At 53.4% G+C, this 115343-nt stretch carries 106 protein-coding genes and 3 pseudogenes (2 of these 109 cut by a window edge); 43 read left to right on the top strand and 66 right to left on the bottom strand.

All coding sequences use genetic code 11. From position 1 onward, the window contains the following. The 25 genes from F6R98_RS19185 to F6R98_RS19305 all read right to left on the bottom strand — a co-directional run. Window positions 1-172, bottom strand: partial view of a GHMP family kinase ATP-binding protein gene (locus F6R98_RS19185; RefSeq protein ID WP_153250439.1) — the beginning only. 812 nt of this gene lie to the left of the window's left edge; the window shows 172 of its 984 coding nt (coding positions 1-172); its start codon is at window positions 170-172; the stop codon falls past the left edge of the window. Further along, complete coding sequence (locus F6R98_RS19190) at window positions 156-1157, bottom strand: Gfo/Idh/MocA family protein (protein ID WP_153251154.1); 1002 nt, start codon at window positions 1155-1157, stop codon at window positions 156-158. Before F6R98_RS19190 ends, F6R98_RS19185 begins: the two co-directional genes overlap by 17 nt. Before the next feature lie 5 nt (window positions 1158-1162). After that, on the bottom strand, window positions 1163-2020 hold the full coding sequence (locus F6R98_RS19195; protein WP_153250440.1) for an SDR family NAD(P)-dependent oxidoreductase: 858 nt from the start codon (window positions 2018-2020) through the stop codon (window positions 1163-1165). Next, window positions 2020-2976, bottom strand: coding sequence for an NAD-dependent epimerase/dehydratase family protein (locus F6R98_RS19200; RefSeq protein ID WP_153250441.1), 957 nt, complete (start codon window positions 2974-2976; stop codon window positions 2020-2022). The genes F6R98_RS19195 and F6R98_RS19200 overlap by 1 nt, the downstream gene beginning before the upstream one ends. Continuing rightward, the gene (locus F6R98_RS19205) at window positions 2973-3497 is read right to left on the bottom strand and encodes a GtrA family protein (protein WP_153250442.1); all 525 of its coding nucleotides are present in this window, start codon (window positions 3495-3497) and stop codon (window positions 2973-2975) included. Before F6R98_RS19205 ends, F6R98_RS19200 begins: the two co-directional genes overlap by 4 nt. Window positions 3498-3499: 2 nt before the next feature. Further along, entirely contained in the window at window positions 3500-4432 is a 933-nt protein-coding gene (locus F6R98_RS19210; protein WP_228124969.1) for a glycosyltransferase family 2 protein, read from the bottom strand. A gap of 600 nt (window positions 4433-5032) precedes the next feature. Continuing rightward, window positions 5033-7408 (bottom strand): hypothetical protein, encoded by a 2376-nt coding sequence (locus tag F6R98_RS19215; protein WP_153250444.1) that lies wholly within the window; start codon window positions 7406-7408, stop codon window positions 5033-5035. A gap of 6 nt (window positions 7409-7414) precedes the next feature. Beyond that, window positions 7415-9433, bottom strand: coding sequence for a hypothetical protein (locus F6R98_RS19220; RefSeq protein WP_153250445.1), 2019 nt, complete (start codon window positions 9431-9433; stop codon window positions 7415-7417). 152 nt (window positions 9434-9585) lie between these two features. Next, a complete protein-coding gene (locus tag F6R98_RS19225) occupies window positions 9586-10437 on the bottom strand; it encodes a glycosyltransferase family 2 protein (protein ID WP_153250446.1) in 852 nt (283 codons plus the stop codon). After that, window positions 10434-12092, bottom strand: coding sequence for a glycosyltransferase family 4 protein (locus tag F6R98_RS19230; RefSeq protein ID WP_153250447.1), 1659 nt, complete (start codon window positions 12090-12092; stop codon window positions 10434-10436). Before F6R98_RS19230 ends, F6R98_RS19225 begins: the two co-directional genes overlap by 4 nt. Beyond that, a complete protein-coding gene (locus tag F6R98_RS19235; RefSeq protein ID WP_228124970.1) occupies window positions 12085-13248 on the bottom strand; it encodes a class I SAM-dependent methyltransferase in 1164 nt (387 codons plus the stop codon). The genes F6R98_RS19230 and F6R98_RS19235 overlap by 8 nt, the downstream gene beginning before the upstream one ends. 227 nt (window positions 13249-13475) lie before the next feature. Then, window positions 13476-15425, bottom strand: a complete 1950-nt coding sequence (locus F6R98_RS19240; protein WP_153250449.1) for a glycosyltransferase — start codon at window positions 15423-15425, stop codon at window positions 13476-13478. A 9-nt stretch (window positions 15426-15434) separates the two neighbouring features. Then, the gene (locus tag F6R98_RS19245) at window positions 15435-16592 is read right to left on the bottom strand and encodes a class I SAM-dependent methyltransferase (RefSeq protein WP_153250450.1); all 1158 of its coding nucleotides are present in this window, start codon (window positions 16590-16592) and stop codon (window positions 15435-15437) included. Between the two features lie 118 nt (window positions 16593-16710). Further along, window positions 16711-17490 (bottom strand): PIG-L deacetylase family protein, encoded by a 780-nt coding sequence (locus F6R98_RS19250; protein WP_153250451.1) that lies wholly within the window; start codon window positions 17488-17490, stop codon window positions 16711-16713. A gap of 11 nt (window positions 17491-17501) precedes the next feature. Further along, window positions 17502-18569, bottom strand: a complete 1068-nt coding sequence (locus F6R98_RS19255) for a hypothetical protein (RefSeq protein ID WP_153250452.1) — start codon at window positions 18567-18569, stop codon at window positions 17502-17504. Between the two features lie 77 nt (window positions 18570-18646). Next, entirely contained in the window at window positions 18647-18892 is a 246-nt protein-coding gene (locus F6R98_RS19260; RefSeq protein ID WP_153250453.1) for a hypothetical protein, read from the bottom strand. Window positions 18893-19558: 666 nt separating this feature from the next. Then, window positions 19559-20275 (bottom strand): methyltransferase, encoded by a 717-nt coding sequence (locus F6R98_RS19265; RefSeq protein WP_153250454.1) that lies wholly within the window; start codon window positions 20273-20275, stop codon window positions 19559-19561. Between the two features lie 82 nt (window positions 20276-20357). Further along, window positions 20358-20798 (bottom strand): hypothetical protein, encoded by a 441-nt coding sequence (locus tag F6R98_RS19270; protein ID WP_153250455.1) that lies wholly within the window; start codon window positions 20796-20798, stop codon window positions 20358-20360. Window positions 20799-20911: 113 nt separating this feature from the next. Continuing rightward, complete coding sequence (locus F6R98_RS19275) at window positions 20912-21211, bottom strand: Rieske (2Fe-2S) protein (protein WP_153250456.1); 300 nt, start codon at window positions 21209-21211, stop codon at window positions 20912-20914. Between the two features lie 233 nt (window positions 21212-21444). After that, window positions 21445-22131, bottom strand: coding sequence for an SDR family NAD(P)-dependent oxidoreductase (locus F6R98_RS19280; RefSeq protein WP_194270029.1), 687 nt, complete (start codon window positions 22129-22131; stop codon window positions 21445-21447). Next, window positions 22128-23096 carry a ketoacyl-ACP synthase III gene (locus F6R98_RS19285; protein WP_153250458.1) on the bottom strand — a complete coding sequence of 323 codons (969 nt, stop codon included), beginning with the start codon at window positions 23094-23096 and terminating at the stop codon, window positions 22128-22130. Before F6R98_RS19285 ends, F6R98_RS19280 begins: the two co-directional genes overlap by 4 nt. A gap of 12 nt (window positions 23097-23108) precedes the next feature. Continuing rightward, the gene (locus tag F6R98_RS19290; protein WP_153250459.1) at window positions 23109-24707 is read right to left on the bottom strand and encodes an FAD-dependent monooxygenase; all 1599 of its coding nucleotides are present in this window, start codon (window positions 24705-24707) and stop codon (window positions 23109-23111) included. Further along, window positions 24704-25987 (bottom strand): NAD-dependent epimerase/dehydratase family protein, encoded by a 1284-nt coding sequence (locus F6R98_RS19295; RefSeq protein WP_153250460.1) that lies wholly within the window; start codon window positions 25985-25987, stop codon window positions 24704-24706. Before F6R98_RS19295 ends, F6R98_RS19290 begins: the two co-directional genes overlap by 4 nt. Further along, window positions 25984-26436: a GtrA family protein gene (locus F6R98_RS19300; protein WP_153250461.1), complete on the bottom strand. Its 453-nt coding sequence runs from the start codon at window positions 26434-26436 to the stop codon at window positions 25984-25986. The genes F6R98_RS19295 and F6R98_RS19300 overlap by 4 nt, the downstream gene beginning before the upstream one ends. A 148-nt stretch (window positions 26437-26584) precedes the next feature. Further along, window positions 26585-27127 (bottom strand): D-glycero-alpha-D-manno-heptose-1,7-bisphosphate 7-phosphatase, encoded by a 543-nt coding sequence (locus F6R98_RS19305; RefSeq protein WP_153250462.1) that lies wholly within the window; start codon window positions 27125-27127, stop codon window positions 26585-26587. 408 nt (window positions 27128-27535) lie between these two features. Here F6R98_RS19305 and F6R98_RS19310 point away from each other — a divergent pair, with 408 nt between their 5' ends. The 3 genes from F6R98_RS19310 to F6R98_RS19320 all read left to right on the top strand — a co-directional run bounded on the left by F6R98_RS19310 (window position 27536) and on the right by F6R98_RS19320 (window position 31528). Further along, window positions 27536-29824 carry a type VI secretion system Vgr family protein gene (locus F6R98_RS19310; protein WP_153250463.1) on the top strand — a complete coding sequence of 763 codons (2289 nt, stop codon included), beginning with the start codon at window positions 27536-27538 and terminating at the stop codon, window positions 29822-29824. A 71-nt stretch (window positions 29825-29895) separates the two neighbouring features. Beyond that, window positions 29896-31050, top strand: coding sequence for a type III PLP-dependent enzyme domain-containing protein (locus tag F6R98_RS19315; RefSeq protein WP_153250464.1), 1155 nt, complete (start codon window positions 29896-29898; stop codon window positions 31048-31050). Beyond that, window positions 31019-31528 (top strand): C40 family peptidase, encoded by a 510-nt coding sequence (locus tag F6R98_RS19320; RefSeq protein WP_153250465.1) that lies wholly within the window; start codon window positions 31019-31021, stop codon window positions 31526-31528. Before F6R98_RS19315 ends, F6R98_RS19320 begins: the two co-directional genes overlap by 32 nt. 84 nt (window positions 31529-31612) lie before the next feature. Here F6R98_RS19320 and F6R98_RS19325 read toward each other — a convergent pair whose 3' ends face one another. Further along, entirely contained in the window at window positions 31613-34069 is a 2457-nt protein-coding gene (locus F6R98_RS19325) for a type VI secretion system Vgr family protein (RefSeq protein ID WP_153250466.1), read from the bottom strand. Window positions 34070-34654: 585 nt separating this feature from the next. Here F6R98_RS19325 and F6R98_RS19330 point away from each other — a divergent pair. From F6R98_RS19330 to F6R98_RS19350, 5 genes are all read left to right on the top strand, one after another. Continuing rightward, a complete protein-coding gene (locus F6R98_RS19330) occupies window positions 34655-34879 on the top strand; it encodes an MbtH family protein (RefSeq protein ID WP_153250467.1) in 225 nt (74 codons plus the stop codon). A 54-nt stretch (window positions 34880-34933) separates the two neighbouring features. Continuing rightward, window positions 34934-35701, top strand: a complete 768-nt coding sequence (locus tag F6R98_RS19335) for a 4'-phosphopantetheinyl transferase family protein (protein ID WP_153250468.1) — start codon at window positions 34934-34936, stop codon at window positions 35699-35701. Further along, on the top strand, window positions 35689-36645 hold the full coding sequence (locus F6R98_RS19340) for a cupin-like domain-containing protein (RefSeq protein WP_228124971.1): 957 nt from the start codon (window positions 35689-35691) through the stop codon (window positions 36643-36645). The genes F6R98_RS19335 and F6R98_RS19340 overlap by 13 nt, the downstream gene beginning before the upstream one ends. Before the next feature lie 46 nt (window positions 36646-36691). Further along, window positions 36692-38695: a serine hydrolase domain-containing protein gene (locus tag F6R98_RS19345; protein WP_228124972.1), complete on the top strand. Its 2004-nt coding sequence runs from the start codon at window positions 36692-36694 to the stop codon at window positions 38693-38695. A 61-nt stretch (window positions 38696-38756) separates the two neighbouring features. Continuing rightward, entirely contained in the window at window positions 38757-47339 is an 8583-nt protein-coding gene (locus F6R98_RS19350; RefSeq protein WP_228124973.1) for a non-ribosomal peptide synthetase, read from the top strand. A 477-nt stretch (window positions 47340-47816) separates the two neighbouring features. Here F6R98_RS19350 and F6R98_RS19355 read toward each other — a convergent pair whose 3' ends face one another. The 6 genes and pseudogenes from F6R98_RS19355 to F6R98_RS19380 form a co-directional block, all read right to left on the bottom strand. Beyond that, on the bottom strand, window positions 47817-48233 hold the full coding sequence (locus tag F6R98_RS19355) for an NHLP leader peptide family RiPP precursor (protein WP_153250470.1): 417 nt from the start codon (window positions 48231-48233) through the stop codon (window positions 47817-47819). Window positions 48234-48362: 129 nt separating this feature from the next. After that, the gene (locus F6R98_RS19360; RefSeq protein WP_153250471.1) at window positions 48363-48569 is read right to left on the bottom strand and encodes a hypothetical protein; all 207 of its coding nucleotides are present in this window, start codon (window positions 48567-48569) and stop codon (window positions 48363-48365) included. 63 nt (window positions 48570-48632) lie between these two features. Continuing rightward, window positions 48633-48851, bottom strand: coding sequence for a hypothetical protein (locus tag F6R98_RS19365; RefSeq protein WP_153250472.1), 219 nt, complete (start codon window positions 48849-48851; stop codon window positions 48633-48635). A 237-nt stretch (window positions 48852-49088) separates the two neighbouring features. Continuing rightward, window positions 49089-49334, bottom strand: a pseudogene (locus F6R98_RS19370) (recombinase family protein). Between the two features lie 106 nt (window positions 49335-49440). Then, on the bottom strand, window positions 49441-49896 hold the full coding sequence (locus F6R98_RS19375) for a DUF2442 domain-containing protein (RefSeq protein WP_153250473.1): 456 nt from the start codon (window positions 49894-49896) through the stop codon (window positions 49441-49443). After that, complete coding sequence (locus F6R98_RS19380; protein ID WP_228124974.1) at window positions 49893-50348, bottom strand: hypothetical protein; 456 nt, start codon at window positions 50346-50348, stop codon at window positions 49893-49895. Before F6R98_RS19380 ends, F6R98_RS19375 begins: the two co-directional genes overlap by 4 nt. Before the next feature lie 668 nt (window positions 50349-51016). Between F6R98_RS19380 and F6R98_RS19385 the strand changes: the two genes are divergently transcribed. From F6R98_RS19385 to F6R98_RS19415, 7 genes are all read left to right on the top strand, one after another. After that, window positions 51017-51193 carry a CsbD family protein gene (locus F6R98_RS19385; protein WP_153250474.1) on the top strand — a complete coding sequence of 59 codons (177 nt, stop codon included), beginning with the start codon at window positions 51017-51019 and terminating at the stop codon, window positions 51191-51193. Window positions 51194-51309: 116 nt separating this feature from the next. Next, window positions 51310-51456: a hypothetical protein gene (locus F6R98_RS19390; RefSeq protein WP_153250475.1), complete on the top strand. Its 147-nt coding sequence runs from the start codon at window positions 51310-51312 to the stop codon at window positions 51454-51456. A gap of 127 nt (window positions 51457-51583) precedes the next feature. Further along, window positions 51584-52108 (top strand): peroxiredoxin, encoded by a 525-nt coding sequence (locus F6R98_RS19395; protein ID WP_153250476.1) that lies wholly within the window; start codon window positions 51584-51586, stop codon window positions 52106-52108. Between the two features lie 519 nt (window positions 52109-52627). After that, window positions 52628-52942 carry a BON domain-containing protein gene (locus F6R98_RS19400; protein ID WP_153250477.1) on the top strand — a complete coding sequence of 105 codons (315 nt, stop codon included), beginning with the start codon at window positions 52628-52630 and terminating at the stop codon, window positions 52940-52942. A gap of 14 nt (window positions 52943-52956) precedes the next feature. Further along, complete coding sequence (locus tag F6R98_RS19405; RefSeq protein ID WP_153250478.1) at window positions 52957-53187, top strand: DUF883 family protein; 231 nt, start codon at window positions 52957-52959, stop codon at window positions 53185-53187. Between the two features lie 13 nt (window positions 53188-53200). Next, a complete protein-coding gene (locus tag F6R98_RS19410) occupies window positions 53201-53641 on the top strand; it encodes a phage holin family protein (RefSeq protein WP_153250479.1) in 441 nt (146 codons plus the stop codon). Then, window positions 53638-54075, top strand: coding sequence for a hypothetical protein (locus F6R98_RS19415; protein ID WP_153250480.1), 438 nt, complete (start codon window positions 53638-53640; stop codon window positions 54073-54075). The genes F6R98_RS19410 and F6R98_RS19415 overlap by 4 nt, the downstream gene beginning before the upstream one ends. Window positions 54076-54528: 453 nt before the next feature. On the opposite strand, the gene F6R98_RS19420 is transcribed toward F6R98_RS19415, so the two are convergent. From F6R98_RS19420 to F6R98_RS19445, 6 genes and pseudogenes are all read right to left on the bottom strand, one after another. Next, window positions 54529-55056, bottom strand: coding sequence for a sterol desaturase family protein (locus tag F6R98_RS19420; RefSeq protein ID WP_228124975.1), 528 nt, complete (start codon window positions 55054-55056; stop codon window positions 54529-54531). Between the two features lie 352 nt (window positions 55057-55408). After that, window positions 55409-55588, bottom strand: a complete 180-nt coding sequence (locus tag F6R98_RS19425) for a hypothetical protein (protein WP_153250481.1) — start codon at window positions 55586-55588, stop codon at window positions 55409-55411. A 1078-nt stretch (window positions 55589-56666) separates the two neighbouring features. Then, entirely contained in the window at window positions 56667-57344 is a 678-nt protein-coding gene (locus tag F6R98_RS19430; RefSeq protein WP_153250482.1) for a hypothetical protein, read from the bottom strand. Window positions 57345-57499: 155 nt separating this feature from the next. Continuing rightward, entirely contained in the window at window positions 57500-57919 is a 420-nt protein-coding gene (locus F6R98_RS19435) for a BrnA antitoxin family protein (RefSeq protein ID WP_153250483.1), read from the bottom strand. Continuing rightward, a pseudogene (locus tag F6R98_RS19440) lies at window positions 57885-58151 on the bottom strand (BrnT family toxin); the annotation flags it as partial. The pseudogene F6R98_RS19440 and the gene F6R98_RS19435, both read right to left, overlap by 35 nt. 102 nt (window positions 58152-58253) lie before the next feature. Continuing rightward, window positions 58254-59015: a GntR family transcriptional regulator gene (locus F6R98_RS19445; protein ID WP_153250485.1), complete on the bottom strand. Its 762-nt coding sequence runs from the start codon at window positions 59013-59015 to the stop codon at window positions 58254-58256. Window positions 59016-59097: 82 nt separating this feature from the next. Between F6R98_RS19445 and F6R98_RS19450 the strand changes: the two genes are divergently transcribed. The 7 genes from F6R98_RS19450 (at window position 59098) to F6R98_RS19480 (ending at window position 66663) form a co-directional block, all read left to right on the top strand. Further along, entirely contained in the window at window positions 59098-59949 is an 852-nt protein-coding gene (locus F6R98_RS19450) for an ABC transporter ATP-binding protein (protein ID WP_153250486.1), read from the top strand. Between the two features lie 20 nt (window positions 59950-59969). Next, complete coding sequence (locus tag F6R98_RS19455) at window positions 59970-60998, top strand: ABC transporter substrate-binding protein (protein WP_153250487.1); 1029 nt, start codon at window positions 59970-59972, stop codon at window positions 60996-60998. A gap of 17 nt (window positions 60999-61015) precedes the next feature. Further along, window positions 61016-61771, top strand: coding sequence for an ABC transporter permease (locus tag F6R98_RS19460; protein ID WP_153251159.1), 756 nt, complete (start codon window positions 61016-61018; stop codon window positions 61769-61771). A gap of 15 nt (window positions 61772-61786) precedes the next feature. Beyond that, complete coding sequence (locus tag F6R98_RS19465; protein ID WP_153250488.1) at window positions 61787-64153, top strand: PHP domain-containing protein; 2367 nt, start codon at window positions 61787-61789, stop codon at window positions 64151-64153. Between the two features lie 573 nt (window positions 64154-64726). Next, window positions 64727-65371 (top strand): 5'-deoxynucleotidase, encoded by a 645-nt coding sequence (yfbR, locus tag F6R98_RS19470; RefSeq protein WP_153250489.1) that lies wholly within the window; start codon window positions 64727-64729, stop codon window positions 65369-65371. An 8-nt stretch (window positions 65372-65379) separates the two neighbouring features. Next, the gene (locus F6R98_RS19475; protein WP_153250490.1) at window positions 65380-65622 is read left to right on the top strand and encodes a hypothetical protein; all 243 of its coding nucleotides are present in this window, start codon (window positions 65380-65382) and stop codon (window positions 65620-65622) included. A 399-nt stretch (window positions 65623-66021) separates the two neighbouring features. Continuing rightward, window positions 66022-66663, top strand: coding sequence for a DUF4410 domain-containing protein (locus tag F6R98_RS19480; protein ID WP_194270031.1), 642 nt, complete (start codon window positions 66022-66024; stop codon window positions 66661-66663). Window positions 66664-66927: 264 nt separating this feature from the next. On the opposite strand, the gene F6R98_RS19485 is transcribed toward F6R98_RS19480, so the two are convergent. Next, the gene (locus tag F6R98_RS19485; protein WP_153250492.1) at window positions 66928-67650 is read right to left on the bottom strand and encodes an N-formylglutamate amidohydrolase; all 723 of its coding nucleotides are present in this window, start codon (window positions 67648-67650) and stop codon (window positions 66928-66930) included. 25 nt (window positions 67651-67675) lie between these two features. Then, window positions 67676-68410 carry a peptidase gene (locus F6R98_RS19490; protein ID WP_153250493.1) on the bottom strand — a complete coding sequence of 245 codons (735 nt, stop codon included), beginning with the start codon at window positions 68408-68410 and terminating at the stop codon, window positions 67676-67678. 248 nt (window positions 68411-68658) lie between these two features. Here F6R98_RS19490 and F6R98_RS19495 point away from each other — a divergent pair, with 248 nt between their 5' ends. The 7 genes from F6R98_RS19495 (at window position 68659) to F6R98_RS19525 (ending at window position 76981) form a co-directional block, all read left to right on the top strand. After that, entirely contained in the window at window positions 68659-69495 is an 837-nt protein-coding gene (locus F6R98_RS19495) for a transglutaminase-like domain-containing protein (protein WP_153250494.1), read from the top strand. A 174-nt stretch (window positions 69496-69669) separates the two neighbouring features. Beyond that, window positions 69670-69936 carry a hypothetical protein gene (locus F6R98_RS19500; RefSeq protein WP_153250495.1) on the top strand — a complete coding sequence of 89 codons (267 nt, stop codon included), beginning with the start codon at window positions 69670-69672 and terminating at the stop codon, window positions 69934-69936. Window positions 69937-70171: 235 nt separating this feature from the next. Further along, entirely contained in the window at window positions 70172-72562 is a 2391-nt protein-coding gene (locus F6R98_RS19505) for a DEAD/DEAH box helicase family protein (protein WP_153250496.1), read from the top strand. Between the two features lie 437 nt (window positions 72563-72999). Continuing rightward, a complete protein-coding gene (locus F6R98_RS22260; RefSeq protein WP_228124976.1) occupies window positions 73000-73704 on the top strand; it encodes a restriction endonuclease subunit S domain-containing protein in 705 nt (234 codons plus the stop codon). A gap of 35 nt (window positions 73705-73739) precedes the next feature. After that, complete coding sequence (locus F6R98_RS19515) at window positions 73740-73964, top strand: hypothetical protein (protein ID WP_153250498.1); 225 nt, start codon at window positions 73740-73742, stop codon at window positions 73962-73964. 11 nt (window positions 73965-73975) lie between these two features. Beyond that, window positions 73976-75937, top strand: coding sequence for a class I SAM-dependent DNA methyltransferase (locus F6R98_RS19520; protein ID WP_153250499.1), 1962 nt, complete (start codon window positions 73976-73978; stop codon window positions 75935-75937). Continuing rightward, window positions 75938-76981, top strand: coding sequence for a restriction endonuclease (locus F6R98_RS19525; RefSeq protein ID WP_153250500.1), 1044 nt, complete (start codon window positions 75938-75940; stop codon window positions 76979-76981). It abuts the gene before it with no gap. Between the two features lie 67 nt (window positions 76982-77048). Here the strand turns inward: F6R98_RS19525 and F6R98_RS19530 are convergent, their stop codons facing one another. Further along, window positions 77049-77588: a peroxiredoxin gene (locus F6R98_RS19530; RefSeq protein WP_153250501.1), complete on the bottom strand. Its 540-nt coding sequence runs from the start codon at window positions 77586-77588 to the stop codon at window positions 77049-77051. A gap of 217 nt (window positions 77589-77805) precedes the next feature. Here F6R98_RS19530 and F6R98_RS22265 point away from each other — a divergent pair, with 217 nt between their 5' ends. Both F6R98_RS22265 and F6R98_RS22270 read left to right on the top strand, forming a co-directional pair. After that, the gene (locus F6R98_RS22265) at window positions 77806-77973 is read left to right on the top strand and encodes a hypothetical protein (RefSeq protein WP_228124977.1); all 168 of its coding nucleotides are present in this window, start codon (window positions 77806-77808) and stop codon (window positions 77971-77973) included. A gap of 185 nt (window positions 77974-78158) precedes the next feature. Then, a complete protein-coding gene (locus F6R98_RS22270) occupies window positions 78159-78620 on the top strand; it encodes a hypothetical protein (RefSeq protein WP_228124978.1) in 462 nt (153 codons plus the stop codon). On the opposite strand, the gene F6R98_RS22930 is transcribed toward F6R98_RS22270, so the two are convergent. The 4 genes from F6R98_RS22930 to F6R98_RS19550 form a co-directional block, all read right to left on the bottom strand. Continuing rightward, window positions 78577-78879 carry a DUF488 family protein, N3 subclade gene (locus F6R98_RS22930; protein ID WP_407079261.1) on the bottom strand — a complete coding sequence of 101 codons (303 nt, stop codon included), beginning with the start codon at window positions 78877-78879 and terminating at the stop codon, window positions 78577-78579. The genes F6R98_RS22270 and F6R98_RS22930 overlap by 44 nt on opposite strands. Next, entirely contained in the window at window positions 78809-79063 is a 255-nt protein-coding gene (locus F6R98_RS22275; protein ID WP_228124979.1) for a DUF488 domain-containing protein, read from the bottom strand. Before F6R98_RS22275 ends, F6R98_RS22930 begins: the two co-directional genes overlap by 71 nt. Window positions 79064-79242: 179 nt before the next feature. After that, window positions 79243-79641, bottom strand: a complete 399-nt coding sequence (gene arfB, locus F6R98_RS19545) for an alternative ribosome rescue aminoacyl-tRNA hydrolase ArfB (RefSeq protein WP_153250502.1) — start codon at window positions 79639-79641, stop codon at window positions 79243-79245. A gap of 65 nt (window positions 79642-79706) precedes the next feature. After that, the gene (locus F6R98_RS19550; RefSeq protein ID WP_153250503.1) at window positions 79707-80504 is read right to left on the bottom strand and encodes a hypothetical protein; all 798 of its coding nucleotides are present in this window, start codon (window positions 80502-80504) and stop codon (window positions 79707-79709) included. Between the two features lie 158 nt (window positions 80505-80662). Here F6R98_RS19550 and F6R98_RS19555 point away from each other — a divergent pair, with 158 nt between their 5' ends. The 5 genes from F6R98_RS19555 to F6R98_RS19575 all read left to right on the top strand — a co-directional run bounded on the left by F6R98_RS19555 (window position 80663) and on the right by F6R98_RS19575 (window position 83367). Then, window positions 80663-80833, top strand: coding sequence for a hypothetical protein (locus F6R98_RS19555; RefSeq protein ID WP_153250504.1), 171 nt, complete (start codon window positions 80663-80665; stop codon window positions 80831-80833). Next, entirely contained in the window at window positions 80830-81570 is a 741-nt protein-coding gene (locus tag F6R98_RS19560; protein ID WP_228124980.1) for an MBL fold metallo-hydrolase, read from the top strand. Before F6R98_RS19555 ends, F6R98_RS19560 begins: the two co-directional genes overlap by 4 nt. Window positions 81571-81574: 4 nt before the next feature. Continuing rightward, window positions 81575-81985: a thiol-disulfide oxidoreductase DCC family protein gene (locus F6R98_RS19565; RefSeq protein WP_153250505.1), complete on the top strand. Its 411-nt coding sequence runs from the start codon at window positions 81575-81577 to the stop codon at window positions 81983-81985. 112 nt (window positions 81986-82097) lie between these two features. Further along, window positions 82098-82706, top strand: a complete 609-nt coding sequence (gene gstA, locus F6R98_RS19570) for a glutathione transferase GstA (RefSeq protein WP_153250506.1) — start codon at window positions 82098-82100, stop codon at window positions 82704-82706. Between the two features lie 193 nt (window positions 82707-82899). Beyond that, window positions 82900-83367 carry a CreA family protein gene (locus tag F6R98_RS19575; protein WP_153250507.1) on the top strand — a complete coding sequence of 156 codons (468 nt, stop codon included), beginning with the start codon at window positions 82900-82902 and terminating at the stop codon, window positions 83365-83367. 333 nt (window positions 83368-83700) lie between these two features. Here F6R98_RS19575 and F6R98_RS19580 read toward each other — a convergent pair whose 3' ends face one another. The 3 genes from F6R98_RS19580 to F6R98_RS19590 form a co-directional block, all read right to left on the bottom strand. After that, entirely contained in the window at window positions 83701-84207 is a 507-nt protein-coding gene (locus F6R98_RS19580; RefSeq protein WP_153250508.1) for a DUF1993 domain-containing protein, read from the bottom strand. Between the two features lie 124 nt (window positions 84208-84331). Next, window positions 84332-85216, bottom strand: coding sequence for an NmrA family NAD(P)-binding protein (locus tag F6R98_RS19585; RefSeq protein ID WP_153250509.1), 885 nt, complete (start codon window positions 85214-85216; stop codon window positions 84332-84334). A gap of 99 nt (window positions 85217-85315) precedes the next feature. Beyond that, a complete protein-coding gene (locus tag F6R98_RS19590; RefSeq protein ID WP_153250510.1) occupies window positions 85316-86065 on the bottom strand; it encodes a glucose 1-dehydrogenase in 750 nt (249 codons plus the stop codon). Between the two features lie 110 nt (window positions 86066-86175). Between F6R98_RS19590 and F6R98_RS19595 the strand changes: the two genes are divergently transcribed. After that, window positions 86176-86556 carry an ArsR/SmtB family transcription factor gene (locus F6R98_RS19595; RefSeq protein ID WP_153250511.1) on the top strand — a complete coding sequence of 127 codons (381 nt, stop codon included), beginning with the start codon at window positions 86176-86178 and terminating at the stop codon, window positions 86554-86556. 162 nt (window positions 86557-86718) lie between these two features. Here the strand turns inward: F6R98_RS19595 and F6R98_RS19600 are convergent. Then, window positions 86719-86991 (bottom strand): annotated as a pseudogene (locus F6R98_RS19600) (ATP-binding protein); the annotation flags it as partial. A 597-nt stretch (window positions 86992-87588) separates the two neighbouring features. Between F6R98_RS19600 and F6R98_RS19610 the strand changes: the two are divergent. The 4 genes from F6R98_RS19610 to F6R98_RS19625 all read left to right on the top strand — a co-directional run bounded on the left by F6R98_RS19610 (window position 87589) and on the right by F6R98_RS19625 (window position 90134). Next, on the top strand, window positions 87589-87879 hold the full coding sequence (locus F6R98_RS19610; protein ID WP_153250512.1) for a nucleotidyltransferase family protein: 291 nt from the start codon (window positions 87589-87591) through the stop codon (window positions 87877-87879). Further along, window positions 87876-88262 (top strand): HepT-like ribonuclease domain-containing protein, encoded by a 387-nt coding sequence (locus tag F6R98_RS19615; RefSeq protein ID WP_153250513.1) that lies wholly within the window; start codon window positions 87876-87878, stop codon window positions 88260-88262. Before F6R98_RS19610 ends, F6R98_RS19615 begins: the two co-directional genes overlap by 4 nt. Continuing rightward, on the top strand, window positions 88259-88567 hold the full coding sequence (locus F6R98_RS19620) for a hypothetical protein (RefSeq protein WP_153250514.1): 309 nt from the start codon (window positions 88259-88261) through the stop codon (window positions 88565-88567). Before F6R98_RS19615 ends, F6R98_RS19620 begins: the two co-directional genes overlap by 4 nt. Before the next feature lie 196 nt (window positions 88568-88763). Continuing rightward, entirely contained in the window at window positions 88764-90134 is a 1371-nt protein-coding gene (locus F6R98_RS19625) for an ISL3 family transposase (RefSeq protein ID WP_153251161.1), read from the top strand. A 177-nt stretch (window positions 90135-90311) separates the two neighbouring features. On the opposite strand, the gene F6R98_RS19630 is transcribed toward F6R98_RS19625, so the two are convergent. The 12 genes from F6R98_RS19630 to F6R98_RS19685 all read right to left on the bottom strand — a co-directional run bounded on the left by F6R98_RS19630 (window position 90312) and on the right by F6R98_RS19685 (window position 101849). Then, complete coding sequence (locus tag F6R98_RS19630; protein WP_153250515.1) at window positions 90312-92879, bottom strand: type VI secretion system Vgr family protein; 2568 nt, start codon at window positions 92877-92879, stop codon at window positions 90312-90314. A gap of 196 nt (window positions 92880-93075) precedes the next feature. Further along, entirely contained in the window at window positions 93076-94041 is a 966-nt protein-coding gene (lipA, locus tag F6R98_RS19635; protein ID WP_153250516.1) for a lipoyl synthase, read from the bottom strand. Between the two features lie 4 nt (window positions 94042-94045). Further along, window positions 94046-94669, bottom strand: coding sequence for a lipoyl(octanoyl) transferase LipB (lipB, locus tag F6R98_RS19640; protein WP_153250517.1), 624 nt, complete (start codon window positions 94667-94669; stop codon window positions 94046-94048). A gap of 2 nt (window positions 94670-94671) precedes the next feature. Then, window positions 94672-96117: a magnesium transporter gene (mgtE, locus tag F6R98_RS19645; protein WP_153250518.1), complete on the bottom strand. Its 1446-nt coding sequence runs from the start codon at window positions 96115-96117 to the stop codon at window positions 94672-94674. 230 nt (window positions 96118-96347) lie between these two features. Beyond that, window positions 96348-96617 (bottom strand): YbeD family protein, encoded by a 270-nt coding sequence (locus F6R98_RS19650; protein ID WP_153250519.1) that lies wholly within the window; start codon window positions 96615-96617, stop codon window positions 96348-96350. Next, window positions 96614-97471: a D-amino acid aminotransferase gene (locus F6R98_RS19655; protein ID WP_153250520.1), complete on the bottom strand. Its 858-nt coding sequence runs from the start codon at window positions 97469-97471 to the stop codon at window positions 96614-96616. Before F6R98_RS19655 ends, F6R98_RS19650 begins: the two co-directional genes overlap by 4 nt. A gap of 10 nt (window positions 97472-97481) precedes the next feature. Beyond that, window positions 97482-98624: a D-alanyl-D-alanine carboxypeptidase family protein gene (locus tag F6R98_RS19660; RefSeq protein WP_153250521.1), complete on the bottom strand. Its 1143-nt coding sequence runs from the start codon at window positions 98622-98624 to the stop codon at window positions 97482-97484. Between the two features lie 194 nt (window positions 98625-98818). After that, the gene (locus tag F6R98_RS19665; protein ID WP_315700118.1) at window positions 98819-99226 is read right to left on the bottom strand and encodes an ExbD/TolR family protein; all 408 of its coding nucleotides are present in this window, start codon (window positions 99224-99226) and stop codon (window positions 98819-98821) included. Then, window positions 99210-99896: a MotA/TolQ/ExbB proton channel family protein gene (locus F6R98_RS19670; RefSeq protein WP_228124981.1), complete on the bottom strand. Its 687-nt coding sequence runs from the start codon at window positions 99894-99896 to the stop codon at window positions 99210-99212. The genes F6R98_RS19665 and F6R98_RS19670 overlap by 17 nt, the downstream gene beginning before the upstream one ends. Before the next feature lie 33 nt (window positions 99897-99929). After that, entirely contained in the window at window positions 99930-100685 is a 756-nt protein-coding gene (locus F6R98_RS19675; protein WP_194270032.1) for an energy transducer TonB, read from the bottom strand. Window positions 100686-100775: 90 nt separating this feature from the next. Beyond that, window positions 100776-101123 carry a hypothetical protein gene (locus F6R98_RS19680; protein WP_153250524.1) on the bottom strand — a complete coding sequence of 116 codons (348 nt, stop codon included), beginning with the start codon at window positions 101121-101123 and terminating at the stop codon, window positions 100776-100778. 366 nt (window positions 101124-101489) lie between these two features. Beyond that, window positions 101490-101849: a hypothetical protein gene (locus tag F6R98_RS19685; RefSeq protein WP_153250525.1), complete on the bottom strand. Its 360-nt coding sequence runs from the start codon at window positions 101847-101849 to the stop codon at window positions 101490-101492. Between the two features lie 826 nt (window positions 101850-102675). Between F6R98_RS19685 and F6R98_RS19690 the strand changes: the two genes are divergently transcribed. Together F6R98_RS19690 and F6R98_RS19695 are read left to right on the top strand one after the other, a co-directional pair. After that, a complete protein-coding gene (locus tag F6R98_RS19690; RefSeq protein WP_153250526.1) occupies window positions 102676-105144 on the top strand; it encodes a TonB-dependent siderophore receptor in 2469 nt (822 codons plus the stop codon). A 550-nt stretch (window positions 105145-105694) separates the two neighbouring features. Then, window positions 105695-108106, top strand: coding sequence for a TonB-dependent siderophore receptor (locus tag F6R98_RS19695; protein ID WP_194270033.1), 2412 nt, complete (start codon window positions 105695-105697; stop codon window positions 108104-108106). Here F6R98_RS19695 and F6R98_RS19700 read toward each other — a convergent pair. The 5 genes in view from F6R98_RS19700 to F6R98_RS19720 are tightly spaced (at most 51 nt apart) and all read right to left on the bottom strand, a layout consistent with a single transcriptional unit that may run on beyond the window. Further along, entirely contained in the window at window positions 108103-109416 is a 1314-nt protein-coding gene (locus F6R98_RS19700) for a PepSY-associated TM helix domain-containing protein (protein ID WP_153250528.1), read from the bottom strand. The two genes, F6R98_RS19695 and F6R98_RS19700, sit on opposite strands and share 4 nt — an antisense overlap. A gap of 51 nt (window positions 109417-109467) precedes the next feature. Further along, window positions 109468-110898 carry a diaminobutyrate--2-oxoglutarate transaminase gene (locus F6R98_RS19705; RefSeq protein ID WP_265588115.1) on the bottom strand — a complete coding sequence of 477 codons (1431 nt, stop codon included), beginning with the start codon at window positions 110896-110898 and terminating at the stop codon, window positions 109468-109470. Then, window positions 110895-112628, bottom strand: coding sequence for a cyclic peptide export ABC transporter (locus F6R98_RS19710; protein ID WP_153250530.1), 1734 nt, complete (start codon window positions 112626-112628; stop codon window positions 110895-110897). The genes F6R98_RS19705 and F6R98_RS19710 overlap by 4 nt, the downstream gene beginning before the upstream one ends. Continuing rightward, window positions 112625-115009: a penicillin acylase family protein gene (locus F6R98_RS19715; protein ID WP_153250531.1), complete on the bottom strand. Its 2385-nt coding sequence runs from the start codon at window positions 115007-115009 to the stop codon at window positions 112625-112627. The genes F6R98_RS19710 and F6R98_RS19715 overlap by 4 nt, the downstream gene beginning before the upstream one ends. Window positions 115010-115011: 2 nt before the next feature. Further along, window positions 115012-115343, bottom strand: partial view of a non-ribosomal peptide synthetase gene (locus F6R98_RS19720; RefSeq protein WP_153250532.1) — the end only. Its footprint extends 3916 nt past the window's final position; only the last 332 of its 4248 coding nucleotides appear in the window; its start codon lies off the right edge, out of view — the gene reads right to left on this strand; the stop codon is at window positions 115012-115014.

A 115343-nucleotide genomic window follows, 5' to 3' on the forward strand; every position in this document is an offset into this window, starting at 1 on the left:
GCTGCGAATACTTCAGATAAACGCCTTCCGTGAACGGCCTCATTACATTGACATAGACATATTTGTCTATCGCGGCGGAAACCAGGAACCCTTCATGATCGCGATAATAAGAAGGCAGGTCGGTGCCGCCCCCGCCAAGAGTGATGCGTAACGGACTACGCGCTATGATCATAACCCGACTCCTTGTAAACTGCCTGGACCACTGTCAATGCTTCATACGCGTCGCGCAGCCCGGCTGCCGGATTGCGGTCCAGACGAATATCCTGATAAAACTCGGCTATCTCTACTGTCCAGGAGTCGTCTCCCATCGGATATTCCCACGAGCTTGTTTCCGGCGGCCCCATTTCCGGCAGCATTTTGTAATAAGTCAGGCGCTCCACACCGTAGCTGCCGCCCAGACCGGCTAAATCAAGCTTGCCGTTCCGTCCGTATATTTCCATCGAAAACAGGTTTTTCCATTCGGTACATGATGCGTGCAAGAAAGCAACCTGCTGCCTGGGCGTCTTGAGTATCATGAATCCATTGTCATCGACCGGCATATCCCAGTAATAGGTATGGGCGAAACCTTGTACTTCACTGAAATCGCCAAGGAACCAGCGCGAAAGATCGATCAAATGAGGTCCCTGATCGATCAATTCGCCGCCACCGGAAAGTGCCGGATCCGCACGCCACTCCTTGTCGTAACCGATTCTGGCTCCGTGTCCGTAGCGCGCCCGGATGAACATCAGATCGCCCAGTTCACCGGAATCGACGATCTCTTTAGCCTTGCGCAGGGCTCTATGATAGCGGTGATTAAAACCCACATGCACTTTGATATCATGCTCTTCAGCCGCTGCAATCACCGGCTCCAGTTCTGTCGGCGATCGCGCCGCCGGCTTTTCGACAAGGACATGCTTTCCGGCCTCTATAGCTGCCAGCGTAATAGAAGCGAGCGAATCATGCAGTGTGGCAATCATCACGATATCCACTTCCGGCAACGCAATCAGCGTGCGCCAATCGCTAAAGACCCTGGCTTCCGTTCCTTTTGCCAGGTTTTCGGCTCGCTTGACGTCTATATCAGCGCACGCAACCAATCGTCCGCCGTTACCAAGGGCTTTGGCTCGTTTTTGTCCGATCAAGCCGCACCCTACAATACCCACTCCAAACGGTTTATCCACGTTACTCACTTATCCCCCCAGGTAAATCCACGGTCCCGTCCGGCAATCCGGCGCAATGTATAAGCGTCGCTTGCAGACAGTTCATCCAGATGCTCAGGCCAATGCTGCCAGTCGTCCCATACGGCGCTGATCAGTTTACCGCTGATACCCCGACTGACATCCGACGCAAGAAACAACGCCAGATCGGCCACCCTGTCCATGGATGCCCCGCCCTCCGCAAACACCTTGCCGGCAATAGCAAATTCACGCTCACCCGCTGCTTCAACGCCTTTTTCCAGAACTTCGCCAAGCATGGCGGTCTGCATGGCGCCGGGCGCAATGCAGTTAACACGAACATCCAGACTACGGCTTTCTTCCGCCAGCGTTTCGCTGAAGCGAACCAAGCCTGCTTTAGCCGTAGCATAGGCGGTAAAGTTTGCTCGAGGACCGGTGGCGCCTCCCCCTGACAGATTAATGATGGAGCCGCCGCCGTTTTCATGCAGTACGGGTACGAACGCCTTGCACAAGGCAACAGGCGCAAGCAAGTCTACTTGCATCGTCCGCACCCATGAAGAAAAGTCGTTTTCCCATAGCGGACCGATCGGCCCTTGAAGGGCGGCATTATTGACCAAGACACTCAGTGGAGAAGAAAAGCTGTTGACTCGGGTTATTAACTCATCTACCGATGACGGATCGGCCAGATCACAGATCATAAGTAGAACCTGTTGCCCACTCCGCTCAGGAAGTGATTTTGCAAGGTTTTCCAAATCCGATTTGCTACGCGCTGCAAGATAAAGACTGAAACCCGCCTCCCAGAACCGGCGGGCCAAAAACTCGCCCAAACCCCGGGATGCGCCGGTTATTAGAGCAAACTTAATATTCATTAACGCGCTCCGAATACCCACTCATTGGCTTGCAAATACTCAACGGTTTTTATCACGCCATCTCGAATACCGAACTTCGGCTTCCAGCCCAGCGACTGAATTCTTTTCGTCTCCAGAAAAATGAAAGGATTATCGCCTATCCAGCCACGGTCTCCGCCGGAATAATCCAACTGAGGCTTTACTCCCATTTTATCGCAAATCCAGCCGATAGAATCGTTTACCTCGCAATACCCATCGACACCCAGATTAAAAATATTGACTTTATCCGTTGCCTTATCCATAGCCAGCAGGATTGCGTCTATGCAGTCCTGGACGTAAAGGTAGGATTTACGCTGTTTTCCGTTGCCCAGTACGGGCAGACGCGACGGATCGGCCTTTAATTTCTGGTAGAAGTCGAATACATGCCCGTGCGTATAACGTTCTCCTAGGATGGAGACGAAGCGGAAGATCCACGACTGGAAACCAAATCCTTCGCAGTAAGCGGCAATCAGCCCTTCTCCTGCCGCTTTGGAAGCTCCATACAGCGAGGTCTGCACGGGAAACGGTCCGTCTTCCGGCGTAGGTATGACGGTAGCTTCGCCATAAACTGAGCCGGTTGAAGAAAACGCTATTTTCTTGATGTCGTTGGCGCGCATGGCTTCCAGCACATTGTAAGTAGCAATTGTGTTTTGCTCCAGATCCTTGCGCGGATGATCTGTGCCAAAGCGAACATCGGCATTTGCGGCCAAATGAATAACCTTTTCCCCGCCGGCAAAAGCGGATTTCAATTTGTCGAAATCCAGCAGGTCTATTTCCTGCAGCCGAAAACCGGCATGGGACACCGCGCCATCAAGAAATCGGCGCTGACCGGTGGAGAAATTATCGACGCCTGTTACCTGATGACCGTCGGCCAACAGGCGATCTACCAGATTGCTACCGATAAAACCGGCGCATCCCGTAACTATAAAATGAGTCATAGCAGTCCTCGTTGCTTAAAAATCCAGAATTTTCCGGAAACAAAGGCTATGCCGATCGTAGCAACGATGGAAAAAAAAGTTCCCACGTAAGGAGCGACATTAACACCCTCAATTCTGGAAAATAATTCTCTTATAAAGGTCGTAAAATAGGAAACATCAAGTTCCGGGAAAAGCGCCTCAGTGTAGGACTGCAGCTCGAACGTTCTGCCTTTGGCGCTGATAACTTCCATATAAGGTGTAAAGTCAAGATACTCTACCGTTGACGCTGTCACCACCATTGTCACTATAAAATTAACAGCTACGATGGTCATATAGCGTCGTACCTCATCGAATCGAGGAACGCCTCGCAATTGAAATGTAAAATATCGATTCGCCAGAAAGTGGAACATCACGGAAGCGATATAAGCAACGGCAGTTGAAAACCGGTACTCGAAACCCAGCGACTGTAAAAATAGCGCCAGCACTACGAATTGAACAAGTGCCGAAATACCTCCTACCAAAAGGAAGCGCAAAAAGCTCATAATCAATCAAAGTTGGTTTTTTTATCAATTATATACATGGGCCGCCGTTTTACTTCATCGTAAATCCGACCGACGTACTCGCCTATCAGCCCAAGCCCCAGCAACTGCACGCCGGCAAAGAAACTTACCACCAATACCGTAGTGGGTAGTCCGGGAGTTAATTCGAATCCGATCAGCTTTTGAATTACATACCATGCACCCAGCAGGAAACTCAGGCCTGCCAGAATGAAACCGCCAATCGACATTATAAATAATGGCTGCGAACTAAAGCTGATCAGCCCATTCAACCCTATCTTGAGCGAACCGGTCAGACGATTATAGTTGCCCTTGCCGGCATAACGTTCGTCGCGATCATATTCAATAAAGGCTTGCTTGAAACCCACATAGGCAACGAGACCGCGCAGAAATCCATGCGTTTCATTCAACTGGCGCAACTCTTCGATAACCCTGCGCGTCATAATACGAAAATCGCCCGTATTGCGCGGAATCTGAACATCGCTGAACTTGTTAATCAGCGAATAACCTGCATGCGCGATTATCCGCTTAATTAATGTTTCGCCTTTACGCGAACGGCGTTTGGCGTAGACTACCTCATAGCCTTCCCCTAGCTTGGCATACATCTGTTCGATCAGCTCCGGCTGATCCTGAAGATCAACATCAATCACTACACAGGTGTCGCCGGAACAACCGAGAATACCGGCCATGGTTGCCGCCGGCTGGCCGAAACGTCTCGAAAATACCATCAGTTTTACATTGGGATTGCGGTTTATCTCTTCGAGAATAATTTCCTCCGTCCGGTCAGGAGAAGGATCAAGAGCAAAAATAACCTCGTAACTTTTACCCATCCGTCCAAAGACGGCTTCCACTCTTGCCAGAAACGGGCGTATATTGGCCTCTTCTTTGTAGACCGGGACAACTATAGAAATATCAGGCACAAACTCACCTACAAATTTGTTGATTCAACCATAGATTGAAAATTAACGCAATAAAGCTTCCTGGGTTAACAGCACACCCGCTCGCGGAAGCTTATAGCACGAGATGACGGGAATATTCAAATCTTTTATAACTACATCAGTCATGCCATTAAGCATTGGCTCAACCATTAAGACTCAACTACCCCAGGGGAACTCTGGAAGCTGGGGTATGCCAAGGGTAACTCAGCAATATGGCAGCTTGCTTCAACTGCACTTCTTAAGAAAAGACATTTGTTACCGGAACAATATCAAGAGCAATTTCTTGCATTATCGGCCCTTCCCCGCAGCCATCACCGGCATAAAGAGCCGATAAGCCGCGTTCACTATCGATATCAATTCCATTAGAACCTCCATTTTCTTTTGGCAGCTACATTACGCAACCAGCAACATTGATATGATCATACCCAGTAATATCAGACAACCAAACACAGCCAATCCATATATAATGAAGCGAAGCATTTGGCATACTAAAACAACCAAGAAGCATTTAATATCGACTCTGCGACCGCAGTTCCTGCGTCATTTGATTTGTTTTTCGCCCCGTTTTTAGCATTGCCTTTTTTAGTCGCGATCTGATGACGGGACTTCTGTTAATTCTCCAGGAAAGCGTGTCGCCAACGGATACTTACCTTCCAATGTATCAGTAATACTGTTTACGCCCAATGGATCGTCCATTCGAATGTCATTTAAAACCGTTTCAGCCTCAACAAGTGCGTCATTACATGTGATTGCCATTTTCCATGTAGACCCGATACGTACGCTCACGGACACTTCAAGTTTATTACCCGAACAAGCAGCCCCTGGCGTCATTATAACGGCGGGTACTCCCCATTTATCGTAACGAAAACGCACAACCGATTTATCGAATTTTACAGTGACCAGACTTGCATTTCCAGGAGCGCCTGAAATCCATATCGGATACCATGTTTGTGCATCCGTATTTTTATCGACCCGAAGTACCATTGATCGACTGGCTATTGTTCTTGATGCCAGATCAAGTCGACGGATGTCAGCTTCATTACTCAAGGAATAAAGCCAGAAGGTATCGGTGCCGGACAGGAATGAACCCAGCTTTTCCTTGATGCCCACGGCGGACACATTTTTCCACGATATCCCAATTACAGGCCATTTTATTTTCGTATCTCCAAGGGATCCCATCCCGGCATTTCCGGCTCCGGACTCCGAGCTTGGGTTCATGGACCAAACTATATTTTTTCTCGCATAATAGGCAAGCCACTTTCCACGCCAACTTCCAGCATACATCTCATTATCATACCACCAAATATAGATCCGCTTTTCCTTCAACTGAGACAATGCCGCTCGCATTTTTATAAAATTGTCATCGTTAAGCAGATAAGCGCCGCCTCTCGCGCTGCTCCTTACGGTTTCCGGCTTTATCGAGGCGTAAGCTATTCTATTGGTAATACCAAGACTCATACAGACAAAAGCGATTTGAAAATAGATAAAGGCCTTCCCATTCCGACGGATAGACAGCCACTCAGCTATTCCACAGACCGAAAAAAAGATGATCAAAGGCCATATGGTTAACAAGAGTTTAAAAAACGGGTAGTGATAGTTTTTTTCAATAGTCAGCTTTCCCAGCAGCTCCAGAAATAGAGGAGCCAAGGGCATGCACATGATCAATACAGTGAACAGCTTACCCGTGGTCATCGTTTTACGACATCGCGACAGGAGGAAAAATAGAGCCGCCAAGATAACAAGAACCGAAGCACCCGCAGCAATATATTTTAATAGAGCCGAATACAATGGACGTTGGTGACCTATCCAGAGACGGGCCAGACCTTCCAGACTGAACGCCCATGGATAAATAATACCCAAGGCGCTGGAATCACTCGCCGTTGCTCGTTTCATAACAAATATTGCGCCTTTAATATAGCCAATATTAGCGCAGACACCGACAGCAAACATGCATAAAAGTGATAATATCAAGAACAACGGGTTACGGCTGAAATAATTTTGCTTAAGGGCTTTCAGTTTCAAGGTTGGGCCATTTCCTTCCTGAAAACAATATGTCGCAAATGATACGATGCCGGTTATCATCACTAAGGCTGTAATGAGTTCGGTATAAATTGCTGCCGTGACGGTAAAAAGCAATCCCGCCAGCACACTCGCATGCAGCTTTCGCCTTGTCAGCATGTACGAAATTGCCAACGGCCAAAGAAAAAGATACGGCATCGATATCATCTGCGAAAAAAAACATTCGAGATGTACGCTGGCTATCGCCGGAAAAACAGAGGCAATGACCGCCGCAGGATAAGCAAAACGGCGCTCGATTCCCCAACCGGCGGACAATAAAAAAACCGAGTAGAAAACCAGCATCGGACCCAACAGTATCGTAGCGCCGAATGTCTGTTGCGCATCCGCACCTGCTGTTGCGGTTATAAACGCATGAAGAACCGTCTGTCCTATACGATCATGCTTGAAATATTGCGCCGTACGGAGATGTTCCTGTATATCAATCGTGGAACTATAAGGATAATCCAAAAAAAACTGCGCTTGGGAAACATAGTTGTACATGTCAACCCAGCCATAACCATAATAATTGCTTACTCCGGATACAAGCAGCCCGGACCCATGAACCGCATAAACCCCCATCCCTGTAAGTATCAGTTTCCAGGGGACTTCGGCATTCGCAAGGGAGTATCCGTTTTTCCCTATGGAAACCACAGCGACCAGCACGACGCAGACCCAAATCAAAATGGCCGCATATTGAATACGAACGTCGAGATAGAGTAAATTCTGACAAACAAGGATAATTGCGCCGGCCCCAGCCAAAGGAGCGCATGCCCAAAGCTGTTCTGAAGTGTGGTTAATTTTGAGATAACCGGCAAACGGAATCGCAACGCAAATCCCGATAATGAATACGCTCGTTACCGCGATAGTGAGTACGGTTACCGTTTGCAATACTTCTATCATTGATTGCTATTTAACCATATGTATTTTAATTCCGGCAAGAAGGGTTCTGGGGTCCCCGTTCTCATTCGTTACAACATCGCCCGCATACTCCAACCGGAATTTAAGCGTGGTTTTTCCTGGCGACAGACGCACATCGACCGTATACATTCTTGCAGATGGAGATGCATCAAATGTGAGCAGTCTACCCTCGGTACTTTCGACGATTATCTGTGGATAATTTTTTACCTGACCGCCCACGCTGGGTCCGGCGACTCCCTCAAACTCAATATGCGCCGTTTCAGTTAGAGACGTTGTCAGCACGACCGTTACCGGTTTGCGATCAAGCCAGAAAAACGGCAATCCTCCGTTTTTCTCCCGGCCATTGGGGGCATTGATTTCAATACCAGGCGGTTGTTGCTCAATTGCTCCTCTTATCAATTTTAATGAATCGCCTCGCCATACTTCTTCACCCTGAGTAAACCTTTCTGCGTCCGTCAGCAAACATTGGATTTCCCCTCCGGCAGGAGTATTACTTCGAGCCATTAATGCCCGGACATGCGGCTGATCCATATAGCCGTGAAACTCGGTATATATAGCCTTGACGTCACGCAATTGATAAACCAGCCAGGCATTAAGCGTTACGTCAAATACGGAAACCTGTACCGCGCACTGGTTTTTTAAAATTGAATTCCTGGCTTCGCGCGTTTCTATTGCCGTCTTATATTTGTATTCCCTAGTCCACATGAACTGCTGTTTCAACCATATTCCGATTGCCGTGACAAGTAATGCGGCGACTATGACCCTGCAAACAGAAAGTTTGATGGTATCGAAGCCGGAAACATAGTCCCAAATATTTTTTGCGCCCGCGGACAAAACTATCGCTATAGCCCACCAGCCAAGCAAAAGTATCTTGTAGGCGCCGTAATCATAATGTTTCGATACAATCATCACCGTGAACAGGGCGCCAATGACCAGCAAATAAGTGATTATGGAGTAATTTTTTTTTATAGCTGCTCCATACACACCGGTGAAGGTGATAGGCAGCAACAGGATACCAACGCCAATTTTAAAGCCATTGTCGCCTAATCCCCACATCGCACCCCAGATACGCGTGTAATTCACCAGACCTGGCATCATCCCTTCGCCCGGGCGGCCTGTTATCTGTCCGGCATCGGACAACTGTTGCCCGAAATAGCGCACCACATCCTTGAGATAGGGACTCACTATCAGCAATGCGAGTAAAGCTATCTTTGCGTGTGTATAAAACCGGGCGCGCTTATTGGTTGCTGTTTGTCCCACAAAATCGTCCATAGCCCCAGCAATGTAAGCCATAACGATGAGCGGGGATAGTTCAGGATAAATATAAATGCTTGCCGCAACCAATATCGCCGGCAGCACCACTTTTCCTGTCCCATGGAAATTTCGGTCGGAACCCAGCGCAAAAAGCGCGGGAGCCAGCGGCAACGCAAGCAGATTATCGTAATTATTGGCATGCAGCGCATGCGGTAACCAGCCTCCCGTCACCCCCAGTAACACAGCAAGCGCAACAGGGACATTCAGGTCGCGCTGATTGGCGGTATGCGCCGCATAAGCAAGAGCTAACGCAAAACTGAAAATTGAAATTACCAGCAGCGCTCCTACCGTCATTTGGGTATCGACGCCGACTGACCACGGTGGAATCAGTACCCCCAGCATAGCGCTCGCGACATAGCGGGTACCGGATAAATGCGAGGCGTACTGATACAATGGAGCCAGGCCTCCCTCGCTTCCTCTCGGGTAATGGCGCAGATATTCGCCAAAGCTCGCGTACGACCACCCGTCCAGCGCCGAACTGCCCAGATAATCAGAAAACCCGTACCAAAAGTATCCGGCCGACACCCATGCTGTCGCCGCTATGGCAGTCAGCAGGATATCGCCCCGTCCGTAGTCGATAAAAGCTGAGCGGACATGCATCGCCCCATATACGGCGGTCACCAACCACAACAACCACAATGTGGAAGTAGCGCCTTTGTCGAGAGGAGTTCCATGCTGCACATATAACGCCACAATAATTCCGGATATAGCGAGCGCAGTAGAGGGTGCAAGGAGGAGACGCTGCCGCAATTGCCTTGTTCCACACAAATGCAGCAAACCAAGCCCGCTAAGCGTGGCAAAGCTGATAAGCATGAAAAAAAGTACTACGCACGTCATAAAATGCGTCATGCATGCAGCCATTTTCTAATTTGACCCAGCATCCCGGGAGAAAGCGCGTGATTCCAGCGTAGTGCGGCGCCTACGCTGCGCGCGCTGAGACAAACGGTTCTGGATATTAAATATTTCCTTGGCGCATAATCATCCACTACCGCATGCGCATAATTGAACAGCCAGCGGTCCGGCACCTTGCCGAAAAGTTTTTTGAACATATCGTTGATTTCGCTATGCACCTTGACGCGAGCTCCCAGGGTTTTGTTGTCCGCATAGAGTCTTGACCCGGCAAGCTTCTCTTCGAGATAGCCAAAGCGTACCCCGGCCTTTCCCAGCCGCAGCCAATATTCGTAGTCCATGCAGTAATTCAAGGTTTCATCAAGCGGGCCATGCTGATCGACCACGCGCCGCCGGAAGAACAGCGCCGGCTGGCAAATGAAGCAGGTAGACTGCAGCCGTTCGAAATCCCAGGGCTCTGTCGGATAGCTTTCGAAAGCCTTATCATCAAGATCGATATGGTCCGCTCGGCCGTAAACCACATCGATCTCGGGGTGCTCCGCAAAGTAGGCCGCCACGCGGGCGACTGCGCCCGGATAGTAAATATCGTCGGAGTTAAGCCAGCCGATTATTTCGCCGTCGGTAGCCTGAATACCTTGATTCACTGCATCCGTTTGCCCGTTGTCTTTCTTCGACACCCACCGGAGCGAAGAGCCGTATCCTTGCAGTATATCTACCGTGTTATCCGTACTGGCGCCGTCGAAAACCACGTATTCAATTTCAGTGTCTTTCTGAGCAAGCACGCTTTGTATCGTGCGGTCGATGAATTGCCCTTGATTATAGGAAGGAGTAACAATGCTGAACTTCATACGTCGGTTTTCCCGGAAAACAACACCGTTCTTTCTCCGTCGGCAAGCGCAATACCACAGCGTTGCATTATGCACGATAGCACGCGTTGATCATCTCCATGCGCCTCGTAGGAAGGAATATATGGCGGAGAAATCGTAACCTTATACCACCCTCCGCCGGATTCTACGGGCAACGATAATTGTGCGCCTGCTCCGCGAGCGATTATGAGCGGACTGCCTAGCGGTGTATCATTCCGATAACCCTGAACGGTAAGACGCGTCTCAGGCAACCATTTGGGGGCCAGGAATTCAATCTCGAGTGTTCTCGCACCAGCTGCGGCGGCTATCTGTATATTCAGGGCGGGTGAACACCAGCCGTCTTCATAAACGCCAATCAACTGATTACCGTGTTTTGCATTGGTTAACGCGAACTGGAAGCATTCCCAGTATTGCCTGGTCATGAGCGCGGAGTCTGCAAATTCTGCCGCGCGTTGCAATCCAGCCCGGACCAATCGCTCACGCAGCACTTCATTTTCCGCCAGAGTAACCATGGCCTGCGCAATTTCATCCGGAATGCGCGGGTTAAAGAGTATAGCTGCTTCGGATGCGACCTCCGGAAGAGAAGTCGTATTACTGCACGCCACCGGAACGCCTGCGGCCATGGCCTCTATGACCGGCAAACCGAATCCTTCGTAAAGAGAAGGGAATACAACGCCCAGGCACGAGCTTATCAGGGCGCCCAGCTCCGCATTCGGTAGATACCCTGGAAAGATGACGCGATCATGTAAATGCATCGCGCGCACCGATCGTTTCAACCATTCCTGCCGCTCTCCCGGCGCACCGGTGCACACCAGCTTGATATCCGCCGCCAAACCTTGAGCGCATGCCATGCCGAAAGCAGTGATGAGCATTTCGTGATTTTTATGCTTCCAGAAGTTGGCAGGGTATAACAGATATTTCTTTGCGCCAAGGGCATGGCGTGACAGTATGTCGCCGTCATCTCCGCCTTGCTGCGCAATACGCTGCCCCATGCGCAGATAAACGGTGGAGATGCGGGATGGATCCAGGTTGCCGTGTTTCAGGGCGGATTCCCTGGCATAATCCGATATCGCAACCAGTACCGTCGCTCGACGACAGGCATCGTTAAAAGTACGGTCGCGCTGGGCGACATCGGCTTCGGCAAAAAAGTCGGGATAGGTTTTGTACTGGAGATCATAAATCGTGCTGACCACCGGTATCCCCGGCTCGAAATAGGTAGGAGCGGTAAAGGGACAAAAGAGCAGATCAACGTTCATTTCACGCAACATTGAATTGAAACCGGCAGGAGACGGAATCGTACTCAATTTGTAGCGTAGACGGTTAACCACCCGGCGCACTCTACCTGGAAAAATGGACAGAAGCCTGCGTGCGAACGACTTGAAACGTTTACCGAGCTGGTTGGGAGCCACGGGTTCTGCTGCGGGCCCCACAACCATCAAGCGCCGTACGTTGGACCGATCCAAAATTTCCAGCTCTTCGTGCGCTGCCGCTTGCGTAAGCAATATAAACCGGGTTTGCGGTGCCATTTCCGCCAGATGACGCAGCAATTCCAAAACAAAAATCTTGGCCCCTCCATTTTCCCCGCCGGGAAGAACGGGGGTTAAATCCACCGCGATGGTATTCAGCCGTTTATTCATCGGGAGTTACAACCCATTCTGCTAATTTATTGACTTCCGACCAGCCGGCTAATCCGGCCAACCGCCTAAAAATCGGGCGCGCGAACAAAGCGCGCAACCCGGCAACGAGCGATTCGATCTGCTCGCCGCGCGCTACGCGTTCAGCTTCAATCTTCCTCAGCATCGACGTGAGCGTTTCGATTTGCTCTCCTCGTGCAGCTCGATCCAGCTCAGCACGTTTCAGCATCGACGTTAGGGTTTCGATCTGCTCACCCCGCGCGGCGCGATCAAGCTCCACATCTTGCAACATCGACGTAAGCGCTTTCACTTGCAGGGCCCGCGCCATCCGGTCAGCTTCGGACTCGAACAGCTTTCGTTCGCTTTCCAATTCGCGTGCGCGCAGATCGAGCAATGCCTGAATGTGCCGTCCATCGGGCTTACCCAACAGCGCCGAATCAATCTGCTCGGGCGTATTCCCTTGAACAGGTATCCTGCTTACCACGAAAAACATATCGTACTGAGCAAACATTGCCGACTCAAACGCTATATAATCCGCGCCGAGCCGGTGGAAGAACTCCGTAATGGACGGTTTACTGAACAAATAAAGGTGCTCGTCCATCATCAACTGACTCAAAAACGGACTTCCGTTTTCGACGAGATCGTCATACTGCATATTCGTCCTGAACTGCGGCGTCTGAATAAGCAATAGACCGTCCGCTTTCAGCAGATGCAGACAATGAGCCATCGTTGCTGCCGGGTCGGACAGATGCTCCAGTACATCCATCAACACAATGACGTCAAGGCTGCCGCGCGAAATATCGAGATTCTCTATGGGTCCGACGAAAACCGGTATCCCAAAAGTTTTTTGGGCGTAATCAACAACCCAGGGACTCATTTCGACCCCAATCGCATCGTATCCGGATTTGTTCAACAAAGCGGTGAATCCGCCATGCGAACAGCCCAACTCCAGTACTTTTGCCGGAAACAAGCGATATTTGAACAGTGTATTGAGCCAATGTATGCAGCGCTCGCTGATATCATTGCGGGAGCGTTCATAAATATCCGGCAATTCAAGATCATTGCACTGGTGCTGCAGCCAGTATTTTTTCCCATAAAAATCGGTCTCGTCATCACGCACCAGCGCGTGATCGGACGAAAGTTTTTGGAGAGAAATCAAGGTACCGCAAACCCGGCATTCGCCATAGCCCGACCCAAAAGGAATAAGGTCCGAGCTTCCGCACCAACAAATTGTCATGTTGATTCTATCATGAATGGCGGACGGGAAACATTACAGCCCCTAAGCGTGATTGATTATGATACTGCGTTGCCATGTTCCTTGATTCAGTTACGATTTACTTCTCCCCGGATGAAACTTCGGCAAAATCAACGCTAAAATCGGGTCGATCAACTCAGTAACGTTTGCCAGCGGACGACAAAGGCTTCCCTGGAAAAATCCAATGCACGGATATGCGCATTTTTCCTCATTTCATCCATCAACCCGAGATAATCGAATATCTTACGAGTCAGATCAACCAATCCTGCCTCCGACTCATAGCAGAAGCCGCTCCAACCGTGCCGGACGATATGCGCGGGACCTCCGTTGCCCGCCACCAACGGTATTAACCCTGCTGACATGGCGTCGACCACGCTGACGCCAAAATATTCGCACTGTTCCGGCTGAGCGGCTGCATCTACACCAAATCCTGCTCCATGCCAGTAAACGGATGCGGTTTTGTAAACTTGCTCCAATAGATCATGCGTTGCATCGATATGAAAATAAACGGGCAAATCTTCCGCCAAACGCCGACATTCGACTAAGAACTCCCGATGCTGAGGCTTCGGCCCTACAGAGCAGAGCAGATGCAACTCCGCCTGAGCGTCTGACTCGTAAAGCCGGCGAAATGCTTTAATCAGTCTATTCTGCTGCTCGCAGCGCTCCCCGGAATAAAAACGCCCCACAGAAACAATGCTTCGGCTTCGAGACTCCCCCATGCCGAATGGGTACATCTGCGCCGGCGGGTTTATGACATGGACTGCCCTATTCGGCAAACTGTATTCCGAACATCGTTTTTCCACCACCTCCCTGATAAAATCAGAACCCACTATAATAGCTTGGTATTTCGACATCCATTCCAGCCGCAGATCATTTTCATCCGGCGCACAGAGAAAGGGAAACCGGCAATAATAAAAACTTTCCCGCCCCATTGCCTTGATGGACGGCGTTATCTCATTGCCCATCGCCACGAATACGTCAACGGATGGCTGCGCTTCGAACTCCTGGACAGTAGCGATACTCAATCCCTGCAGAGACAGCCCCAGTATCGCGGCGATTTTGGTGATGCGCAAATAAGAATACTTTTCCGGCAAGACCAAACAGACTTGGTAGCCCTTCAGTATCAATAATTCGGCTGTCGCCAGCAAAAACCGTTCGTCTTCTTCAAGGGCAATGCTGAAAGGCGTAAAAACCGCAGCTGTTGGCCGCCCATCACGCTCGGATCCTTCGATAACCGGCGGCATAATGGGCAGGGTCGTTCCGCCGTCATGCCGTCTTGTCTTAAGATAACCGCTCCATCGACCAACGAATTTATCTCGATTAATCGCCAGGATATTATTGAGTTGCAAACCATGCGTCGGATCCGACGTCGTTGCATTGGCGTAGTGAATGACACAGGACTCAGGAACGAAGTAGGTCTTAAAACCTAGCCGGTTGACCTTGAGGCATAAATCGGCATCCTCATAGTAAGCCGGCTCGTAAAGAAGATCGAAGCCGAGAGCATCTTCGAAGGTTGTTTTACGCATCAGCGCTGCGGCGGCCGAAACATAGTCGACCTCGCGACCAACATTGAAACGGGGAGAATCCGAATCCTGAAATTGGCCTATTTGAAGAGCACCGCCCTCATCGTCCAGCATGGCGCCGCATTCTTGGAGCCGATTGTCGGGATAAACGAATTTAGGGCCTGCAACACCACAATCGGCATGGTCGTTAAATGCATCCATTAGCGGCTGCAACCAGTTCGGCGTAACAATCACATCGTTGTTCATAAAAAGAACGAACTCACCCGCGGCCGTTTCAGCGCCTATGTTGTTTCCCTCGCCAAAGAATCGATTCAAGCCCAGGCGCACTAGTTTATAGCGACCGGTAAATGCGGAAAGAGCCTTAAAGTCTTCAAGCTGGCTCCCATTATCGACAACGATAATTTCATATCGATAACCCTGCGTAAACGCCCAAATGCTTTTCAGGCAGGCTATCGTCAAGTGCGCCTTATTGAAGTTCAATACGATTATAGAGACCTGCGGAGACTCTTCGCCATACCATGGCAGCGCCATATCAGGAGCACCGGTTCCAGCTTGCATTGGCAATCCTTATCTTCGTTTTATGCGGCGGACTATATTCAGCATACCGCGCAAAGGCTTGGTAATCCGCATGGAAAAAGAGGTCATGATAACTTCATTTTCTCGAAGGAGGCTTTCGGCGTATCGTTCTTTTTCCTGGATTACGCCGTTCAAAAGCTCGACCTGAACCCGGAACGCCTCAAGTTCCTGTGCCAGCACCTGGCAGCGCACTTCTGACTCATATCTGAGTGCTTCCGATTTTTTCCAATGTTCATCAATCACCTTCAGCTCGTGCTCTTTCGCCTCCAGTTCATGCTCTTTTTCTCGTAAACGGCAGGAAAGCTTAAATTCCGCCTTGTATCCATCCACTTCCAGCTTACGCCTCTCGATCTCGCCCTTGCTGAGCTGTTCCATGGCCAGACGGTTAAGGCTTACGATTTGTTCATCGCGCTGTGCTATAACCCGATTCAAATTGTCGAAATGGCGCCTGGTTTCGGTCAGCTCCAGGTAACGTTTATCCAATGTTGAAAAATAGTTGATTAATTGTTCCTTACAGGGCGAGTCGAAGCGTATCCATTCCAGTACGTTATCATGAGCTTCCTTTGATATCTGCGCTACGCCCAACCCATTTGAGTGAATAAATTCCATATTATGCGGATAGCGCGCCTTAAGTTCTTCCCAGAATTTCCAGGCGCTGCCTGACTTCTGCATGTTAATATTGCCTAGAGTCACAACGGCATCAGGAATCAACTTGGGCAGCCAGACGTCAAAAGCGCGACGAACCTCGTCATAGCTTTGCGCTCCGTCTATATGCAGCAAACCTACAGATTCATCGTCAAAACTATCGACCGCCTCATCGTACTTTACTCTCAACAGCAACGAGAAGCCGCCATAATATTGTTCGTTATGCGTTTTTACGGTGGAAAAAAAATCATTAGCGTAAAGAGCCGTCTGCTCGTCGCCGCTCCACGCATCTATCGCATAACATTTTGTCGACAGACCCGCTTCGGCAACTGCCTGACAGAAAGAAAAATACGCATTTCCTTTATCTACGCCCAGCTGAACAAATACCTGCGGTGAAATCTCTTGAATAAGCCATGATGAAAAAGCCAAATGCCCGCAGCCTCCGGGCAGATGCAAAAAGCGTGGAGAAAACGCAGCGCTGTCAAGCACGTTATTTTGATTCATTTGACTATCGTTTGAAATTATTTGTGGGTGCGTCAACCGGATTGCTGGCGTCACGAATAAAGTGATGATTCGTGACGGCCTGAAATAACATTGAAGCGCTTTAACGCGCGAGGCGTTATTATGCTGCGCCGTTACGCCAGGCTGATAGACAGGAATCCATTTCGGCCCAAGTAAAAAACCCCCTCATTTCGTAATAAAGCACGCCATCATGGGGCCTGATATTTAAACGGGCAGATAAAACAGGCTGCAGCGCCTGTTTCCCGCTGACCAGATAATGAAAAACGGCAAAAGGGAAAATGCCCATCCAGGTTACGGCCTGCGATGGGTATCCTAAACAATTACGCAGGAAACGAAAGCGATTTCCCCATGGGATTGCTGTTTCTTCGACCGGACCATTCAGAGGCAGGGGATGAAGTACCTTGAAGAACGGCCCGACGCAACCATGGGCATTATAGAGAGGGAACTGCCTGACGTAATCGGTCATGCTCCGCCTTTCGGCAATAACCACCGTGATGGCGTGGAGCACGTCATGATCGTGATGCCCCCCCTCCCAAGCCGGGACGCAGATCGAAACCACTTGAGTAAAACCAGCGAGCCAATTATCTATCCAGCCGTCGGCAGCCGCCAGATGTTCATGCAGTTTACCGTCGGGAATAGCCACCCTATCTCCGGCAAAAAACACATCCTGAGGCTGTACGCCCATGCGCTGCAAAACAGACAGCGATTCACGATTGCGCCGCTGCGGCGATACACCGTTAAAACCACCGTCGGTTAGATATGCACAACATACTCTATGGCCTTTTTCCCGTTCATCGACGATTGTTTGAAATACGCCAAACTCATCATCCTGATGCGCAAAAAGAAATAGCGCCGCCGGTTCCGTACATGTGATTTTCATTGCCCTGCACCCTAGAAATAGTCGAGATCGCCAAGGGTTAGATGCATAGCCCCATCAAGACCCAATGACTTATCCGCGCCCGCCCTGACAAAAATGGGAGTTCCGTGAGGCAGCAATTTTTCCGGTATGCCCATGAGCGGGAAACCGACGCACTTGCGCGAGTAGGCGCTGCATGGGTTTATCATCGTGAACAAGGTATCCGCTTTGGCAGCGCTAGCCTTTGCAATCAGCCAAAATCTCAATGCGACATAAACAAAAAGCGGCGCATCCGGATCAATCAGGAAATCCATCAGGACGAAATGGTTCAGACTACCGAGCTCCATTTTTCGCAATACTACATAGCCCAAAAATCGGCCTCGTCTGTCTATGCGATAAACTGTTGCCGGCCACAGCGGCGCATCATTGAACCGCCATTTCAAAAATTCATTTGTTCGGGCGAGAAGAGGTCCGGACAGACGCAGAGATTTCTCTGACAGAGTATCCAGCTCGCTATCACTAATCGGTTTTCCTGCAATTGACAAGCTCGCGGCGGAGCTGACCAAGTAAGCAGCGCCTTCGATCAGCCGACGAAATGGAGCAGTGAACCAATCCAATGCATCTATTCTTTTGCCGATAACCGAGCAAAGCAACCCGGCAAGCCGCACTGGAAAACCATAGGCCTGCAGTGAAAACGGATTTGGAAAAGCGAGCAACTTGCTGTAAAGCGGAAACGTGCGTTCGTTCGAAGTATGGAAAACCAGATCGTATTTCCCTATATTACCGCACGCCTTCGTCAGCTTGATGAAATTAACCGGCGTAGTACGATGCTCGCGGTTAATGAGCAAGTCCATTACTGAAGCGATATGGTATGATTTTACCGCTGTGCGCAAGGTACGCGGCTGAATCAGCGCGCGTCCGACTATCCGGTCATTTTCATTCAAACTGACATAACTGGAGACCCCAAAAGGCGACTCCAAATGCTTCCACCTGATATGACACGGATCGGTGGTTGTAATCGAGTCGCCATATTCCTGTTGCGACAGATCCAGATACCCTTCCATATCGGTTTCCGCGAAATTTTCGACTGATATCTGCGCCATGATTGTCATCGTGAGAACAAAAGGAAAGCCGGACTCTTATCAGTGCTGCGCTACGTTCTGCGGAACACTGTCACCAGCTAAATCAATGCGTGTTGTCTGAGGATAGCGAGTATTCTTGGCATGGAATCCGCTTCCGCCATATCGGTAATAGTCGCAATCTTCCCGTCGAAAAGCTTATCCAGAGCAACAAGAATACTCAGTTGCCCAAGCGAATCCCATTTTTCAATCTCCTCGGCTTTGGACTCAGCGCCGAGCTGCCCCGGTTTTAGCTCAAGAGCGCTTTCTACAACTGAAATAACTTCGGATTCGAGTTTCGTTGACATGAATATATATAACCTCTGCTTTCTGTTACACTGAATGGTTATTGGCGCCATTAGGTTTCGGTTCTGCATACGACCATGGTCGCATCTGCTGCGATTGCGGCAGTTTGTGCCTGCAACCGCTAAAAACCCAGCCATGTAACGCGCCAATCGAGACTGTGCGGAGACACAACGAAAGCCTACTCAGGCCCCCATCATCATTTCAGATTAGCATTTTGTACTTCGTCCTGCAACTTTCAAACGAACTGTTGCTGTACTCACCTGTTTCCGTTACGAGATTACGCCGTATTTAACTCAAGGCGCAACCCAGGCGACGCTCATCTACCGACAAGCCCAATTCTACTGTGGATACAGGATTCCTGAAGTTGAGATCAACCCAGAGCGGCTCGCCCTTTTTCAGCACTAAGGGTTACTATTCGTGTTTGGCGCTTTGGCCGGGACCAGGGGAAGTCGGAATGTCTTTATCATGAAGCCGCCCTGCAAAAATCCCTGTGTCCTTTTAAGAAAGGAGGTGTTTATTCGCAATCAGTTTGAGACCCCACAACCGGCATCACAGTAGGAAAACACTGATTTAATCGGTTTTTAGCACAAATTTGCATGGGAACCCATTGATGCTATGCGCTCGCTATCGGCCAAATTTGAATTTATCAGTGGTCACCGAAGCAAAAATTAATACGGATTCATAGCCAGATATGTCTCGGTGTAACACACTACCATCCCAAAGCGTTCCTCCAGACTGATTGCCCCCTCGGCACCCAGCTTTCGCAGCAGGGGCAAGTGCGCTTTTAGCTCCGCAGGCAAAGGCCATTCCCGGCGCCCTACTTTTTCAACGGTGAAGAAGGTTTCCCTGGCGACTTGTAAAATCCTGTCTACGCTGGACAGCGACAACACTGGAAAAAAGAAACGCCCTCCCTCTTTAAGGTATTGCGGCGCACTACGTATAATCTCGGCAACAAGATCAACACCATCCTCCCCGGTTTCGCAAGGAACGCCTTGGAACCAGGGAGAAACATCAGCGACGCTCTGTGAAATACCGGAAATATCATCGACAATAACCTCGAACTTCATTCCCACCCAGGGCTCGAACAACGTACCGCAACGCACCTCGGCCGGACAGGCATAACGTTCGAAATTATCGCGGCTGCATTTTACCGCCGCTTCACTCAAATCCGACGCGGAGACTTTCGTCTTTATCAAGCCCTGCTGGTACAGCGCAACTCCGACGACTCCGGTCCCGCACCCCAGATCCAGCAGGTCAACCGGCTCGCCCACAGTACTGCCGACCGCCTGTATCAACAGACTGGTAGTCATGTTCGGTGTAAATACGCCCGGAGCGGACGCCAACGTTATTTCCTTACCGGGACCAAGTGCAAATTTAATTTCCATTTTCCAGAGCTTAGCGGGTTTTCGCGGGTACTTTATTCACAGCGGATTGTTTTTACGCACAATCCACTCTTTTACGATCACGTTAATTATTCAAAATCGAATCTTTTGTTCTTGGAATTGGCAGCTTTAATTGCTTGTTCGCATCGCCAACCCTATCGGACTTGCCGTAAAAGTCGATAAAATTCGAGTCTATCGCAAGTTGCCTGCGAATCTTTAATGGCAAATCCTCATCCCAGTTTACATCATTCCACCTTGTGATCACCTTGCAAATGAGATTCTTGAACGGATAGAAAATTCCCGGCACATCGAGAGAATAGTTATTAACCAACTCGGTCGTTCTCGGGTCTATTTCGTTATATATCATTTCAAGCCTGGAAATAACGCCGAATGGTAAAGCGTCAATCACCAGCACATTATCGTTTTTAATCGACGTCATCGTATGCAGGCAATTAACGTATATAGGCAGAAAAGGCAGTTTTACCGTTGTTCTGATAAACGCAACCTTCGAGTCCTCATACATCATCTTCGCGTTACCGAATTGCCTATGAACGTAATATAGATGCTCGTGATCCCAGGTATTCCACAGACACACGACTTTGCTTACGTTAACAACCCTTGTAATCGTAAAGTTAATAATCATTCGGATATCTCCAGCGTATTATCTGAAATCAGCTTTACCTTGTATTTTTTAGCCTTGACATCAATCCTGCGGTTAATACAATGATGCTCCGTCAAGTGAAAATCCCAGTCATGCCAATAGCAATTTAATTTCCCATCAGCCAAAACCAGCGGCCCGCCGAAATGAGGACAGAATGTGCTTATGGCAAAATATTCATTTTCGTGTTTATAAACAAGTAATTCATCTACAAAAACATCAGAGAAAAATTTATGCTGATCCTGTTTCAGGACGCTCAAGTCCACGCGCTCAATTTTCAATTCTGATCTCCACTACTATTTCGCATAAACAAATAAAGCCAACCATTAGCCGCTTCACGATTAAGTACGCATCCACTGCCGATCGGGAATATTCTTCCAGGGTATAGAATCGAGGTGGCGGTGAGGTCGCCGGACCGCAGCGGCAAGCGCCTGCATAACGGCCACTATCAGGACTTCCTGTTCACGATTGATGTTAGTTTGCAAACAACGGGGAACGGCGCGAAGCGCCTTGATCACACTCCGCCGTCGATATTGATTGCACTACAATTTACGAATGGTGATTTTATCAGGAATTCTACAGCATTTGTAATGTTTATCGGATCGCCCAACTTACCGGATGGTATTGAATCTATAAGCTTTTTCTGAATTTTCTCGCTTAACGCCCGATACATTCCCGTATCAAAATAGCCGTTGACAAGGATATTGGAAGTGATGCCGAAGCGGGCATATTCGACGCCAAGCACTCTCGACATGCCCAGCAAGGCTGTTTTGGAAGTCGAGTAAGCGAGCGTTCCGGGGGCAACGTTCATGCCGGCTGCGGATGAAAAGTGTATTATCCTCCCCCACTTTTCCTTGATCATCGGCATCAGCAGCGCGCGGGTCAGAAGAAAGTTGCCGCGGAGATTTACCTCCATGACCTGATCCCAATCCCCGGTTTTGAATTGAACCGCAAGCTTTTCCTGGCGCGCCAGCGCAGCGCCATGAATAAGCGTGATATTCGTGAGCCGGGTTTCCATCGATTTGACGAATGCATTGACATCCTCCTCCGATGTCAAATCCAGCCGATAGGGAATGACGTTGGGTAACCCGTCGATCACGGGGGCGTTGTTATTGTAGATTGCAACGATGCTGTCCAGCGCTGCCAACGAAGGCAGAATGGCGCTGCCGACGCCTCCCGATGCTCCAGTTAAAACAATCATGCTGCGCACCATTTTATCAATGTCGCGCCCCAGGATAGACCCACGCCGAAGCCAACCAGCATAACGGTGTCTCCTTCCTTCAATCGTTTCTGCATTTCCGCGTCTTTGAGCGCAATCGGTATGGACGCCGATACGGTGTTGCCGATGCTCTCAAGGTTTGTATAGACCTTGCTCTCATCCAGGGACATCGTTCTGACAAGATTTTCTATTACCAGCCTGCTGGCCTGATGGAATACAAATAAATCGATGTCTTCGAAGGTGAGTCCCGCGCGGTCGAGAAGTTTGTTGATGCACGGAGGAACTACGCGCATCGTAAAAAGAAACACTTCGCTGCCACGCATTTCCAGCGCCCCGCGTGCAAGCCCCACATCCCTGGCGCCGCTGTTTTTTACGATAAGCCGGTCGTAGCCGGCGCCATCCGTTCCGAAATCAAAAGGGCCGACGCAATCTGCCGCCGCCGCTTCCACCAGTACGGCGGCGGCTCCGTCACTGAACAGCGGGCGGCAGGTACGATCGGTTTTTGCTATGTATTTCGAATACGTATCCGCACAAAGTATCAAGCTCTTATGGGCGGCGCCGGACTCAATCAATCCCCCGGCAATACTCAGCGCATAAACGAAGCCGGAGCAGCCCAGATTCACATCGAACGCCATGCAATTCTGCGACAGCCCGAGCCGATTCTGCAAGATGCAGGCGCTGGGAGGCAGGACGTAATCCGGCGACTGGGTAACCAGTATCAGCAGATCGATTTCTTCGCGCTGTGGATTAGTCGAAAACAACTTATTAGCGGCCTCGTACGCCAGATCGACGGCAGTTTCACCTTCGGATGCGATACGCCGCTTATGTATCCCCGTTTTTGCGATGATTTTCGGCATATCCCAATCGGGATTGTCGCTTTTAAGCTCTTCCTCGCCCTCTACCCGATCCGGAAGGTGATATGAAATACGGCTGATTTTTACTTTCATTGCTGACAAGGACTACGAGTTGGAGCTTTTGAATCGGTCCGCTATTTCCCGGGCAATCCGGTCAGCGTTGGCCATAATCATAAAGGTATGCGGCTTACCCGGCAGTGCCGGTATACAGGCTCCATCTATTACATGCACGTCATCAAGCGACTTGACCTCCCCTAGCGCGGTGGACTCGCCGCGTGAAGGAGCGGATTTCATCGGTACTGTTCCGGCGTAATGAATATCGCCGCCTACGCTTCCGATGGTGAAGCTTTTTGGTATAAGCAAGGCGCCCAGTTTCGAATAGGATTTGCGCAGCTTCGTTTCCGCTTCATTCATAACAGCGGTTGCGCCATCGCAATACTGACCGGATATATGAAGACTATCATCCTTCCGCAGACAAGCGCTGGCTCTGGTCAGGTTGCCAGGCAAAAACAGGCCGCCTATTATGCATGAGCTTAACAGGTTACGAAATAATTCAATGCCGTTTCGGCGCTTCAACGGCGCTCTCCGTAAAAACTCGGACATTCCGATGCCTGTCGTAGCCAGGTTGGCTCCGTAAGCGGTGATCCCGCCGGTCAGCGCCAACGTAAACGCCAATTGGCCGATACCTATGGCAGGCATACGCCGTATGCCCAGAAAACGGGGTACCCACAGCATGAACGCCGCCGTGGGGCAGGAAAGCAACGGCACATCTTCCTCGTATTTTCCGAGCGCCTGCAACGCTAATCGGGTCGTAGCCAGTGTGCCTGCGGCCAACAATATCTTTTTTGCGCTGATCGTTCTGTACGCCTGTTCGGAAGCCGACTTCCCTTGTATTACGCGCAAGCCATACTGATTTGAAACGCTATCCACCAGAAAGCCTGATTGCAGCGTGAAATTATCATATTTGAGTAGCGCGCTCAGTTCATCGGCCGCTGAATACAAGGCGCGCCGACGGCAACCCCACATACAGTTGCCTGAAAGGTTGCACGCCTGGCGGTCATCGCGATCGTTGCTTATCACTGCGATACGCGCGCGGCCGGTTTTAAAGCCCAGCGAGGCAAGTTTGCGTCTTGAAGCGGTGTATCGGTTCAGGAGATAGGAGTGGAGCCGGTCCATCTCTATCGGCGGCTGCGTCCACTCATCAAGACCGAAAAAGTCGGAAAGATCGTCGGCGACTCCGCCGCTGATGCCCATGCGCAGGGCTACGCCGGCGCAGGAGGCTTTCAGTTCCGACGCCGGAAACGGGAACGATTCGAGCTCTTCCCCTGAAAAGCGCGCTACGCCGCATCCCCACGCGTTCGAAAGCCCGCCGGATGCCAACGAGCCTATGGTAACAAAATCTTCGCCAACGATTTTGTTTTCGCGTTCGAATTGCTCGAATACATAAGCGAGCGACGGGACGCGAAGCTTGGGAGAAACGGTGTCATACATTTTCAGCGCATGAAAATCCTTGCCCAGCATCCATTGCCATTGATCGTCGTCATTGGCGCGTACAGAAAGAAAATCCCTTTCCGGGGGCAAAACATCGGGCTTCCTGCCGCCATCGACCATCAGCACACGAATACCGGCCTCGACCAACGGAAACGCCGCCGACACCCCGGCAGGGCCGCTGCCTACAATGATGATATCGAAATCGGGCGTCATGACCGCCCTTCCTGTGAGCGGAGCAATGCAATGCGGATAACTGGCGATAATAAAATGCCCACGATTCGCCAGCTTATTTCCGATGCCACAGCGCGTACCATTCCCAACAGGCTAAGCAGGAAACCATGGCGGTATCCCAACCCCAGAAAACGCTGCGCGCCCTGCGTAGTTGCTTCAGCCAGAATAGTGGCTGCGTCAAGCCGCCACCGGAACTCATTAGCACCAGCCGTTCCAAGGTCATTTCCATCGATAAGCGCCAGCAGCATCGGCCATTGCACGATGAAATCAGGCAAGGCAAGCGCTTTACCGTCGCGCAATTCATTTATGACGCGAACGTAGCGGCGCAGCAAAACGCTGCCGGACGGGGCCGCCAACACGTAGGCAAGCAGAGATCGCCCCTCCAGCAATAAACGTCTGCCCGCATCATGACCCGACCGGTGCATTCCTGAGCGTAATGGACGCAAGGTAAGGCCAAGCAGTTCGAGATCGGCAGCCGTCGACATGACGGGCAAGTCGAACAGCGAGCGCAAACGCTCCAACCCTAACCGGCTACGCAATGATTCCCCGGCAATGGCAGCAAACGCGTTGACAACGATGACCGGCACCGGTACAAACCATCGCCGGCAACGGAGCCGGGTTCGGGCAATCTCGCCAAGAAACCCTGAAAAGGAAACCGGCCGGGGGGCGGCGAGATGAAACACGCCGGACTGTAAATCGTTGCGCTCGGCAATACGTAACAGCCCGTCGCATAAATCATCTACATGTATCGGCTGCACCCTGGGAGCGGGCACGAACGCGGGAAGCACCGGCAATCGCCTGACGGATTCCACCAGCGTTCCGTACAGTCCGCGCTCGGACCCGCCATACACCTGTCCCGGACGCACCACCCTGCCTTCAGTAGACAACACCCGTTGCTCTATGCGCCATTTGCTGCGTCCGTAAGCGGTCGGGGCATCAGGCCTGGCAGTCTGACTGGAAACGAAAACAAGCCTTGCATTTACCTTACGAGCAGCAGTAATAAGCTGCTCCATGGCATTCAGGTCCTGCACGCTGTCATTCTCGCTTTCAGGCGCTTTGCCGGTCGCAAGATGCAATACGGCATCCGTATCCAGTGGGAGGTCCGGCGGCCGATCCGCAGCCAGCTCATAGGGAATCCAGTCGCAACGGGCCGACTCAGGTCTTTGTCTGCTGTAAGCAATAATCTCATATCCGGAGGCCAGCGCACGTTTGATAAAACGCTCGCCGATGTATCCATTGGCGCCCGTAACCGCTATTTTCATGTGTTGGAACCGGACACCGCGTCATCGGCCAAAGCGGTGGGCGCGCTAAAAATAAAGTATTTGCTTAATGCATATGACAGCGCGACGCACATGATGTCCGACAGAAACTTGGCGATTACGACCGGCTGCGGCAACCAGGCAAGATTCAGCTCCTGGATCGCCGACAGCGGCAACCACATCAGGTTCAACTCCAGTATCGCTGAAGAAACAGGCGCATAGATGGCAAGCAGGCCAAAATATTTTATCGCCTGCCTCTTGGGGCAACCCGAACCGGCAACGCTGAACGTAAAACTCCGGTGAGCCGCGAAAGCAAAACAACCGGCGGCCAGCTTGGAGAAAATATTTGCGACATTGGGTTCTATCGTTGCAAGGCTCAGGATAAGCAGAAATGACCCCATGTCTATGCCATAGCCCAGCACTTGTATCGTCAAATATCTCAGAAAGATCATTATGTCGCTCTTTTTGATTACATCTATGCAATAAAAAAGCACCCGGCGGTTGACCAGCCGCCCGCCGTCGCTTTCTCCATCACTTGAATTGGTTATGCCGCCGTGAATAAGCTCTGGTGAAGATGAACCGGTACATTACCCTGGGCGTTCAAGGCTGGATTTCTCCGACACCGCGACAAATGATTTGCGCCGCCTCGCTTAATGAGCCGACGCGAAAATCAACCTGCTCAGGCTGCTTTTCATCATAGCCGTAATCGATAAAAACGGTTTTGCAACCCGCCCGCTGCCCTGCCTCGATATCCCTCCAGCGATCGCCGACCATGTAACTCGACGCAAGGTCAATTTCATTCAGCCTTGCGGCATCCAGCAATGCGCCCGGCAACGGCTTGCGGCAGTTACAGCCATCCGGGCTATCATGGTAACAGGTACGGAATTCGTCGATTGGCAGGCTATCAGCCAAATAGCCGTTAATCTGCTCGACAACAGCGCGCGGCGTCCTGCCCCGCGCCACATCGGGCTGATTGGTAACCACGATCAGCAGAAAGCCTGCGGCTTTCAGGTCGCGCAAGGCCTCAGCGACTCCCGGCAATAACTCCATTTCCTCCAGATGCGCAGGTGGGTAGGGCTTGCCGTCTCGTACTACTGCACGATTGATCACGCCATCCCGATCAAGAAAAACAGCTCGTTGCATTATTAACTGCAGACTCCCATTTGGCGAAGCCTTTGTATAGTATCTTATTTTCCCCCCGGACGCAATTCACCGGCGTCAAACCTAAAGCACCCCGTTCATTATATAGACGCTCCGTCAAAGCATACGGCAATCTCTATGTTCCTGCCGGGTGCACCCGCGATTACGCAGTCAGAATCGGCTACGCGACAAGACTGCTTGATAGACCGCCACCCGTCAGCGTTTCCCGGCTGACTTACCCGCAAAGCCGCTACAACTAGCCGGATGGTTATTGCCCGTTTACGCCTGAAAGCAACGCTGATGACCCAAACGGTTGATTCGGTTTTCTATGCAGCCGTAGAATGACGAAAAGGATATGAGTTACGGCAGTATGGGGCATAATCTGTCAAATCTATAAACGAGGGGGTCGCTATGTCCGATATCAGTCACACGCACGGCTCCAACCGCCGATTTTCATTCCACTGCAGTGAGCTGGATCCCGCTACCTCGCTGGAAGTCGCTCGCTTTGAAGGCGAAGAGTCGCTGGCCGGACTCTACCGGTTCGAACTGTTGCTGGTTTCATCAAATACCGATATAGACGAACGCATGTTGATAGGCGCACAGGCGACCTTCCGTATGAACGACGGCGTGGCGGGCGGAAAGGATACCTGCTATACGGGCATTGTTGAAAATTTCGAGTATATGCAACAAATCGCCGGCCGGGCTTACTATAAAGCCGCACTGACGCCCAGGCTGTGGCGATTGGGGCAGTTTTATCTGACCGAAGTCTATCTGGATAAGACGCCGCTGGAAATTATTGACCTGGTCCTGCAGGGAGCCGGCTTAAACCATAACGAATATGACCTGCGGCTCGCGAATAAGGACAAGTTTCCGAAACGCAAATTTATTTTTCAATTCCAGGAAACCTATCTCGATTTTTTATCGCGGTACTGCGAGCGTCTCGGCATCTATTGGTGGTTCGAGTATCAGCAGAACAAAGAAACCCTGATTTTCGGCAACCATACTCGTTCGCATGACAGCCGCGCGCTGCAATTGATTTACCAGGCAGCCGGAGAACTGGATGCGGTAACAACCGATACCCGCCGGGTACAACGCCTTAACCTGAAACTGCAATCGCTGCCTCAACGCATTACGGTGATGGACCACTACTACAAAAGGGCTACGCAACAAATCAAGGGTACGGCGGTAGTCGATCCGTTCGGCACCGGCGAAGTCACCTACTATGGCCTGCACATCAATACCAATGAGGCGGCGCAGTCATTGGCAAAAATCAGGGCCGAAGGGTTGATCTGCCGCAGCCGCGTGTTTAGCGGGGAATCGACCGCGACCGGCCTGCGCTGCGGCGGTTTCATCGAGTTGTCAGGTCATTACCGCTCCAGCTTTAATCGGCAATACCTGCTTACCAAAGTCAGCCATAAGGGTGCGCAGTCGGGGCTGCTGCTCGACGGCCTGACTGTACCGGCCGAAACGGCGAGGCCGGAGCAGGACTTTTATAAGGCGTCCTTTTCCGCCATCCCCGCCGATGTACAGTTCCGCCCGGAAATCATCCATCCCTGGCCCAGTATCGAGGGCAGTCTCACCGCTTACATTGATGCGGAAGGTTCGGGCCAGTATGCCGAGTTGAACGAGCATGGCGAATACAAGGTACAACTGCCTTACGACATCACCGAAAAGAGCGATGCCAAAGCCTCGGCCTGGATACGCATGGCCACGCCTTATGCCGGCGATGGCTACGGCATGCATTTTCCATTGCATAAAGGCACCGAAGTTCTGCTTTCATTCCATAACGGCAATCCCGACGAACCGGTGATATTGGGAGCCGTTTATAACTCGATAACGGCGAACGTCGTAACCAATGAAAATCAGACCGAGTCGGTGATACATACGGCAGGGCACAACAGCATCGCGTTACGGGATCTGGAGGGAAAACAGGGCATCCACCTGTTTTCGCCTACGGCCAACACGAAAGTCAGCTTCGGCGCACCGCCGGCGGTCGCTCAAAGCGTGGGGGCAAATGCGTCCGGCTCCTGGACCGATGGGAATAACAGCGGTACTTATACTGATAATGACGGCAACCTCACCATCACAACCACCCCGCCGAAAACTCATACCGGGCCCTGCGGAGTCAGCTATGTGACCGAAGGGAGCTATAGCGTAGAGGCCGAAAATTATCTTTCGAATATACATGGTTCTTCCACTTCAAATATCGCCGGCGCGTACACGTTTACCGTTGAAGGATTATCTACATCTGCGTATGTGGGCGCATACAGCACCTGGTACGGCGGACTGTACAGCGAACTATACCTGGGAGCGAAGCTCAGCACCCAGATAGGGCTGGTCACCAACTTCGGTGTCAGTGCGGTTATGAATATCTGTTCGTCGTTTACCATCAATCAAACCAACGAGCTGAATCACAGCCTGATTTCGTTGAGCGACGAAGAAATGAAAGTGCTGAAAACCGGCGTCCAGGTAATGGAAAACCAGGTTGCCGAAGTAAAAACAGCGGAAATGGAACTGAAAGCCATCAATACGGATATAAAAACAATAAAGACCGCTTTAAAGGATACCGATTTGAGCCTGGAATCAGGCTACGTCCAACTCAAAACGCTGAAAATTCTGCAGGAGGAAGCCGAAGCAAAACTCGAATCGGCAAATGTAGCCGTATCCTCTGCAACGAAAATATTCATTCCGCCGGCATAAAAAATTAAAGAACGCCAGTTTCTTTTACATTCCGGATGTGCCCTGCCCACTGAATGTGTAACATATAAGGCATGCACATTTTCGATACCAGCGCTGTTACCACTCCCGCTTTTGTATTCAATCAAAGCCGCCTGCTGGCGATGGGGCGGCTGCTGGCGCAGTTGCGCGCGAGCAGCGGCTGCAAGGCGCTGTATTCGATCAAAGCTCTGCCGTTGCTGCCGGTGCTCGAATTGCTGGCACCGTATCTGGACGGTTTTTCGGTCAGCTCGCTGTTCGAGGCGCGTCTGGCGGCGCTGACCGGCGCTGCCTCGCTGCATATCACTACACCGGGTTTGCGCCGCGAGGAAATGGCCGAACTTGGCGGCCTGTGCGATCACATCAATTTCAATTCGCTGGAACAGTTCCAGCATCTGGCCGGCCTGGCCGGGCCTGATACGTCGCTGGGCCTGCGCATCAACCCCGGCCTGTCTTTTCTCGACGACGATCGCTATAACCCGTGCCGCAGCCATTCGCGCCTGGGCGTACCGATGGCGCAGTTTCCGGAGGCCTGGCGCCAGACAGATGTCAGGGCAAAACTCAGCGGCCTGCATTTCCATACGCTGTTTTCGTCTGCCAGTTTCGCGCCGCTGGCCGCTACCGTCGAACATATCGGACGGACGCTCGGAGATGCGGTATTGACGTCGCTGGACTGGATCAATCTGGGAGGCGGCTATCTGTTCGATAGCGTTGAGCAAATGGACGAGCTCGGCTGCATCGTGCGCAATATTCGAACGCGCTGGGGACTGGAGGTGTTCTTCGAGCCCGGAAAAGCAGTAGCCGGCGTAGCCGGCTACTGGGTCGGCAGTATCCTGGATATGTTCGTGCGCGACGGAAAAACCATCGCGGTGCTGGATACCACGGTGAACCACCACCCGGAGATATTCGAATATCAAAAGCGGCCGGAACCGGCCTGGCAGGAACCCGATAACGGCTTTCCGGTATTGCTGACCGGCTGTAGTTGTCTTGCCGGCGATATCCTCGGCGAATTTCGTTTCGCGTCCCGGCCATGCCTGGGGCAACGTGTTGTTTTTCGCAACGCAGGCGCGTACAGTTTAATCAAAGCCAACCGTTTCAACGGCTACAATCTGCCGTCTGTCTACCTATGGGACGGCGCGGAGGACATCAGGCAACTCAAATCCTATGCTTGGGAGGATTATGCGCGGCAATGGCAGGCTGATCCATGTTGACGGGTTATTTCGCAAGCTGGCCGTATTATCGACGCTGCTGATAATGGCCGGTTGCGCCTCAACGCCAAGGCAGCCGGCGCGCGTACCTGTTTTTCCCTCGTCTGCGCCGCCGGTTGTCCATTCCGCGTTGGCTCTCAAGGGCGTACCCTATCGTTCCGGCGGCGACAGCCCCGACGAGGGTTTCGATTGCAGCGGCTTTGTGCAATATGTTTTTTCGCGTCATGGTTTCAGATTGCCTCGCCGCAGCGAAGATATGGCGATGATGCTGCCCGCCGTCGCTGTGCAGGAACGCCGCCCCGGCGATTTGCTGTTTTTCAATACATCCAGCCGGCCTCACACCCACGTCGGCATTTATCTGGGCGGCGATGCCTTTATCCATTCGCCAAGCAGTCGCAGCGGCGCGGTGATGATCTCCAGCCTGTACCAGGATTATTGGTCGCAGCGCCTGGATGGGGTAAGGCGTCCTGGAAGACGATAAACCGAGGTAACAGTGCAATTATAAAAATATAAAGGAGCTGTCACGTCCGCTACCAGTCAAGCGGCGGATTGCGAACCGGCACACTTAGCCAATAGTTATAAGGCCGTTATTTTGATTAACAGAGAAATTGCTGGTTTTAGCAGTGCCTGTTTTAACTGATACGACTTGAGATTGCACTGAAGTAACAGAGTCTTCAATATTGGTTACTTTATTTGCCAGCGACACAAGCAATTGCTGCGTAAGCATCGCCTTGCTTGATATTTCATTCACCTTGCTTGACACTTCGTTTAGTGAATCTTTGATCAAATTACCGACAGTAATAATCTGGACAGCATTTAAATCTGTGGCTACAGCCGCGCTTTTGGTAGAAGATCCCGCCACTTCCACTTTAGCTCCAACACATTCTACCTCAGAGTCACTCGTTTTAAGCTCCACTCCTACTGCCGAGTAATTGAATCCGATAGCGGTAAAACTTCCCAAGGTGGCGGTGATATTATCGATAACTACTTGTGTATTTATATTAATAAATTCGGAGAACAAACCTGTAATCACTTCCGCATTAAAATCACCCAGTAAGTATTCGTATGAATTTCCTTGCACTTTTTCAGTATAGCTCCCGTTGACTTCTTCAATGTAATCCCCCCGCACGTATTCCCCACTGCTTCCAGCAATAGCCTCGTAGGAATCGCCACCGATTTCCACAGCGGCGTCATTGTCCGATTGAATGTGCCAGGTAATTTTTGGTGGCAGCGGTGGAAGCGACGCCATCCAAATCTGCCTGGGTGTCGGATGGTTTGTAGTTTGCTGCTGCGGTTGCCGCCCCGAAAAGCTCGTCGGAACTTCTCCGCCCTGCCACATCTGCGGCAGCCCCAGCCATGACGCTTTCGGGAACGATGACGCCTGCCATTGTTGTCGCATGCCGGACTCGGCTGTCGAGGCGGAGGAATTCGCCGTTGCCGGATCGAACTCACTCGCTCCCATGCGCAGCGTGGTATTGCCTCCCGGTGTTTTCAGCAGCATATGCTGTTTTCCGGCTTCGTCGTGCAGTGTTATCTCGTTACCGCCGGCGGTGCGGATACGCGACTGCTTCTGATTGGCGTTGGTCACCACGTTGGGATTGATCGAATTCGGCACTGCGCCCATGATCACCGGTTGATCCGGATCGCCGTTGACGAACGACAGCAACACTTCCGTGCCTTTGAGCAGCGGGAAATGCATGCCGTGATCGCTGCCGGCGTACGGTGTCGCCATACGGATCCACGCCGAGCCGCGGCAGATGGCTTTTTGGGTCATGAAAAACGGCACCTGCACCTTGTATTCGCCATACTGGTTCAATTCAGCGTACCGGCCGTCGCCTTCGGCATCAATGAAAGCATTGATCGTGCCTATGACTTTCGGCCAGGGATAGCGTTCTTCCGAACGAAACTGCTGTTCGCTTGAAATGGCGATAAAATCGGCCTGGTAAAAATCGCTGCCGTCCTGTTCCGATGCGATGCCCAATCCATCCAGCAGCATGCCGGCCTGCGAGCCGCGATGCTTCACTTCGGTCAGCAGATAACGACGGTTGAAGCTGTTGCGGGGGTGATCGGCCAACTGCACGAAATGTCCGCAGCGCAGGCCGGTCGCGGTGCTGCCGCCAAAATAGCGCAACGCGCGGCAGCGCAGCGCTTCGGCCTGGGTTTTGGCGCGTTGTTCGATCTCCATCACGGTTTTCAATTTTCTGCCGAAAAAATGCTGCTCACCGGTTCCAGTCTCAATGTTAACTGGCGCAGTGCCTTTGAGTTCCTGGCTGGCGCGGTTCGCGCTGAAATCGCGTATAACCAGCTGTTTAGGCAAGTTCTTTGCGACACGCCGCAGACTCTGGCAGCCGCGCGTTTGCGTAACTTGCGCATCCGGACCGCCCGGCGGCCGATAATGCAGCGTGACCGCTTCGTCTTTATGCGCGGTGCGGATATCGGTAAAAACAGCTCGTTCCTGACCGTCTATCTGCTCGTACCACCAGTAGACGCCAAGCCGCTCAGCCCAGCGGGAAATAAAGGCCAGATAACTTTCGCGATACTGGCAGATATAGTCCAGTTTGGGTGCATTGGCGCCGTCGCTGGATAAACGCATTTCGAAATCGTTACGGGTCATCCCGGCGTTTTCGAGGATGGTGTTGAAAATTTCGGGGCGGCTCTTGTCCAGATAAATTTCGGAAAGCACGAAGGTTTCCAGCTTCCACAGCCTGGGCGCCAAAATCGCGCGGTAAAAAGTCCAGCCGCAGTTCTCGCATTCGTAAGAAAACTCCTGAATCAGGCCCTGATAAACGGCAGCCTGCCCGCCTACGATGCCGTCGTTCAACGAAAATTGCGCAGCTGTGCCGATCAGCGCGCTCTCGTCGATATCTCCATCCTTCGATGCCAGCAGCAGTTCGAAACGATAGAGCGAAGACAAGGCTTCTTCGCCTTCGAAGCGCACCACTTCAAAGGTATTCTTTGCCAGTGGCGCGCAGGAAAAGGTAAAGCGGCGATCTATGCCGCTGAGCTGACTGAACGAGTGCATTATTTCTCCGCAATAGCTGAAGTTAGAGCATAAGCCGCATAAAAAAGATTGGGGTATTGTGCCATATCATTTCAACCGCATATACGGCCCCGCCTGATAGGCCTTCGCCCGAACCGACCAAGGATAGGGCGATTGATGCGGCATGCCGATTTACGCTGCAAAAACCTTTGACCGCTACAATTCGTATCCAAGCCCGGCCATTTTCAACCGCGAACCATTAGCGTGTCGCGAGTGGATATCTCAGGGTCAGAACCTTAAACTCCGGCAGCGCCCTGCTTATTCTGAATCGCCCTGAATTGGCGCCGGACAGCTGCCGATTTACCGGCATAATTCCTGGTAGGTCGGCAGGCTTGCCTTACTACCGACTGCCTCGGTTTTAATTCCAAAAGCTCAAGAGGCTTAGTTACAATTTTTTTCAGCAATTTCGGTCTCCGCATACGGGTCGTCCCTTTCTGATGCGTCTTAGCAGTATATAGCGTAATCCCATATACTTATATCCATGAGTAATATGCCCATATTGAGCGTTGACGCTCGATTATGAAAGCGCAGGTTTTGTATGTTTTACACTTTAATCCGGGGGATGCAATGGCGAGCGACGAAAGCGAAGACACAACGATCTATCACGTAGTGGTCAATCACGAGGAACAATACTCAATCTGGCCGGAATACAAGGAGATCCCCAACGGCTGGCGCACTGTCGGCAAAAGCGGTCTGAAGCAGGAATGTCTCAACTATATCAAAGAGATATGGACGGATATGCGTCCGTTGAGTTTGCGCAAATATATGGAGCAAATGGCGCTGTCCTCGTGAGAGGAGCGTTAATTCTTGCCCCTTTTTCAGCGCTTAATTCCGGGAAAGATACGGATGCACCCGAATGCCGTTCATGTCTGGCACCTGCCGTTTCCCGACTATGGCGCATACGCAGAGATCAACATGCGCCTGTTGTCGGAAGATGAGCGCGAAAAAGCGAACCGCTTCGTTTTCGAACGCGACAGAGCGCACTACGTTACCGCCCGGGCAGCGCTGCGCTGCCTGCTGGGGGGCTATCTGCTAACCGATCCGGCTGAAATTCATTTTTCTTATGGCGTATGCGGTAAACCGGAGCTGGGCGGTGAATTGGCCGGACGGCTGCAATTCAACCTTGCTCATGCCGGCAACTGGGCCATATATGCCGTTTCCGGAGGCAGTGAAATCGGCATCGACACCGAACCGCTCAATAATAATGATGCGTCCTGGCAACAATTGGCCCCGATGGTATTTTCCCGGCACGAGCAAGCCGAACTCGCATCGATACCGTTGCAGGAAAAGCATCTGGCGTTTCTGCGCGGCTGGACCAGGAAGGAAGCTTATGTGAAGGGCTGCGGAGACGGCTTGTCGCTAGCCCTCGACTCCTTCAGCGTACCGCTGGGTTCAATTGAAAGGCAGAAGGCGGTGAGTGCTGCGGATGGCCACTCTCCCCCTGACAATTGGTGGATCTACCCTCTTGACCCGATACCCGCTCATGTCACCGCGCTGGCCGTAAAAAGTCGCACGGCTGCAATCAGCATCCATCGCTGGAACGGACCCGCCGCCGCTTTTCAGAGATCGCTCGACCCTATCCAACTGTATTTGGAGCAAGCATGGAAAACGTAATGGTACTTGATCCGGCGCCTGACATGGAACTGGCCCCGGAAACGTCCTTAACACGAAAAACATATCCATCGATAGAGCGTAGAGCAACGCTTTCCTTCGGCGAATTCGCCGCCGGATACGTCGCCCAGCAACGCCCGGTGGTGGTTACCGGCGCTTTGGCTCGGTGCCCGGCCGTATCTCGCTGGAATTTCGATTATCTGCGCCGGGTTTCGGGCAAGCGCATCGTCACGCTCAAACAGGGCCTGACGGATTCCGGCGTTTCCGGGCTCGGTACCGTCAAATCCACGCTACATGATTATCTGGATCGGCTCGAAGCCTGCGCATCCGGCACAGGCAGCGAAAAACCGCCGTATCTGCATGACGTGCCGCTGCTCAGCGTAATAGCAGACGCCGCCGACGATCTCGACGGTTTTCCAGCAGGCTACTTTCCGGACTGGTATCGCCCCTGCTGGCTGCAATTCGCCCAGTTTTTTCTGGGACCGAGCCGCAGCCTGACGCCGCTGCATTTCGACTGCCTGCTGACTCACAACCTGTTTTTTCAAGTATCGGGACGCAAACGCTTCATCCTGCTGACGCATGACCAGCTGCCGCTGAGCTACCGCTATCGCTGGCGCTGGTGCGCGGTCGATGCCGAAAATCCGGACTTCAGCCGCCACCCGCTATACAGGGATGCGCTGGTGCAGGAATGCACCGTCGCTCCCGGCGACATGCTGTACATGCCGCCGGGCATGCTGCACCACGTCCGCAGCCTCGACAACGCGCTGTCGTTCAATGTCGACTGGCACACCCGCGACAGCGCACTGCGCGGCGTGCTGGCGCTCGCGCAAGGCATGCCGCTCAAAAACGTTTATTACAACGCCGTGATTGCGCTTGCGCTGCATGCCGGCATTTCCGCCGAACGCATACTGCCGTGGTATCGCTCATATCTGAATTATGTTTCCTGAGTAAACTTACGGTGTTGGAAAAACCTGGTCCTGCGTACGCATACATATGAACAAATTTATTATTTTTTTTCTGGCCGCGTCGCTCTGCGCAGCGAACGCGATGGCGGACGCATCCGCTCAAACCGGCGTTGCAAGCGCTTCCACAATACCGGCCCGCTCCGATGCAGATACACAGCGCTCTACGTCCGCCGGAACCACGTTTACGCTCCCGGCAGGCTGGCGCATCGACAGCGACGGCAACAAAATGATAATTGAACCGCCGGAAGACGATATGCATATAGCGTTGGTTGAAGTGCGGGCTAAAGACGCCAATAGCGCCGTAGCAGCCGGATGGAAGGTCTATCGCCAAGAATTTACGCGTCCGCTGTACACAGTAACTCAGCAAACGCTACGCGATGGATGGGACGAGCAATACCGTTATGACTACGAAACCTCGCCCAATGAAAAACTGGGCATTTGGGCTATAGCGTTACGGGCAGGTTCCGCATGGACGGTTGCGCTGATCGAAGGCAGCCAGGCGACGATTGAAAAACGCGCTGGGCCGTTGGGGCTTGCCATGGTCAGCCTGCGGCCGAAGGGTTACCACCGTGAGAGTTTCGCCGGTAAAACGCCGCACAATCTGGATGGGCGACGCGTACGGATTTTGAAGAATTTTGTCGCCGATGGCATGAAACGGCTGGGCGTGCCGGGCGTGGGATTAAGCCTGATAGCAAACGGCAAAATTGTCTATGCCGGCGGTATCGGAACGCGCGAACTGGGCAAACCAGCGCCCGTCAATGCCGACACGCTGTTCATGGCCGCCTCCAATACCAAGGCACTGACGACATTGTTGCTCGGCGAATTGGTCGATGATGGAAAACTGCGTTGGGATGAGCCTGTCATCGAAGCTTACCCATCGTTCAAGCTTGCCGATGAGCAGATTACCAGTCAGATACAGATCAAACATTTGGCTTGTGCATGTACCGGTTTGCCGCGACAGGATCTGGAATGGCTGTTCGATAACGGGCATACCGATCCCGGCGCGATGATGAAATCGCTCAGCACGCTACGCCCTACCAGTAAATTCGGCGAAGTATTTCAATATAGTAATCAGTTGCTTTCGGCAGCCGGCTATATCGGCGCATCGGTTGCATTGCCAGGCAGGGAACTTGGCGCCGCATACGATGAAATCATGCAAAAGCGCGTGTTCGCGCCATTGCAGATGGCGCGAACCACGTTCGATTTTGCGCAGGCTACCCAAGACAATTACGCCCTGCCTCATAGCTTCGATCTGAACGGGAAAGCAGTCGTTGCGCACATGGCAATGAAGGTCGACCGTACAGTTGAGCCTGATCGTCCAGCGGGAGGTATGTGGACCAGCGCCCGCGACTTGAGCCGGTACGTGATGCTGGAACTTGATCGCGGCAAACTGCCAAACGGCAAGCAACTGATTTCTGAAAAAAATCTTGTTATACGGCGCGCCCCCAATGTCACCGTCAGCGAGGGAGTTACTTACGGCATGGGACTGATGGTAAATTCGCGCTGGGGCATGCCGGTGGTCAGTCATGGCGGTTCGTTGATGGGCTATCAGAGCAACATGATCTGGCTGCCGGAACAGGGGATCGGAGCGGTAATTCTAACCAATTCCGATTATGGCAGCGCATTGCTCGATCCGTTCATGCGCCGATTGCTCGAAGTGCTGTTCGACGGCAAACCCTTGGCCGAACAACAATTGCGCATAGCCGCAGAACGACTGGAAACCCAGGTCAGGAAAGCGCGAGCACGGCTGGTCATTCCTCCGGACGCCGCCCAATCAAATCTGCTCGCCACCCGCTACCACAACGAAGCGCTCGGCGAACTCACGGTGACGCGCTCGAACAATAAACTGGTATTCGATGTCGGCGTATGGCATGCATCAATTGCCTCGCGAAAAAACGAAGATGGCAGCATAAGCTTCGTCATGATCGAACCGTCATTGCCAAAACTCGAATTCGTCGCGGACGAGCATAACGGCAAACGCAGTCTGACGTTACGCGATGCGCAGCATGAGTACGTATTTAACGCTCTCTGACACGGTTACGCTCCCCGTCCCGTTTCTACCCGAGTAATATTATCCCGCAAGGAGAACTATAGTGCGCTACCTCGAAGAGTCCAGACCGGCAACCGACGCTCACGCTTGCCAGAATTTTGTCGAGCTGCTGCACACGCGAGCCCACGAAAAGCCCGGCCAGACCGCCTATGTTTTCCTTGGCGACGGCGAAGCCGAAAGCGGACGCTTAAGCTTCGCCGAGCTGGACCGGCGCGCGCGCGCGATTGCCGCGCGGCTGCAGGCCATGCGCATGAACGGAGAACGCGCCTTGCTGCTGTACCCGCAAGGACTGGCCTATATCGAAGCTTTTTTCGGCTGTCTGTACGCGGGCGTCGTTGCGGTGCCGGCCTATCCGCCAACGCGCCAGCATCTGCAGCGTCTGCACGGTATCATGCGCGACGCCGCTCCGGCAGCCATTCTGACTACCGGGGAGCTGCTGCCCAAACTGCAGGACAGTCTGTCCATGCACGATGGATCGTGGCTGGCCAGCGACATCCTGAACGGCGGCGGCGCTGCGGCCTGGGAACATCTATCGCCCGAAACCGGCGACCTGGCGTTTCTGCAATACACCTCCGGCTCCACCGGCGACCCGAAGGGCGTCATGGTAAGCCATGGCAACCTGCTGGCGAATCAGGAAGCCATCAGGCAAAGCTTCGGGCATGACGAACATTCCACGGTAGTGGGCTGGCTGCCGCTCTATCACGACATGGGGCTGATCGGGAACATCCTGCAACCGCTGTATACAGGTTCCACCGCGATCCTGATGCCGCCGATGGCGTTTCTGGAAAAGCCGTTGCGCTGGCTGCAGGCGATTTCCACCTATCAGGCAACTACCTCGGGCGGTCCCAATTTCGCCTACGATCTTTGCGCGCGCAAAATCGGCGCAGCGCAAAAGCAGGGGCTGGATTTGAGTTCATGGCGACTGGCCTTTAACGGTTCGGAACCGGTACGCGCCGCAACCATGGGACGTTTTGCGGACGCCTTTGCCGAATGCGGATTCCAGCGCCAACGCTTTTTCCCCTGCTACGGCATGGCCGAAACCACGCTGTTCGTCAGCGGTGAAAATCTGACGTCGCCGCAAAGCGGAACGACGGCAAGCGTATCGTGCGGCGTCGTGGCCGCCCGGCACGAAGTCCGTATTGTCGATCCGGTCTCAAGGCTGGTTTGCGCGCCGGGGCAGGAAGGCGAAATATGGGTTTCCGGTCCCAGCGTCGCGCAAGGCTACTGGAAGCGAACGGAAGCCTCGGATGAAATTTTCCGCGCGCACATCGAACAGGACGCGTCCGGAACCCCCTATCTCAGAACCGGCGATCTCGGTCTGCTGCTCCAGGAACGCCTGCACATTACCGGGCGCATCAAGGACCTGATCATCATCCGCGGCCGCAATTATTACCCGCAGGATATCGAACTCGCGGCGACGGACGCGCTGGAAGCGCTGCGCAGCAATGCCTGCGCGGCATTTCCGGTCGCCGACCGGGACGAGGAAGGCATGGTGCTGGCCGCAGAAATCACCCGCGACGCGATGCGTCAGGCCGATTACGGCGCGATTTTCGCATCGCTGCGCAGCGTGCTGGCGGAACGCTGCGAGCTGACGCCGACCGCGCTGGTTTTACTGCCTCCCGGCGGCGTGCCGAAAACTTCGAGCGGAAAACTGCGCCGCCATGCCTGCAGGCAGGCGTATCTGAACGGAACGCTGCCGGAACTGGCGCGCTCCACGCATGCGGAAGGCAGCGCATGCAACGCAGCCGTTACGGAAAATCGCCGCATAGCGGCAGCAAGCGAGGACAGCGAAGCCGACGCGGACGCGCAACTGCTGCGAACCGCGCTGTCGATGCTGCCGGCCGCGCAACGCGCGCCGCTGGTCGCTAATTATCTGCGCAACGCCATCGCGCGGCTGCTGAAAGTGGCGGCTTCCGCCATTCCCGCCGATGTTCCTCTGGCCGCAACCGGCCTCGATTCGCTGAAACGCATCGAACTCAAACACCGCGCCGATCGCCTGTTGAACATCGACTCGCCGCTGTCGCTGTTCATGTCCGACGCCACGCTGGAAGATATAGCGCATCGCGTGTCGGAAGCCGTTCCCGTAAATGCGGAGCACAATAACGCCGTTGCGCAAACCTTCGAGCTATCGCCCGCGCAACTGTCGATGTGGACGATGCAGCAAATGGAGCCCGACAGCATCGTTTACAATCTGCATCTGGCATTGCGCGTCGACGGCGATGTCGACGCCGCGCTATTGCGCCAGGCCTTCGACGAACTGGCGGAACGCCATGCCATGCTGCGCACACGCTACCGTTCCGATCAAGGCCGGGTTACGCAAGCGCTGCTGCCCCTCTCGGAGATTCCGGAATTTTTCAGCGTCATGGACGCGCAGGAGTGGACGGAAACGGCATTACAGCACGATATGGCGCAGCGGTCGCATACGCATTTCGATCTGGCCGGCGGAAAGGTTTTTCACGCGACGCTCTATCGCCACGATCACAACGGGCAGGAGCAAACGCTGCTGCTCTGCGCTCATCATATCGCTGTCGACCTGTGGTCGGCGCTGATCCTTATAACCGAACTGAAAACGGTTTACAGCGCATTGGCGCAAGGACATCCAGCGAAGCCGAACCCGGTTGGCCCAGGTTATTCCGATTACGTTGCCCATCAGCATCGCTATCTGAACAGCCAGGCCTGCGAGCAGGACTGGAACTACTGGCGGCAGCGGCTGGCCGGCGACCTGCCGCTGCTGGCCTTGCCTACCGATTACCCCAGACCCAATTCGGCGGATTATCGCGGCGCGGCGACCGTCTTCAGGCTGAACAAGGAAACGGCGCGGCAACTGAAAACGCTGGCGGCGCAGCAACGCGTCAGCCTGTTTACCCTGCTGCTGGCCGCCTATAAAACGCTGCTGCACCGTTATTGCCGCCAGAACGATCTGATCGTCGGCGTACCCGGCAGCGGACGCGATCAGGCGCGTTTTGCGCAGGTGGTCGGCGTGTTCGTCAATCCGCTGCCGCTGCGCACGCATCCGATTGCCGACAAGCCGTTTCCAGACTATCTGCGCGAAGTCAACGCTGCGTTACGTGTCGCGATGGAACATCAGGCCCTCCCGTTCAATGTGCTGGTGGATCGTTTGCAGCCGGAACGCAGCGGCGATCATTGGCCGGTATATCAAACCCTGTTCGTATTACAGCAGGCGCAGACCGGCATCGCCGATGACCTGGTTCAAATCAGCCTGGGCGAAAAAGGCGAACCGCTGATCTGGGACGGCTGGCTAGTGCAATCCGTCGCGTTGCAGGAACGCGTGGAGAACTTCGATTTAAAACTGATGGCGGCGGAAAATCAGGACGGCCTGACATTTTCCTTCCAGTACCGGCAGGCGCTATTCCAGCCCGCTACCGTTGCGCGTCTGGCGCGGCAGTTCAATACCTTATTGCACGGCATCGTTGAAACGCCAACGGCCTGCCTGGGCGATCTGCCGCTACTGGACAGCAAAGAACGGCGGCAGATGCTGACGCAATGGAATGCGACGCGCAACGACTACCCTGCGCACTGCCGCCTGCATGAATTTTTTGAAGAACAGGCGGCAACCCGGCCCGATGCGACGGCAGTGATCTGCGGCGAAGAGCGCATCGCTTACGGCGAACTGAACCGACGCGCCAATCAGCTGGCCAACTATCTGCAGGCGGTCGGCGTCACGGCGGAAACAACGGTCGGACTGTGCGTGGAACGCTCGCTCAACGCGATAACCGGCATGCTGGCGATACTCAAGGCCGGCGGCGTTTACGTGCCGATAGACCCCGCCTACCCTCGCGAGCGCATCGCCGATACCCTGGCCGATTGCGGCGCAACGCTGCTGCTGACCCACGCGCGCTGGCGCGAGCATCTGCCGGAAACCGACGCAAAAATCATCTGCCTGGATCGCGACTGGGCGCACATCGCCACGCAAACGCACGACTCCGCGCCGAAGCTGGCGCAAGCATCCAACGGCGCTTACCTGATCTACACCTCCGGCTCGACCGGTAAAGCCAAAGGCGTAGTGGTCAGCCATGAAAACGCCATTGCTTCGATGCTGGCGCGTCCCCGCTTTTATCGGGAAACGGTAGACGGTTTCCTGCTGCTGTCTTCGTTCGCCTTCGACAGCTCGATAGCCGGCATCTTCTGGACCTTGAGCCAGGGCGGACGCTTATGTCTGCCAGGTGAAGACAGCTATCAGGATACCGAGACGCTATGCGCCCTGATTGCGCGCGAGCGCCTGACGCATCTGCTGTGTCTGCCGTCGCTCTACAATCTGCTGCTGGAATCGGGCAAAAATCACGCGCTGGATATGCTGCGCACCGTCATCGTCGCCGGCGAAGCCTGCCAACCGGCCCTGGCGGCCAAACATTACCGCTATCTGCCGGAAACCTCGCTCTGCAACGAATACGGCCCCACCGAAGCCAGCGTCTGGAGCAGCGCCTACCGCATTCCCGCCGATACAGCCGAATCCCTGCCCAGCATCCCGATCGGACAGCCGATAGCCAACAGCCGCATCTACGTGCTGGACAGCCGCCTGAACCCGGTCCCGGTCGGCGTCTGCGGCGAAATCCATATCGGCGGCGCAGGTGTCGCGCGCGGTTATTTCAACAGGCCGGATTTAACCGCCGAACGTTTTTTTCCCGATCTTCTGCAAGCGGAAAGCGGCGCGCGCATGTACCGTACCGGCGATCTGGCGCGCTGGAACGCGGACGGCATGCTGGAATTTATCGGACGCAGCGATCAGCAGGTCAAGATACGCGGTTTCCGCATCGAACTCGGAGAAATCGAAACCCGGCTCAACCTGCATCCAGCGGTAAAGGAAACGGCGGTCGTCGTTGCCGAAGACTCCTCCGGAACCAAGCGCCTGATCGCTTATTGGGTTGCGCAAGATGAAACCACGGCGGAAGCGCTGCGCGCCTTTTTGAAAGCAAGCCTGCCTGATTATATGGTGCCGGCGCTGTTCATCGCGATGGAGGCGATGCCACTGATGCCGAACGGCAAACCGGACCGGCGCGCGCTGCCCGAGCCCGATTACAATGCTTTGTCCGCCAAGTACGCAGCGCCGGAAAACGCCGTGCAGACCGTTCTGGCGCAAGCGTGGGCCGAAGTATTGCGCGTGGAACGCGTTGGAATATACGACAACTTTTTCGACCTGGGCGGCGACTCCATTCTGGCGATACAGGTTGCGATCCAGGCGCACAAGGCCGGGCTGTCGCTGAATCCGCGCCAGATATTCCAGCATCAAACCGTGGCCGGACTGGCGGCGGCGCTACAGTCCGCTACGCAATCGGAGGTCACGGAAACCGTGGCGGACAGCCCGGCCATGGCGCTTTCGCGTCTGACGCGGCAGGAGCTGGACGCGCTGCCGCTCGATCAGGCCGACATCGAAGACGCCTACCCGCTGACGCCGCTACAGGAAGGCATGCTGTTTCACAGCCTGATGGCCCCGCATTCCGGCATTTACCTGATGCAGGACCGTTTCACGCTAAAAGGCGTTCTGTCCCCGGAACTGTTCGGCCAGGCCTGGGGCATGGTCATCCAGCGTCATCCGGTGCTGCGCACCTGCTTTGCCTGGAACACAGCTTCAGTTCCGCATCAAATCGTCCACCGCCGCATCGAACCGCCGTTCGACTATTTCGACTGGCGCGAACGGCCCGAAACCGAACAAAAAAGCGGGCTGGACAAGCTGCTGCGCGAGGAGCGCGAACAGGGTTTCGATCTGGAACGCCCGCCGCTGCTCAGGCTGCGCTTAATCCGCCTGAAAGAAGACCGTTACTGGGCGATACGCAGCCACCACCATATCCTGCTGGATGCCTGGTGCACCTCGCTGCTGTTGATGGAGTTCAAGGCCTGCTACGACGCGCTGGCCGCCGGACAGGCGCAGCAACGACCGCCCGCATCGCCGTTCCGCCACTATATCGGCTGGCTGCAGGCGCAGGACGAAACAGCGGAAGCAAACTTCTGGCGCGGCTATCTGGCCGGTTTCGAAGAACCGACGCCGCTGGTGGTCGACCGTATCGCGCACGAAGACCCCACGGCGGAAATGGCCGACATCGCGCTGCAACTGCCGGAAACCGTTACGCGGCAGCTGCACGATATGGCGCAGCACTGCCGGGTCACGCTGAATACGCTGGTGCAGGGCGCCTGGGCGATATTACTCAGCCGCTACAGCGGCGCGCGCGACGTGCTGTTCGGCATCACCGTCGCCGGACGCCCGGCGGAGTTGGATCACGTCGAAGAAACTCTCGGACTGTTCATCAACGGCCTGCCGCTGCGCGTCGCCATCGATCCGCAACAGCCGCTGCAGGCGTTTCTGCAGGCGCTGCTGCGGCAAAACCTCGAACTGCGCCAGTTCGAATACACCGCGCTGACGCAAATCCGCGAATGGGGCGGATTGCCGTCCGATCAGGAATTGTTCCAGCATCTGCTCACCTTCGAAAACGCGCCGATCGACCCCAAGCTGCGCGAACACAGCGACACCTTCGAGTTTACCGGCGTGGAAGTGCGCACCCATACCAACTACCCGATCACGGTGATGGTGATACCGGAGGACAGCCTGCATCTGCAGATATCCTATCAATGCGCGCGCTTCGAAGCGCCGGCTATCGAACGCATGCTCGCGCATCTGCGCCAGTTGCTGGAAGATATCGTCGCCTGTCCGCGCAAACGCGTCGGCGAACTGAACATGCTGACCGCGCCGGAACGGCGGCAACTGCTGCTCGACTGGAACCGCAGCGAACACCCTTATCCGGAACCGGCGGACTGGGTTGCTTGCTTCGAAGCGCAGGCCGCCCGGACGCCGGACGCGATTGCCGTTTCCTGCCGGGGTGTGTCGTTGAGCTACCGCGCGCTGAACGAACGCGTCAACCGGCTGGCCGGCGTATTGAGTAGCACTGGCGTCGGGCCGGATGTGCTGGTCGCGCTGCTCAACGATCGCGGCATCGAGTTCGCGGTGATGATGTTCGGCGTATTCAAGGCCGGCGGCGCGTACCTGCCGCTCGACCCGGCCTACCCGGACGAACGCATCGCGCAGGTGCTGACCGAAAGCCGGACGCCGTTCGTACTGGCGGGCGCGGCGCATCTGCCGCGCGTGCGCGCCGTGCTCGATTCGGCGTCCGCCGCGAACAACGGCGCGGCGCGGCTGCTGTCGCTGCCCGAGCTGGAAACGCAAGGCGCATGCGCCGACGCCGGCAACCCTGTGCGCCTGCACAGCGCCGAAAACCTGGCGTTCGTCATTTTCACCTCCGGCTCGACCGGCACGCCGAAAGGCGCGATGGTCGAACATCGCGGCATGTTCAACAACCTGATCACCAAAGTGCCGAGGCTGAAATTGAGCGGCAGCGACATCATCGCGCAGACCGCCGGACAATGCTTCGACATTTCGGTCTGGCAGCACCTGACCGCGCTGGTGCGCGGCGCGCGCGTCGAGATTTTCAGCGACGACATCGTCAAGGAACCCGGCCTGCTGCTCAAGGAACTGGAAGCGCGCGGCGTGACCATACTGGAAGCGGTGCCGTCGATGATCCAGGCCCTGCTCGACCTGTCCGACAGCCACAGCCTGCACAGTCTGCGCTGGCTGATCGCCTGCGGCGAAGCCTTCTCCCCGGAACTGTGCCGGCGCTGGATGCTGCGCTTTCCGCACATCCGCGTACTGAACGCCTACGGCCCGGCGGAATGCTCCGACGATGTCTCCTATTACGAAGTGCCGGAGCCGCCCGCCGAACACGAAACCGTGGTGCCGGTCGGCCGGCCGGTACACAACACCCGGCTGTACCTGCTTGACGCGCGGCTGGAGCCGGTGCCGGTCGGCGTCCCGGCGGAAATCTGCGTGACTGGCATCCAGGTCGGACGCGGCTATCTGCACCGCGCCGAACTGACCGCCGAAAAATTCCTGCCCGATCCGTTCGGCCCCGCAGGCGATCGCCTGTACCGCACCGGCGATCTTGGCCGCTATCGCGAGGACGGAAGCATCGAGTTCCTCGGGCGCATCGACCACCAGCTCAAAATTCGCGGCTTCCGCATCGAACCGGCGGAAATCGAACTGCAAATGCTGAAACTGGAGCCGGTCGAACAGGCGCTGGTGGTGGCGAGCAAAAACCGCCGCAACGAGCTGCGCCTGGTCGCCTACCTCGTCGCCAAAGCGGACAACGCGCACAGCGACGCCGAACTCGCGCTGCAACTGCGCGCCTACCTGAACGCCCACCTGCCCCACTACATGGTGCCGTCCGACTTCGTGCGGCTGGACGCGATGCCGCTCAGCGCCAACGGCAAAATCGACCGCAAGAAGCTGCCGGAACCGGACGGCTCGGCGCTACGCGAATCGGCCTATGTTGCGCCAACCAATCCGACCGAAGAATTGCTGACGGAAATCTGGCAGGAAGTGCTGGAAGTAAAGCGGGTGGGTATTCGGGATAACTTTTTCGACATGGGCGGGCATTCGCTGCTGGCAGTAAGGGTGCTGTCGCGGGTACGGGCGACATTTGGGGTGGAGATACCGTTGCAGCGGCTGTTCGAGGCGGCTACGGTTGAGCAGCAGGCGGAACTGGTGGAGGCGCGTTTAATTGAGATGCTGGAGGGCATGAGTGAAGAGGAGGTTGAGGGGTTGTTGGGGGAGGAAGGGTAAGTGGAATGGGCGGTTTACCTGTCAAGGGTGACAGGTGTTGCTGGCATCATGTCTGGTATATATTGACTGCCATTGCCTATGACGTATCTTTGGTTTTTGTCAGGATGTACTAAAATTTAATAACTATATAATTTATTGTGTATTTTTGAAAAAATACCAAATAATGTACAACAAGTATGATGCAAAGTTTTGCGTCTTTGGGTTTGCTGCTTCACGTTGAACTCAACGCGCTCAAAAAACCGGTTGAATGCCGTTATCTTTCTCGATGTCCACGTTTCGTACCCCGGCGAAAATGCAAATAGCTTGACAAGCCGGGTACTGCCAAGGTATCAAATCCCCATATCAACCGTCGTGCCAGGCGGTTCAGTTCAACAAGGTTTATCCGTCGCCGGTGAACGCCGAGCTTCGTATCTGGCTAATCTTGGCGACGGATAAACGCTATTCGTTATATTTATTCTTGCCTCTATATCCGCCGCGTTAGTTGACACCTGCCTTCTTTCGCGCTTCCGCAGTGTTAGGGATGACCGTAGAGCGATCAGTTAAAATGTCCACGTTCGTATCATGTCTTGGTTTTATCCTTATCCACCCAGGTCTTACGCCACGTTGGTTTGGGTGCAGAACGCGCTGACCTCCGACAATATGGCTTAGTTCGTCGTCAGATAATGCACTTTCTCTTTGCGGAATAACCATATGAAATACAGTATTGGTGTCTTCCACAGCTTTGACGGTAATGCCTTCCGCTACTTCGAAGCCTTCTTCCTTTAACGTTTCTGCTGTATTCGCCAACAACTTGGCCTTGAAAGCTTCATCCGCCCAGCACTTGGCAATCAGGCGCGCGAATTGTTCGTCGTGTTCGTCGTATTCCGGGTGTTGTTCTGCTGCTACATCGTTCATTTTGTTACTCCTTCTATAATAGGTAAGATTGCCTTGTATACTTTTATCAAAAGGTTGTGCCACAATTTGCACCCGATAATAGGATGGAGCCATTTCAGGCTTCGCAAAAGTGGCGACGCAATGTTATTTTTATCCTCTTGAATTTGGTCCAGGAGGTGGATTTACTGTATGGGTGTGGGTGTCACGAAGTCTGGTGCCATTCTTCAATACTCGACCCTCTTGAGATGAGCCTGAAAAGTCAACGCGTTGCCCACCTACCACATCATCCAACTCATTTTCTGATAACACAGTAGCCTGATTTTTAATGTCTTTCTGCTCGGATTCATTTTCGCTCATGACTGACCTCATTCAAGTAAATAAAAATGTTTGAAGTGTGATCGCGCTTGTTTCCAACCTGCCTCATATAAAGCGCATTGTAACGGCGCAGTTAAACTCTAAGTAACACGCGTTGCCAAAAAGTTCTCGTCTTTTTAGCTCGCGCTCGCTGCGTATCCTGACTCGCTGGCGTTGGTCAGGGTCCTGTTGCGCCTGTTCGATCAACGAATCTATCGCCGTCGCCAACTGTGTTTTAGTGGCGGTTTCGAGATTCAGCATATCGAGTTTAATCTGTAAATTCATAATGTTATGATCCCTGGTTCCAGACGGATAATTACGCTGTAACCCGCATGGCTACAGCGTTTCGCACAGCTTTGCTCGCATGGAATCACGCTTGCCAATGCGTATTCAGGGATACCGACAAGCGTTGCCAATCGACTCCGGCAACCAGCCATTCCCACTGCTCCTGAGTTACTTCAACGCAATGATCGCCGGCTTTGCTTTAAGCGAGATGAAACCGCCGCGTGGGCCGCTGGACGCTTACTTTGTAGATCGGCCAGCCACCGCGTTGACCAGTTGCGGCAATGACCGGCCCAGCCGGTCTAGCTTCCAGACGACGAGCGTATCCCCTGCCATCAGTTTTTCCAGGCATCAAGCAAGTTCCGGGCGCTTGCTTGATGCGCCGGTTGCGGTGTCGGTGTACTCGCAGTCTGCCTTTTTCAGTGCGGCAATTTGCAAATCTGTTTTTTTGTCGTCGGTCGAGACGCGCGCATACCCATATTTCATGGCTTATTGTTAGACAAAATTGATAGACTCTCAAGCATTTGATTTCATGTGAATGCACTTTTGTCTAAAAAACCTTCGGTTTTTAGACAAAGTACCGCCGTCTGCGTCAAACGGTGTTATGTGCCGGGTTACGGGGGCGACCACCCTTCTGGCCGTTCGTGCGCGATGAGGTTGCCTTGGTGGTACTGCGGCGGCTACCATTGCGAATGGCAATGACTGTAGCTGCCATTTCCATTAGTGGATTGCTGGCCGACACTAAGCCAGCAATCGAGACATGCAAGTCGCGTTCGTCCAGGCACAGCGCACTACCGCCGAAACCTACAGCCAACTGCTCTAGTTCGGCTATGCTCAACTCGGCTAGTTCCGGGTAGTTTTTCACCGGCAAAGCTACAGCGCTTTCATCGGCGAAACCGATCAATAAGGATTGGAGTACAGGAAGGTATTGTACGGCTATCGCGTGTAGGCCTTGACTGCGCTGCTTTCTGCCGCGCGCTATTGCTTGCTCCAATACTGCTTCTGTTACTGGTTCATCAAATCGTTCCTGTGCTTTTATTGTTTTCATAGCCGAATCTCCATGAAGTTGGACTGCCCTTCTAATTGCAACACCGTTTTGTAAGCCCCCGCGTCGAAACGTGCGTATTTAATTATGCTTGCACTGGACTGGCGATTTTTGGCGCTCGCCACCTCACTAGCTTCTGTATCCCATAGCTGGTTAATCAAGCAAACTGTTTGCAGGTTGCGCCACCAAATTTCACGAGCGCGCCGTAGGTGGGATGGTTGTTTTATCGTCTGTCGCAGGTTTTCCAAAACCGCTACAGTCGGCTTGTTTTGCACTGGCAGTACATCTAACAGCCGCACGCCGTTATGCCAGAAACTAAACTCGAAACGTGCTTCCCATTCGTTAGCGCCGACATGCACATGTGGTGGACAGTGTTCGTTCCGTGTCAGGACGGCAATCAGCAGCCCGTTGTGTATACAGACCTTCATATAACCAAACTGTTGGGTTTTTAGCAATTATACGCTCGTTTCGGTGTTTTTACTTTGTCGGCCACAAATAGGGGCCAGCTTGCTACCAGTGTCGGAAAATACATGTTTTGCGACAGGCCCCGCCAGTGCTGGATTTGCGGAGTTGACGGAAAAATCTGGGGTTCCGGCGTACATCCCCCGAACGTGGCGAACTCGACGCCATGCGCCAAGAGCTGGCCGAAGCCCGAGCCACGGCCAAATAGTCCGGAGAAGAAGCCGCCGCGAGCTCCGCGGCAAACTGGCGGCTTTGACCGAGCGCGACAGCGCCGCAACCGAAACACGCGCGGTCATTACGCCCGCCTCAGCGCTACCCAGCCCACCCGCGCCGGAATCGAAGAAAAAAACAGTCCCGGCAAAAGCTAAACATGGCTGAGAATATTAAGTCTTCAAGCCGATCATGATTCCGCCCACTAGTGAATAAAACGGGTCTTCCGATGCTGGTTACCGGCTGTCGCTAGGCAAATGTGTTGCCATCTATTTCATGGCCGGAATGACGGACGTTTTTCCACAGGCTGATAAATTTAGCTAATCAGGCAACAGTTTAATTATGTGCGCTGCCGAACCGACCGTATACAGTTTTGCATATATGATTTTAAACCAAGTCGTGGGAAACATTTTCCAGGCTTGGGTTATGACTCATACATCAGGAGACACTCATGAACAAAGATCAAGTAAAAGGCCGAGTCGAAAAGACCAAAGGTACCGTCAAGGAAGCCGCTGGCGTGATACTGGGCGACGCGGCTATAGAAGCGAAAGGGGATATTCAAAAGAACGTCGGCAAAGTTCAGGCAGGCTTTGGTGATCTCAAGGAAAATATTAAGAAAGGCCGCTAAACGAGCGCTGTAGTGCTGTGCAGGTAAGTTCTGGACAGGCTCTTTTTATTATATTTCATATATTTACCTGTGGCGCGTATCGCCGTCAATTGACGGCCTCTTATGGAGAAACACAAATGCTTGAAAATTTAAGCGGGGTTAATTATGTGGTTACCACTATTGTAACCGCCATGGTCGATGTAATAGCAAGCACCGCCAAGACTATTGCCGCTCTATTCCGAGAATTGGCTTGGTACCCTACCATGGCAATAATTCGCGCCTGATTGATTTTATGCTGAGAGGATGGCTGGAACCTATATGATTTCCAACGAGCTTTGCCGGTTATAAATCAATTCAGGTATTTTAATTAATTTTTCAATTATTTTACATTTAATAATAAGGAGCGCAACAATGCTTACCGTGCCTGATGTAATTTTTAAAACGCGCGTTCGTGACGAAAGTATCGTCGGCGACAATAAATTTCGCTGGCAGGGTTTAAGCACCGATGAAATATTTAAAGATAAAAGCATTGTTGTTCTGGCGCTTCCTGGTGCTTACACGCCTACCTGTTCAAGCAAACACCTACCCGGATATGAAGCAAAATATCAGGAACTTATTAATCAGGGCATTGATGAAGTTTACTGCATCAGCGTTAATGATGCTTTTGTCATGTTTCAATGGGGACAGCATCTGGATATTAAGCATGTAAAACTTTTGCCAGATGGAAATGGCGATTTCACCCGAGCAATGGGAATGCTGGTAAAAAAGGAAAATGTTGGTTTTGGCAGTCGTTCATGGCGTTATTCAATGATTGTCGATGATAAAAATATTATCAAACTATTCAGCGAACCCGGCAAGATTGATAACTGTACAGATGATCCATTTACTGCAAGCGATGCCGATACCCTGCTGGAGTATTTAAAACATAATAAATGAGACTATTATTGCCATTGATTCTACCTGAATTTACAAACGAGAAACGCCAATGACTCAATATGACTATGACCTGTTTGTAATTGGCGCGGGCTCGGGAGGCGTGCGCGCAGCAAGAATGGCATCAGATCAGGGTGTAAGAGTAGCCATTTTCGCCGCACGCTTTTTTACCTCAGGATAAAGAGAGGTTGTTATGGGTAAATATCTGATTGGGTGGTTATTAGGCGTTCCGACAATTGTGCTGGTTATTATTTATCTGATTTTTGGAAAGTAAAGGAGTTCAGTATGTCGAAACGATCAGATTTACTCGCACCCCATGATAACCGGTTTACTAATAACGACCGTGGCCGTCAGAGCCGAAAGCGCAGCTCCGATAGCAGCACCTGTTAGTTCTGTACTCGAATCCGCGCATATCGAAAACTACGCAGAGCGTTCCAAGGCGAAGGACATCTTTGAGCAGGCTCTGAGGTTCTTTTTTCTTCAGCCTTCGCGATAGGCAAACACTGGAGTGGAGATTTAGTCATGAAACATTTTTTTAGATTTTTTAGTGCATTTATCTTGGCCCTGACGTTAATGACTGCCGCTGGTTGTGCATCGACACAAAAGAAGGAAGGAACAGGGGAGTATGTTGACGACACAGTCATTTCCACCAAAGTCAGGTCGGCCCTGCTGAGTGAGCCGAACTTGAAATCCGCCGAAATCAACGTTGAAACCTTCAAGGGCATTGTGCAATTGAGCGGCTTCGTGACTTCCAGTGCAGATATCAGTAAAGCGGTTGAGATAGCGCGAGGCGTCAATGGCGTGAAATCGGTCAAGAATGACATGCATCTTAGATAGGGGAGAAAATAATTATGGAAACTTTAGACAAAGCAACTCATTCCGCACATGAAGCGTTCGATAATATCGCCAGCGCAGCCAGTCAGGCCGCGGAGGCGCTTGGCGAAAAAGGAGAGCAACTGCAACATGCGGAAAAGCAATTGGTCGAGAATTGCCGCAGTTATATCCGTGGCAACCCCATTACGTCGCTGGGTATTGCGGTTGCGGCCGGCTTTTTACTAAGCCGCCTGTTAAGCGGTCGTTAGATCGTCAAACATCATGCCCACGAAGGACGCTCCGGAGAGTGAAACTTCCGGGGACAGCGCACACGGCGATCCTGTGGACGAATCCAGCGTACTGGACGATGTTCGGTCGTTATTGCACGATCTGCGTGGGTTAACGCATGATTGCTTCCACCTCGTTGCGCTGGAAACGCGACGGGCGGGCGAGAGCCTGGTCGGTATGATCGTGGCGGGGGTCATGGTCGCTGTTTTGTTAAGCGGCGCGTGGCTGGGGCTTGTGGCTGCCGCCGTGCTTGAGCTGGTTGATAATGGCGTCAAGGCGGGCAGCGCCATGCTGCTTGCCGTCGCTTTGAATTTGCTGCTGGCGCTGATTCTCTGTGGCTTGATACGCCGCAAGAGTCGTTACTTACAATTTCCCGCAACTCTCCGCAGTCTTCATCCTCCGCCCTCAAGCCGCCGAAATGCGGAAAAAACATGATGACAACCTGCATTCGGAACCGAAGAAAATCCAAGTCTCTGAAAATCCAAATCAGGGATGCGGAACAGCAGTTGTCGAACCGTCAACGAAGGTGCGGTGTTCGCGCCGCTACGCTGACCCGGAAGATACACCAACAGTTGATCGCTCCGGCAAGCTTGCTGCTGGCGGGCAGCATCGGATTTATCATCGGCGAATTTACCAAGCGCCAAATCCCCAACAACCGTGGTGCTGCCGATAAGCCAGACGCTACCGAGACTACGCCGCTGAGAACCGCGCTGAAACTTATGGCTTCGGCGCGCACGATATATGCGGCCTTGCCTCTGGCATGGATTATGAGGTCACTCCATCATCCGGACGCGTCGGGCCAACCACCCAAACGGCGGTTCTACGTGGCGGAGACAACCAATCCGTTCAACTTAAGCGATTTTCAATAAACATCGAAACTATGCAGCTACCGTTGTATCTCGCTGTAGGAACGGGCTTTAGCCCGCGAAAGAGGCCGATCGCAGCTAAAGGCCGCTGTTTTATTCGAAGAATATATTGCCCCCTCCGCTTCCTTGATGGCCTTCTCTTCTGATCGAATCAGATTTGGGCAAAACGGAACGGGTGTTGATGAGGCGCTATGGCGAAGTGGCGTGGCTGGATATTGTCGCGTATCCGCAGATGCTGCGGCGTGCCGCCATTTTTTGCGAAACCTGCCGGGACATCCGAGTCTCCTGCAGGAGCAAAAAATAGGCGACCGCTTTGCCTTCGACTGTCCCGGTCATCCCCGCTCAATGCTTTTTCGCTGGCCTTGCAGGACTCCTGCTGAATCCCGCCCAGTGCTAAGGCTTCGGGGGACTACTCGACTCGCTCGCTTCGCCTGGCTCCATGTCTCGCAGCGCTGGTTAGCCGTGCATACTTAATGATTTGTTTATTATGGGTAACTGCTCCTCCGAGCTGATCGGATATTCGTGCCTGGAGCCCATGACTCGGTCGAACCACGGCCAAGCCACGCACCAATTGGCTTCGCTGTTCTGCGCCATATGATGTTGATAATGCCAGGGGAGCTTGCGTCTGGCCCAGTCGGGATCGAGGTGAGATTTGCGATGCCTGATGTAATAGCACGCGAGTCCCACATACATTCCGGCAACATAACCCGGCACACACATCAGCAAGGGGATGTGCCCGAGCACGACCACCAGCAAAAACAGCGCTTCCTTACCCTGTGTATTCCAACGTAGCGGCCATCCTTGGTATCCATGATCAAGCATGCCGTTTTCCTGGCATACCCGATGATGTTCATGCCAGTGATATGCCCAGATGCTGTCTGGGCGCTTGCCCTGTCCATGTAGCACATACCGGTGTATCAGCCATTCTCCGGCATTCTCTATCAGCAAACCGAGCGGAATTCCCAGCAATAGATTAAGCAACACTGCGAGTATCTTGCATTTTTGTCATGACAGACTTCATAAAAAGATGCTGGTACAATTTTCCGTTTTTTGGTGCGACAGTCATTTTCAATTAATGTGAGTTCAGCCTGATATTCATTCTCAGTTAATTTGAGCCTGCCAATGCGCTGATTGCGAGCTGGACCATTTTCGATTGCAAGCCGGTACAATTAGGGAAGCTTACCGTTGTGCGAACTTCAGCGAGTAGTCAAAAGTGGGTAAGCAATGCAATCAAAATGATTAATGGAATCGGTACGCCAAGCAATAAAAGTAAAAGTGAGCGCATGATTTATCTCCAGGAATTTAATTCGAAAATAGAAGGATAGCGCAGCACAAATTAGCTGAACGAAGTGTTATCGGTATGGATTACCCGATCCCGCTGTTTTCCGCCAAACGTTGCCGCCAGACTCGTTACAAAGGCGCCAGACAATAGTGCCACGAACATCCACAGTGCGGAATGGGCTGCCGTTTTGCGCGCATATTCGGTAGTCTGCTTTGCGTTTTGCTCAGTGTCCACGATTGCGGTGTGCGCTTTATTAAATACGTCGTTGACACGCTTTTCGGCATCAACCGGAGATAGACCTGTCCGTTAGGCAATGATTTTCGCCAGATATTGGCGATCCTCCGGCGGCAAACCATTTGCTCGTAAGCCGTTGGCAAAAATCCGGCTTACCTCAATCCGGGCAGCACTATAGTCCTTTCCAACGTTTACTTGGGCCGGGACATTGGGCAAAAACAGCCTCCTACTGTTTAATATTCGCCATTTTCAGACAACTCTCGGCGCAGTCACGGCATGCCTCGACGCATTCATCCATACCGCCGATCTTCTCGCAATCCGTCGCGCATGCCTCGCAGACTTCGGCGCAGATTTCGCACAGACGATGCTGAAAATGAGAGCTACCGAGCTGAAAATTGGCCGATGTCTGGCAGATCTCGGCGCAACTGATCATGAGACGGAAATGCTCTGCCTCAATATGCTTTCCGCCTGTCTTGAGGCAGTGGTTCATCGCGATTTGCAGGCAGACCTGATGGCAACGGCTACATGCCTCTATTACAGGCGTGCATGGCGTGATCCGTGTGGGATGGCTGATTCATGGGGTTCTCCAAAGGTAAAGATATAAACGTGGCCAAACTTTCGACCGCGAACCAGGCTTCGGAGCGGGACTGGGTCGCGCGTTAAAGCCTTGGAAAAACTTTAGCCGCAGAACCAGCCGCAGTCGGTACGGTGTCACACATTGTCAATGCCGATTTAAAACTGACACACTTTTGTAGCGAATGTTGATTTAAAACTGATACACCCCCATTACATTATCGTGCCGCTTATATCGCCGGCAACGCCCCTTTAGCCTTAACCATGCCCGCTGCTCGCTGATGCTTTACTCGGTAGCTCTCACCGGCAATCGGCACGATGCGAGCGTCATGGAGCAGGCGATTGTAACTTTTCAAAGTCGGTGTCAGCAGCAATTAGCGAAAACCCGTGTATTACCTTGATTGACGGAAACTAAATTGTCATAGTCGATGTCACCCGTCGTTCGTCGGCCTCTGTTGTCTAAAAACCTTCGTTTTTTAGACTCAAGGTCGCTCTAGCCGTGTGGTCATATAGGATTTGCCGCGCGCTTCAGTATCTCAGTCACAAGCTCTGGCTCGGCGTTTTGCAGGCGCAGCTTACGATTGGGCGCGATGTGAGAGAACGCTTCGGCCAGAATAGTCATATCATGCCCCAAGCCGTTCGACATCAAGGTCGCTTTCAGCAATCCAAAGCTGGTGCCGGCAGTGATTTCATCCATGCTTTGCCGCGTGACCGCCAAGTTCGAGCGTAAGGTCGCAATCGCGTCGATCGCTTCTTTTTCCACGGCCAGTAGCTTTGTCCCAAGGCTATCAGTAAAAGGCATTTGACGGGGCCTGTATGGGCTCATGTCCAATGTATCAGCTACTGACCCGTCAGCTCGTCGGCTGTGGATGGCCGCATCGACGAGCCGCTTGGCATCCATTAGCCCACAAGCCACATCGACCAGCTCAGCCGCAATCAGTGTCTTTAACTTTTCTACCTGGCCTGCCTGTTCCTGCTCAGCCTTGAATCTCTCGTTTGCCCGATTGATCCAGTTGCCTAACAGAAGCGCCGCACCACCGAACAACGCACCGGCAAGGCCTGCGGCAGCACCTAGATCGAATCCCCAAGGTCTGCATGCCACGACGTACAACCCGAATCCAGTCAGCACCACGAACAGTACCCAGTCGATATGGTTCATGACGAAGCGCTTAATGGCGTTCATTGTTGTCTGCGCTTGGAACAGCGGTCGCAACTGTATCCATTATTGATTTCCCCGTAAATGTTTGGTGATTGTTAATTGTATTACCCGTCTTAAATCGGTCGGTATGGCGATAGGGGTATTTTGTACCTGACTTATGTCTCTGACAAACCATTGATTTATAATGATTTAAAACTTGTGCCATAAATCTTGATTTCTGGCATAACGCGAGAACATGGATACCTGTCATTGCAGCGGCATATCAAGCAGGGGAGTGTGTTTTTAGTCACTCCTTCCTTGAGCGTTGCGTGCATGCGCGTTTGCCAATCGGGACCAGCCGCGCGAACAGCCGCCAGCACGCCCTTGTCAAAGCGTATGGCGACTTGCTCTTTGGTCCCCCGCTGCCGGCCGACGCGTTGTTTGGCGATGGCGGTGCGCATGAGCGTCGTGGCGTCGGGTGAATCCGCGTCGTCGTCTTCTGGTTCGATACCGTCGAGCGCATTCTGTCCCAGAAATGCCCAATCGATTTTTGATTCTCCGCTTTCGCGCGCCGCGCGCATTTCCTCAGTTGTCCTGGTAGTCACTACGAGCACAGTCATGATAAGCCTCTCTTTCGCTACGTTTAGCCGGGCGAAAACTGATGATATGTGGCGTTTTACCCGGTAAATACACCACGGTTAATACTGTGAGCCGATCAAATACATAAGCGAAGGCTTGCTGTCCGCGTTCGCCGTTACGCCCGGTTTCGATATCCAGCCGGTAAGGGGTTGCAATGATCAAATCTGCATCGTTGCAATCAAGCCGGTGCTTTTCCAGATTGGCTTTGCGTTTGGTTTCCTGCCAAGTTTATTTTGTGTTCATGAGAATAATTGCAGATGCGTTAATATCGCACATCTGCCTCATTGAAGAGAGGCCTATGTATGTGGTGGCCGGTTACTCCTTATATTCGCAACCGAGAACAAATTCATAACGTTCCGGGCGAATATAAAAAGTGGAATATTCAGCAAATCGTCCGTTAACAAAATAGGAAGTTCTTACCATCATCAGCAAGGCGGCGCCAATCGAAATATTGAGCGCCGCTGCCAAGCCTCGATCTGCGGATTGAGCGCGTATGGATATATCGGCACGCGCAACCGGACATTCCATGGCGGAAGCCAGCAAAGCATAGGCTGGATTTTTTTCAATTTCCGACCAGCTACACAAATCCAACTCGACCGGCAGGTAACTGCATCCCAACGCAACCGGTTCGCCGTCAACTCGGTGTAAACGTTTAAGAAACAAGCTTTGGGTATTATCTGCACCGAAAAGCGATTTCAGTGATTCAGGGACGGATAACCGTTCTTTTTCGATCAGTTCCATAGATGCATTCAAACCTTGTTGCACTAACGACTCATGAAAACTGCGCAGGGTATCAAGTCCATGCCGTACCGGTTTATCCGACGTGTAACTGCCCTTACCTTGCCGCCTTATGACCAGACCTTCCTTGACCAGCTTAGCCAGGGCCTGACGGACAGTGATCCGGCTTACGTCAAAACGCATACCCAGCTCAGCTTCCGACGGTAAGCGTCCGGAAGGGAAGAAATTGCCGGCTGCGATTTCCTCCCGCAGTCTCGTGGCAATCTGCTCATATAACGACGCCTGGTTGTCGCGCAGCAGTACATCGGTGGCAGCAAAATCCTGATTATTTTTTTGCATATGCTTATAACAACAGATTAGTATGGCAAAGTTGTATTAAGACGTATTATTACAGCATCTCCTGTAGCAAAACGCATTCCGCATGACACACAAGAAAAACGGCAACTCTGGTTTCGGCGGTAAAACAGTGAAATTGCGCTGCACGGCAAGCTTCGACGTAACATCCATCGACTTCAGCTATCCGAACGGACACAGCGTGTTTCGAGCATTTGAACTCCATGCGCGCGCAGGTGAGTTTGTAGCCGTACTTGGGCCATCCGGATGCGGTAAAAGCACTTTACTTAATCTACTTTCCGGCTTTCTTTCGCCCACTCGCGGACAAGTAAGCATCAATGGCATACCGGTACGACCGGAAATGCCGGAGCTCGGCTATGTTTTCCAGACCCCGCAGCTATTTCCCTGGTTGAACGTACTGGAAAACGTCCGCTTTGGGCTGCGCATGCAAGGTAATCTCGCACCGACGGAACAGTATAAGCAGGCATTAAGCTACCTCGAACTGGTTGGCATGGAACACGTTGCCGAGCGACTGCCCTATCAACTTTCAGGAGGCATGCAGCAACGGATCGCCATTGCCCGCAGCCTGGCGATGGAACCCTCGCTGTTGCTGATGGATGAACCTTTTGCAGCATTGGACGCCATTTCCCGTAAAAGCATGAATGATGAACTGCTGTATCTGTGGACCACGCTGGGACAAACCATTCTGTTTGTCACTCATGATATTGATGAAGCGGTTTTAATGGCCGACCGGGTAGTCATGCTCGGGCTTACGCCACAAGGAATAGACAGCGAGCTGGTTATCGAATTGCCGCGCCCGCGCAGGCATATCGAGACCGGCAGGCTGCCGAAATTTGCAGAATACCGCAACATTCTGCTGCAACGCATCGGCAATGTCATGCAAAAGGCAGTTTCCGTTTCGACGCCACTCGGCGTCTGATTTTAACAAAGAACTTTCAAATGAAAAAAAACAAACTTTTATGGCGCCACTTGCTGCTGCATGTCAGTCTTGCATCAATCTTCATGATGACGGCGCAGAAAAGCGTCGCGCAGAACCAACCCTTGCGCATCGGCTGGGTATACGCCATGGCCAATGCTCCGGCGCTTATTGCCGAAAAAAAAGGCTACTATGAAGCCGAAGGATTGAGAGTCACAGTCCATTCGTTTGGCGACGGTCCGATGATTCAACAAGCTATCGCGGCCGGGGAGCTGGATGTTGCCTATATTGGCACACCGCCGGTGTACCAATGGTTCTCACGGGGTCTCGAAACCCGCATTATTGCCAAGGTTAACTACGGTCAAGCGGCGGTAATTGCGTCCCGCAGCAGTTCGGTCAAATCTCCGGCCGATCTGCGCGGCAAAAAGCTGGCCGGCGTAGCCAAGGGTAGCGGCATGGATGTGCTGTTGCGCGGCTATGTACTGAAGGAAGCCGCCAAGCTGGATCCCGAAAACGATCTGACCATCGTGCAGATGCCGTCCGGCAACATGAACGCGGCGCTGGAGCGCAAAGTGGTTGATGCCGCCTTTACATGGGAACCTTTCGTCAGTCTGGCCCTGGCGCGCGGCGATGCCCGACTGATACTCGATGTAAATCAGGCTTTACCTCATTATCCATGGTATGTGGTGGTCGGAGTACCGAAAATCCTGCAGGAGCGCCCGGACGATATAGCGAAACTATTGCGTGCGCATCGCAAGGCCATTGCCTTCCTGCAGGAACATCAGGAAGAGGCCAATGGCATAATCGCAGAAACCTTCAACCTGGAGCCGTTACAAACCATTGATGGAAAAACATTGGCGCCGGAAGCCATTGTACGGGAAGCGCGCAAGCGCCTGGGGTGGTCCGACAAGCTGGAATCCACTGACCTTCAATTTATTCAGCGTTTGATCGATTACTCGCTGGCGCTGGGTTTCCTTAACAAACCGGTCACGCTTGAACAAATTGTCGACACGCGTTTTCAAAATAATGCCGACGCGATTTCGAGCCGCTGAGTGAGGCTATTGTTGTGATGCAATCATTCATTTCTCGATTCTCCTGGAGTTGGGTATCGATTCCGCTACTGCTGTTAATCTGGTGTCTATGCGCCGGCCGCGTGCCTGCTTATGTGTTTCCGCAGCCATGGGATGTCGCTCAAGAAGCGTTACGCTGGGCGAGTAACGGTTCGTTGCTGCAACAGTTCAAGGCCAGCCTGTTACGAGAAGTTGGCGGCTTTTCCGCTGCGGCTCTGGCTGCGCTGATGCTCGGCACAGCAACCGGCCTTTGCAAGGGATTTCGCGATCTGGTGTCGCCACTTAACGGCCTGTTCATGGCCATTCCACCCATCGCATGGGCGCCGCTGACCATGATCGTGTTTGGTTTAGGCTATCTATCTATCGTATTGGTCATTTTTATAGCCGCCATGTTTCCGATGACCGTTACCATCCAGGATGGGATACAAGCCATTCGTAACACAGAAATACGCGCAGCGCGCTCGCTCGGAGCCAATCGATTACAGCTGTTGCGCCACGTTTACTTGCCTGCGTCGCTACCAGCCATAACCACTGCGCTGCGCGTCGGCTTCAGTCAGGCATGGCGCGCTCTCGTCGCCGCGGAAATGATCGGCGCATCGCAAGGCATCGGCTGGATGGTGTCGATGGGAGGACAAGTAGGCAACAGCAGTCAGGTAATGCTCGGCATTGTACTTATCGGCCTGAGCGCCTGGCTGGCGGAAAGCATGGTGTTTCGCCGCCTAGAACAACACTATCAACACTGGCGCGTCCAATAACCGAGAAATAAAAATATGAACCGACAATTCGACCCGCAACGCGAAGCGGGAAACTACATTGCGCCGCAAGGGTTTTATGAACGAAATAAAAATCGTCCTTTTCTGGGAACTGTGAACTGCGATCATAACACATTGGTCGCCGGCGAATGGACTGAATTAAAACTCGACTATGAAGTCGGCGGCGCAGGTCTGGCTGACGGCGGATGGCTGAAACTGGCATTCAAATTTTACTCGGACTGGGCGCTGTTTCAGACATCCGACCCAACAGCCGCCAATTATGTTTCTGCCGAGTACCATGCCACGGGACTGCTAGCCGGACAAAGCGCCGCCACGGTACAGCATCTCAAAGTACGCTTTGATCAGAAAGGGCATGAGCGCCCTTTCCAGAAGGCCATACTGATCGACGTAGTCGACGGCTACCTTAACCCCGGAGATCGCATAGTGATTCGATTGGGGGATCGTCGCCAAGGCGGCGCCGGTACCAGGGTACAAAGCTTCGTCGAGAAGGATTTTCGTTTTCGCATGTTTATTGACCCACTCGGCAGTTCAAAATTTGCCGAAGTACCCGGCGACTGCGTGCTCAATATCGTATCGGGGCCACTGCAACAGCTCAAACTGATAGCGCCAAGATGGGTAGGCGTCGAAACATTTTTCGATGTAATCGTTCGGGCTGAAGACCAATGGGGAAATACCTGCTGTAATCTGCCGTTAGGGGGTGCGTTGATCATCCGGGCCCCGGGCGGTGTTGAGCGCGTACAGGAATTTATATTGGCCGAACAAGGCTGGGCTATAGTGCGAATCAACGCAATTACGCTGGAAGAAACCGGCGAATGGCGGCTGCAGGCCCGTCTGCACGCGTCGCCGGTTGTCGCCGACGCCTATGTAACCTGCGAAGCCAGCTCAGGCATCCGCCCTCTTTATGCGGATTTGCACGTCCATTCGGACGATACCGTGGGCACCAACGACACCCGCTACAACCTGAGTTACGGACGCGACGTAGCCGGTCTCGATATACTCGGCTATACGGCGAATGATTTCAATATCACCCAGCGCAGCTGGAACGAGGCGGTTGAACTTATTCACAGCCTCAATGAACCGGGCCGCTTCGTATGCTTTCCAGGCACCGAATGGTGCGGAAATTCTTCGGTCGGCGGCGACCGTAATGTAATCTTCCTGCGTGACGGCAAACCGCGTTTCCCTTTCGACGCGCAAGGACGTCTGTTGCGCTCTTTCGAATGGAACGAATTTACCGCCGGCGCCATTCGCCCTGGCGCATGGCCGGTCGACGAACTCTATGCAGCCTACGCCGACGACCCGGAAGGGCATTTACTGATTCCTCATGTAGGCGGCCGCCGTTGCATTCTCGATTGGCACCATCCTCAACTGGAACGGCTGATTGAAGTCGGCTCTGCCTGGGGGCAATTCCACTGGGTTTATGCCGACGCGCTCAGTCGCGGCTATCGCATGGGCGCGGCCGCCAACAGCGACGAGCATCAAGGGCGTTGCGGCGGCGGAGTACCGGCCACTGCGGTATTCGGATCGCGCGGCGGATTGACCGGCGTGCTGGCGGAAAGCTTCGACCGCGAAAGTGTTGCGCGCGCGTTGCGCGCTCGACGCACCTTTGCCACCACGGGCGAACGCAGCTATGCCATGCTGCGCCAAGGCAAGCGCTGGATGGGAGAAGTATTTCAATCGGATCCATCCTTACCGCTGGAATATCGCCTGCTCGGGGACATGGGTTGGGAAGATGTACTGCTTTATGACGGCGAGCAATGTATCTGGCGGCGCGATATGCATAAGGAACTGAATTACTCAACTAATAAAATTCGCGTGCGTATCGGCGGCGCGCGCATTAAAGACCGTTATCGCGGCGCCTACTGGCAAGGGGAAATACAGATTAACGGCGTAATCGTTCAGGATTTTCGAACTTTCGGTTTCGACCACCCGGAACAAACCTGCTGGCGCAAAGATGCAACCACGCTGTCGTTTTCCACCGTCACGCACGGGGACACCGACAGCATCGAACTAACCTTGTCGGAACTAACCGAAGCCACTATTCGGCTGCACGCCAGTATCCAGGCTTATGTCAAAGTTGGCGACCCGCTAATGCCTGCACCGTTTGTACATGCGCCCGAAGTAATGGTAGAGTTGAAAGGAAAACAGTTACTCAGCACCGGCGTTTTTGAACGCGAACTGCCCGGAGCCGAACTGAAGATATCCCTGGAGCGAATAACGGAAGCGCCTTTGCCGCGCGATATTGCGGGGAGTATTGATCTGACGGCGCTTAATCTCGATCCAGGGCGCGAACATCCGTTATTCATAACCGCCCGGCAACGCGACCAGTCCCGAATATGGACATCTGCGCTGTTTCTTACTCCTTAAAACAATAGCCGGCACTTGGGGAAGCACTGATTTATTCGAAATCGCTCAACCCCTGATTTATAATATCAATGAGTTGCGCTACAGGGTTGATCAAAAACGATTAGACCAGTGCTTCCTCCGCTGGGTGGTGAAAAACTGTTGGTCGCACGGCTGATGCGGTTTGCAAGGCATGAATGAAGGTGTTGGGACATGTTGCGCCGTCGAGGCCGAGGATTCGTAGCGGGCAAGTGCGATGCTAAATCATTACCAATCGCTGTGCTCTTCACCAGGCAGGACCGATTCGCCTTTCTGACGGCATAAAAGCAGGATCATGCGGCGTGAGGCGCTGGAGCATCTCATTCGTGCCACACCTGCCACCCATGGGCGCAGGGCAATGCCTCTGCGGCACTGCTCCGTATCGATGCGCTGCAGACCATGGTTTCTCTCGAACCCGGAGGGTGGTTATAATCGTCATCCGGAAAATTGCGCTTTCCGATCCCATCGTAATACCGAAACTGGAAGCGCTACGCCTGGGTTTAAGCGGAAAACGGCTTGCATGGCGGCAAAGTATCAAGATCAAGGAGCCGCCGAGGCATGACCCAAATTCCGACCAGTAAATTCTATGCCTATCTCTCCCGTTTACGCTGGATCAAGCGCTGGGGGCTGATGCGCAATGCCGAATCCGAGAACGTGGTCGAACACAGTTGGGATGTAGCCACCATCGCCCATGCTCTGGCGCTGATCGGCAACCATTACTATGCCGGGCAGTTCGACGCCAACGCCATAGCCACCGCAGCCCTGTATCATGACGCCGGCGAAGTCATTACCGGTGATTTGCCGACGCCGATCAAGTATCACTCTAAAAACCTGACTCGAGCCTATCAGCACATTGAAGCGTTGGCCAACCAGGAATTACTCGCGCTGTTGCCCGATAAATTGCGTCCGGCCTATCAACAGGTATTTCTTTTGGAACAACAGCCGGAAAACCATCGGCGGATCATCAAGGCTGCCGATACGCTGGCTGCCTATCTGAAATGCCGGATCGAACTCCGCGCCGGAAACCTGGAGTTCAAACAGGCGGCATTGCAAAACCGGCAGAAACTGGAAAGCTATCGGATGAGGGAGGTGGATTTTTTCATGCGGGTGTTTATGCCCGATTGCGAACTGCCGCTTGATGGCTTGTTACTAGACTCTGCCAGGGCCAACCGCCCCATGGAAGCCTTTCAGGAGAGAGGATAATAAGGGATATGCGAATAGAAAACGATGTCATTCCTATCGATGAGACAATTTTACTTGTCAACTTGCAACATGGAAATCAACTCAGAATCAATGTACGCAAAGCCCTCAACCCGGACGAATTTGACGGCCTTCTCCAGGCCATGGATGATTTATGCGGCCGGATACTGCGCCAAACTGAAGCGCTTAAAAGTCCAACACCATCTCCGGAGTCAAAAACGCCGTTTTTGCTTACACAACCGGACACCAAATAGAGTACCGTTATGCGCCGGTTCAAAGCCTGCCGGTTGGACGATCAACTGACCGTCACCTCTCCTGATCTTTTGAGCCGCCCGGTTACGTGATAATATTCGTTCGGGATTTTGAGCGTGCGACATCCTCACAATCCCATGCTCCGGGACATATTCAAGGTTTTTAGTCCCTTGGTCTCGATATTAGCGGCCGTTTGTTTCCAGGTTTGTCTTAAACAAGGAACGGATTATGGTCAAGCAGGTACATTTTATTTATACCCTTACGTCGACTGACATGCCGGCTTCAACACCGCAACTCAGTCATGGTTGCAACTAGCGCAAACACTGTAAAACTTTACGTTCCGTATCTACTTGAGGTTTTTTATGAGACTTTTTATCCGAATGATTGCTTGTTTATTTGTCATGATCGCAATTGCCGGTTGCGCATCGCCAAGCAATGTTACCGCGCGCGATGAATACAAAGGGGGCAAGAAGATAGCCCGTCCCGAACATATTTATATTTATGACTTTACCGCGTTTGGCGATACGTCTGCAAAGCTTACTCCGGAACAGGCGGCCAATAAGGCTACCGCTGAAAAGGTGGGCGCTGAAATTTCCGCCATTCTGGTAAAGAATATCCGCAGTATGGGGTTGCAGTCCGTACGCGCCACCAGTCAAACCAGTCCAAGTGTTGGCGATATTGTAATTAAGGGACAAGTCCTTTCGGTCGATAAAGGCGACGCCTCACAACGTGTTGCAGTCGGCTTTGGCTCCGGAGCCTCCAGCTTGAAAGCGTCTGTGGAAGGCTACTTACAGACAATGCTCGGACTGAAGAGGATTGGCTCAGCCGATCTCAAAAGCGAGGGAGATAAATCGCCAGGCATGGCGCTCGGTGTGGCGACTACGATCGCAAACTCCAACCCGGCTGGACTTATTATCAATGCCGGAAGAAAAATGTATGGGGAATCCAACGGCAGCAGCACCATAGAAGGCAGAGCGGAAGAAATTGCCAAGGAAATTTCCACGGAAATGCAGGTAAAGTTCAAGGATCAGGGCTGGATCTGAGTACCCTGTTTCTTGCGCAGGACTTTTTCGTGCAGGGGGATGGGTTGGGTTGCCAGAACAAATTAGGTTAATGCCCTATCACTCTTTGGTGATGGTTTTCCCACTCCGTTAGCCATATCATGAATTGTAACTATTCAGCCAACGGAATCTGCACGAGTTTTCGGCGAAAAAATTTTTGTAGGAGCGGGCTTTGGCCCGCGATCGGTCCGCCATTCGCGGGCCAAAGCCCGCTCCTGCGCAGACAAGGCAACGGTAGCTGAATAATTACCATGAATTCAGCGTCATACGCAACGATTCTATCAGGATACTGCGCAGATCCGACCAATCCTCATCTTCCTCCCGTACCAGGCGCTGGTTGATTTCCAGTTCGATGCCAAGATATTGGCAAGGCGCGAAGCATAGGCGGAGATAGCGGGTAAAACCATCGTTTTTCCCGGCATAGGGATAGTTCCGCCGTACCTTGAGCATGGGCGCAAGCGCCTTGATGCCGCATTGCCAGCGTTTGCAAAAATCCGCTTCCTGATGATGCGCAGGATGATAGAGCAGCCCGATATCGGCATTGCGTTCAATGCCGTCGAGTATCGGCGTAAAACTGTGGCATGACAGGTGAACCGCGCGCAAGCCGCCGGCTATAGTCTCCCGGATCAGGCTTTCGGCTTCATTGCGAAAGGGTAGATAGTAGTTTTCCACAATGTCGCGCCGGACTGCTGCGGGGGCGGCGCGCACTGCCGGAGCATAAATCTGCAGATGATGTAACGATCGGTTCAGATCGACCAGCAAGCGGCTGGTCGTCGACATAACCAGCGGCGCAGCCAGTTGCATGGCAGCCGATTCGGCCATGACCAGCGCGCCGGGATCGAATCCGCGATGTGAGTTCAGTAGCCGGCGATCCTGATCGGTTTGGAATAAATGCCGATAGGCTTGCGGAATGCTGTTGCCGCCATGTTCGCAAGTGACGATGAGACGGCCGCATAAGTTTTTGTCCACGGCGAAGAGCCGGAGTAATGACTGTTCAGGTTGACAGTTTGGGTTCCGGCAGCCGGCTGAAGACTTCACGCACACCCTCGCGCCATTGATTGCTCAACGCGGTGAAATAGCTGTCTCCTTCGGCAAACCGTCGGCGCATTTCGATGCGGAGGCTGTCGCGCCGGTAGCAAATCAGGTCGATCGGCATGCCGACCGACAAATTGCTGCGCATGGTCGAGTCGAAGGAAACCAGCACGCATTTCGCGCTGTCCTCCAGACTGGTCGTCTGGGTGATGACTCGATCTATGATCGGCTTGCCGTATTTGGCTTCGCCGGTCTGGAAGTAGGGCGTGGTTTCGATATCCGCCTCAATGAAATTACCCTCGGAGTAAATCCGGAACAGTCGCATCGGCTCTCCGTTGATTTGCCCGCCAAGTATGAAGGAGGCGTTAAAGCCGCCGCTGTCTGTCAGGTAAGGGCCGTCGCGACGGTCTATGTCGCGCATGGCGTCGGCGACCAAACCGGCGACATCGAACAGGGTGGCGGCGTTCCATACGGTAGGGCCGTCGTCTTCGACGAGCCCGCGCTGTTTTAACAGGCTGAGTACCGCCTGCGTACCCGCGAGATTCCCCGAACTCAGCAGCACGATAACACGATCGCCGGGACGCTCAAGCACCGTCATTTTGCAAAACGATGCGATATTGTCGACGCCTGCATGAGTACGCGAGTCGGACGCGAAGACCATGCCTTGTTCAAGCAGGATGCCCACACAATACGTCATATTTTTCTCCTCGTCTGCGGGTCGCTCGAGATGACTTTCTCCAGCGCCGATTATCGATTGCCAGGGTGTTGCTGGTGCAGCTCCGTTGAACTTGCTAAAGGTGAAACAATTACCAGTATATCAATTATCAGTCGACAGGTGGAAAAAGCCTGTGCGTCCAAGGTTAAAAATAAAATATTGATATAACGAGAAAAAAATGGGCTATAGTAAAAGCGTGGAAATCCAATCTTTCATCATCAGGGAGCATCATGTTTATTAGAATCGGTTTCGATATCGCTTATTCCTTCCCTCAACCTACCGAAATGATCATGATGCTGTACACGCATCCCAGCCGGTCCTCCTTCCTGATGAAGCCGGAACGGTTGATAAGCGAGCCGGCGTTGATGCTTGAGGATTTCATCGATGTGTATGGCAATAAATGCGCACGCGCGTTTTGCCAAGGCGGGACCCTGCATTTGAAGATCGACACCGTCATGAAGGATGACGGTTTGCCGGATATCCTGACGCCGGATGCCCGCCAGCACGGCATACGCGAACTGCCGACGGATACGCTGCTTTATCTGCTGGGCAGCCGATATTGCGAAATTGAAAAGCTGACTGAAGCAGCCTGGGATCTGTTTGGACAAGGGTCGACCGGATGGGGCCGAGTACAGGCCATTTGCGACTGGGTGCACAACCACATCACTTTTGCCCACGAATCCGCCCGTTGCGACCGCACTGCCTACGATACTTTTCTGGATCAACGCGGCGTATGCCGCGACTATACCCATCTCGCCATTACTTTTTGCCGTTGCATGGGCATACCGGCGCGCTACGCCACCGGATATCTGGGGGATATCCAGGTGCCGCTGCTGCCGCCGATGGATTTCAGCGCCTGGTTTGAGGTGTTTCTGGGCGGAAAATGGCATACTTTCGACGCGCGCAACAACCAGCCTCGCGTGGGGCGTATTTTGATGGCGCGCGGGCGCGATGCCGCGGATGTGGCGTTGACTACAACCTTCGGCAAACATGCGCTGGAAAAGTTTGATATCTGGGCCGATGAAATATCCGAATCCGAGCTGGAGGAAGTATTGGCTGTTCGCTAACCCGTAACCGGCTATGGTCACGTTTTGTGAATACGCCCGTTCGTTGTGCGTGTTTGCAATATCTCAAACCAGCCTTTATACTGCGACCGACCGCTGCGGCGGTCTTGGGTTATTTGTGTTTTGTTATATATAATTCAGTAACTTATCGTTTTTAATTTATATAAGGAAATCCTTATGAAGTCGATGTATTTTGCTGTTGCCATGACCGCCGCTCTGGCAAGTGGCGCCGTTTTTGCGGGAAGCGATGATGTAAAATGGATAAGCCAGTGTATTGCCGATAATCAAGCAGAAGGCCAGACGCCCGAAACTCTGACCACGTATTGTACGTGTATGAATAACAAAATGGACGACAACGAAACCAAGACCATTACCCAGTGGGAAAAAACCCACAAAAAAGAAGAAGAAGCATGCGCCGCGCAGGCGAAGTGGAAAGGCAAATAATAGTTGCTGCTGTAACCCGCTTCACCCTGCAACAGGGTGAAGCGGTTGTCTTATGGGGTGGGCAGGGTGGCCTATCTATCGTAGCGCATCCGTCAAAAATACTGGATGCAATATCGGGAAGTTATTTTTAGCTATATCCTCAAGTGGAACCCCGCAGATTGTCATGCCGCCTTTTTTCCGGTAAATCTGTTTCGGTATATGTCTTTACCGATGTTTTTAGGGAAAAATCGACGTCATGAGTTACAACGAAGCGGAAACCCGATACCATCTGATCGATCCGGCGCTTCGCGACAAAGGCTATGACGACGCGTCGAAACTCAAACTGGAAACCCCTGCGCCGGTTGAAGCCATAGGCCACAAAGGCCGCAGACGCGCGGGCGGCGGACGCACCGACTATCTGCTGTGCGTGCAAACGCCGAATTGTCCGGCGCCCCTGCCGGTCGGCGTGCTGGAAGCCAAGAAGGAAGACGCCGATCCGCTGAAAGGCATGCAGCAGGCCAAGAGCTATGCCGAATGCAGCCGTTTTCATGTGCGGTATGTGTTCGCCACCAACGGCCATTTGTACGGCGAATACGACAAAACCAGCGGCCTGCAGAGCGGACCGCATCCGTTCAAGGAGCATTTTCCCAGCCATGCCGGATTGACGAGGCGCTACGCGGACGACACCGGCATCGCCCTCGACCGGCCTGATGCGGCGCTGTTGTTTGCCGCCGACAGCGCGGCCTATCCGAAAAAGCGCTACTATCAGGACGCCGCCATTCGCGCCTGCTTTGAAAAAATCCTCCGTTGCGAACAGCTTCGCCAACCGTGCCGGGTACTGCTGGCGCTGGCCACCGGCGCGGGAAAAACCGTGCTGGCCGCCAATCTGCTGTGGCGCTTGAACGAGGCGCAAGGCTTGCCGAAACCGGCGCTGTTTTTATGCGACCGCGACGAGCTGCGCGAGCAGGCCTACAATAAACTCAGCGCCGCGTTTGGCGACAGCGCGCGCATCGTCGCCAACAGCAAAGGCCGGAACGCAGCCAAAAACGCCCGCGTCCATATCGCCACCTACCAGACCCTGGGGCTGGATGACGAAGACGCCGAAACCGCCAGCTTTCTCAGCGCGCATTACCCGCCGGATTCGTTCAGCGTCATAATAATCGACGAATGCCACCGCTCCGCCTGGGGGCGTTGGTCGGAAGTGCTGTTGCGCAACCCCAACGCCATCCATATCGGCCTGACCGCCACGCCCCGGCAACTGCGCGAGTCCAGAACGCAAACAGCGGAAGATGCGCAAATCACCGCCAATAACCTCAAATACTTCGGCGAGCCGGTATATGAATACAGCTTGATACAGGCACAGGAAGACGGTTATCTGGCCGCCTGCGAGATCGTCAAGCGCAAAGCCACGATAGACGCCAAAACCTTCACCGGCGAAGAGGTTTTAAAAGCCGGCCCCATAGACGCCAGGACCGGTCTGGCAGTCGGCGTCGAGCAGATCAAGGCGCAATATATCGCGAGACAATTCGACGACGAACTATTGCTGCCGGAACGCGTGGCAGCCATGTGCGACGACCTGTTCCGGCAATTTTGCCTGCACGGCGGCCCGGAACAGAAAGCGATTATCTTCTGCACCCGCGACATCCACGCCGATCGCGTCGTTCAGCAGATGAATAATCTGTACAGCCTGTGGTGCAAACAGCAGGGCCTCGTCGCCAAGGATCATTACGCGTTCAAATGCACCGCGAGCGGAGGGCGGGAGCTGATCCAGCCTATGCGCGGCTCCGGTGAACGCGCCTTTATCGCCTGCACCGTCGATTTGCTGGCTACCGGCGTCGATATAGAACGCCTCAACGCCGTGGTGTTTTTCCGTTACCTGGAGTCCAGCATCCTGTTTTATCAAATGGTCGGGCGCGGCGCGCGCATCGACGAGCCCACGCAAAAATACAAATTCTGGCTGTACGACTACACCGGCGTCACCGACCTGTTCGGCACCGACTTTATCACCGCCAACACCTCGGGCAAATCCGCAAAGCCGGATGGCGGCACGGGCGGCGGTGAAGGAGAAGGCGGCGAGCCGCCGGTGATACAGATCGCCGGGCAGCAAGTCAGCGTCGCATCGGAAGGACGCTACATCCTCAGCCGCCGCGACGGCCGCGACGTGAAAATCCCGATCGACGACTATCGCCGCGAAATACTGCAACGGGTGTTAAGCGAAGCCCGCAGCCTGCACGACTTCCGGCAACTGTGGATAGCCACCCAAAAGCGCCGCGAACTGATCGACCACCTGCTCGGCGACAACTACTCGCCGGAACTGCTGCGCGAGCTGGAAGAGATGCAGGATTTCGATTATTACGACATGTTCGCCCATCACGGCTACCATGCCCAGGCCTTGAAGCGCCGACAGCGCGGGCAGGCTTATCTTGACCGTAACCTGAGCTGGTTCGAGAGCATGCCGGGCGACAGCGCAATCGTGCTGAAAGGCTTCGGTCGTCAATTCGGCCTGGGCGGCACCGATGCGCTGGAAACTCCGGCGCTGTGGGATGTGCCTGAAATTCAGCAGGCCGGAGGTCTGGCGGCCTTGAAAAGATTGGGGAAACCGGCAGAGGTGATTTTGCAGGCTAAGGGTAGGTTGTTTGGGATATGAGTTATATTTTACGTCCGCTGAGCGAATTATGTGAGCGTAGCATTGTATCTACCCAGCCGAGTAAAGCGCCTGATAATGAATTTTGGTATATCGATATTTCGGCTGTTGATAATGCAATAAAACAAATAACACGCCCGCAACGTACAATTGGCAAAGTCGCTTCTGTACGCGCTCGTCAAGTAGTGCATCATAATGATGTCATTGTTTCAACGACTAGACCGAACCTCAATGCTGTAGCAATTGTACCACGCGAATTGCATGGAAACATTTGTAGTACTGGTTTTTGCGTTCTTCGCTGTGGCGCCGAACTAGAAGCTGACTATTTGTTTTTATATGTGCAGTCAGGACTGTTCATTAATGCCTTAACGCGGCTCGTCCAAGGTGCTTTATACCCAGCAGTCACAGATAAGCAAGTGCTCTCCCAGGCTATTCCTTGGTTGCCACTTGATCAACAACGCCGAGTTGCCTTCAAACTCAAAACCCAATTCGAAGAAGTCGAAACCGCGCGCAAGGCATTGGCATCCCAGCGACAGGAAATCATCAATCTGGGCTATGCCTATATCCGGGCAAGCATCGAACAATCGGACACAAGCGAATTTCGCCTGGGCGATGTGCTGGATGAAGTCAAAAAAGGCATAGGTGAAAACTGGGCCGATTACCCGGTGCTGGGCGCCACCCGCGACGGACTGGCACCCGCCAGAGAGCCGCCCGGCAAGCAGCCGCAACGCTACAAGCCGGTATTCGCCGGCACGGTGTTTTACAACCCGATGCGTATCCTGATCGGGTCGATTGCCTATGTCGATGACAACGATCAACCCGGCATCACCAGCCCGGATTATGTCGCCTTGCAAGGCAAGGCCGGAAAAGTCGATTCCCGCTGGTTTTATTACTGGCTGCGCTCGCCCTATGGCGTGCAGTGCATCAACTCGCTGGCGCGCGGCGCGGTGCGCGAACGCATGCTGTTCAACCGGCTGGCCGAAGGCGCGATCCGGCTGCCGCCTTACCGGGAACAGCTCAGGGTGTCGAAAGCCCTGGCTCAATTGCAACCGCTCAAAGCCGCCGTTCAGCGGCAACTGGACGACCTCAATAAAATTCCGGAACGGCTGCTTGCTCTGGCCTTTAATCCGGGAGCCAAAGAGTGATTCATCTTTACAGAGGACATAAGGAGCGATTAACCATGCTGCAAGAACAACTGATTGAAGAAATAAAGCAAATTCCCAACGAGAAGCTGGCTGAAATTTATGACCTGGTTCATTACTTTCGATTGGGCCTGGCGCAGGAAAAAACACCGGTTGTCCGCAGCCCAAGGCCGATCGGCCTCGCCAAGGGCCGGTTGCAGGTTCCCGTGAGTTTTTTCGAACCGCTGCCGCCCGGCATGGCGGATGCGTTCGAAGGCCGCTAAGAAAACATCGGATGGCAAACAATATCAAGCGCGCCGCGCGCGGCAAATCCCCTAAAAGCATCGCCTCCACGCAATCGCTGTCGTCCTTCGTCAAGTCGATCTGCGATGTAATGCGCCGCTCCAATTGCGCCAGCGCGCTGCAATATGTGCCGGAACTGACCTGGATACTGTTTTTGCGCATACTCGACGCCCAGGAGCAAAAGGCGAAAGAGCAGGCCGACGCGCAAGGCAACGAATATTCGCCCGCCCTGACCGCGCCTTATCGCTGGCAGGATTGGGCCGCGCCGTATTCCGAATCCGAAACCACTCCGGAGGGCAAATTCATCGGCTGGAAACGCAAAGAGCTGTTTCAGGCCGGCGAAGGCAGGCTGTTCGATTTCATCAATAACGATTTGCTGCCGCATCTGCACCGGCTGGATGTCAATCCGATTACCCAATTGCCCAATCCCGCCGCCAGCCCGAAACAGCGCGTGATAGGCCGGATCATGACCGCGGTGGAAAAGGTCCGGGTCGACAGCGAAACCAACCTCTGCGATATTTTCGACAAGGTGCACGAAATCCATATCGATCATATCGACGACACCCATTTTTTCACCCTGTCGCAGGTCTACGAGGATTTGCTGCTGAAAATGGGCGAGAAAAATTCCGACGGCGGCCAGTTTTTTACCCCGCGCGAAGTGATCCGGGGCATGGTGCATGTGCTCGATCCCAGGCCAGGCGAAACCGTGTACGACCCGTGTTGCGGCACCGGCGGCTTTTTGGCGGTGTCGTTCGAACATATCAGCCGCGAACTGGGCAATGCCCCGGCGGCGACGGTGCTGGATACGCTCAAGCACGATACGTTCTTTGGCCGGGAAAAAGAAAACCTGGTGTTCCCCATCGCGCTGGCCAACCTCATTCTGCATGGCATCGATCAACCGAATCTCTGGCATGGCAATACCCTGACCGGCAAGCAGACTTATGCCGGTTTGTTTGAGCAAGCGCCGCCAACCTTCGACGTGATTCTGACCAATCCGCCGTTCGGCGGCAAGGAAGGTTCGGAAGCGCAGAAAAACTACGACTTTGAAACCGGCTCGACGCAGGTATTGTTTGTTCAGCATATCCTCGACGAACTGAAAGCTCCGCTGGACGGCAAGCCCGGCGGCCGCTGCGCTATCGTGCTGGACGAAGGCCTGCTGTTTCGCACCAACGAAAGCGCGTTTGTGGAAACCAAGCGCAAGCTGGTCGACGAATGCGATTTATGGTGCATTGTCAGTTTGCCGGGCGGCGTGTTTTCGACCGCCGGAGCCGGCGTCAAAACCAATCTGCTTTTTTTTACCAAAGGTAAAAAAACCGAACGCATCTGGTATTACGATCTGTCGCAACTGAAAATCGGTAAAAAATCGCCGATGACGCTGGCGCATTTCGGTTTCGACAAGCACGGCGGCGTTCTGGCCGACGCCGATTTGCCGGTCACATTAACCACGGATTGGGCAGAGCGGGATGGCAATCGGCATCAACCCTTTCCATCCTTTGCCAGACTGCTGGCGCAGCACGGCGCGCCGGAATCGGACAGCGATTTTTCCTGGACGGTGGATTTTGCCGCCCGCCGCGCGAAAGCGCGAGAGGATATGCGGCCGTTTGTGGAGGAAATGGAAAAACTGACCGAAGCATTGCTGCCGCTGAAAGAAACTTTGAAAGCGCTGAAAAAGCATAAAGCCGACAAGCAGCAGATTTCAGCGACCGAGGAAGCTGTAAAGGCCTTGGAAAAAGCCTTCCGCGAAGCGCAAACCACGGCCGGCGACATGGACGCGGCGGTTTACGACCTGAAGGCCGTAAACCCCAACGCCAGGGCGGTTACCGATACCCGCACCGTGCCGGATATAATCGACGGCATAGAGCGGCAAGGACGGATTGTGGCGCAAGCCATGGAAAATCTGCGAGCCATGATAGCGGTCGATGAAACGGCCCAAGCGATGAAGGAGGACGGCTGAATGGCAATCTGGTTAATCCGCGCCGGTTCCCACGGCGAATACGAGCAAAAATTCATCCAGGATAATCGCGTATATCTGACCTGGGACAACCTTGATCAGGATTTGGCCAGGCTGACGGAAAGAGCCGCTCTGACGGCGCTTATGGTCAGTCTTTATCCTGACGCCAAGCCGAAAACCGTGCAGAACTGGGTCAGCCAGATCTGGCCGTTTGCGCATGAGATTAAAAAAGGCGATCTGGTCGTTCTCCCGTCGAAGTCCCAGCCGGTGATTTATTTCGGCGAGATAAGCGGCGATTACACTTCCGAACCGGCCGGAGTAAATCCGTTTTACCATTGGCGGCCTGTAAAATGGATGGCCGAACCGGCGCAGCGCGCCAGCTTCAGTCAGGACTTGCTTTATAGTTTTGGCGCTTTCATGACTATTTGCCGGATACAGCGCAATAACGCGGAGCAGCGGATTATTGCCATGCGCGCCAACGGCTGGAACCCTGAAACAGGCGTGGCGGCCAGTAAAGTGGCTTCAGCCGCTCAAGCGACTGACGAAACCGCGGAAGAGGCTGATCTTGAAGAGCTGGCGCGCGACCAGATTGCCCAGCTCATTGCGGCAAAATTCAAGGGACATAACCTGACACGGCTGGTGGAGGCTGTTTTACAGGCCCAGGGTTATACGACTTACCGTAGTCCGGAAGGCGCCGATGGCGGTGCGGATATTCTTGCGGGATCGGGGCCGCTGGGGTTTGAAGCGCCGCGTTTATGCATTGAAGTAAAATCGGAAACCACGCAGATTGGCCGCGAGGCCGTGGACAAGTTGCTGGGAGCGATGACCAAATTCAACGCCGATCAAGGTCTTTTTGTCGCTTGGGGCGGCTTTAAGGGCAATGTGCATAAGGAGCTGGCCAGCCAGTTTTTTCGTCTGCGGCTGTGGACGCAAAAGGAATTGCTCGAACAACTGTTCGAGCAATACGAAAAGCTGGACGACGAACTGAAGGCCGAGCTGCCGTTGAAGCGGGTGTGGATGGTGGCAGCGGCGCAGGAAACGGTTTAACCCTCGGCGCTGCCGTCCGTGAAAAACTGTGTTCGTTCGAAAGGAAAGGCTGAATAGTTACCCCTTATTAAGGCATTGCCTGCAGTTTTTTCAAACTCTCCGCCACTTTCCGCGCATCGAGAGCCGGGTCGACATCGTTATCGATCTGGCGAACGATCAGGGAGGGATCGACGATAAACGTCCAGCGCTTGGCCATTTTCAACACCGGCATTTTTACCCCGTAGGCCTCGGTCACCTTGGCGTCCGGGTCCGATAGCAGGGTAAAGGCGAGCTTGTGTTTCTGATGAAAGCTCAATAAATCCTTTACCTCGTCCGTGCTGATACCGTACACCTCGGCGTTCTGCCTGCGAATGGCTTCAATGGCGTCGCGGAATGCGCAGGCCTGGGTGGTGCAGCCCGGCGTACCGGCCTTCGGGTAAAAATACAGCACGGTCCAGCCTTTGCCCTGTCTGGACGCGAGGTCGATTTTGGCGCCGTCCTGGGCGGTTAATTCGAATCGCGGCGCAGGTTGACCGACTTGCAATGCCTCTGCCTGCGCCGGATTGGCAAACGGCAGCCATGACAATAACAGCGCAAGCGGTTTGAAACGTGAGAGGGAATTCTTCATGGTGTGGCGCTCCGGTTATGGATGTGATTTCAATATGCCTTTCGGGGCATATCAACCTATTCCCACATCGTTGCTACCCTGACAAAGTTGACAGCTATTGAATTGGGACAGTCAGCGATATACTGCGCGCGTGTGACAGACGCACTACGGTCTCAGATTAGACGCATAAGTTCCTTTCGTCAAACAGCGAACATCGATAAATCGGCGAAAGCAATAAATGATACAAATAGAACGTGTCCTGATTCTGGCAAAAACATATCCATCGCCAAGCGCACAATATGTTGAAACTTCGTGCGTTGCCGGTATCAATGAGCATGGCGTCATGCGGCGTATTTACCCGGTGCCGTTCAGATACATCGAGCAGGGACTGCATGGCAATGGATAGAGGCTCGGGTTCGTAAGGCTACGAAAGACCATCGTTACGAAAGTTACCGTATTGATATAGACACGATCAAATGCGGCGACTCGATTCCAACTAAAAAGGATTGGTCGGCGCGTTGGGCGTGGATCGACAAAGTTCCATCCTTCGACAGTTTCGATGCGATAGACGCATGCCAACAGAATAGCGGCGTGTCTCTGGCGTTATTGCGACCGAAGCAGGTTATTGGTCTGGACATCAAAAAAGCTCGTCATCTCGACTGGACCGAAGAAGAAAAGGAAAAGCTGCTGCGCGCCCAGATGCAGGGGGATCTTTTTTCCGAACCGGAGGCACGGAACCAGGTGAGAGAACTGCGCAAAATCCCTTTCGATTTCTTCTACCTGTACAGATGCGATACATCCGAAGGTGAAAAAGAATTCAGACACAAGGTTGTGGATTGGGAGGCCGGTGCTTTGTACTGGAAATGCCGCCTGTCTCATGGTGACGGTTGGGAAGCGCCATTCCGCGCAAAGCTGGAAGAAGAATTAGGCAACAAAGCTCTGATGTTTCTAATGGGCAATCAGCACAGATTCCAAAACCAGTGGCTGATTATCAGTCTTATCTACCCGCCTAAGCGAAAGCCAGGGGCAGCTGTACAGCTTTCATTGTTCTAGTTTCGACACCTGCCGTTATATGTCGGACACGCATGCCGCAATACTCCCTGAGCGCATTCGCCACCATGGAACGATGGCAAAAATTAGGATCGGCTTCGTAGCAAAGCAGCGCGCATTCCGACGACTCTGCCAGAGCCGAAAGCTCGGCTATAGTATCCCATTGGTTATTAAGATGTTTCAGAAAGCCTTCAGTATAGCGCTTCCAGTTTCCATCCTTGCGATAGCAATCGCGGACAGGTTTCGGGCAACCTAACTTCACCCAATGTAAGGTATTCGAAGCCGGAGAGATTGAGCGCGTTTGCGAGCGCTTTCTTTGAGAAGCCTGGTTTACGGGATAGCGGCACTTCTCGGATATCTACAACGGTTTCGACGCCGTACAGGGTAAGCGCCGATATAAACGCGTCAAGATCGAGTCCTTCATAGCCAATGGTGAAAACATTCATGGTGTAAACCTCTGAAGTAGAATTCTACCTCGTGGACGAGTAATCTGGCGAGTCAGAAATAGTGCATCCCGCAGATATGGACTTCGTCGATTAAAATATCAGGCGCGTTGCGTGATCTCCGGTCTTGCCGGGCGGCGATAGGTTCATAAGGCATGAGTCAAATGCGAGAGTTCTATTGCCTATTCGCTAACGCGGCTGCGTAGAAGTTTGACTTGTCCGCGTTTGACTTTGCTATCGATGCGTTTTTTTTGCGAACTTCGGCTGGGTTTCGTCGGACGGCGCTTGGTCGGGGTGAAAGCCGCCGCGGCAATCAGCTCTCGCAATCGAGTCAGGCCGTCTTCCCGGTTACGCTCCAGACTGCGGTGCTTTTGCGCCTTGATGACGATAACGCCATCGCTGCTGACGCGCTGATCGCGCATCGTCAGCAGTCTGGCTTTTACTTCATCCGGCAGGCTGGAAGCGGTTACATCGAAACGCAGGTGAACCGCATTCGACACCTTGTTGACGTTTTGCCCTCCGGTACCCTGTGCGCGAATCGCCAGGATTTCGACTTCGCTCTCGTTTAAGGTAATCGTCATTGGGATGCGGTGCGTGTTTTATGAGTCATGATGAGTGCAGGCCGGTCAGCGGGTTTTATTGCGATTCAGCCTACCCCGAGTATCCAGCCTTCGACGTCTTGCGCAATGCCGCGCTCGCTCATGTTCAGGGCGGGGTTCAGCGCGCGCTGTAGCGCGCCGCTTGCATCGGCCTGTCTTAACCACGCGGCAATCGTATAGGCGTCGTGCTGGTCGGGAGTGCGGCCTTCGACCGGGAACTCATGTTTCCATAACGAAGGGTATGCTTCGGCAATTGCCGACTTGCCGGGCTGTATGTCCCAGCCGTCGAAGGGCCAGAAATGTATTCTGGCTCCAGGTTGCCGGCGCAGGTAGCGCAGCCAGGGGATTCCGGCATGCGTGGATTTTGCGACCGAACCCGGAACGTCGAAATGAAACACCGATTTGGCGCCGGCGCGTTCTTCCGTAAGCCGCCGCCAGCGCGGACTGCCGGTTCGTTCCGCTCCGTTGCCGCATACGCCGTCGCGGACAAAATCGACATAGGTGTGATCTTCGTCGGTGGGCCAGTGCCGCTGGAAATCGTCCAGGAAATCAGGCCAGGCGGGAACCAGGTGGTGAACCTCGAAATAGCGCAACGGAAATGAGAAACCATGGTCGATGCCGACCAGCGTCGGCTTATCTTCGGAAAATTGTTCCGCCAGCCACTCGGCTATTCCCTTGCGAGTCCAGTATTTACGCGGGCTGGGCGGCGGTAAAACTTCCACCGGCTCCAGGGCCGGCTCCGCCGTATAGACGCGCAAGGCTTTGAGGCTGGACCTGCAGGTTTCCGCTCCGGAGTAATCGATACCGATATAGCGGGCGAAACGCCCTGAATTATTTTTCACCATAAGTTGCTCGGGTATAAAAAACGCTGATTGAAGCCGGGTTGGATTTAATAATGGCGGCATGCGTTGATGCGGTCATTATACCCGCAAGCAATTATCGTCATCTGTTTTCAACGGCTAGCGCCACTTTGCAGTGTTATTTTTCCTGCGGGAGGTATAACATGACCCAGCGCAAAGTTCCCGAAATTATCGCGGCGCGACCGGCATTGCCGCCCATCGCTTCCGCGCTGGACCCGATATTTTCACTGCGATGCGTGTATTGCGAGCAGGGCAGGTTTCGCTCGCAAACTGTCGTTTCAATGAGTTTTTTAATATTGCAGGCCGGCATATGATGAAAAACCTTGACGAGAGTAAACTCCCCGGCGTCCCTCAGTGGGTTTGTCTGCAATGCGGTTACAACATGATAGGCGAGATGCCCGACGTTTGCCCTTTTTGCGGGGCGCATCACGATCGCTTCATGGCCTGGGAGCAGGCTGAACAGACCTATCGCGTTACCAGCCATGCGGTGAACGATAGGGTCGTTCAGCTGCTTTCCGTACCCAAACTGGGGCTGGAACATGCCGCTTATCGCGTCGAAACCAATGATGGCGCGGTGTGGATCGATTCACCGTCGGCATACAACCGCGATCTGGAACCGGTTAAAGCCATTTTGTTTACCCACCACCATTTCATGGGCGCGTCCAACCAATACCGCCGTCTCTGGAATGCGGACGTGCGGCTGCATGATCTGGATGCCGGACACAGCCTGGCGGCATCGTTCGATGTCGATCAACGCTTTACCGGCGATTTCAGCGTCTACGGCATACAGGCCTTCCACATCGGCGGTCATACGCCCGGCTTCACCCTGTATATCCATCGGGACGTGCTGTTTATCTGCGACTACGTGTTTCCGGGCGATGACGGCATGCATTTCAATCCCTACGGTCCTGAGCAGGAAACTCGAAACAGGGCGCAACGGATCCATGAAATCGTAAAACACGCGCCGCTGAAAACCGTCTGCGGCTATAACTATGTCGCTCGCTTTTCAGATTGGCTGCCTTCATTCGAACGCCTTGTTCAACTGAGTTAAGGCCATGTCGTCTATCGCCGGAAAACAGCCGGAGGACAATCCTGAACCGGCCCCGCTTGTGGTTTATTACGATGGCGCCTGTCCGAAATGCCGACAGGATAGGGCTAATTACGAAAAGCTATTGGGACGGACGAGACAGAGCGAGGTGTGCTGGTTCGATATCACCGGTCAGGAGCAGCAATTGCGCGATTTGGGTATCGACCCTGTAAAAGCGTTAAGAGAATTGCATGTTCGCGACGCCGGCGGACGAATCGTTTCGGAGTTGGATGCCTATATTCTGTTAATGAATAAAGCGCCATTGCTGAAACCTGTCGCCTGGCTGATCGGCCTGCCGTTGATCCGTCCATGGTTGTCAAAACGTTATCATCGGCAGGTCAACAGCAGGTTACAGGGAAGCCGAGAATCAGGCAGGTGAACAGGTTCTTGTAACCAATCGAATACCGGTTAAAAATGTCGCCGATCCTATCGAAGAGAAGCTGCAACTTGTGTGTAGCGTTAATTTAATGGAAATCAATGGAGGCCTCATCATGAAGCTTTATTACAGTTCCGGCGCTTGTTCCTTATCGCCTCACATCGTCCTCGAAGAGAGCGGCTTTACCTATGAAACCGAGCGGGTCGATTTCGCCACCGGCAACACCGAGACCGGCGCCGATTACCGGACGATAAATCCCAGCGGCTATGTACCGGCGTTAATGCTCGACGACGGACAGATCCTGACCGAAGGTCCGGCCATCGTCCAGTATCTCGCCGACCGCGTACCGGAAAAACGCCTCGCGCCGTCTGCAGGCAGCATGGAACGCTACCGGCTGCAGGAATGGCTCAATTTCATCTCCACCGAGCTGCACAAGGGTTTCGGCGCGCTGTTCAATCCGCAGGCGCCTGATGCCTGGAAAAATATCGTCAAGGCGCAGCTGGCCCGGCGTTTCGATCATGTGAGCAACCGTCTTGACGGCAAGGTCTGGCTGATGGGCGACGACTTCACCGTGGCCGACGCCTATCTGTTCACGGTGTTGGGTTGGGGTCAATATGTCGCTGTCGATCTTGCTCCCTGGCCTAACCTTGTTGATTACCAGGGGCGTGTCGCTTCCCGTCCCGCAGTACAGGCTGTGCTTAATGCGGAAGGGCTGACCGGGTAACTATTCTCATATTCTGCCGGCGTGGGCGGTATGCCTGCGCCGGGCATAGATACAGTTATAAGCCCGGTGACCTCTGCATCAATCGGGAGCAATTATTTGAAATTAAAAATATTTATATTAATGCTGAAGGAATATAATCATAATTATTCTATCAGCATTAGATACCAATCTGGTGGAAATTGAGAGGGGTTTGATGATGCAGAGGCTTATTGCGGCGGCAATCGTACTATTACCACTGATGATCATTGATGCTAACGCCGAAGAAATCGGCTGTGTCACAACAGCGTGGAAATTTTGGGGGGCAAATCACAAGGTATGTGTCGACGCATTCGACGACCCCAGGATTCCCGGTGTGGTCTGCCATATTAGCCAAGCCCGAACCGGTGGCATATCCGGTGCGATCGGTTTAGCCGAAGATCCATCGCAGTTTTCGATCGCATGCAGACAAACTGGGTCAATTAGACTACCGGCCGATCTCCCCCACGAAGAAAATGTGTTCAGCGAGGATACTTCAATATTTTTCAAGGAAACTCGCGTTACGCGCATGTTGGATACAAAAAGGAACACACTGATCTATGTTGCTGTCAGCAGGAAGCTGATCAACGGAGCCCCTGCGAACAGTATCTCCACGGTGCCGCTTATGCCATGGGGGCAGCCCTAATTCAGGAAATGTGGCGAAAAAAGTAAATGTGAGCTAATGTTCCCCTTTACTCGTTTGATGCATATGCGGATCGAGCTGTTTCTTCTCGTTCTGCGTGGATAATCGTAGCATCAGCCATGGTTTCTCATTTTAGAAACAGGCTTTTCTGTTCCAAAATCCTGTGATTGCGTTCATGATGACCACTGTCAGTTGATGTGTTTCCTAAATAAAATGGGTGTCCTGTTGTTTCGTTAAAGGGGGTGCGAATTACTATTGGCTTGATATTAGAACGTATTAACTGCCGTTCGCACCTGTCATTTTAGATGCGAACGGCTCAAATATTAAATGCTTCGCTCAATAATTTCCGACATAATCCATTTTCCCTAGCTCAACGCCGTTATGCCGCAGAATAGCGTAGGCAATAGTGATGTGGAAATATAAATTGGGCAGTACAAAATCCAACAAATAAGCCTGGCCTAAAAAATGGGCTTCTCTGGTTCCAAACTTCAGGGAAATCCCGCGTTCTTCGCTGTCATCAATTTGCGCGGCGGTGACGCTTTGGATAAACGCCACAGTTTTGCCAATACGCGCCTGCAATTCAGGAAAGGTGGTTTCGTTATCTTCATAACCGGGCACTTCAATTCCAGCAAGCCGCGCTGCACAGCCTTTGACCAAATCAGTGGCAATTTGCACTTGTCTGCTCAATGGATACATATCTGGAGCTAAACGCGCGTTGATAAAAACAGATGGATCTATTTTTTTGGCTTCGGCATGAGCGGCGGCTTTATCAAATATCGCTGATAAGTTACCTAACATACGGACAAAAACAGGAATTGAGGCCGGGTACATGGTTAATGACATGGTTTTCTCCAATGATTAATGGTGTTTGATTGTTTTTTTACAAGGTGTAGCTTCCTGCCTGGAACAGAAAGCCAATCAAAGTGTCTCGCATGTAAGCGAGACCACAGATTTAAACAGCCACCTTTTAAAAGGCAGCAGCAAATTCTTTGGCAAATTCGGTCAGTTTTACTTTGCCCAATGCGGGTCTGTTCAGATAATAATCCTCGTAAAACGCTCCATTGTGCATATTTGCCTGCATCTCTGCCAACCAGGCGACAATGGTTTTATTCATTCCCATCGATTCGTAGCGGCTTTGCAATTCTTCATCAGTAATCAGTATCCATTGTAAATCGGGCTGTCCTATAGCAGCACCTAAAGTACTTGCCACTTCGTTGCAGGTTAATTCTTCACTTGCCACATAGCGCACTTTGTTGCCCGTCTGTGGCGTGGTTAGTTCTTCGGCAATGGCTGTGGCAATATCGATTGGCGATACCCAGGGAATGATATCATCAGCGCCGTAATTGGATGACATTACGCCCGTCGCTTTTATTACCCCTGAAAAGGTGAATAAATTGTAGTAGAAACCAACAGGGCGCATGAAAGTGATGGCAACCTCCTGCAAATTGCTCAAGATACTTTCTGCCTGACGATGAAAAAGAATGAACCCGGTACCCTGGTCTAAATGAGCGCCCACGCTACTTAAATGAACCACCCGTTTTACACCTGATTGCTGAATGGCTTGTACATAGTTATTGCTAATATTGAGAAAATCTGATTTTATGTCGAGATTCGGGTCGAAGAGATTTGGCGGTGGCAACATCGTGTAAACGGCATCTGCACCCGTAAACGTTTTCGTAAGAAAATTTACATCTTCTATTGTGCCGATGGCTGCGCTTGCACCCAATGCTTCAATGTCTTTTTCTTTTTCGGGGTCGCTGCTTATTACCGTGACCTGATGTCCTTGTTGCAGCAACGCTTGTGTGAGTGGCTTGCTGATGTGTCCTAACGAACCTGTAACTATAACTTTCATATTTTCTCCAATGATCACTCGTTATTTGATTGATTTTTACGGAGTAAACCAGCTTCCCGCTTAGAGCGGGAAGCTGCTAAACGTTGTCACAACGCTTTTTCAAACAGCGATCATACCGCCATCGACATACAAATCCACACCAGCCACATAGCTGCTATCGGAAGAAGCCAGGAACAGCACGGCTTGGGCGATTTCTTCTGGCTGACCAAAACGCCCTAAAGGCACTTGCGTGGTTACGGTTGTGCCGAACTCATCTATCTGCTGTTCCGACCAGCCTACTGTGTCAAAGATCGGCGTTGCAATTGGACCCGGGCTGACCACGTTGACGCGGATTTTGCGAGCCTTTAACTCAGCCGTCCAGGTGCGGGCAAAGGATCGCACTGCGGCTTTGGTCGCGGAATACACGCCAAAGCCTTCAAAACCCGTTGTGTTTGCGATTGACGAGTTAAGGATGATTGAACCGCCGTCCACCAAAAGCGGCAAGGCTTTTTGCACAGTAAACAGCAAGCCTTTGACGTTAATGTCAAAAACTTTGTCGAAATGTTCTTCCGTCACCATGCCGACGGGAGCTAATTCGACAATCCCCGCATTGGCGAACACAATGTCAAGATGTCCAAATTTGGCTTTAATTTCGGCATAAAGCTTGTCAAGGTCAGCCAGTTTTGACACGTCACCGTGAACGCCAACCGTATTGCCACCGATTTCAGCCACCGCAGCATCAAGCTCAGCCTGCCTGCGGCCCGTAATAACCACTGTCGCTCCTTCATTGGCAAATAATTTGGCTGTTGCCAAGCCGATACCGCTGTTGCCGCCAGTAATAACGGCGATTTTTCCAGAAAGCTTGCTCATAACTAACTCCTCCAGGTTAAAGGTTGGATTGCCTGAATTAACTTAATAATTCATTTGTGCGGAAGTATGGAACTATCAGGATATACTGTCAAGTGTGATATCCTGTTGTCATGAGAGTCCTTTATCATCCTCCTGTAGAAGAAATCACCGTCGAAGGCATCCTGCATGCCTTTTCCGACCCAGTGCGTATAGAAATATACGTCAATCTGGCCACTGCGGAATGCGCCAGGAACTGTTCGGCTTTTTTAAACATCCAAAAGCGGACGCTGCCAAAATCGACGTTATCCCAGCACTTCCGTATCTTGCGTGAAGCAGGGTTAATCCGTAGCGAGCGCAAGGGTGTCGAGCTTATCAACTCAACACGTTGTGCTGAATTAAAAGATCGTTTTGGTCCCATGATCCTGTCAATTGTCGAGGCTTATTCGAAACAGCAGAATGATCCTGCCCAAACTTCACAGACACTCTGCCAGGAAAGTAATCTTCAAACCTGATGACTCCTCTGAGCACAGCAGGGCAGGAAACGAATCAATCCAAACCCGGGCGCAACACCGTTATTCGTCGCTGTTCAAAGCGCGGGCGTTAGAGCGGGCAAAACGCGATTGTGTCCCCAAAGCGACCAAAGACCTCGGCACTGCGACTGCCATGCTCTGTTGCTACCGGTTGCAAACTGACCAGGGGACGGAGCCGGTTTTTGCCGGGAGTTCAGCTTCGTTTTTGGGCTTGCCACGCTTCGCCGGTTCCCTGGCCTGTATCCGCTGCCGAGTGCTTTGCCGGAAACGGTAGGATTCATTGCCGGTTTCGATGATGTGGCAATGGAGGGTCAGCCTGTCCAATAACGCAGTGGTCATCCTGGCGTCGCCGAATACGCTGGACCATTCGGCAAAGGTCAGATTGGTGGTGGTCATCATGCCGGTTCGCTCGTATAGCCACCCTCATAGCCGCATTTTTGCAATTCCTCCAGTAATTTCAGCGCGGCTCGACTTTCGCGCCTGGGACGGTAGCTATCGGCTATCAGGGCTTGTTTGAATGATCCTCGTAAGGGGTGTCAGCTTGGTCGGCATCGAACGCGCTGATACGCCGGTTCGCTGCCATCAGGCATTCTCAGCCATTTTTGACGGTATTGCGGGAGAGACTGGTACGTTTGGAAATGTCGTTAATCGACAGCTTGTCGCGGAAATACATCCGCCGGATTTTGGCATACAGGATCATGGTTATCACCCTCCTGGGCTCCTGTCTGTTTCAGGACAGGAAAGGGTAATAACCCTGGTCAGGTTTCGTCCAGAATTACCCCCCTGCATGGTCGGTTTTCAACCGGCGTCAGCGTAGTTAGATTGCTCGCTTAAGATCATATTCATTCGGTCTGGCCCAATTGACCCCAAGGGGGGTATCCGTATTTAGCGGTTGATAGCTACCGTCAGACGCTTTGCGTCTGCATGTCATAAAACAGCATTTTATGGTTGAATCCCTTCTTATGTAAGCGTATAGTTAATCCGTAGTCTACGGTTGATAACGGAGAAATACCCATGAGACCTTCTGATGCGCTTGACATGAACCGAGCCGCTGTACGCGAAGCAACAAGCCGTTTTCGCACTGCCAACCCTCGCATCTTCGGGTCGGTGCTGCACGGCACCGATAAGGACGGTAGCGATCTGGATTTATTGGTGGATGCGCTGCCTGGCGCGACGCTGTTCGATCTGGGGGGGCTCCAGTTGGAATTGGAAGACCTGCTCGGCGTCCACGTTGACTTGTTGACGCCCGGCGATCTTCCGCGAAAATTCAGAGACAACGTGCTAGCAGAGGCAAAACCTGTATGAATGAGAATCGCCTTCCCGATTACCTTGAACATATCCAGCTGGCTGCATCCGATGCCTGCGTATTCGTTGAGGGTTTAAGCAAGGACGACTTCCTTGATGACAAACGCACCCAGCAGGCGGTCATCATGAGCCTTATCATCATTGGCGAGGCAGCTACGAAATTATTGCAGCAGTACGAAAGCTTTCTCGACCAACACCCAGATGTACCGTGGCGCATCATGAAGGGCATGCGTAACCGCATTGCACATGGCTATTTTGACATCAACCTGGATGTGGTTTGGGATACAGTACAGTCAGCGTTGCCTCAGTTACTTGAACAACTGCCCGCGATTCGTGAAGCCGCAGAGGACGATGATCGTAATGACTGCAGGATGCAACCATGAATGTAAAAACAAAAGCTATGATCACAAATCCATTATTTATGGCGTTGATACTGTTAAGCGTTTGGTTGATTTATGTCAATACAGCTAAAGAGACTCGAACAATTGGGGTGTTCGATGCGACAAAAGCTACCATGATGTTGACTCCAGACGCTTTCGGTTGTGTTGTTGCTACCGGGCCGGATGAAAAACCGCTCAGGATTGAAGTAAAACCCGGCGAAGACATATTGATTCCTGCTGGATCAACCCTTACCGGAGAATGTTTCAGGAACGTCGAAAACACTAAAGTAAAGGATATTGTAGAATGAAAACATCCCAAGCTGTTATTATGTTCACACTTACCGCAATATTCTATTCATACAATTTTAGGTCAGACGTACAGGTAACTGACATCAAAATGTCGGATGCAAAACTCTATCAAAGTAATCTAGTTCGTGCGATTCAGCTGTGCGCTAGCCATCAAGATGACGATTGCAGGCACTTAACGAACAATTAGCGAAACAGGTGCCCGCAAACATCCTGAATTTACCGTGCTACGCGATAACATCGCTTGAAGAAAACGAGCACGACTATCACATCAGCGCCGAGTCGATTAATTCGCCTACAGGTTGTTCGTATTGCCAATCGACCAACCTGGTCGGCTTTGGCCGGCGCGAACAGTTAGTAAAGGATTTACCGATGCACGGACGGCGCGTAGGGCTATATATCAGCACGCGCCGCATGAAGTGCCGAGGTTGTAATAAAACATTCAGCGAGACGTTGCCGGAAGTAGACGCGCAACGTGCAATGACGCAACGTCTGGTGGTGTGGATAGGCAAGCAGGCGGTAAAACGCACCTTCGCCAGCATCGCGGAGGAAGTAGGTGTCGTCGAAGGAACTGTGCGCGCAATTTTCCGCGACTATGTGGCCGCGCTGGAAGATCAATTCCGGTTTGAGACACCTAAATGGATGGGCATCGACGAAATCCACCTGATCAAGCCGCGTTGCGTGATCTCCAATGTGCATAACAACACTATCGTCAACCTGCTGCCGAACCGGGACAAAAAAACGGTCATACATTACCTCTATCACTTGGACAATAAAGAAGAGGTGCAGTACGTGGCAATGGACATGTGGGCACCGTACCGCGATGCCGTGACCGAGGTTCTTCCCAGCGCGCAGATCATCATCGACAAGTTCCACGTTGTAAAGATGGCCAACGAGGCCTTGGAGAAGGTGCGTAAATCACTGCGCGAGCAGCTCACGCCGAAGCAACGCCGGGGGCTGATGCATGACCGCTTTGTATTGTTCAAACATCAGCGCGATCTCACCGATAAGGAGCATTTGCTGATGGATGGCTGGACGGCGAACTATCCCAACCTCGGGCGCGCCTATGCGCTGAAAGAGGAGTTTTATGGCATCTATGATGCGGATAGCCCTCAAGAAGCGACGCGGCGCTATGAAGCCTGGAAGCAGTCGATGACACAGGAAGATTCAGAGGCTTTTGCCGATCTGACACGCGCCTGGTCAAACTGGAATTTGTGGATACTCGGTTACTTCGATCATCCGGTTACGAATGCTTATACCGAATCGCTGAACAGCCTGATACGCGTGATGAACCGACTGGGCAGGGGCTATAGCTTTGAGGCCTTGCGCGCCAAGATTCTGTTTGCCGAAGGCGCGCATAAACACAAAAACAGCCGACCGAAGTTCGAGCGTAAAGCCCGAGAGACAAAGACTGTTATACCTGATGATGCCTGCGGTTGTGGTCTACCCGACTTTGCAGTATCAGCGCCTAAACCGTATATTCCGAAAGAGTCATCAACACAACAGCCCCGGAACTATGGCGTTGACATATCAACACTCACGGCGCTGATCGAGGCCGGTGATATTTGAGGGGCTATCAACCGCTAAATACGGATACCCGTAAAAGGTAACCCGACACACCTTGTTTCATGCAGGGTATCTGAACGGTTACTAAATAAGTGCCATTCCAAGCTGCCCCCTTGAATCGAATGGGCTTGTCTAACCATGTTGTGAAACCAGCTTTTACAGCGGTTCCCTGGCTATTCATCAACCGGGAGGCATGAATATTTGCGTCGTCGAAGAACAGGTAACCTTGGCATTATTAATTGTTGAATTAGCTTTCACTATATTTGCTTGAGCTGATTCAATAATAGCATCACGCACTGCAACGGAACAGTCACCCTTTTCCGCTTTTACTGCAAATTCTTGCATTAAAGTTTGATTCATCTCTATTACCGCGTTTGCTTGTTTTACCTGAATATTTCCATATTCCACGGCAGCGACCTCATCTTGCATGACGCTGATGCCTTTTTTAACTATTGATACCTCATCCTGCGAAAGACTAACGAGGCCAGTTTTAAAACCCACCTTGACTCGGTCCATTTTCATGTTTTTAATTTCAAATACGATGCCGAAGTTAAACTTAAAAACAAGAGCTAAACTTAATTCTTGCTTGGTTCCGATTATGAATTCGAGCTTTTGCAGATATGACGACTCAGTAAACAGTGCGCAGTCATTTTTTTCAACCGAAAATGCAGAGTTCATTCCATAAGTTTTCGTATTAACATTTCCCCAGTTAGTGGTCTTCTGCACTCCAACACTCGTTTTTATTGTTTTACCCTGCACGTACGAATACGAATCACCCAGCGTATTGCTGTAATTATTACCATAAACGTAGGAAGAGTTATGTCCCGCCAATACTTTATCGGCGGAACCCGCACTAACCGATATACTATCAGTTTCGGATGTATCATTTGGCGCCGGGTAAACCACATTTGGCGGTAAATAAGGCGGATTATCGTTATCAGATGGCGTGGTATACTCAGCGCCATCCGGCGCCACAACCTCAGGTTTAAGCGACTGATACATTTGCCGGCCAGGCGGTTGGACGCCAATGCGGTACGCACCTAATTGCATCCCTTCCATCCGGTAGTTTAGCCGGTAAGCAGCCGCCTGCATCTGCCCGCCCGTTCCACTGCTGCCGTACGATGAATTGTCATCAGTAGAACGGGAACCCGTGTAAAAAGGCGATTTTTGACCAATATGTATCCAGCAATTGTCGCTGGATTTTAACAGCATATTTGTTTCATTTTTTTTGTCGCAGAAAGTCAACTCTTGACCAGCAGCAGTTAGTATGCGCGAGTTGAACTGATTGTCTTTATTCACCACGTTATGGCTTATTGAGTTTTGCAATGCCATTAAAATCACAGGCCGATCCGGATCGCCATTGATAAATGACAGCAGCACCTCGGTACCCTTGTGCAACGGGAAATGCATACCGTGACCGCTGCCGGCATACTGCGAGGATTTTCGTATCCACGCCGAGCTTTTGTTCGCCCCCTTGTCTGTGACGGCGAACGGCATTTTTACCTTGTACTCGCCTTTTTCGTTCAATTCGGCGTACTCACCGCTACCTTCGGCGTCGATAAACGCGGTCAGCGTGCCTTCGATTTTCGGCCATGGATGGCGGATTTCGGGGCGGAACTGCACATCCGAAAGTATCGCGCCGAATTCCGCCCGGTAAAAGTCTTCGCCGACGCTCTTTCCAGGCTTGCGCACCGGGTCCGGCAAGCTCAGCCCTTCCAGCAGCATGCCCGCCTGCGAACCGCTGTGTTTCACCCATGTCAGTAGGTAACCGCGGTTAAAATTTTTGCGGGGGTGCTCTTTGACCTCCACGAAATGTCCGCAACGCAGGCCGGTTGCCGTACTGCTCCCGGTATACTGCCGGCTGCGGCAATGGATTGCTTCCGCGCGCAAACGCGCGATGTTGGCGGCATGCTCATTGTTTTTCAGGTTTTCGCCGTAGACAAACACCTCACCAATACCCCTGGCGTCTACATCCACTGTGGCCTTGATGTCCAGCGCGGCGCGTTCATGATTGTAATCCATGACCGTAAGCTGGCGCGGTAAACAGCGGGTTTCACATTCCAGACTTTGCAGGCGCCGCCTGATTTGGCCAGAGGCGACTGAGCTGTCGGATGGTTGATAATGAAGCGGCAATGCTTCATCCAGGTGCGCCATGCGCGAGTTGCTGAAAACGATTTTTTCATGACCATCATTCTCTTCGTACCACCAGTAGTCGCCAAGGCGTTCGGCCCAACGCGCAATAAAATCGAAGTAGCTCTCCTTAAACTGGCAAACATAGTCCACCCATGGTTCCAGCGGCTGCTGCAACAAGCGCGACTCGAAATCGTCCGGTATAAGTCCGGCGCGCTCGGCAATGAGCCGGAAAATCTCTGTGCGGTTTTTGTTGATATAAACTTCCGAAAGATGGTATGTCGTCAAGCGCCACATCTTGGGCACCAGCACCGCGCGGTAGAATGTCCACCCGGTTACCTGATACGCATAACTGAAGTCCTGCACCAGTCCGTGATAGCGGGCGGCTTTGCCTCCGTGCACGCCGTCGCTCAGTGTAAACAGAGCGGGGCTGCCGATGATCAGGGTCTCGTCAACGTCTCCGTTGTTCGCTACTGCCAGCAACAGCTCGAAACGGTAAAGCGTCGATAAAGCCTCTTCGCCTTCGAAACGAACTACTTCAAATTGAATGTGGTTGTCTCCTTCGCTGCCGAAGGTAAAACGCCGGTCCAAACCGCTGAGTTGATTTGAGTCTGACATTTCTAACTTCCTTTGATTGTGGAGTGAATGTGTGTCGTTTTCAGTTGTATTGTCGCGCGGTAATACTACTGAAATTTTATAGTTGTAACGATTTGCGAGTGAAATCCGTCCGGCTCGCTAGCCGTTACAACCCGATTCAGATATCGCGTATCATGACGGTGAACTTCATTGGCGTAAATAAAATAACACCATACTGTTACAACCCCTTTACCTGTTCATCAGCATGATACGACGAACGCACCAGCGGCGCGCTGGCGACGTTTCCGAAGCCGATCTCTCTGGCATATTCCGCCAACTCGGTGAACTCATCGGGTGTGACGTAGCGAGATACGGGGAGATGGTCGCGGCTCGGCTGCAGGTATTGCCCCAGGGTCAGCATTGCGCAGTGGTGCTGTCTCAGGTCCTGTAGCGTGGCGCGCACTTCTTCCAGGGTTTCGCCGAGTCCCAGCATCAAACCCGATTTGGTTGGGATACCGGGGTGCGCGAGGTGAAACTGCTCCAGCAATCCCAGCGAGGTGGCGTAATCGGCGCCGGGGCGGGCTTGCGGGTATAAGCGCGGCACGGTTTCCAGGTTGTGATTGAAGACGTCCGGCAGGTTCGTAGCCAGCGTTTCCAGTGCCAGCGGGATACGCCCGCGAAAATCGGGAACCAGGATTTCGATGCGCGTAGTCGGGCTGGTGCGGCGGATGGCGGCGATGCAGGCGGCGAAATGGGCGCTGCCGCCGTCGCGGAGGTCGTCGCGGTTGACCGAGGTGATGACCACGTAACGCAGTTTCAATTCGGTTATGGCGGTCGCGAGCTGTTCCGGCTCCTGCGCGTCCAGCGCTTGCGGTTTGCCGTGCGCGACATCGCAGAACGGGCAGCGGCGCGTACACAGATCGCCCATGATCATGAATGTCGCCGTACCGCGACTGAAGCATTCGCCGAGGTTGGGGCAGGCCGCTTCTTCACAGACCGAGTGCAGTCCCTGCGCGCGCAGCACGCGTTTGACATGGAGCGTCGCGGCGTTGTCGCCGGCTTTCACGCGTATCCAGGCCGGTTTGCGCAGCAGGGTTTCGGGCTGTTCCACGCGCACCGGTATGCGCGAAAGCTTGTCGGCGTTGCGCTGATGCGTTTCCGGCGTATGGCGCGAGGGGGCGAGGAAAGGGCGAGGATCGTTCATGGGTTTATGCTATGAATTCCTGGTAGCCGAAAGCCTGTTGAATGTAGCCGATCATCGGCACGGCGGCTTCGAGCGGGTTGATGTCCACGCCCAGCGCGCACAGGCTGGTGACTTGCAGGCCTGCGTATCCGCAGGGGTTGATGCGGGCGAAAGGGGCCAGGTCGGGGTTCACGTTCAGGCTGAGACCATGATAGCAGCAGCCTTGTTTCACGCGCAGGCCCAGCGCGGCGATTTTTTGCCCGTCGACATAGACGCCGGGCGCATCCGCCCGCGCTTGCGCCGGTATTCCGTATTGGGCGAGCGTCGCAATGACTGCGTTTTCCAGTCCGCTGACCAGACGGCGGACGCCGATATCGAGACGGCGCAGATCGAACAGGGTGTAGGCGATCAGTTGGCCCATGCCATGATAGGTTACCTGCCCGCCGCGATCGCTTTGCATGACAGGAATATTGCCGCTGTCCAGTATATGTTCGGGCTTGCCGTTACGGCCCAGGGTGTAAACGCTCGGGTGCTCCAGCAACCAGAGTTCATCGATGGTAGACGGCGTGCGCTGTTCTGTGAAAGCGCTCATCGCGCGCCAGGTTTCGCTGTAATCGCAGGTTCCCAACTTCTTCAGGCGCAATTGCATGATTACATCAGGAACCAGGTGGCGAGCGCCAGGAAAATGAAAAACCCCATGCTGTCGGTGATGGCGGTGAGCAGTACGCTGGTGCCGATGGCCGGGTCGAGATTGAGGTGGTTGCGGATCAGCGGTATGCTCAGCCCCATCAGCGCGGCGACCATCAGGTTGCAGAACATCGCCGCCGCCATGACCATGCCCAGTTCTTTGTCCTGGTAAATCCCAAAGGCGACCGCGCCGACCAGTGAGCCCCACAACAGGCCGTTGAAAGCGGCGACGCCCAGTTCTTTAAGTATCAGTTTGCGGATATTGCTGGGCGTGATCAGATCGAGCGCGAGCGAGCGGATAATCAGCGTGCTGGTCTGCGTGCCGGTATTGCCGCCGATGCCGGCGACGATAGGCATCAGCGACGCCAGCGCGACGATGTGTTCTATGGTGCCTTCGAACAGACCGATCACGCGTGTGCTGACGAAGGCGGTAATCAGGTTGATGCCGAGCCAGAACGAGCGGTTCCTGAGGCTTTTCCAGACGCTGGAAAACAGGTCTTCTTCTTCGAGCAGGCCGGCTTGATTCAGCATTTCATCGCTGGATTGCTGCCTGATGTGATCGAGTATGGCGTCGACTTTTACGCGCCCTTGCAGCCTGCCCTGTTCGTCGACAACGGGCGCGGTTAAAAGGTCGTAGCGCTCGAAGGCTCGCGCCGCGTCCGATGCGTCGTCCGCCAAATGAAAGCTGATTACGTCGCGCGACATGATTTCGGACACGAGCAGGTCGGGCTGATTGACCAGCAGACGCTTTAACGAGAGCGCTCCCTGGAGTATGTTTTGATGGTCGACGACGAACAGCTTGTCGGTATGTTCCGGCAGATTGCCGCGTCTTCTGAGATAGCGCAGCACGACACCCAGGGTGATGTCGTCCCGGATGGTCACCATGTTGAAATCCATCAGCGCGGCGACGGAGTTTTCTTCATGGGATAGCAGCGATTCCAGGCGCGCGCGGCTCTGGTCGTTCAGCGATTCCAGCAGTTCGTGCATGACCTCTTCCGGAAGGTCATGCGCCAGATAAGCGATTTCGTCGGTTTCGAGCTGCTCGGTGGCGGAGAGCAGTTCGTCCGTGTCCATGTCCGAGATCAGCGTTTCCCTGACCGCGTCGGATACGTCGAGCAGCACTTGCCCGTCCGCTTCCGATTTAACCATATTCCATACGGCTAAACGTTTTTCGAGCGGAAGCGCCTCCAGTATGTAGGCAATGTCGGCTGCATGCAGTTGATCGAGCTTGGCTTTGAGCGCGGCCCGATGACGTTGCAGCAGCAGGGACTCGATAAGCGGCGAATTGCGCGGTTTTTCCTGCTGACGCACTACCGTTTCTTCGAGTTTTTGCTTTTCGAGCAGCGCGACAACGTCGGCAAGATGCTGCTTGAGTATGTCTTCTGTCGGGGTATGGTGCGAATTTGCCATGATCACTATTGCCGGAAAAGCGCTGATTGTGCGGTTTTACTCATAAGTTTGTTTGTCGAGCTGTTGATTCATCAACAGGCGACACGCTGATTTTGAATAAATCAGGGCTTTCATCGCTCCGGACCCGGTAAAAACCAAAGCTGTCGGCTCGCGCGGTCTATTTCCCGGTTATGAGAAAAAGCGGAGCAAAACCTTGGCTTTAAAGACCTCGATGGTCCCTGCATTCTGACTTATAACGACATGATCACTGCCTCGCTGGCTGTCAGGTCGGTATAGATGGCGTCCAGTTGCGCCTGGCTCTGCGCCCTGACCGTAACGGTAATGGCCGCATAGCGATTGCCTTTGCTGGCGCGTATCGCCACAGCGTTTTCCCCCAGGTCGGGCGCATGGCGGCGGACTATGGCGACGACGATCTGATCCAGCTCGTCGCTGTAATGTCCGAACGCCTTGATCGGGAAGTCGCAGGGGAATTCCAGTAATGAGGCGCGCTGGTTCGTCATGCCGGATTATTTCGTAATAGCGCTTTATGATGTTGATAAAGCTCATTCATTCTGTCCCAAACAGCGCCGGGCCTGCCGTTGCCTACAGGCTGACCGTCCAGTTGCACTATAGGCAGTATTTCTCGCATCGCACTGGTTACCCAGACCTCTTCGGCCTGATGCAGTTCCTCGTTGCGAATGTCGCGCTCTTCGAGCGGCAGGGCGTTTTCTCGCGCGATTTCCACTACCAGATCGCGGGTGATGCCCGGCAGGATATCGTTGGTTTTCGGCGGCGTGATAATCGTGCCGTTCAACACCACGAACAGGTTGCTGGCAGCGCCTTCTATGGCGTAACCGTCCTTGATCAGTATGGCTTCGGCGCAGCCTTCGTCGACGGCCATCTGCCGCAATAAGATATTCGCCAGCAGGGTGATGGCTTTGATATGGCACCATTTCCAGCGTATGTCGTCCACGCTAAAGGCGCTGACCCCGGATGCGGGAATGGGGGCGATGGGAGTGCACATCGCGAAAACCGTGGGCGCTACCGGCGTCTTCGGAAAAGCGTGATCGCGTTTGGGAGCGACGCCGCGGGTAACCTGCAGGTAGACCGATTGATCCTCGGTGCCGACGATCAGTTTATCCAAAATGGATTTCCAGTCATCCCAGGCGAGAGGCGGCTGCATGCGGATGCCCGACAGACTGTTTTCCAGCCGGGTAAGATGTTCTTCCAGACGTAACGGGCGTCCGCCGTAAACCGGAATCACTTCATAGACACCGTCCCCGAACAGAAAGCCACGGTCCAGCACCGATACTTTGGCCTGATGCAGCGGAAGATACTCGCCGTTGAGGTACACAATTTGATTGTTGTCGGACATGATGCTGCCGCTATTTGAAGATGAGTCGCACAGAGTCGAACGTGCGTCTGAAAAAGCCGCCCTTCGCCACGGTTTTCATAGCCACCAGATCGGCCTGACCTGCCGTCTGATCATTGAAGGTGACTTTGACGCTGCCCAGTTTGTCGCCCTGATTTACCGGCGCGGTTACCATATTATTGACTTCCATGCCTGCCTTGAGCTTTTGGTACTGGCCTCGCGGAAAAGTGGTGTAGAAATCACGCGCCAAAGCCAGTTCCACGCTGCTGCTGTCGCCTTTCCATACGCGCGCTTCCGCCAGCTTTTCATTGCCCTTGTACAGCAATCGGGTTTCATAAAAGCGGAAACCGTAATTGAGTAAAGCCTCATTGGCGTTTGCCCGGTCGCTATCGCTCCTGGTACCCAGGACCACGGAAATCAATCGCATATTGTCGCGCAAGGCGGAAGTCACCAGGCAGTAGCCTGCGCCGTCGGTATGGCCGGTTTTGACGCCGTCCACCGTCGGATCGCGCCACAGCAGCCGGTTGCGGTTGGTCTGCTTGATGCCGTTGAATAAGAATTCCTTGATCGAGTGCCACTTGTAGTATTCGGGAAACTCCTCAATCAGCGCACGGGTCAGTATCGACAGATCGCGCGCGGTGGTGTAGTGGTCCGGCGCAGGCAGCCCCATGCTGTTTTTGTAATGGGTGTTGACCATGCCCAGACGCTCGGCGTTCTGATTCATCATTTGCACAAACACCGACTCGTCGCCCGCGACGTGCTCGGCCAGCGCGACGCTGGCGTCGTTGCCGGATTGTACGATCATGCCTTTGAGCAGGTTTTCGACCGAAATTCGCGCGCCGACTTCGGCAAACATCCGTGAACCTTCGGTATGCCAGGCTTTTGCGCTGACGGTTACCATGTCGTCCAGCTTCAGGTTGTCTTTGCCCAGCTCACGGAAAACCACATAAGCGGTCATGATTTTGGTGAGACTGGCGGGTTCCAGCCGCTGGTCGGCGTTATGTTCGACCAATGCCCGTCCGCTATTGTAGTCAACCAGGATGTGTGCGGCATCTCCCAGTTCGGGCGGCCCCGGTATTGGCGTCTGGTCTGCGGCCAGTCCGGTGTTCAGGAATGCGGATAGAACAAGAAACAATAAAGGGGCAAATAAGCGCATTTGACGGAGTCCCTCTCAGCATGAGCGATATGTGCCTCATTGTAGCACGCAGGCGCAATAATGCCCGCGTGTATGTCGGCGCATGACTATGCAATTTTGACGAGGACGGTCATGACGGCGTATTGGGTTATCGGACACCGGGCAGCAACCGGGACAGATGCTCCTGGCCAGGCCGGCATGCAAAGCGGAAGCGGTTACTTTTGTAAAGTAACAAACGACAGTTTGGTGATGCCCGACCGTTGGGCGCTGGCCATGACTTTGGCCACGGCATCGAATATCGCGGCGCGATCGGCTTGAAGCTGAATGCTGATTTCGGGATCTTTATTCAATAAGTTTTTTAATTCTGTTTCCAGCGTTTCCAGTGGCACCAGCCTGTCGTCGAGCAGCGGTTCGCCGGCTGCATTGATGCTGAGGATGGCGACATGTTTATCCGGAGCCGGTTCGGTTTGTTCGGTTTTGGGCAGTTTGACACGGACGACCTGGGTCAGGAGCGGTGCGGTCACCATGAAAACGACGAGCAGAACCATCATTACGTCCACCAGGGGGGTAACGTTGATTTCACTCATTTCACCGCCGTTGTCGTCGTCATTCGCTGTGTGCATGGCCATGTTCGTCCACCGTTTGTGCGATTAAATGATCCTGAATGGTCGTGTGCAGAAAGTCGCTGGCGAAATGATCCAGTATGGCGACATTGCGGCGATTCTGTCTTAGAAAAAAATTGTAGGCGATGACGGCGGGAACCGCCACGGCAATGCCGATTGCTGTGGCTATCAGCGCTTCTCCGATAGGGCCGGCCACGACTTCCAGACTGGCGGAACCCTTGGTGCTGATATCCTCCAGTGCGTACATGATGCCCCAGACCGTACCGAACAAACCGATGAACGGCGCGGTGCTGCCGATGCTGGCCAGCCAGCCTAGCCCCGATTCCATTCGCGCCTTTTCCTTCAGTATCTGTTGGCGCATCGCACGTTCCAGCAGGTTGTGCCAGGCTTCGTGCTTGTCGGCGCGGATGGCCAATTGAACCTTGGCGTGCGCAAGCGTTTTCATACCCGCCTGATGGACTCTGGCGATCTGGGCCTTGCCAGAGTCTGCCGGATGCGGCTCATAGCCATATTCAGCGTTATCCTTGAAGTTTGTTAAAAAAGCGTGGTTGCGCAGTTTGTTGAAAATGATTTCTCCGCCCTTGAAAAGAATCACGCTCCAGGTCAGCAGTGAAAAACCGCCAAGCATGAACAGGGTAGCGTCGACGACGATGGTTTCTGATAGTTCCAAAATGAATCTCCTCTTGCTTGATTAACGGGTTCTTTAGTGGAAGTCCAGTTGGAATTTAATCGGAACGGTGACCCAACTGGCTTGAGGGATATCGCCGCGTTTTGCCGGCACGAAGCGCCATTTTTTTACCGCGCTTAACGCCGACTCATCCAGCAGCTCGTGACCGCTGCTTTGCTGCACCGACAATTCGCCGCACTCGCCGTCGGCGGAGACGTACACGCGAAGCAATACCAGGCCTTCCCAATGCTGGCTGCGCGCCAGTGAGGGATAGACCGGTTTCGGGTTGTTCAGATAAGCTGCGTTGGCGCTGGCCGGAGTGAGAGGACTGTTATGCGGTGCGGCTGCATGAGCATGCACCGGAGCGGGAGGAGCGGCCGGCGCAGGCGAAGCTTCCTGAACAGTTTCGGGCTCTTCCTTTTTTTGTTCTAACTGTTTGACTTCGGATTCCTTATGCACCGGTTTGGGCTTGGGTTTTTTCACGGGGTTGGGAACAGGTTTCTTGACGTCCCTGGGCGGAACCGGCTGTGGCGGCGTAATGGGTTGAGCCATTGCCGGAGCGGCGGGCGCGGACAAGGCGATATCGATCATGGCGAGCGGCGCGGCTTCGGTGAGCGGTGGCAAGGGTGGCGGACGATGCGTATACCAGATCCAAAGCAATCCGTGCAACGCCAACGCCAGCAGGGAGGCGGCGGCAATCGCAAACGACCGCTGCCATGTCTGAGGGATATCAGATCCCGTCAACGGTACTTCGGCGCCTTTGTACTGCTGGCTCGTTGGAAAAAAGTACATTTTCATCGTTCCGGTTCAGCGTCCTGGTTTCTGGATGAGTTCAGGGTGTGGGGCAAGGCAGGTTTGCCGCCTATAACTTCAGCCTGACCCTTATTTACCATCCAGTTTTGTCTTGGCGTCGTCCGCCGTGGTCTTGATCTTCGCCACTTCGTCACGGAAGCGTTCCTGCTCCGCATTGGCGAATTTGACGATAATCGCATTGTCCGCATTGGCCTCCTTGACGATACAATCAATGTAGGCTTGAGCCTGCGGTTGCCACTCCCTGATTTGTTTCAAGCTGCGGTTATAAGCGTCGACACCGCTGGCATCGACTGCAGGCGCGGCGGGTATCGTTCCGCAGCCGGGCGCCGTCCATTTTCCATTCGCCAGCGTGCCGGCGTTGGCGTTCAGTATTGCGCTCAGCGTTGCGAGCGTGGCAATAACAGTTCGTATTCGCATGATTTGCTCCTCGGACAAGTTAAAAAATAGGTAACTATCCTGCTGCCGGCTCCAGGTAAGGCTGTCGAGACACGCGGAAGCGCGTGTCGGTAGATCAACTGCGCAGTGAATCCATCCCTGGAGGCTCAACTGCGGCATCCTCGCCGCGGACGGCCTCGCCAGCCTTACCCGTTGCCCCTGATGATGCTGAGTTAAAATCGGCTCTATCTTGAATAAGACGTTTAACAACGCTCCATACCGTATAGCCGGAGACTATTTTTTGCTGAGGCCTCCGGCTTACCGTTTGTTTGTTAACGCGCGAGGGCAAATGGAATGAACCCCGGCAAACGCGTTCCAGACTGCGCAGCGAACGTATCGTCAGGGATATCATGCTTTCGGCAACGCTGTGTCGATCCCTGCCACGACCGGCTTGGAGGTCTTGCGGGACGATTTACGGCGCTTGCCTTTGCATTGTAGGGCGAGCGTGGCCGGTTGCTCGAAAAAGCGGTGTTCTATCTTGTCGACACAACCGGTATCGGACTTCATGCGGGATTCTGCAACCTGTTGCGTCAATGCTTCGAGACACAGTTTCGCTTCGCCCAGCAGTTTCTCGATATATTCGAAATGGACTTGAAAATAAAGCGCTGAGGGAAACGCGGGTTCATTTCCATCCGCCTCGTTGGCGGGTTGCGTTCCGTTCAAACCAGCCTTCAGACTGGGTTCAGGGCTTGCGTGTTCTAGCCTCATGATAATTCCTTATATTAAATTATTAGCGTTTCATGTCGCGGGTAACGCGAAAATCAATCTCTTCCTACAAGGAAGACGTTTGAAGGCTCTAAATACCGTAACGCGTAATCAAAATTTTTCGATCGGCGAGCAAGGCCGGGTTTGACGTCCGTTCAGTACAGCCATGCCTGAATCTCCGGTTGCGTTTGCGGCGGCGCTTTCAGTAACGGCAGTAGAAAGTACGCTTACTGCAGTAAATCCGATGCCGTATCGGGGCATTGCACGCGCAAGGTGCGAAACTGATGCAGACGGCTGCGAGCGTCCAGATAAATGTGATGGGGGTCGTGCTCCGAAAGCGCCATGTCGATTGCAATGGGCGGTTGACGGCTTATTGTTGTTGTGTTGGCTTGCTTTTGCGCTCAACTGTTAAGAAGGCGAAGCAATATAAATGCTATTGCTATATGGTCTGACTGCTCCCGCTTCTTGAGGAAGCGCCATGTGTCGCGGTGAGTGATATGGCGCACTTCGTGTGTCATATCACTTAAAGTTGATGCCGTTGTCCGAACGGCTAAAAAACACGCGCACAAATGCGCAGATCTTCGCCAAGCCCCGGTTAAAACGCCTGCATGCATCCGGCAAATTTTTTCAAATTTTTACATTTCCCAGTACGGGGTTGTTTTCGCGCTTTCGTCATAACAATGGATGGAGGAATCTCCATAAATAACTGGTATGAGACTGAATCGTAACGTCATTGGGGCAGCGCCTGTTTCTGATTGAGTTTCAAACAATTAACAGGCCGTAAGGCCGGACAGACGAAGCGATCATCTGCGCTGATGAAAGGAAATAAATGAAAACCATAAAAAGCTTGAAATCTCCAGAGGGAAATTTCTTTACCCGAAACAGTCTGGTGCTGGCTATCGCCATGGCGATTTCGATTCCAGCTACCCCGGTCAATGCGGCGTCTCCGGCGCAGGCCGGCGCGGCCAACGCGGTGCCGTTCGATATCCCGGCGCAGAATCTGTCGTCGGCTCTGGCGGCCTACAACGCGCAAAGCCATGTGCAGGTGCAGTTCGACAGCGGTCTTGTCCAGGGCTTGCGCAGCACGCCATTGAAAGGCAGTTATACGCCTGCGCAGGCGCTGCAGCACCTGTTGACCGCAACCGGCCTTCAATCGCGTTTTACCGGAGCAGGCACGGCAACGCTGGCGGGCAAGTCCGCCGGCGTTGCGGCAGCAGGCGGCGCCGATACGCTTGGCACGGTCACAGTCAGCGCTGCTGCCACCGCCGGCAACACGTTTGATGCGCCCGAGGATCGTATCCATTACGCCTTGCCCGACGCCAGCACGGCCATGAAGACCGACACGCCGATCATGGAAACGCCGGCATCGATACAGGTGGTGCCGCGCGCGGTGATGGACGACCAGCAGGTGATCAGTGTCGAGGATGCGCTGAAAAACGTTGCCGGCGTGCAGATGGATACGGGCAGTTTTTACGTCAACACGCTGATCCGCGGCTTCGACGTGAATAGCGGCACCTACCGCAACGGGTTGCTGGACCAGAATATCGCCAACCTCGAAACCGCCAATTTATCGAGCATCGAAGTCGTCAAGGGAGCGATGTCGACGCTTTACGGCCGCATGAACGCCGGCGGTATGATCGACCTGATCACCAAGCGCCCGGAAGAGCAGGCGCGCTACTCGCTGCAGCAGCAATTCGGCTCCTATTCGCTGTACCGCACCACGCTCGATGCGACCGGGCCGATACTGGAAGACAAATCCTTGCTGTACCGGCTCAATTTCGCCTACAAGGCCAACAATTCGTTCCGCGATTATGTCAATGCCGACCATATCTTCGTGAATCCGTCCATTACCTGGAAACCGACCGACTCGTTCGACCTCAACGCCAACATGGAGTACCAGCATGACAACTGGATATTCGACAGCGGTCTGGTAGCTTATAAAGGAGCTATCATTAAATTGCCGCTCAGCAGTTACTTGGGCGACGGCACCGCGCTGCAATCGCAGCCCAATGTGCAGGACCGTAAGCTGGCCGCCTACGACTGGAACTACCGTTTCAACGACGATTGGAAACTGACCAACCGTTTCATGTACAGCAATGTTATTCAGCAAAATAACATATTCAACGGCCTTTCCATGCTGAACGCCAACACGCTGCAAATGGGCTTGGGATATGGCAATACCTACTATCTGACCACTTACACCACCAACTTGGATTTGACCGGTAAATTCGATACCGGTTTCATCAATCACAGCGTGCTGCTCGGCTTCGATTATTACTACTACACGAATAATCAGACGCCTTCGCATCAGGGGCCGGTGCCGTCGATACTGCCAAACGTCAATATTTACGCGCCCTACCAGACCAATCCGCTGAATCTTGCCGCCGCTCCGGTCAACTACAGTTATCAGCTGGTCAATAAATGGGACGGATTATATTTCCAGGATCAGATGAAGCTATGGGATCAGTTGCACATTCTGTTCGGCGGACGCTGGGATTGGGCGGATTACGGCAGCGCATCGGGCGGCGGAAAACCGCTCAGCGCCTTCAGTGTTCCGACCATCCATACCAATGCATTCAAGCCGCGCGCCGGCATCCTGTATCAGCCGTGGGACTGGGGCTCTGCCTATTTCAACTACACCGAATCCTTCGGGCTCAACAACGGCATTTCCATCACCGGCCAGCCCTTCGCGCCGCAAACGGCGGTTCAGTATGAGTTCGGCGTCAAGACCGAGTTCTTCGATAAACGGCTGTTGACGACCCTGGCGCTGTACAGCATTACCCAGAATAATCTGCTGCAACCGAATCCTGCCAACTCGGCGTTTAGTATTGCGATAGGGCAGGCGCGCAGCAAAGGCCTGGAACTGCAAACGCAGGGCCAGGTTACCAAAAATATCAGCCTGATCGGCGGCTATAGTTACGATGCCGCGAAAATCATCCAGGCTACCGACGGCACCCAGGGCAATATGCTGCCGAACGTACCGCTCAACTCGGGCAATCTCTGGACCAAGTATGCATTCGACGACGACGTTTTGCCGGGCGTCAGTCTGGGTACCGGCGTCTATCTGGCAGGTCCGCGCGCCGGCGATACGATCAACTCGTTCCAATTGCCGGGCTATGCGCGCTGGGATGCCAGCGCCACCTACAGTTTCGAGCAGTTCGGCGGCAAGATCACCACGCAGTTGAATGTTTATAACATACTGAACCAGATGTATTACACGAATACGCAGAATAGCGCGGTACATATTGTTCCAGGCATACCGTTGACTTTGCTGGGATCGGTGAAGGTGGAATTTTAAGCGTAGCGCTGATGTTAATAAGGCCTTTGCAGGACGCCGCCTTGCCCGCCCGTCAATGTCTATCTGCGTCAGGTCATAACGATTCAGCTTCACCAAGCATGACTTGCAAAAGAGTTCCGGGTCAGACCGGCGAGACCGTTTGCGACACGGATGCCGCAACCGCGCTCCCATGGGCGGGTTTACAGCGCGGTTGACTTTCCGGCACGCTTGCGCTTGTCTCGCTAACCCGACTCGCAGACCCGGTGCCGGTTGGCTGTGTAGTTACATTTATTTACGTCATTAGGAAAAACAGATAAACGTAGCGCATCGTTGATCAACGATGCGCTACGTTCTCAGCTCCACCCCGCCTGCCTTTCGCTGCCCTGCGCCACCGATTACCGTCCGCTCGCTGCTACTGCTGTAATTGATTTTCTGTTTAGGTATGATATTTGCGTATAAACATGACAGGTTTATAGTTTATAGAGACTACCTCGATAGCAAGAGCCAAGCGTACAGCTCTATTTAGCAGATCATATCCTCTCTCATGGGTAATCATTTAATGCGAAACAGTATGGCAATGGTTATCGCCTTTTCGTTCTCCGCGCCATCGCTCGCCGTTCGCGCCGAATCGAATGCGAGCGAGAATCCTGCCTCGCCGACACGGCCGGAAACCGTAATGCAGTTCGATATACCGGCCCAGGATTTGCCGTCCGCGCTGGCCGCATTCAGCGCGCAGGGACACATACAAATACTGTATGAAGGCAGTATTGCCCAGGGGTTGCGCAGCGCGCCGTTAACGGGCGGCTATACGCCCGACAAAGCGATGCAACGGCTACTCGCGGCTACCGGCCTGCAGCCGCGCTTCACCGGCGCGGATACGGTCACGCTTGAATATAAGCCGATAACCAGGGTGGATACGATCGGCAAAGTCACGGTAAGCGCGAGCGACGCCGGCGGCACTGCGTTTGATCTACCGGAGGATCGCTTAAATTACGCGCTGCCCAACGCCAGCACCGCGACCAAAACCAACACGCCCATCATGGAAACTCCCGCTTCGATTCAAACCGTGCCGCGCGCCGTAATGGACGATCAGCAGGTGGTCAGAGTGGAAGATGCGCTGAAAAACGTCGCCGGCGTGCAAGGCGATACGGAGTATTACGTCAATGCGCTGATACGTGGTTTCAATATCAATAGCGCCACTTACCGGAACGGCTTGCTTGCCCAGAGCGTTTCAAGCCTGGAGACCGCAAATTTATCAAGAATAGAAGTTGTCAAAGGGGCGTTGTCGACGCTTTACGGCCGCATGAATGCGGGCGGTCTAATCGATTTGATCACCAAGCGGCCGGAAGAACTGGCGCATTATTCTCTGCAGCAGCAATTCGGCTCTTACTCGCTTTACCGCACCACGCTGGATGCGACCGGACCGCTAATGAAAGACAAATCGCTGCTGTACCGGCTGAACTTAGCCTATAAGGCCAATAACTCGTTTCGCGATTACGTCAGCGCGGATCATATCTTTGTAAATCCCTCCATTACCTGGCGCCCGAACGACGCGTTCGACTTCAACGCCAATATGGAATATCAGCATGATAACTGGATCAATGACAGCTACCTGGTCGCTTACAAAGGAGCCATATTGAAACTGCCGATCGGAAGCTATCTGGGCGACGGCACTGCCGCGCAATCCATTCCCAATACAGAGGACCGAAAACTGGCCGCTTACGACTGGAACTATCGTTTCAATGACGACTGGAAACTGACCAATCGCTTCATGTTCAGTAATGAGATTTACCAGAATCCCATTTTCAACGGTCTGGCGATGCTGAACGCCAGCACGCTGCAAATGGGTCTGGGCTACGGCAATCTCTACTATAACAATACCTTTACCACGAATTTGGATTTAACCGGTCAGTTCGACACCGGATTCATGCATCACAGCATCTTGTTCGGTTTCGATTATTACAACTATTCGAGCAATAGCACCCCGTCCCATCAGGGGCCAGTGCCGTCCATTCTTCCGAACGTCTATATTTACGCGCCTTATCAAACCAATCCGCTGAATCTTGCCGCCGCTCCGGTTAACTTCAGTTACAAGCAAATCAGCAAGTGGGATGGGCTATATCTCCAGGATCAGATTATATTGTGGGACGATGTACACGTTCTATTGGGAGGACGCTGGGACTGGGCTGCGTATGGCAGCGCAGCGGGCGGAGGAAAAGCGCTCAATACCTTCAGCGTCCCGACCGTCAGCAGCAATACCTTCAAGCCGCGAGCGGGACTGTTATACCAGCCCTGGGATTGGGGATCGGCCTATTTCAACTACACGGAATCTTTTGGGCTGAACAACGGCATTTCCACTACCGGTCAGGCGTTCGCGCCGCAAACGGCTGTTCAGTATGAATTCGGCGTAAAAACCGAGATTTTCGATAAGCGGCTGTTGACGACCCTGGCGCTGTACAGCATCACTCAGAACAACCTGCTGGAGCCGGATCCCCGCAACCCGCTTTTCAGCATCGCCGTAGGACAGGCGCGCAGCAAAGGCGTGGAATTCCAGACGCAGGGCGAGGTTACCAAAAATATAAGCCTGATCGGAGGGTATAGTTACGACGTGGCGAAAATCACCCAGGCCACCGACGGCACCCAAGGCAACATGCTGCCCAACGTAGCGCTGAATTCCGGTAGCTTGTGGACCAAGTATCAGTTCGACAACGATGTGCTGCCGGGTTTGAGTCTGGGGACCGGCGTGTATCTGCAAGGACCGCGAGCGGGCGATACCGCCAATACTATCCAGCTGCCGGGCTATGCGCGCTGGGACGCCAGCGCTACCTACAGCTTCGAACAGTTCGGCGGCAAGATCACCACCCAGCTCAATGTTTACAACATCCTGAACCAGATTTACTACACAAATACCCAGAACAGCGCGGTTCACATTGTTCCGGGAGCGCCATTAACCTTTCTGGGATCGGTTCGGCTGGAGCTTTAAGCGGAACGTACGCCGCGCTCCAAATGAATCTTTCGCGCCCTGCTCTTGCGCAGCCAGATGATAACGCCGGTCACGGACAGCATCACAATGGCTAAACCGGCTACGCTGACGAAGATACGATAGGGCAAACCGAATACGTCTCCTTCGTGCAGCGCTTTTAACCAGGCGCTGACGGTATAGCCGGAATGCTGGGTTGTCGGCAAATGCAAATGCTGCAGTTGTCCGCTGTACAGGTCGAAATACAGCGCGGTGATGCTGTTTTTCTGCTGAACGTCCAGACTGCTTCTAACGCGGTAGTGGTAGCGTCCCAGCTCCGCTTGCCGGTATAACGCAATAGGCTCTTCAACGCTGAAGCCGTGAATTTCGGCTTGTTCCCGCATCAACCGCTCCGCCACGCTCTGGGCTTCGCGCCAGCCCAACGCGACCGCGCCTGGCTGCAGCGAACGCTTGGCCGGTTTTTCAAGCGGCGGAAGGTCGAAAAATATGCGCATGAATGGCTCATAGACTTCCTTGTGAAGATTGAAGGACACGCTGGACCAGGCGAATATCAGCAGCAGGGTCCACAGCCACAACCCGCCCGCGCGGTGCAGGTCGAAGTTGATGCGGTAGCGGGAGGCCGTCCATTTCACCAGCCATGCCGGTTTCCAGCGATGCCAGAAGGAGCGCGACTGCTCCTGCGTTAGTAAAGCATTGCCTGCCGTACCGTTCGGCGTCGCCATAGGCCTGCCGCTCCGGCCGCTCCGGTTTTTTCGACCGGCCGGCAAGGTCAGATAAAACGCAACAAAACAATCGACAGTCCACAGTAATGCAACGATGCCCAGCACCACATTGCCGGTTTTTCCCAGAGACAGGCCAAAGTGCAGGTGATAGATGAAAGGCATCAGATTCTCGAGACCGGTTGGCAGTTCCTCCTTCCCCACCGTGCGCCGACCGCGCTCCCGGCCGGTTGCCGAATCGAGTATCAACTGGTTCGCGCCGAGTTCGTAGGGTTTACCGGTTTTCGGATCCGTTTTTGGCTTGACGCCAATAAGCGCCGAACCGGACGTATCGATATAAACCGTTTTGACTTCGGCTTGCGGCATTAACGCCTGAGCCGCAAGCGCCAGCTCGCCCAGCCCCAGCGCGGGCGCCGACCGGGCTGCAGGGAACAGATGCGGAGTGAGCGCATGGTTCAGCTCCGGCAGGAAAGCCAGCAAACTGCCGGTCAGTCCGACCACAATCAGAAAACCGGCTATGGACAAACCGACCCAGCGGTGCGCCAGCACCCAGAAATGACGGCTTACAGCGAGATTTCGTTGTCTTTTTTCCATAATCGAGTCTCCAAAACCAAGCTGCCGCAATGAAAGAAAGGAACGGACAGATTACGCGGCATAGGCTGCTTCCCTGAAAATGGCGGCGATCTGGTCGATGTTGTTTTCAGTCACTATCAGCGGCGGCAGCAGGCGCGCGACGCTGCCCTGACGGCCTCCCAACTCCAGTATCAGCCCGCGTTTGAGACAATTCCGCTGGATTCTCCGCGCCGACTCGCTGCAAGGCGGATGCGCGCCCAGTTCGTCCCGCGCGGCATGCGGGTCGATTATTTCAATACCGATCATCAATCCGCGTCCGCGCACTTCGCCGATAGCCGGGCAACCGGCCTGAATGCAACGAAGATGATTCATAAGGCGTTCGCCCATGATTTCGGCATGGTGATCGAGTCGATGCTCTCTGATGAAACGCAAGGTGGCCGCTCCTGCCGCCATCGCAAGTTGATTGCCGCGAAAGGTGCCGGCATGCGCGCCGGGTTGCCAGCGATCCAGATTTTCATGGTAGACCACCACGCTCAACGGTAACCCGCCGCCTACGGCTTTGGACAACACCACGACATCCGGCTCTATCCCTGCGCGCTCGAAAGCAAACATGTTTCCGGTACGGCCTATGCCGGTTTGCACCTCATCGATAATCAACGGAATGTCGTATTTTCGCGTGATGCGGCGCATCCCTCTGAGCCAGTCATCCGGCGCTGGAATAACGCCGCCTTCGCCTTGCACCGCCTCCAGTATCATTGCTGCGGGCGGCGCAATACCGCTATTGCTGTCAGCCAGCAGCCGATCGATATAGGAAAGCGAAGCGCGCCATCCCGGTTCACCGCCGAGGCTGAACGGGCAGCGATAACTGTAAGGGAACGGAAGAAAATGCACTTCCGGCATCAAGCCAGCCACACTGGCCTTGGGACCGATTTCGCCGGTTATGCCGAGCGCGCCGTGCGTCATGCCGTGATAAGCGCCGTGGAATGCCAATATCGACCGGCGCCCGGTCGCTGTCTTGACCAGTTTGAGCGCGGCTTCAATCGCATCGGCGCCGGAGGGGCCACAGAATTGAATACGCGCGGAAGCGGCAAAGTCGCTGTTAAAACAACGGAAAAGTTCATGCACGAACGCATCCTTGACCGGCGTGGTTAAGTCCAGCGTCTGCCACGGCGTGCCGTCAGCCACCGCGCGCTGCACGGCGTCGACGGCTACCGGGTGCCGATGGCCCAACGCAAGAGCACCGGCGCCCGCCAGACAATCGATATAGCGTCGGCCGTCGGCGTCTTCGACATAAACGCCTTCGGCGCGGCAGATGGCGATAGGAAGTTTGCGTGGATAAGTGCGCGCATTGGATTCGAAACCGGCTTGCCTGTCGAGATAATAGCTGTTGTCCCATGCATCATCCTTTTTTCTTCGCTCCCCCAACGGCGTCAGCAAAACTTCCTGGCTAAAGATTTTGGGCGTTTGTTCAACGGTTTTTAGCTCAATAACATTCTGTCTCACGACGACATCTCCAATTCGGTTTGTTGCCATTCGTTATCCGCGTTGTTACACGATTCCGTTTCTTGTTTTTCAACCGGTATTTCCGTCAGCCTGCCGTCGTTTAATTTGAGACAGCGGTCGGCAAGATGGAAATAACCGTCGTCATGGGTAATCACGACCACGGTTTTCCCTCTCGCTTTCAGCGCAGGTAGAATTTCGGTGTAAAAAATATTTTTAAAAACAGGATCCTGGTCTGCCGCCCATTCGTCAAATAGGTAAAAAGGGCGGTCTTCCAGATAAGCGACCAACAGCGCCAGACGCTTTCGCTGTCCCTGCGACAGATTCAATGTCGAGAAGACGCCCTGATCGATTTGCACCTTATGATCGAGCTGCAGATGGACGAGGTAAGCGCGCGCATCGGCGTCCAGTTCGTGATTTTGAAAGCCGAGCAGACTGTCGAATAGATAAAAATCCGAAAATACCGCGGAAAACTGTTGCCGGTACAATTCGCGGTTTTGATAGGTAACTTCGCATCCGCCGAGGCGAATTTTGCCTTGTTCCGGGTTATAAAGCCCGGCCAGCAGCAGCGCCAGAGTGGTTTTTCCACTGCCGTTGCCGCCGATCAGAAAAACTATTTCTCCCGGATTCAGCGTCAGATTGACTGGCCCCAGCATGAAACTCCGTTCTTCCCGGTCACTGTGATAACTGTGTGTAATATCAATCATTTCCAGGCATGAGGCCTGTTCACAAAACGGAAGGATTGCCGGATCCGGCGCTATTTCCTGCGCTTCGGACTCGGAACTCAGCTTTTGCACCTTTTTCAGTGCGACGCGCGCCCGCTCGAAGACGGGCAGGCTTTCCATCATGATGGTAAGCGGGGAAATCATGTACAGAATAGTCAGACAATAGCCTCTGAGCATCTGGGGCGTCACCTCCTCCATGGAAAACAGGCCGAAGCGCGCCGCTGCCTCCCTGATCAGGTGCTGAAAATCGGGCATCAGAAACAACGCAACGCCGATCAGCACATAGAACAAGCCGTTTCCCCAGTTATTGGCGAGGATATGACGGCTCATTCCCGAGGTATAATGGCTACGGTAATGAGCCGCGCTGGTTTCCAGACATTCGTTCAGGAAAGCGTCACGGCGCGACCGGTGAAGCTTGAGTTCCTTGATGCCCTGGGTCAGCCCCTTGAAATGCCCGTAAAGGTCATCGTTATATTCGCGGGCCGTTCGAAGTCCGCGCAAAGCCTGTTTCGTTATCAAACGGAAACTGCTTATTCCAATCGCTATTGTGACCGCCACGAGAATGAAAAGCGCGCCGGATAACCAACCCAGATAGCCAAGACAGCCAACCACAATGGCGGCATTGATGCAGAATAACGGCAGCCACCGGAAGGATTCGGCCAGGGTCGTAACGTCGTCGGTCAGCGAGGCCAATATCCGCGCCGGCCCCAACTGCTGCAGATTGCTTAGCGACGCTTTCAGTATTTGCCTGCTCAGTTTCAGACGTAAGTCGAAGATAACGTTTTGCCCGAGACGCAACAACAGCAGAGCCGATGCCGCGCGCGCCGTTAGCAACAGCACGCATAATCCGGCAAAGAGCCAGCCCAGACCGGCTATCTTGTTCTGCTCTCCACCCAATGCGGTATTAATTACTGCAACCAGACCGACCCCCCCCAACCCGCTCAGCAACCCACACAGCATCGACATCGACAGCATCCAGCGCGAGTTTTTCAACAAAAAACGTATCATGGTGTTCCTGCTGTTGCGGACGGTTGGAAAGCTAGCCGGTATACGGATTGGCCTGACAGCAACGGGAGCGGTCTGCCTTCTATCCAGGCCTGATGCTGATCGCCGTAATGCGGGGACAGCGGATGACCTGATTGCCCTCCGGGCATATGCAGTATCCCCAGGTTTTCCTGGCCGGGGCTGACTATCAATCGTTCGCTGGCGCCATTGCCATGCGCGTACCAGCGTATACATTGGGCGCATCCCGGCAACGCCTGTTTCGGCATGTCGAGCCAGTATTTCAGCAATGGCAACGAAGATGAAAGCGGGTGCATCATCGACACCTGGTTGTTTTGCCCCCAATCGGGAGGTAGTTGCGTTTTAGCCTGAGATTGTTCGTCAACATTGCGTTCGGCGCGCTTCAGCACATCGTACAGAAAGGAATTCCAATCCTTATAGTTTGTCTTTTCGGGCTGCAATTCCGGCAACTTCGCTTCCAGCAGCCGTTGCAGCGGTCCGTCGACTGTGGCGCGGGAAAAACGAAATGCAGGATCCAGACTGCGGCATTTACCCAGGAATGGCGAGATAACCGTATCGATCAACATGCGCCGGAATTCGACTACAATCGCTAATCCGGTCGAGTCCCGTTCGGCGAATCCATCCCATCTTTCCAGGCTGCTTCTTAATTGCGCATCCGATTCCCGGTCGCCGTTATCAAGAACGGACAACGCCAGCTGCTGATAAAACCTATAAAATTCGGTGCGCGTATCCAGTTGAAGATCCAGCAAGTCGCGCTCGGTAATTTCCTTCGCTTGGGAAAGACGCTCGCCTATCCGGTAGGCGCGGTAGCCATTATCAAAATAGTGGCCGATGACGTAAGGATAACGATAGTCGACCATACGTTGATTGGCATTGACGATGAATCCAGACGGCGGGTTCTGAGTCCGTGGTAGTTCATCAGGCGGGACATATCCGTCCCAGCCGCGCATACCATCCGCCCAGGAGGCGCTGACGGCCCCATCCAGACCAAAGCGCTTGGGTATTTTTCCAGTGATGGTCCATCCGATGTTTCCGTTGCTGTCGGCGACCAGCGCGTTCAAGGGCGGACTTCCCGCACGATTAAACAGGTTAAGCGCGCTAGTAACGTCCATGGCTTTATCCAGATCAAGCATCTGTAAATCCGTAGCGGCCGGGTCCAGGGCGGTCCAGCGCACGGCCACCGGCTTTCCCAGCAATGAATCGGGTAACACCGGTCCCCAAATGGTTGTTCGCACATTGATTGTTTGGTCAGATTCGCCGCGCACCTGCATCGTTTCCGCCCGTTCGCCGAACTTTGCCGGCCCTTGGGGCGTGTGGTAGCGTTGAGGGTCGCCGGGATCGACATTCACCGAGACCAGATCAACGAAATCGCCCTGTATGCTGGTAAGCCCCCATGCAACCCGTCCGTTGGAGCCGACCGCCAGCAAGGGAACGCCCGGCAGCGTCAACCCGGTAAGCCTGACGTCTCCGTAGCTGATTTCCGCCCGGTACCAGATATTCGGCATCCGCAATTTCATGTGCATGTCGTTGGCCAGTATGGTTCGACCATTCCAGGTTTTTTGAGGTCCGACTACCCAGGCGTTGGAACCCCCGGACGGAGCGCCATAGTCGGATATGCCGCTATATTGTTCATTTCCCGCGCCGTGCTGCAGCAATGCAGCCAAATCATCCTTCGGTAGCGGTACCGGCCGGTTTTGCGCAGATAGGCCATTCAGAATTTGATCGGTATAGTGATCCATCGGCGGAGTAAAAAAATCATAGACGGCTGGCGGCAATGCGGCTTTCATGGTCGTATCCATGCGCTCCGCTTCACCCGTCCACCCCAGCGTTTCCTCCATGCCCAGTACCACCAGCAAGCTGTCTTCGGGCCGCCAGACAGCGGGCCGGTATCTCAACAGCAGAAACTCGGGCGGTAAAACCTGCATGGCGTTCATCGCCTGATTTACACCCTGCGCATAGGCTTCGAGCACACGCTTTTCATCCTCAGGGAGACGTTGCAGTATGTTTTTGGCCACTTGCTCGAAGCCCATCACGCGATGCCGAATGTCGGATTTCTTTAATCCCGCTCCCATCACCTCGGCCAGACGGCCCGCCATTTGCCTCCGCGACAAATCCATTTGGAACAAGCGTTCCCCGCACGTCACAAAACCCAAAACGCGGAACGCGTCTTCGCGGTTTTCAGCTGAAATTTTTGGGATGCCCAATTTATCCAGGCTTACCTCGGCCGGAGCGCCAAGCCCGGCAAGCTGCTGTACCCCGTCGAATTTCGGCAGCGATAACCGCAATACCAGGTACAGTCCTGCAATCAGGGACGTAGCGAGCAAGCCCATGCTCAACAGAAGCCGGAACCGGCGTTTCATTGCCATGATTAATACACCTCCAGGCCATTATTGCCGACCCTGGCTGCGACTGAATCAAGCGCTTGCCGAAGCGAGCGATGCATGGCGTCAGCCTTGATTATGCCGATATGATCGCAATCCTCGACGATTACGGCGCGCGCACCGTTGCGGCTGTACCGTCCCCAATCGACCGGCACGCGACCCTGATCATCCAGTGCCGCTTGCGCCCACCAGATATGGATCGGCGCGTTTATGAGCGGCGGGACGAAGTTGGAGGACATAACCCTGCCTTTCTTTCCTTCGGTATATTCCGCCACCAAGGGCTCTATTGGCAGATCCCGCAACCAGTAACCGCGGCTTT

Origin of the sequence: Candidatus Methylospira mobilis (genome assembly GCF_009498235.1) — a bacterium.
GTDB classification, from domain to species: Bacteria; Pseudomonadota; Gammaproteobacteria; order Methylococcales; family Methylococcaceae; genus Methylospira; species Methylospira mobilis.

Bases quoted from the DNA above. Each gene is read 5' to 3' on its own strand.
- gstA (WP_153250506.1), top strand. From the start codon at position 82,098: ATGAAGCTTTATTACAGTTCCGGCGCTTGTTCCTTATCGCCTCACATC.
- F6R98_RS19310 (WP_153250463.1), top strand. From the start codon at position 27,536: ATGTCCGATATCAGTCACACGCACGGCTCCAACCGCCGATTTTCATTC.
- F6R98_RS19400 (WP_153250477.1), top strand. From the start codon at position 52,628: ATGAAACATTTTTTTAGATTTTTTAGTGCATTTATCTTGGCCCTGACG.
- F6R98_RS19515 (WP_153250498.1), top strand. From the start codon at position 73,740: ATGCTGCAAGAACAACTGATTGAAGAAATAAAGCAAATTCCCAACGAG.
- F6R98_RS19375 (WP_153250473.1), bottom strand. From the start codon at position 49,896: ATGAAAACAATAAAAGCACAGGAACGATTTGATGAACCAGTAACAGAA.
- F6R98_RS19595 (WP_153250511.1), top strand. From the start codon at position 86,176: ATGAGAGTCCTTTATCATCCTCCTGTAGAAGAAATCACCGTCGAAGGC.
- F6R98_RS19415 (WP_153250480.1), top strand. From the start codon at position 53,638: ATGATGACAACCTGCATTCGGAACCGAAGAAAATCCAAGTCTCTGAAA.
- F6R98_RS19285 (WP_153250458.1), bottom strand. From the start codon at position 23,096: ATGAAAGTAAAAATCAGCCGTATTTCATATCACCTTCCGGATCGGGTA.
- F6R98_RS19590 (WP_153250510.1), bottom strand. From the start codon at position 86,065: ATGAGCAAGCTTTCTGGAAAAATCGCCGTTATTACTGGCGGCAACAGC.
- F6R98_RS19280 (WP_194270029.1), bottom strand. From the start codon at position 22,131: ATGATTGTTTTAACTGGAGCATCGGGAGGCGTCGGCAGCGCCATTCTG.
- F6R98_RS19615 (WP_153250513.1), top strand. From the start codon at position 87,876: ATGAATGAGAATCGCCTTCCCGATTACCTTGAACATATCCAGCTGGCT.
- F6R98_RS19500 (WP_153250495.1), top strand. From the start codon at position 69,670: ATGAAGTCGATGTATTTTGCTGTTGCCATGACCGCCGCTCTGGCAAGT.
- F6R98_RS19680 (WP_153250524.1), bottom strand. From the start codon at position 101,123: ATGCGAATACGAACTGTTATTGCCACGCTCGCAACGCTGAGCGCAATA.
- F6R98_RS19530 (WP_153250501.1), bottom strand. From the start codon at position 77,588: ATGAAGAATTCCCTCTCACGTTTCAAACCGCTTGCGCTGTTATTGTCA.
- F6R98_RS19385 (WP_153250474.1), top strand. From the start codon at position 51,017: ATGAACAAAGATCAAGTAAAAGGCCGAGTCGAAAAGACCAAAGGTACC.
- F6R98_RS19345 (WP_228124972.1), top strand. From the start codon at position 36,692: ATGAACAAATTTATTATTTTTTTTCTGGCCGCGTCGCTCTGCGCAGCG.
- F6R98_RS19685 (WP_153250525.1), bottom strand. From the start codon at position 101,849: ATGAGGCTAGAACACGCAAGCCCTGAACCCAGTCTGAAGGCTGGTTTG.
- F6R98_RS22275 (WP_228124979.1), bottom strand. From the start codon at position 79,063: ATGAATGTTTTCACCATTGGCTATGAAGGACTCGATCTTGACGCGTTT.
- F6R98_RS19495 (WP_153250494.1), top strand. From the start codon at position 68,659: ATGTTTATTAGAATCGGTTTCGATATCGCTTATTCCTTCCCTCAACCT.
- F6R98_RS19230 (WP_153250447.1), bottom strand. From the start codon at position 12,092: ATGAATAAACGGCTGAATACCATCGCGGTGGATTTAACCCCCGTTCTT.
- F6R98_RS19245 (WP_153250450.1), bottom strand. From the start codon at position 16,592: ATGAATCAAAATAACGTGCTTGACAGCGCTGCGTTTTCTCCACGCTTT.
- F6R98_RS19205 (WP_153250442.1), bottom strand. From the start codon at position 3,497: ATGAGCTTTTTGCGCTTCCTTTTGGTAGGAGGTATTTCGGCACTTGTT.
- F6R98_RS19660 (WP_153250521.1), bottom strand. From the start codon at position 98,624: ATGCGCTTATTTGCCCCTTTATTGTTTCTTGTTCTATCCGCATTCCTG.
- lipB (WP_153250517.1), bottom strand. From the start codon at position 94,669: ATGCAATTGCGCCTGAAGAAGTTGGGAACCTGCGATTACAGCGAAACC.
- yfbR (WP_153250489.1), top strand. From the start codon at position 64,727: ATGACCCAAATTCCGACCAGTAAATTCTATGCCTATCTCTCCCGTTTA.
- F6R98_RS19260 (WP_153250453.1), bottom strand. From the start codon at position 18,892: ATGTCAACGAAACTCGAATCCGAAGTTATTTCAGTTGTAGAAAGCGCT.
- F6R98_RS19405 (WP_153250478.1), top strand. From the start codon at position 52,957: ATGGAAACTTTAGACAAAGCAACTCATTCCGCACATGAAGCGTTCGAT.
- F6R98_RS19465 (WP_153250488.1), top strand. From the start codon at position 61,787: ATGAACCGACAATTCGACCCGCAACGCGAAGCGGGAAACTACATTGCG.
- F6R98_RS19320 (WP_153250465.1), top strand. From the start codon at position 31,019: ATGCGCGGCAATGGCAGGCTGATCCATGTTGACGGGTTATTTCGCAAG.
- F6R98_RS19480 (WP_194270031.1), top strand. From the start codon at position 66,022: ATGATCGCAATTGCCGGTTGCGCATCGCCAAGCAATGTTACCGCGCGC.
- F6R98_RS19360 (WP_153250471.1), bottom strand. From the start codon at position 48,569: ATGAGCGAAAATGAATCCGAGCAGAAAGACATTAAAAATCAGGCTACT.
- F6R98_RS19490 (WP_153250493.1), bottom strand. From the start codon at position 68,410: ATGACGTATTGTGTGGGCATCCTGCTTGAACAAGGCATGGTCTTCGCG.
- F6R98_RS19710 (WP_153250530.1), bottom strand. From the start codon at position 112,628: ATGATACGTTTTTTGTTGAAAAACTCGCGCTGGATGCTGTCGATGTCG.
- F6R98_RS19690 (WP_153250526.1), top strand. From the start codon at position 102,676: ATGAAAACCATAAAAAGCTTGAAATCTCCAGAGGGAAATTTCTTTACC.
- F6R98_RS19655 (WP_153250520.1), bottom strand. From the start codon at position 97,471: ATGTCCGACAACAATCAAATTGTGTACCTCAACGGCGAGTATCTTCCG.
- F6R98_RS19200 (WP_153250441.1), bottom strand. From the start codon at position 2,976: ATGACTCATTTTATAGTTACGGGATGCGCCGGTTTTATCGGTAGCAAT.
- F6R98_RS19435 (WP_153250483.1), bottom strand. From the start codon at position 57,919: ATGACTGTGCTCGTAGTGACTACCAGGACAACTGAGGAAATGCGCGCG.
- F6R98_RS19475 (WP_153250490.1), top strand. From the start codon at position 65,380: ATGCGAATAGAAAACGATGTCATTCCTATCGATGAGACAATTTTACTT.
- F6R98_RS19395 (WP_153250476.1), top strand. From the start codon at position 51,584: ATGCTTACCGTGCCTGATGTAATTTTTAAAACGCGCGTTCGTGACGAA.
- F6R98_RS19365 (WP_153250472.1), bottom strand. From the start codon at position 48,851: ATGAATTTACAGATTAAACTCGATATGCTGAATCTCGAAACCGCCACT.
- F6R98_RS19410 (WP_153250479.1), top strand. From the start codon at position 53,201: ATGCCCACGAAGGACGCTCCGGAGAGTGAAACTTCCGGGGACAGCGCA.
- F6R98_RS19450 (WP_153250486.1), top strand. From the start codon at position 59,098: ATGACACACAAGAAAAACGGCAACTCTGGTTTCGGCGGTAAAACAGTG.
- F6R98_RS19215 (WP_153250444.1), bottom strand. From the start codon at position 7,408: ATGATAGAAGTATTGCAAACGGTAACCGTACTCACTATCGCGGTAACG.
- F6R98_RS19305 (WP_153250462.1), bottom strand. From the start codon at position 27,127: ATGCAACGAGCTGTTTTTCTTGATCGGGATGGCGTGATCAATCGTGCA.
- F6R98_RS19610 (WP_153250512.1), top strand. From the start codon at position 87,589: ATGAGACCTTCTGATGCGCTTGACATGAACCGAGCCGCTGTACGCGAA.
- F6R98_RS19430 (WP_153250482.1), bottom strand. From the start codon at position 57,344: ATGAACGCCATTAAGCGCTTCGTCATGAACCATATCGACTGGGTACTG.
- F6R98_RS19665 (WP_315700118.1), bottom strand. From the start codon at position 99,226: ATGCACACAGCGAATGACGACGACAACGGCGGTGAAATGAGTGAAATC.
- F6R98_RS19325 (WP_153250466.1), bottom strand. From the start codon at position 34,069: ATGCACTCGTTCAGTCAGCTCAGCGGCATAGATCGCCGCTTTACCTTT.
- F6R98_RS19240 (WP_153250449.1), bottom strand. From the start codon at position 15,425: ATGCAAGCTGGAACCGGTGCTCCTGATATGGCGCTGCCATGGTATGGC.
- F6R98_RS19255 (WP_153250452.1), bottom strand. From the start codon at position 18,569: ATGGCGCAGATATCAGTCGAAAATTTCGCGGAAACCGATATGGAAGGG.
- F6R98_RS19525 (WP_153250500.1), top strand. From the start codon at position 75,938: ATGGCAATCTGGTTAATCCGCGCCGGTTCCCACGGCGAATACGAGCAA.
- F6R98_RS19555 (WP_153250504.1), top strand. From the start codon at position 80,663: ATGACCCAGCGCAAAGTTCCCGAAATTATCGCGGCGCGACCGGCATTG.
- F6R98_RS19355 (WP_153250470.1), bottom strand. From the start codon at position 48,233: ATGAACGATGTAGCAGCAGAACAACACCCGGAATACGACGAACACGAC.
- F6R98_RS19580 (WP_153250508.1), bottom strand. From the start codon at position 84,207: ATGTCATTAACCATGTACCCGGCCTCAATTCCTGTTTTTGTCCGTATG.
- F6R98_RS19700 (WP_153250528.1), bottom strand. From the start codon at position 109,416: ATGGAAAAAAGACAACGAAATCTCGCTGTAAGCCGTCATTTCTGGGTG.
- mgtE (WP_153250518.1), bottom strand. From the start codon at position 96,117: ATGGCAAATTCGCACCATACCCCGACAGAAGACATACTCAAGCAGCAT.
- F6R98_RS19250 (WP_153250451.1), bottom strand. From the start codon at position 17,490: ATGAAAATCACATGTACGGAACCGGCGGCGCTATTTCTTTTTGCGCAT.
- F6R98_RS19300 (WP_153250461.1), bottom strand. From the start codon at position 26,436: ATGATCTTTCTGAGATATTTGACGATACAAGTGCTGGGCTATGGCATA.
- F6R98_RS19295 (WP_153250460.1), bottom strand. From the start codon at position 25,987: ATGAAAATAGCGGTTACGGGCGCCAATGGATACATCGGCGAGCGTTTT.
- F6R98_RS19565 (WP_153250505.1), top strand. From the start codon at position 81,575: ATGTCGTCTATCGCCGGAAAACAGCCGGAGGACAATCCTGAACCGGCC.
- F6R98_RS19675 (WP_194270032.1), bottom strand. From the start codon at position 100,685: ATGTACTTTTTTCCAACGAGCCAGCAGTACAAAGGCGCCGAAGTACCG.
- lipA (WP_153250516.1), bottom strand. From the start codon at position 94,041: ATGAACGATCCTCGCCCTTTCCTCGCCCCCTCGCGCCATACGCCGGAA.
- F6R98_RS19650 (WP_153250519.1), bottom strand. From the start codon at position 96,617: ATGACGAACCAGCGCGCCTCATTACTGGAATTCCCCTGCGACTTCCCG.
- F6R98_RS19695 (WP_194270033.1), top strand. From the start codon at position 105,695: ATGGCAATGGTTATCGCCTTTTCGTTCTCCGCGCCATCGCTCGCCGTT.
- F6R98_RS19270 (WP_153250455.1), bottom strand. From the start codon at position 20,798: ATGATGTATGAGGACTCGAAGGTTGCGTTTATCAGAACAACGGTAAAA.
- arfB (WP_153250502.1), bottom strand. From the start codon at position 79,641: ATGACGATTACCTTAAACGAGAGCGAAGTCGAAATCCTGGCGATTCGC.
- F6R98_RS19585 (WP_153250509.1), bottom strand. From the start codon at position 85,216: ATGAAAGTTATAGTTACAGGTTCGTTAGGACACATCAGCAAGCCACTC.
- F6R98_RS19620 (WP_153250514.1), top strand. From the start codon at position 88,259: ATGAATGTAAAAACAAAAGCTATGATCACAAATCCATTATTTATGGCG.
- F6R98_RS19505 (WP_153250496.1), top strand. From the start codon at position 70,172: ATGAGTTACAACGAAGCGGAAACCCGATACCATCTGATCGATCCGGCG.
- F6R98_RS19265 (WP_153250454.1), bottom strand. From the start codon at position 20,275: ATGGAAATTAAATTTGCACTTGGTCCCGGTAAGGAAATAACGTTGGCG.
- F6R98_RS19560 (WP_228124980.1), top strand. From the start codon at position 80,830: ATGATGAAAAACCTTGACGAGAGTAAACTCCCCGGCGTCCCTCAGTGG.
- F6R98_RS19715 (WP_153250531.1), bottom strand. From the start codon at position 115,009: ATGGCAATGAAACGCCGGTTCCGGCTTCTGTTGAGCATGGGCTTGCTC.
- F6R98_RS19445 (WP_153250485.1), bottom strand. From the start codon at position 59,015: ATGCAAAAAAATAATCAGGATTTTGCTGCCACCGATGTACTGCTGCGC.
- F6R98_RS19455 (WP_153250487.1), top strand. From the start codon at position 59,970: ATGAAAAAAAACAAACTTTTATGGCGCCACTTGCTGCTGCATGTCAGT.
- F6R98_RS19290 (WP_153250459.1), bottom strand. From the start codon at position 24,707: ATGACGCCCGATTTCGATATCATCATTGTAGGCAGCGGCCCTGCCGGG.
- F6R98_RS19340 (WP_228124971.1), top strand. From the start codon at position 35,689: ATGGAAAACGTAATGGTACTTGATCCGGCGCCTGACATGGAACTGGCC.
- F6R98_RS22265 (WP_228124977.1), top strand. From the start codon at position 77,806: ATGATACAAATAGAACGTGTCCTGATTCTGGCAAAAACATATCCATCG.
- F6R98_RS19225 (WP_153250446.1), bottom strand. From the start codon at position 10,437: ATGAAGTTCAGCATTGTTACTCCTTCCTATAATCAAGGGCAATTCATC.
- F6R98_RS19335 (WP_153250468.1), top strand. From the start codon at position 34,934: ATGCACCCGAATGCCGTTCATGTCTGGCACCTGCCGTTTCCCGACTAT.
- F6R98_RS19390 (WP_153250475.1), top strand. From the start codon at position 51,310: ATGCTTGAAAATTTAAGCGGGGTTAATTATGTGGTTACCACTATTGTA.
- F6R98_RS19460 (WP_153251159.1), top strand. From the start codon at position 61,016: ATGCAATCATTCATTTCTCGATTCTCCTGGAGTTGGGTATCGATTCCG.
- F6R98_RS19315 (WP_153250464.1), top strand. From the start codon at position 29,896: ATGCACATTTTCGATACCAGCGCTGTTACCACTCCCGCTTTTGTATTC.
- F6R98_RS19520 (WP_153250499.1), top strand. From the start codon at position 73,976: ATGGCAAACAATATCAAGCGCGCCGCGCGCGGCAAATCCCCTAAAAGC.
- F6R98_RS19330 (WP_153250467.1), top strand. From the start codon at position 34,655: ATGGCGAGCGACGAAAGCGAAGACACAACGATCTATCACGTAGTGGTC.
- F6R98_RS19550 (WP_153250503.1), bottom strand. From the start codon at position 80,504: ATGGTGAAAAATAATTCAGGGCGTTTCGCCCGCTATATCGGTATCGAT.
- F6R98_RS19630 (WP_153250515.1), bottom strand. From the start codon at position 92,879: ATGTCAGACTCAAATCAACTCAGCGGTTTGGACCGGCGTTTTACCTTC.
- F6R98_RS19195 (WP_153250440.1), bottom strand. From the start codon at position 2,020: ATGAATATTAAGTTTGCTCTAATAACCGGCGCATCCCGGGGTTTGGGC.
- F6R98_RS19575 (WP_153250507.1), top strand. From the start codon at position 82,900: ATGATGCAGAGGCTTATTGCGGCGGCAATCGTACTATTACCACTGATG.